Raw genomic sequence first — 112,310 nt, forward strand, 5'->3', positions numbered from 1 at the left:
AACTACCTGGGAGCGAACCCGAAGGTGCACTGCCGGATGCCGCAGCCATCGAAGTAGCGACCGCATCGCACACCGAAAACCCGGTGTGCAACCGGATTCGGTCCGCCTACCTTCTCCCGCGGCGTACAGCGTCGTACGCCGGAACGAGAAGGTGAAAGGACCATGGAGAAGATCAACGCGAAGCTGCTGAACTGGGCTTCGCTCCTCGAGGACAACACGCGGGAGCAGGCGGTGCGGACGGCGACGATGCCGTTCGTCGAGCCGCACCTCGCGCTGATGCCCGACGCCCACCTGGGCCTCGGCGCCACGGTCGGGTCCGTCATCCCGACGGTCGGCGCGATCATGCCGGCTGCGGTCGGTGTCGACATCGGCTGCGGCATGATCGCGGTGCGGACCCAGTACGCCGTCGGCGACCTGCCGACCGACCGTCGGCCCCTGCGGGAGGCGATCGAGCGCGCGGTGCCGCTCAGCGCGGGCGCGGCCAACCGGAAGGTGAGCCGTGAGCACACCGGTCAGCGGCTGCAGGAGCTGACCGTGCTGGCCGAGCAGGCCGGCTTCGACCCGGCGACCTACGCGGCCCGGTGGGAGCTGCAGCTCGGCACGCTCGGGTCGGGCAACCACTTCATCGAGGTGACGGCCGACGAGCTGAGCCGGGTGTGGCTTTTCCTGCACTCCGGCTCGCGGGGCGTCGGCAACCGGATCGCGCAGCGCCACATCAAGGTCGCGCAGGAGTACTGCCGCCGGCACTTCGTCGAGCTGCCCGACCGCGACCTGGCCTACCTGGTCGAGGGCACGGCGGAGTTCGACGCCTACATCGGCCAGATGCAGTGGGCGCAGCACTACGCGCTGCTCAACCGCGAGGAGATGATGGACCGGGTGGTCCGGCAGCTCTCCGAGTGGGTCGACGGTGACGTGGAGAGGCTCGAGGAGATCAACTGCCACCACAACTACACCGAGCGGGAGCACCACCTCGGCCGGGACGTGTGGCTGACGCGGAAGGGTGCGATCAACGCAGCAGCAGGGCGTGACGGCCTGATCCCCGGCTCGATGGGCACGGCGTCGTACGTCGTGCGGGGGCTGGGCAACCCGGCGTCGTTCCACTCGGCGCCGCACGGGGCAGGCCGGACGTACTCCCGCTCGGCCGCGCGGCGCACGTTCACCCACGACGAGCTGCGTGCGGCGATGGTGGGCATCGAGTACCGCGACACCGACGCATTCATCGACGAGATCCCGGCGGCGTACAAGGACATCGACCAGGTGATGGCGGACGCCGCCGACCTGGTCGAGATCCGGCACACGCTGCGGCAGCTGGTGAACGTGAAGGGCGACTGAGCCCGAAACGACGAAGGGGTGGGCTCCCCGTCAGCCACGTGACGAGGAGCCCACCCCTTGCGTGTGCCGGGGGTCAGACCTTCTGCTCGAGCAGGCCGCTGTCGACGTCGTAGACGAAGCCGCCGACCTTGACGGTGTCCGGGATCAGCGGGTGGGCCTGGACGCGGCGCACGTCGGCGACGAGCGACTCGGCCTGGCCGTTGGTGACCGGCAGGGTGAGCCACGAGGTGTCCTGGCCGGCCGAGGCGTCGAGGCGCTCGCGCAGGACCTCCTCGCTGTTGCTGGCCACGGCGCAGCGCGTGTGGGGGACGACGAGGATGCGGTCGACCTTGAGCATGTGCACCGCGACGACGAGCGCGTCGAGGGTGAGGTCGTCGACGCGGCCGCCGGGGTTGCGGAGGATCTTCGCGTCGCCCGGCTTGAGGCCGAGCAGCCCGAGCGGGTCGATGCGGGAGTCCATGCAGGTCACGATCGCGACACCCGCGTGCGCGATGCCGTCGAAGCCCGAGAACTGGAAGTCCGCGGCGTACGCCTTGTTGGCGGCCAGGAGGTCATCGAAGTCGTTCATGGTCAGGAAACTAACGGACCGCACATGTCGGGCACATTGCCTGGTTCGCACGGTGGTACGTCGACCTCAGCACTTGAAAACCAGTTCAACTGCCCGGCGCGGCCACTAGCGTGCGCCCGTGGGCCTGACACGACGCGGACTGCTGACCCTGGGGGTGACCGGCACGGCGGTGGTCGCCGGTGCGGGGGCGCTCGTCGAGGCCGATCGTGTCCCCGGCGTCCGCCACCACCGGCTCGAGCACGGCACGCTGCGAGGCTCGGGCTGGTGGATCAGCCGGCCCGCCGGCGGTGGCGATCAGGTCCCGGTGGTGATCGCCCTGCACGGCGCCTACAACGACGCCGACCAGTGGCGTCGGAAGGTCGCCGTCGACGAGGTCCACGCCGCCTCCGGCGCCCGCTTCGCGATCGCGGGCATCGACGGCGGCGAGCACGACTACTGGCACCCGCGCGCCGCCGGTCGGGACCCGCGTGCCCTGGTCCTCGACCACTTCCTGCCCCTGCTCGAGCAGAAGGGCCTGGACGTGTCACGACCCGCCTGGCTGGGCTGGTCCATGGGCGGCTACGGCGCGCTCGTGCTCGCCACGGAGGTACGCCGTTCGGGTCCGGTCGTCGCGACGAGCCCCGCGCTGTGGTCGCGCTACGCCGACACCGCCCCCGGCGCCTACGACGGCGCGAGCGACTTCGCGCGGTGGTCCGTCCTCGGCAACCGGCGGCGGCTCACCGACCTGTCGCACCTGGCCGTGCGGGTCGACTGCGGCGAGCGCGACCCGTTCGTGCCCGGCGTGCAGGAGCTGCACCGCGAGCTGCCCTCGGCAGGCGTCCACTGGCGGCCCGGGGCACACGACGCGGCCTACTGGAGGAAGGTGCTGCCCGCTCAGCTGAGGTGGCTGGACGCACGCGTCTGATCCGCGCCGCCCCGCAGCACCAGGAGGGCGACCACGGCCGCGGCGGCACAGCACACGGCCGCGCCGGCGAAGACGGTCTGCTCCTGGACGAGCGCCGCGGCGGCAGGGGAGCGCCCGGCCTCGACCGCGATGTGGAAGCGGTGCAGCCCGACCGCGGTCAGGGCGGAGAGGCCCACCAGCATGCCGATCATCCGCGCGACGACGGCCAGTGCCGCGCTCACGCCGTGGGCGTCCGCCGGCGTGTGGGCCAGCAGCGAGGTCGTCACCGGAGCGAGTGCGAGACCGAACCCGACGCCGGCCAGCACCAGCGCAGCCGTCGGCGTGACCACGCTGTCGAGGGAGGAGTCGTCCCAGCGGGTCATCAGCGCGAAGCCGCAGGCGGCCGCGACGAGCCCGGTCGCCGCCACCCAGGCCGCCCCGAAGCGGCGCGTCGCGAGCCCGCCGGCCCAGGCCCCGACGGGCAGGGCCGCCAGGAAGCGCACGAGCACGAGCGCCGCCATCAGCTGCGACTCCGGATAGCGCGTCGTGCGCGCGAAGATCGGGATGTCGACCAGGGCTGCGATCAGCGCGGCGCCGACGAGGAAGCTGACCACCAGCGCGCCCCAGGCGGGGCGCTCGCGCAGGCTGCGCGGGTCGACCAGCGGCCGTGGCGACCGGCCCAGGTGCACCGCGAGCGCGACCAGCGCGACCGCGGCGCCGAGGAGGTACCAGTGGCCCTCCGGGGCGAAGAGCTGCACGGCAGGGTCGGCGGTCGCGAAGGCGAGCACGATCCCGCCGAGCACGGTCGCGATCAGCAGGGCGCCGAGGACGTCCGCCTGGCGCAGCGCCCCCACCCATGCCCGTACGTCGACCAGGGGACGCCGCGCGAAGGTGCAGCGCAGCAGCAGCGCGACGAGGGCGCCGACCACCGCGAGGCCCAGGGGAGTGGTCCAGTCGGAGTCGCCGGCGTACGGGATGAAGAGCCGGCCCCAGAACAGGTCGCGCTGCAGCGACGACGGGCGGAGGACGAGCACGATGTAGCTGGCTCCGGCGAGGCCGAGCGCCGCGAGGCCGAGCCAGTCGAGGGAACCCAGGCCGGCGCGAGCGCGTGCACCGTCCGCGGGCACCTCGGAGCCGGCGAGCACGCGCAGTGCGACCAGCAGGGCCACCGCGACGACCACGTTGAGCAGGAAGATCGCCTGCCAGAACCACACGGCCAGCACGACCGCGCCCAGCAGCGGGCCCAGCACGCTGCCGATCTCCTGCACCGCCGAGACGACGCCGAGCGGCACGGCGCGGCGCGACGGGGGATAGAGGTCGGCGACGAGAGCCAGCGTCGCAGGGACGAGGCCGCCGCCCCCGACACCCTGGATGAACCGCCCGGCCACCATCGAGCCGAAGTCGGCCGAGAAGGCGGTCACGAACGAGCCGACCGCGAAGATGCCCAGGCACAGCACCAGCACCGGCAGCCGACCACGGAGGTCGGCGAGCCGGCCGATCAGCGGCAGCATCGCGACGTAGCCGAGCAGGAAGCCGGAGACGATCGGTGCCGCACGCTGCAGCTCGGTGACGGGGATCTGCTGCGTCGCCATCATGTCGGGCAGCGCGAGCACCACGACATAGGTGTCGGCGGCCGCGAAGGCGACCGCGACGGCCGCCATCGCCAGCAGCGCCGACGGACGACGCGAGCCGGTCACGGGGCGGTGATCTCCTTGGAGACGTCGTACTTCTTCAGCGAGACGGTGTAGGTCGCGTCCGGCTCGCCCGCGTAGAAGGCGCCGGTGAGCTCGACGGTGCGCAGGTAGCCCTCGGAGTCGACCTCGTAGCGCGCCTTGAAGTCACCTGCACCCATGCCGAGGACCTTCTGGATCTGGCTTCCGGTGAGGACGCCGGTGTACTCGGTGAGCACGTCCTTGTTGTCCTCGCCGCCACGCACGGTGTCGCCCTCGTCGAGCTGGGTCGTCTCGGCGATCAGGTCGCTCACGCCGCCGTCGGCCGCGAGCAGCGCACCCGGGTCGGGCACGCCGTACTGCGCGGGTTCGATCTTCTTGAAGCCGGGGCCGAGCAGGTCGTTCTTGATCCAGACCTTGCCGCCGGTGGCGACCACCTGCGCGGACGTGCTCAGTCCGAGCGCCTTGATCTGCAGTGTCCCCTCGAAGGCGTCGGGCTTCACCGCGGTGCCCTCGCCGCCGACCAGCACGAAGCCGTTGCCCTGGTCCGGGAGCCCGGCCGAGGTCAGCAGCAGCTCGACGCCGGAGGTGGCGTCCAGCTTGTCCGCGGCGGTCTCCATGACCTTCTGCGGCGTCGCTCCGGCGGGCTTGGCCGTGTCGGACGAGCAGGCGGGCAGCAGGAGCAGGGACGCGGCGATCGCCGCGGTCAGGACGCGCATGCGGTCAGCCTGCCACAGCGGTGCCGAGCTGCACGGTGACCGTGGCGGAGCACGCCACGATCGGCTGCGCCAGCGGTACGCCGGACCCGTCGCGCCGCAGGTCGACCTCGGGGAGGTCGACGGGGGCGCCGCTGGCTGCCGCGGCGCGTGCGGGCGGCTCGCCGGCCCACGCGAAGACCAGCGTGTCCTCGCCCTTGAGGAAGCGGTGGCAGCGGACGCCGCCCGTGCCGCGACCCTTCGGCGGGTACTCCGTGAACGGGGTGACCTTGACCGAGCCGGCCTCGGTCCCCGGGAGGGCGGTCGAGGAGCCCGAGGCGGTCACCACGACGGCGTCGTCGGAGACCGCGCCGAACCAGGCCACCGTGGCCTTGTCGGCGAGGCGGATGCCGGCGATGCCGCCACCGGCACGACCCTGGGGGCGCACGCCCTCGGCAGCGAAGTGCAGCAGCTGCGCGTCGGAGGTGATGAAGCAGAGCGTCTCGGTGCGGTCGGTCAGCTCCAGCGCGCCGACGACCTCGTCGCCGTCCTTGAGGCTGATGAACTCCCAGTCGTCCTTGTTGGAGAGGTACTCCGGGTTGACCCGCTTGACGATGCCCTGGCGGGTGCCGACCGCGAGCCCGAGCGAGCCCTCGGCGAACGAGGTCAGCGCGAGCACGCGCTCGCCCGCCGCCAGCTCGACGAACTCCGAGACGGGCGCCCCGCCGGTCAGGTGCGGGTCGTTGGCCGTCGACGGCAGCGTCGGGAGGTCGAGGACGCCCAGCTTGATGACGCGGCCCTGGGTGGTCAGCAGGCCGATCTCACCACGCGCGGTCGCCCGGACGGCGGAGACCACCACGTCGTGCTTGCCGCGAGGTCCGCCCTGGCCCGGCGCGTCGGCCGACGTCGTACGGGCGAGGAGGCCGGAGGAGGAGAGGTAGACGAAGCACGGGTCGTCGGCCACCTCCAGCGGCACGGCGCTGGTGACGGCGACCCCCGCCGACTCCAGGAGCACGGTGCGGCGCGGGGTGCCGTAGGTCTTGGCGACCTCCGCGAGCTCGTCGGAGACGACCTTCCGGAGCAGCTTCTCGTCGGCCAGGATCGCGTCGAGCTCCTCGATCGTGCGCCGCAGGTCCTCCTGCTCCTTCTCCAGCTCGAGGCGGCTGAACTTGGTCAGGCGGCGCAGCGGCATGTCGAGGATGTAGTCGGCCTGCACCTCCGACAGCTCGAAGATGTCGATGAGGCGCTCCTTGGCGGCCGCCGCGTTGTCCGAGGACCGGATCACCTGGATGACCTCGTCGATGTCGAGGATCGCGATCAGGAGGCCCTCGACCAGGTGCAGCCGGTCGGCTGCCTTGCCGCGGCGGAACGCCGAGCGACGGCGTACGACGTCGAAGCGGTGCCCGAGGAAGACCTCGAGCAGCTCCTTGAGCCCGAGCGTGCGCGGCTGGCCCTCGACGAGGCAGACCGCGTTGATCGAGAAGGACTCCTCGAGCGGAGTCTGCTTGTAGAGCTGCTCGAGGATCGCCTCGGGGTGGAAGCCGTTCTTGACCTCGATGACCAGCCGCGTCGGGTTGGCCATGTCGGAGAGGTCCTTGACGTCGGAGATGCCCTGCAGCTTCTTCGCCTGGACGAGGGACTTCATCCGCTCGACGACCTTCTCGATGCCGACGTTGTAGGGCATCTCGGTGACGACGATCGCCTTCTTGCGCCCCATCGTCTCGACCCGCGCCGTGGCCCGCATCTTGAAGGAGCCGCGGCCGGTCTCGTAGGCGTCGCGGATGCCGTCGAGGCCGATGATCTTGCCGCCGGTCGGCAGGTCCGGCCCGGGGATGAAGCGCATCAGGTCGTCGACCGACGCCTTCGGGTGGGTGATCAGGTGGCGCAGTGCCTGGACCGTCTCGACCAGGTTGTGGGGTGCCATGTTCGTCGCCATGCCGACCGCGATGCCGGTCGTGCCGTTGACGACGAGGTTCGGAAGAGCGGACGGGAGCACGGTGGGCTCCAGCTCGCGGCTGTCGTAGTTGGGCTTGAAGTCGACGGTGTCCTCGTCGATGGAGGCGGTCATCGCCAGCGCCGCCGGCGACATCCGCGCCTCGGTGTAACGCATCGCGGCCGGGCCGTTGTCGGGCGAGCCGAAGTTGCCGTGGCCGTCGATGAACGGCACGCGCATCGACCAGGGCTGCGCCATGCGGACCATCGCGTCGTAGATCGCGGAGTCGCCGTGCGGGTGCAGGCGACCCATGACCTCGCCGACCACGCGGGCGCTCTTGACGTGGCCGCGGTCGGGCCGCAGGCCCATGTCGTTCATCGTGTAGAGGATGCGTCGCTGCACCGGCTTGAGGCCGTCGCGCGCGTCGGGGAGGGCGCGCGAGTAGATGACGGAGTAGGCGTACTCGAGGAACGACGAGCGCATCTCGTCGCGGACGTCGATGTCGAGGATGTGCTCCTCGAAGTCCTCAGGGGGCGGTGCGGGGGTGCTGCGGCGTGCCATGGGGGCAGTCTCCCGTAGATTTCTCCCCGTGAGCGAAGCCGCGCCGGAGACTCCTCTGCCCCCGCACCACTGGGAGGCCGATGTGCTGCTGCTCGACGGCGGCACGGCGCACATTCGTCCGATCCGTCCCGATGACGCCGCCGGGCTCGAGCAGTTCTACGCGCGCGTCTCGGACCGCTCGAAGTACTACCGCTTCTTCGCGCCGCGCCCGAAGCTCTCCACCCGCGAGATCGCGATCTTCACCCGGGTCGACCACACGAACCGGATCGCCTTCGTGATGGAGCTCGCCGGGCGGATCATCGCCGTGGGCCGCTTCGACGTCGTCGCCCCGGGGGAGGCCGAGGTGGCGTTCCTGGTCGAGGACCGCCACCAGGGCCGCGGCATCGCCCAGATCCTGCTGGAGCACCTCGCCCAGGCAGGCCGGGAGCGCGGCGTACGCCGGTTCACCGCCGACGTCCTGCCCGACAACAAGCGGATGATCGCGACCTTCGAGGCGGCGGGCTACCAGGTCATGGGCGGCGTCGAGGACGGCGTGATGACGCTCGGCTTCGACATCGACCCGACCACCACGGCCATCGGCGTCATGCAGGACCGCGAGCACCGCTCGGAGTCGGCGGCGATCGCGCAGTTCCTCGCTGCCCGCTCCGTCGCGGTGATCGGCGCGTCGCGGCGCCAGGGCTCCATCGGCCAGGCGCTGGTGCGCAACCTGGTCACCGGCGACTTCACCGGGCGGGTCTACGCGGTCAACCCGGCGGGGGAGTCGGTGAGCGGCCTCGCGGCGTACGCGACCGTGGGGGAGATCCCCGACGAGGTCGACCTCGCGATCGTCGCCGTCCCGGCCGACGCGGTGCAGGACGTCGTGCTCGACTGCGCGGCCAAGGGCGTCAAGGGCCTGGTCGTCATCTCGTCGGGCTTCGCCGAGACCGGCGACGAGGGCCGGCAGCGGCAGCGCAAGCTCGTCGGGCTCGCGCGCTCCTACGGCCTGCGCCTGATCGGCCCCAACTGCCTCGGCGTCATCAACACCGACCCCGATGTCTCGATCAACGCCTCGCTCTCGCCGCACATGCCGGCGCGAGGCCGCGCGGGCTTCTTCTGCCAGTCCGGTGCCCTCGGCTCCGCGATCCTCGACAAGGTCAACGCCCGAGGCCTCGGCCTGTCGACGTTCGTCTCCGCGGGCAACCGTGCCGACGTCTCCGGCAACGACCTCCTGCAGTACTGGGAGGAGGACGACTCCACCGAGGTCGTCCTGCTCTACATGGAGTCGATGGGCAACCCGCGCAAGTTCTCGCGCATCGCGCGCCGCGTCTCGCGCAAGAAGCCGATCGTCGCGGTCCGGTCGGGCCGCACCACGCAGGGTGTGCCGATGGGCCACCAGGTCCGCACGGCGATGACCCCGCCGGGAGCAGTCGACGCGATGTTCCGCCAGGCCGGCGTGATCCAGGTCGACACCCTGGAGGAGATGTTCGACGTGGCCCAGGTGCTCGCGCACCAGCCGCTGCCGGGTGGCCGCCGGGTCGCGATCGTCGGCAACTCCGACGCCATCGGCCTGCTCGCGCGCGATGCCTCGGCGTCGTCGGGCCTGGTCGTGGCGAAGCAGTTCGACCTCGGTGCGCGCGCGACGGCTGCGGACTTCGAGGCGGCGCTGCGGGAGGCGATCGCCTCCGACGACATCGACGCCGTCGTCGCCGTCTGGCTGCCGCCGCTCAACACCTCGGCCGCGGAGCCGGCGACGGCCCTCGCCGCCGCGGCCGCCACGTCGACCAAGCCGATCGTCTCGACCTTCCTCGGCGAGAAGGGTGTCCCGCCGCAGCTCCGCGTCCGCGACGCGTCCGGTGGGGCCGCGGGCCGCGGCTCCGTGCCCTCCTATCCTGCGGTCGAGTCGGCTGTCCGGGCCCTCGCGAAGGTCGTCGAGTACGCCGTGTGGCTCCGGCTCCCGCAGCACGAGGCCGCCGAGGTCCTCGTCGACCCGGTCGGCGGCCGCGAGGTCGTCGAGCAGGTGCTCACCCTCGCCCCGCGGGGCAGGGTCCTCGAGTACGCCGAGGCGCGCGACCTGCTCGCGGCGTACGGCATGGAGCTGTGGCCCTCGCTGCCCGCCGACACCGTCGAGGACGCGATCGCCGCTGCCTCCGATCTCGGCTGGGACGTCGTCCTCAAGGCGACCGCCGACCGGTTCCGGCAGCGTCCGGACCTGGTGCACTCGTGGCGCCACATCCGCGACGCGGGGGAGATGCGCCAGGCGTGGGCGCTGCTGCGGGGCCGGGTGGAGCACCCCGACGAGGCGGCGTTCGTCGTGCAGCCGACGGCTCCGCAGGGCGTGCCGGTCTCGATCACCGCCGAGGAGGACCCGCTCTTCGGACCGGTGATCTCCTTCGGCATCGCCGGCCCGGTCTCCGAGCTCCTCGGCGACCGCTCCTGGCGCATCCCGCCGCTGTCGATCCACGACGCCCGCGCGATGACCCGCGAGATCAAGGGCTCGCCCATGCTCTTCGGCTACCGCGGCTCCGACATCGTCGACGTCGACGCCGTGGAGGACCTGCTGCTCCGCGTCGCGCGCCTGAAGAACGACCTGCCGCAGGTGCACAACATCTCGCTGCCACTCGTCCTGGCGTCGCCGACGGGCGCGTCCGTCCTCTCGGCCTCGATCCGCGTGCAGCCGGTCACCGACGCCCGGGCCGACTGGTTCGCGCGGCGTCTCAACCCGCTGCCGGGCGACACGCTGCACTGAGCAGGGCTGCACTGCCTGGTTGGGTCCGGAGCGGCGACGTTCCAGGGCAGGCTGCGACCCGTACGCTGACCGCGACTAGGTGAGACCCCTGACGGCGTCGGCGACCGCTTCGGGTGCTTCGATGAGTGGCCAGTGACCGACGTGGCCGAGCTCGTTGACCACCGCGGTCGGGATGTTGGTGTGGACGCGCTCGATCATGTGCGCGCCTGAGATCGGGTCGAGCAGGCCCCACACGAAGCTGAGCGGGATGCCGGTGCCCTCGAGCGCGCTGACCCACCGGTCGGCATGGGTCCTGCGGTCGGTGATGTAGCTGATCGTGTCGTGGATGTTGACGTGACCGCGTGTGTTGGCGGCCCAGATGTCGTCGGCGGCGTCCTGGAAGTCGAAGTCTGCCGCGAAGGTCGGGCGGAGTGCCTGGGTCATCGCTTCCCGGGTCATCGCGGCGCTCACGAGCGGCCCCTGGACGGGATCGAGCAGGGCGGTCTGCACGGGTTCGGGGCGGTGGAGGTCGGGGTAGATGCCGCCGTTGAGCAGCAGCACCGCGGTCAGTCGGACACTCAGGCGCTCTTCGGCGTGACGCGCAAGGAGCTCCTGGGCCACGGTCGCGGAGTAGTCGTGAGCGACGAGCACCGTCGAGGTCGTCGCATGGTGCGCCCACAGGGCCTCGACCAGGTCGGCCTGCTCGTGGATCGAGTAGGCGTGCGGGGAGGGCTTGTCCGAGGCTCCGAAGCCCAGGAGGTCGGGCATCAGCAGCGTGTGGTCGCCGGCCAGCTGGTCTGCGACTGCGGACCAGTCGTGGGAGCAGCTCGGGTATCCGTGCAGCAGGGTCACCGTGGGGCCGGATCCCGTCGAGCGCACGAAGATGCTGCGTTCGGTGTCGCTGAGGCGTAGCGGGACCATCGTGCCCGCCGCCCACCAGTCATGGATGCTCATGTCACTCGTCTCACTCGAACACGTCCGGCTGGGTGGCAACGATCTGCTCCCACAGCGGACGGAACTGGAACCAGCCGACCAGGTCGCTGCCGATCTGGCTGTGGGTCAGGGTCGCGGTGTCGTGATCGATCAGGGTGGGGGTGCCGGCCGCCATGGCGATCATCTGTGCCTGGCAGGAGCGCTCCATGGTCACAAACCACCACGCGGCGGCGGACACGGTCGTCCCTACTGTGATCAGGCCGTGGTTGCGCAGGATCGCCGCCTTGTGGCCACCGATCGCTGCCGCGATGTTCTTGCCTTCCTCCTCAGCGAGGACGGTTCCGCGGTAGTCGTCGTAGCGCCCGTGATCGTTGTAGAACGCGCATGCGTCCTGGGTGATCGGGTCGAGGGGGATGCCGAGCGAGGACAGCGCCTTGCCGTACAGCGAATGCGTGTGCGCGGCCGCGACGGCGTCCGGGCGCGCTTCGTGGACCTGGGCGTGGATCACGAAGGCGGCCGCGTTGACCGGGCGGCGACCATGCACGACGTGGCCCTTGTGGTCTACACAGATCAGGTCGCTCACCCGGATCTGGTTGAAGCTCATCCCGAAGGGGTTCACCCAGAAGAGGTCGGGGTCCTCCGGGTCGCGCGCCGTCATGTGGCCGGCGACGCCTTCGGAGAAGCCGAGCTTGCCGAAGACCCGGAACGCCACGGCGAGGTCGCGCAGTCGCTGCTGGCGTTCCTCCTCGACCGACAGCCCCATCGGGGGCAGGGGGAGGTCGCAGTCGTCCGGGAACGGGCCGAGAGCCCGCTCCAGCAGTGCCTTCATGTCCTCGTCCATGGCGGACCCTCTCGATAGTGATCGCAATCGGATTGTGATCACTATCGGATTTGATTCGCTATCATGTCAAGGGTCGAGTTCGAGTCGTCCAGATGCGGGGGAGTCCGGTGCCGAAGGGGCCAACGAAGCGACGTCCGGAGACGCGCGCGAAGCTGCTGGCGGCAGCCGGTGAGCTGTTCGCCCGGCAGGGGGTCGGGGCGACCTCGATCGGCGAGATCTGTCGTCAGGCGGGCTACACCACCGGTGCCTTCTACTCGAACTTCGAGTCGAAGGACGAGCTGTTCTTCACGCTCTTCGACGCACATGCCGCGGAGGCCATCGAGACGATCCGGCAGCGCCTCGAAGCACTGGACGTCGAGAGCTTGACCGTCGAGGAGCTGATCGCCCCCTTCGCGCACATCCGGCCCGAGGAGCGCGACTGGTTCCTGATCAGCTCGGAGTTCACGCTGTTCGCGATCCGCAACAGCGACGCAGCGCGGAAGGTCGCGGAGCACGATGCCCGCGCCCGCGCGATGCTCACCCCGGTGGTCACCCGGCTGCTGGCTGCGGCTGGCGTGACGTCGCCGGCGGGGGTCGACCACTTCTGCCGCTACCTGATCGCCCTGCGCGAGGGGGGTCTCGCCCAGAGCCTGGTCGAACCGGAGAACCTCGACCATGGCGAGCTCGAGCGCACGTATCTTCCTCGGCTCCTACGGGGCTTCGAGAAGTAGCTCGGTCACCGCGTGGACGTGCATACGCTGGGCACGTGACCACCGTGCGCATGGACAACGTCGCGATCGTCGTGGAGGACCTCGACGCGGCGATCGGCTTCTTCGACGAGCTCGGCCTCGACCTCGAGGGACGCCAGTTCGTCGAGGGAGCGGTCGCCGACGAGTGCACCGGCCTGGTCGGCGTACGCACCGAGATCGCGATGATGCGGACGCCCGACGGCAGTGGCCGCCTCGAGCTCACTGCCTACGACCGCCCGCCGGCGAGCACGACCGAGCCGCCGCACCTGCCGCCGAACACGATCGGACTGCACCGCGTGATGTTCGAGGTCGACGACATCGAGGAGAGGGTCGAGCGGCTCGCCCGGCACGGCGCGACCCTGCTCGGGCAGGTCGCCAGCTACGAAGACGTCTACCTGCTCTGCTACCTCCGCGGGCCGAGCGGCATCGTCGTGGCGCTCGCCGAGAGCATCGGCTGAAGGGTTCGGCGGAACCGGTACACGGCCGGTCGCGTCCGAGGAGGATGACGCCCATGTGTTCCGCCCTCGTCCGCGTGGTCGCCGGTGCGGCCCTCACTGCCAGCCTCGCCGGTCTCGCCGCCTGCACGGCGGACCGTGCCGCGGCGCCTGAACGGCCTGCTGTCGCGACGTCACGCGGGCCACAGCTTCCGCCGCCGCGCACGACCCACGACAACGAGGCCGCCACCGCCGCGTACGCCGACTGGCTGCTGCACGCGGTGCCGATGCCGGCAGGTGCGCGCGAGTGGAGCAGGTCGCCCCTCGACCAGTTCCGGCGGGCGACGCTCGGCGTGAGCCCGTCCGACCCGCGGTTCCAGCGCACGACGTGGTGGACCGTCCCGCTCGGGCTGGGTGACCTCGGGAGCTGGGTCGCCTCCCACGTGCCGAAGGGGCTGCGGCTCGAGGACGGCACGCCGTCGCAGAGCATGTCGATGGGCAGGACGGAGTACGACGTCGACCTGCTCGGGGCGAGCACGGCCACCCACACCGGCAGCGTGCTCAACCTCGCGATCGTGGAGCGTGCCGGCGGCATCGTCGTCCGGGTCGACACCTTCGTCGCGGCGCGCTTCGTGCGGACGGCGCTGGTGCCGGACGACGCCGCGTCCGTGACGCTCCGCCGGGTCAGGGCCGCGACCACAGGGCACCGGCCCGCGTCCCGCACAGCCGTGCGGCGCCTCACCGACCCCGCCGTCGTACGCCGCGTGGTGGACCTGGTCAACCGGCAGCCGGCGGCGATGACGGTGGAGAACATCCATGGCTGCCCCGCGATGCTCGGGGGCACCGTCTGGACGCTGACCTTCGCCACGGGCCAGGGGGAGTGGACGGCAGTCGGCAGCGGCGACGACTGCTATCCCGCGCTCGTCCTGCGGCACGACGGGGTGCGGGTCGGCCCTACGCTCGAGCCGGGCCGGGCTTTCGACGACGCCCTCGACCGGTTCCTCAGGAGCGCATCCGGTCCTGCAGGTCCGGGTAGCTGATCGCGCCGTCGAGGAAGCCCAGCGTGCCGGTGGCCAGCAGCTCGTGCCCGGCCCGCTCGAGCAGGGCGAAGGCGGCACGCGCGATGCTGCCGCCGAGGCTGACCCGCTTCACACCGAGGGCGAAGAGCTCGGGTGCCGGGATGGTGTTCGCCAGGCCGGCCACGATGTTGAGCGGCGCGGGGATCTCGCGCGCGAGCCGTTCGATCGTCGCGGCATCACGCACGGCCGGGACGAAGATGCAGTCGGCTCCCGCCTCGAGGTAGGCGTGGGCGCGCCGGATCGTCTCCGCGAACGGGTCCTCGAAGGACCCCGCGAAGTAGGTGTCCGTGCGGGCGTTGATGACGAAGGCCCCGGCGGGGGCAGCCGACCGCGCGGCAGCGATGCGCTCCGCGCCCTCGGCGACGGAGAAGAGGGCGCCGTCCGCGATGTCCTCGAGGTTGGCGCCCACGGCTCCGGCGTCGACGGCCAGCGACACCGTCGCCGCGACGCCCGAGGGCGAGGTCGCGTAGCCGTCTTCCAGGTCGGCGGTCACCGGCACGGGCACGGCGTCGACGATCGAGGCCACGTGGTCGAGCATCACCTCGCGCGGGACCAGTCCGCCGTCGGGGACGCCCAGCGACCAGGCGACGCCGGCGCTCGTCGTGGCGATGGCCGGGAAGCCGCACCCGGCGAGGATGCGGGCGGACCCGGCGTCCCAGGCGTTGGGGAGGACGAAGCCCGGCCCCTGGTGCAGGGCGAGCAGGGCGGCGGCAGATGAGGTCACGACGCCATCATCGACCCGGCGTCACTCGTTGCGGGAGGCCCTGAGCGCACGCTTCGCGTCGGCGCAGTAGGTGTCGGCGACGTACTCCTGGCCGGACAGCGCTGCGATTCGCTCCATCACGACGTCGGTCAGCTCGCGCTGTGCCTCGCGGGTCTCCTCGCGTCCCTCCCACGGCGAGAGGTCGATCGGCTCACCGAAGATGATGGTCGGGCGGGTCCAGCGACCCGCGATCCTGCCCGGAGGAGCCAGCGTGTCGGTGCCGATGACGGCGACGGGGACGAGGGGGACCTTGGTGTCGAAGGCGATCCGGGCGACCCCGGTCTTGCCCTTGTAGAGGCGGCCGTCGTGCGAGCGCGTGCCCTCGGGGTAGATGCCGAAGATGTGGCCCTCGTTGAGGATCCGCTTGGCGGTGATCATCGCTCCCTCGGCGGCGGTGGCGCCGGAGCGGTCGATCGGGACGTTGCCGGTGTTGGTGAAGAAGAACCGGTGCCACGCCCCCTGCAGCCCCGTGCCCTCGAAGTACTCCGCCTTCGCGACGTAGCGCACCATCCGCGGCAGCGACATCGGCACGACGAGCCAGTCGAGGTAGGACAGGTGGTTGCCCGCGAGCAGGACGCCGCCGGAGGCCGGCACGTTCTCGCGGCCGATCACCTTCGGCTGCAGCGCGAGCTTGAGCCACGGCGCGAGGAGGGCGTACTTGAGGGCCGAGTAGAAGAGCGGCTGGTCGGGCAGCACGTCAGGCTCCGTTCGTGAGGGTGGTCTGGTCGTCGAGCAGGCCGGCGCCGCGGAGGAGCTCGAAGGCCCGACGGTACGCGGCGTCGTGGGTGATCCGGATGCGGGCGGCGTCGCGCTCGGTCCGGCTCGGGATGGGGTCGTGAGGACCGGGGGCCAGCACCGCCGTCCGGACGCCGGCCAGCTCTCCGGAGGTCATGGCAGCGCGGTCGGCGGCGTACCGCTCGGGGCGGGCACGGTACGCGGCGGCGATCTCGTCACCGTGGCGGCCGAGGTACCGCTCGATCAGCCGGTCCATCGGGCCGCGGCCCGGAGCTGCGCCGTCCGGGCGGGTGGCGAGGACGATCGCGTGCGTCGCGCCCAGGGAGGCGGCTGCGCGGACCGGGATCGCCTCGGAGACGCCCCCGTCCAGCCAGCGCTCGCCCGCGTGGACGACGGGCGGGCCGCCGACCAGGGGGAGGGCACAGCTGGCGAGGAGGGCGCCGGCGAGCTCGCCGGCCTCACGGAGCTGGGTCAGGGGGACTGCGACCCCGTCGCTCAGGCGCGTCGCCACGAGGGCGACCGGCGCGGTGACGTCGCGGATCCGCGTGTCCAGCCCGAGGGACTCCATGGTCACGTCGATGACCCGCTGGCCGTGGACCACCGGCCGCCCGCGCAGCAGGTTGCGCGGGTCGATCAGATCACGGGAGACGTACGCCGAGGGGTACAGGTCGCTCAGGGCGCGCGACCGCCCGCACGCGGCAGCGAGCGTGTTGGTGGCGCCTGCGGAGGTGCCGACGAAGAGGTCGAAGTGCCGTGTCGCGCCGATCTCCTCCAGGGCCGCCGCCATGGCGGCGGAGATGACGCCCCGCATGCCGCCGCCCTCGACGACGAGGGCCAGGCGTGCGCCGTCGGAGGTCTCGCCGGACATGCGGCGCGCGAGGAGGTCGAGGGCCGTGGTCATCAGACGGCCTCGTCCGCGCGGCTGAAGCGGGTGACCGGCGCGCTCTCGCCGCGCAGCACCTCGAGCTCGGCGACGATCGCCTGCATGATCCGGCCCGTCGCCTCGGCGACGGCAACCGGGTCGGCCTGGCGGCCGACGAGGTCGGAGAGGTCGACGGGGGAGCCGATGCGGAAGGCGACCTCCGGCTGGTTCCACAGGCGCACGCGGAGGCGTCCGGAGTAGGCGGGCATCAGCTCCTGGGCGCCCCACTGGGCAACCGGGATGACGGGAGCGCCGGTCTCGAGCGCGATGCGGGCCGTGCCGGTCTTCGCCGTCACCGGCCACCCGTCCGGGTCGCGGGTGATGGTGCCCTCGACGTACGCGAGGATCACGGCGCCCTTCCGCACGGCCTCGACGGCCGGACCGATCGACAGTCCGCCGGCGGACCGGTCCACCGGGACGTGGTCGGTCGCGCGGAACCACCAGCCGACCCACCGGTTGCGGAAGAGGCTCTCCTTGGCGAGGAACGACGGCACCCGGCCCTCGTGCTCGATCATGAAGTGCGTCGTCAGGATCGGGTCGACCTGGGAGATGTGGTTGAGGGCGATGATCGCGCCGCCCTCGGCAGGTGTCTGGGGCGTGCCGCTCCACGTGGTCCGGGTGAGCGCGACGAGCAGCGGGCGGAGAGCGCGGGCGGAGGCCCACCAGACCCGGTTCCAGCCCGGGACCGTGGGGAAGTCGAAGATCGTCGGCTCGGTCATGCCCGTCCTTCCTGCGTTACAAAACGGCGGAAGTGTAACCATGAAATCGTGAAAACGTTGCGTCTGCGCGTAGCCTGAGCGTCCGCGATAATGAGGACACAGCGAAGGACGGAGTCGGAGTGGCTGGTCGGAACGACCTGCGGGAGCGCATCCTCGATGCGGCCGCGCAGGTGCTGCGCGAGCATGGTCCGCGACCGCGGCTGATCACGACGATCGCCGAGCGGGCGCAGGTCTCGCGCCCCACGCTCTACCGGCACTTCCGTGACCGGACCGAGCTCTACGACTCGCTGATGCGGGCCGAGCTGCAGCGCGTCGTCGAGGAGGTCGTGCAGCGCGCGGAGACCTCGGCCGACCCGTTCCAGGACTACGTCAACCTGGTCGTCGACATGGTGACCGAGGCGCGCGAGCACCCCGCGCTCCGCGCGATCCTGGCGCGCCACCCGGAGATCCTCAACGCCCAGCTGCCGCGCCTGCTGCCCATCGTGCTCGAGATCGCGGAGCCGCGCCTGACGCCGATCATCCGGGCGCGGGTCGCGTCGGGTGCCTGGCCCGACGTCGACCCGCGCACCGCGATCACCTGGACGACGCGGCTGATCACCTCCTTCATCACCATGCCGCTGCCCGAGGACGCCACGCGTGCGAGCCTCCACGCGACCGTCGAGTCGGTGCTCGACATCGCGAGCACCATCGCCCGCTCGCAGGTCCGCGAGCGCAAGGCGTGACAGACTCGGGCCCATGGCAACGAGCAGCTTGAAGCGCGCGATCGAGCGCACGGGGTACTACCCCGAGGTGGTCTTCGACGGCGTGGCGACCGCGCTGGCCGGCGAGGAGATCGTGGACTTCCACGTCCACCACGAGCCGACGATCGAGCACGACGAGGTACGCCGCCACATCACCGTGGTCGTCCTGACCCCGAGCCGGCTGATCCTGGCCCACACCGACGAGCACGGGGGTGACGACCTGCTGCCGCAGCCGTACACCTCCACCAGTACCGAGGCCATCGCCCTGTCGAGCGTGAAGTCCGTCGTCGTCACCCGCATGGTCACCAACCCGGACCGTGGCGCACAGCCGGCTGCCGAGGCCGTGCTCACCATCGGCTGGGGCGGCGTCGGACGCATCGACCTCGAGCCCGCGGGCTGCAGCGACCCCAACTGCGACGCCGACCACGGCTACACCGGCGTGCTCGCCTCCGACGACTTCTCCCTCCGCGTCAGTGCAGCAGCGGAGGGGCAGGACGAGGTCGACCGGCTGCTGGCCTTCGCGGCCTCTCTGAGCGCGCACACCCAGGGATGAGCCGCACGGAGGCCGGCCTGCGCCTGCCGGCGTACGGCGAGCGGTCGATCGCCGACGTCGTGCCTGCCGTGGCGGCCGCGCTCGGCAAGCCCCTCGGCACGACGCCGTCGGGCCTCGTGCTCCCATCCGCACCGGCGTACGTCGTCCTGCTGGTCGACGGCCTCGGTCAGCAGCTGCTGGAGCGCTACGCGCACGCCGCGCCGTACCTCACCTCGCTGCGCGGCTCGGCCGGCACGGCGGGTGTCCCGTCGACGACGGCGACCAGCCTGACCAGCCTCGGAACCGGCCTGGTGCCCGGGCAGCACGGCCTGGTCGGCTACACCGCGCGTGTGCCGGAGACCGGTGAGCTCCTCAACCACCTGCAGTGGGACCGCGACGTCGACCCGCTGGCGTACCAGCCGCACGAGACGGCGTTCGCCCAGCTGGCCGCACGCGGCATCTACACCGCGGCGGTCAACAAGAAGCAGTTCGCCACCTCCGGGCTGACCCGGGCTGCGCACCGTGGCGCGACGTACCGCGGGGCGGACACCCCGGGCGACCGGCTGGCCGAGACGCTCGAGTCGGCCGACGGGCCGTCGTTCACCTACGTCTACGACGCCGACCTCGACAAGGCCGGCCACCAGTACGGCGTCGCCTCGTCGGAGTGGCTGGTCGAGCTCCAGGCGATCGACGAGTTCGCCGAGGACCTGCGCGACGCCCTCCCGACGTCGGTGCGCCTCCTGGTCGTCGCCGACCACGGGATGGTCGACTCCCCGGCCGCCTCGCGCTTCGAGCTGGACCGGCTCCCCGAGCTGCGACGCGGGGTCACGCTGGTCGGGGGAGAGGCGCGCTTCCGGCACCTCTACGTGCGCGAGGGTGCCCTCGACGACGTGCTCGCCGCCTGGCGCGGCCACCTCGGCGACCGGGCCACGGTGCTCAGCCGTGACGAGGCGGTGGCCCGCGGCTGGTTCGGTCCCGTCGAGGACCGCGTGGCGGCACGGCTGGGCGACGTGATGGTCGCCTGCCACGACGACGTGGCGGTCTTCTCGACGGCCGACTTCCCGCGCGAGCAGACGATGGTCGGGCTGCACGGGTCGCTGACCCGTGACGAGATGGAGATCCCGATCCTGATCGCCTGAGGCGGTCAGCCGAAGGGGAGCGGCTCCGGGGCCAGCGAGACGGCCTTGGCCCGTGCGGCCGTCAGTGCGCGGCGGTGGTGCTGGCGGCAGAGCACCTCGTAGGCGACGCGGACCTCGTCGTCCTCGACGACGTCGCCGACGACGACCTGGTCGCCCTCGGTGACCATGGCGCCGTTCTCGGTGCGGGCGTTGTGGGTGGCCCGCTTGCCGCACCAGCACAGCGCCTCGACCTGCAGGACCTCGGTGCGGTCGGCGAGCTCGACGAGCCGCGCCGAGCCGGGGAAGAGGCGGGTGCGGAAGTCGGTGAGGATGCCGAAGCAGAAGACGTCGATCTGCAGCTCGTCGACGATCTTGGCGAGGTCCTCGATCTGCGCCGGCGTGTAGAACTGGGCCTCGTCGCAGATGAGGTAGTCGATCCGGGCGCCGGCGGTCAGCGAGTGGACGACGTACTTCCAGAAGTCGAAGTCGGGGTTGACCTCGACGGCCTGGTGGGTGAGCCCGAGCCGGCTCGAGAGGACCGCCTCGCCGGCACGGTCGTTGGTGGTGAAGATGAGGCCGACGCGGCCGCGCGCCGCGTGGTTGTGGTTGGTCTGGAGCGCCAGCGTGCTCTTGCCGGCGTCCATCGTGCCGGTACGGAAGATCAGTTCAGCCACAGCGGAGAATCATGCCAGCCGGTGCCGCCGCCTTGGTCCGCGGTGCAGACTCGCCTCATGGACTTCAGGTACCTCGGGAACAGCGGGCTCAAGATCTCGGAGATCACGTACGGCAACTGGATCACCCACGGGTCCCAGGTCGGGAACGACGTCGCCACGCAGTGCGTGCGGGCCGCCCTCGACGCCGGCATCACGTCCTACGACACCGCGGACGTCTACGCGAACACGGCGGCCGAAGCGGTCCTCGGCGAGGCCCTCAAGGGCGAGCGGCGCGAGTCGCTGGAGATCTTCACCAAGGTGTACTGGCCGACCGGCCCGCGCGGGCACAACGACTCCGGCCTGTCGCGCAAGCACATCCTGGAGTCGATCAACGGGTCGCTGCGTCGCCTGCAGACCGACTACGTCGACCTCTACCAGGCCCACCGCTACGACACCGAGACGCCGCTCGAGGAGACGATGCAGGCGTTCGCCGACGTCGTGCGCCAGGGGAAGGCCTTCTACATCGGCGTCAGCGAGTGGACCGCCGACCAGCTGCGGGCCGGCCACGCCCTGGCCACGGAGCTCGGCATCCAGCTGATCTCGAGCCAGCCGCAGTACTCGATGCTCTGGCGGGTCATCGAGGACGAGGTCGTACCCGCCTCGCGCGAGCTGGGGATCTCCCAGATCGTCTGGTCGCCGGTCGCGCAGGGGGTGCTCTCGGGCAAGTACCTGCCCGGTTCCCCGCCCCCGGCAGGCTCGCGCGCCACCGACGAGAAGGGCGGGGCGGACATGATCGGCCGCTGGCTCCGCGACGACGTGCTGACGGCCGTCCAGGGGCTCGTGCCGATCGCTGCCGAGGTCGACCTGACCCCGGCCCAGCTCGCGATCGCATGGGTCCTCCAGAACGACAACGTCGCGTCCGCGATCGTCGGTGCCTCGCAGCCCGAGCAGGTCCACGAGAACGTCAAGGCGGCCGGTGTGCGGCTGGAGCCCGACCTGCTCGCCCGGATCGACGCCGCGCTGGGCGACGTCGTCACGCGCGATGCGGCGTTGACCGCCAAGAACGCCCCGCAGCGGCGGCCCTCATGACGACGTCGCCCCTGATCGGTGTCGAGGAGCTCCGCTCGCTGCTCGGCACCCCGGCCGCCCCCGTGGTCCTCGACGTCCGCTACCGGATGGGTGGACCGGGTGGCCCGGAGGAGCACGAGGCCGGCCACGTCCCCGGCGCGGCGTACGTCGACATGAACGCCGACCTGGCGGCACCACCCGGCGAGGGTGGTCGGCACCCGCTGCCGGACCCGGCGGTCTTCGTCGCCGCCATGCAGCGCGCCGGCGTCGGCATCGAGACCCCCGTCGTCGTCTACGACGACTGGGCCGGCCACGCTGCTGCCCGCGCCTGGTGGCTCCTGCGCCACTACGGGCACCGCGACGTGCGGCTCCTCGACGGTGGGTGGTCGGCGTGGCAGGCAGCCGGGGGAGACGTCGAGACGGGGCCTGTGCCGACCGCGACAGGCGACTTCCACGGCGTGCCGGGCACGATGCCGGTGGTGGACGCCGACGGCGCCGCCCGCATCGCGGCCGCCGGCACGCTGATCGACGCGCGTGCACCGGAACGCTTCCGGGGTGAGATCGAGCCGGTCGACCCGGTGGCAGGCCACATCCCCGGCGCGGTCAACCACCCCACGTCGTGGAACCTGGACAACCACGGCCACTTCCAGGACGTACGCGCGCTGCGCGAGTCCTACCGCCACGTCGGCACGGGGGTCGGCAAGGACGTGGCGGTCTACTGCGGCAGCGGCGTGACCGCCTGCCACGACATCGTCGCGCTCGAGCTCCTCGGCATCCCGGCCGCGCTCTACCCGGGCAGCTGGTCGGGCTGGATCGCCGCCGGTCGCGCCCGATGACCTGACATGCTGCGGCCATGGATCTGAAGCCGCACAAGCGCGACTGGAACCTCCGGTCGTGCGGTGCCCGTGGCCACGTCACCTTCCGCCCGGACGAGGAGGCGCTCGCCGATCGCCTGCACGTCGCGACGCCGGCGGGCGAGGCGTGGCGCTGCCTGCGCTGCGACCTCTACGTCCCGGGGCCGCCGCGGCTCTCCGGGCCGTCGGACTCCGCGCCGATCGTGCTGCGCGGCAAGGCCCTCAAGGACGCCTTCATTCTGCGCCTGCTCGCCGTCGAGCGCCTGCTCCGCGGTGTGGTCCTGGCCGGCATCGCCTACGGCATCTACCGCTTCGACGGCGCCCGCACCAGCCTCCAGCGCTGGTTCGACACCTACGTGCCGCTGCTCAAGCCGGTCGCCGACCGGATGCACCTCGACGTCGAGCAGACCAGCCCGATCCACCTCATCCAGAAGGCCATGCACTTCGGCCACGACACCCTGATCTGGGCAGCGGTCGGCGTCGCGGCGTACGCCGGCCTGCAGTTCCTCGAGGGCATCGGGCTGTGGCTGCTCAAGCGCTGGGGCGAGTACGTCGCGGTGGTGGGCACCTCGGCGTTCATCCCCTGGGAGGTCTACGAGGTTGCGCACCACGTCAGCCCGATCAAGGTGGCCGCGCTGCTGGTCAACCTCGCGGCAGTCGCCTACCTCGTGTGGTCCAAGCGCCTCTTCGGCGTCCGCGGCGGCCATGCCGCCTTCGAGGCGGAGCGGCACTCCGTGGCCGTGCTCGAGGTCGAGAAGGCCGCGCTCGGCGCCGCTGCACGCACCTGAGCGGCGCGCGGCCGGAGCCGGCCTGCGCGCCGTCAGCGCTCGGACGGACCGCCGAACATGATCTCGTCCCAGCTCGGCACCGACGCGCGACCGCGCTTGTTCTTCGGAGCGGGCTTGCGCACCGGCTCCTCGGCGCGTGCTGCGGCGTCGGGAGCCTCGCCGAGCGGGATCTCGTCGCCTGCGGCAGCCGCTGCAGCGGTGGGACGCGGCGCCGGGGCCGGTGCCGCGGCAGGGGACGTCGGAGCTGTCGGGGCCGCAGGGGTGTGGGCGGTGTGGACGTCGGGGGCGTCGGGAGCTGACGCCTGCACCTCCTGGTGCAGCGTCGTCATGACCGGGACCGTGGGCTCGGTGTCCTCGACCGGCGCGAGGCGGCGTTCGCGCGCCTGCTGCAGGTCGTCGCGGGCCGGGGCCGCGGGAGAGGTCTCCAGCGCGTCGCCGATCAGCCAGCGGGCGTCGTCGTTCTCGGTGAGGACGTAGTTGCCCGGGATGTCGAAGGCGAACCGGGCCTGGCCGGCGCGGGCGTCGCAGACGTACTCGGCGGTGAGCACCCAGCGCCCGTCCTCGCGACGCCACGCATCCCACTCGACGTCCTCGGCGTGCGCTCCGTGGGGACGCAGCTGCAGCGCGACGGCGTCGCCCAGCGTGCGGGCACCGGCCTCGGCCGTGCCCCGGCGGCGGACCGCACCCTTCTGCGCGCGCTCGGCCATGTGCTCGCGCTCGGCGATCACAGGGCCCGCGAACACCATGATCCGGTCGACCGTGGTGCCGGCTGCGGCGGCCACGGACTCGGCCGACTCGCCGGCCCGGATCCGGGTCTGGATGTCGCGCGGACGAAGGGTGGACTCCATCTTCTTCTCCCTCGGAGCGGGGCCGGTCGTTCGTGGATCGCGGAGTGCAGCACGGAGGCGATGGTCGACATCGAGGAAGAACCCGTTGCCCGAGCCGTCGGTCATCAGCAGGCGGCGCCCGTCATCGCTCAGCCCCGTGAGCGAGAGGTGCTGCATGTGACGTCCCTTACAAGCATGGCCCGGCTGGTCGCTGGTCGACTCCGTTTCCCGAACCCTACGCCACGTCTCTCTACGATGGGGGCATGCAGCACGACCCCTCGCCGTACGACGCCCTGCTCCTGGTCTCCTTCGGCGGCCCGGAGGCTCCCGAGGAGGTCGTCCCCTTCCTCGAGAACGTCACCCGTGGCCGCGGGATCCCGCGCGAGCGGCTGGTGGAGGTGGGGGAGCACTACTTCCACTTCGGCGGGAAGTCGCCGATCAACGACCGCAACCGCGAGTTCCTCGCCGCCATCCGCGAGGACCTCGCGGGCAACGGCCTGGACCTCCCGGTCTACTGGGGCAACCGCAACTGGGGCCCGTACATCGGCGAGGCGCTCGAGCAGATGGTGGCCGACGGCGTGAAGCGCGCCGCCGTCTTCTTCACCTCGGTCTACTCCTCCTACTCCAGCTGCCGTCAGTACCGGGAGAACCTCGCCGACGCGCTCGCCGGCCTGCCCGAGGGGACGACCCTCGAGCTCGACGTGCTGCGGCGCTCCTTCAACCACCCCGGCTTCATCGACGCGATGGTCGACGCGACCCTCGCCGCCGTCGCCGACCTGCCCGACGCACAGCGGGAGTCGGCCCACCTCTCGTTCGTCACCCACTCCATCCCGACCGCCATGAACGACGCGAGCGGCCCCGAGGGCGGCGCCTACGACCTGCAGCACCGCAGCGTCATGGAGGAGATCGTCGAGCGCGTGCGCCTCGAGACCGGCCACCGCTTCCGGCACCAGCTCGTCTACTGCTCCCGCTCCGGCGCCCCGCACGTGCCGTGGCTCGAGCCCGACGTCAACGACCACCTGGCGCAGCTCGCCGAACACGGCACCCCCGCGGTGGTGGCGATCCCGATCGGCTTCGTCTCCGACCACATGGAGGTGGTCTGGGACCTCGACACCGAGGCCGCTGCCACGGCCGAGAAGCTCGGCCTCACCTACGTGCGTGCCGCCACGGCGGGCATCGACCCGCGCTTCGTGGCGATGGTCCGCGAGCTGCTCCTGGAGCGGGCCGCCGTCGAGCGCGGCATCCCGACGGCGCGCCCCGCCGAGGGCGGGCTCCCGGCCTGCTGGGACCGCTGCGCCCCGGACTGCTGCCGCAACCTGCAGCAGGGGGACCGGCCCACGGTCGGCGGGCTGCGATGACCAGCGCCTCGGTGACCTCGCGACCGGCGGACCTGCTCGCCCTCGCGCTCGACGTCGCCCGCGAGGCTGCCGCGCTCGTGCGGGAGGCGCGCGCCGGCACGGTCGAGGTCACCGCCACCAAGTCGAGTGCCGTCGACGTGGTCACCGACACCGACCGGGCCAGTGAGGCACTGATCCGGGAGCGGATCCTCGCTGCCCGGCCCGACGACAGCTTCCTGGGCGAGGAGGGCGGCCGCTCGACCGACGGCTCGAGCGGGATCCGCTGGGTCGTCGACCCGATCGACGGCACGGTCAACTTCCTCTACGGGATCCCGCACTACGCGGTCTCGATCGCTGCCGAGCGCCTCGACTCCGACGGGTCGGGCCGGGCGGAGGTGATCGTGGGCGTCGTCCTCGACGTCGCCTCCGGCACGGAGTACGCCGCCCGCGCCGGCGGGGGAGCGACCCGCGACGGGCGCCCCATCGGCGTACGCCCGGAGGTGCCGCTCGCCGAGCGCCTCGTGCTGACCGGCTTCAGCTACTCGGCGGAGGTCCGCGCGGTGCAGGCCGCCGCGGTCGCCCGCATGCTGCCCCGGGTGCGCGACATCCGGCGGCTCGGCTCGTGTGCGCTCGACCTCTGCCGGGTTGCCGAGGGCGGCGCCGACGCCTACGTCGAGGAGGGCGTGCAGGTCTGGGACCACGCGGCGGCCGGCCTCGTCGCACGCGAGGCCGGAGCGCGGGTGGAGCTCTCCCGGGGAGCGACGGGCCGTGACGTCGTCATCGCGGCGCCGGAGGCGGGTTTTGCCGCGTTCCGGACCCTCGCGGTGGCCAGCGGCTTCCTCGCCTGAGGCACCGCTCGAGCCGGGCGGACCGGCTCTCGGATCCGCCGGCGAGAGCGGGAATACTCCGCACGCGCTCACAGTTCCGTGCACGCAACGCCGGGATGCGCGTGCATCACAGCGAGTGATGGTGCACAATCTGGCCCGCCGCTGTCGGGAGTTGCACGGAGTAGACGCGGCAGACGAAGACCTGGGAGAGACGCATGGCGACTGATTACGACGCACCTCGCAAGACCGAGGAAGAGCAGAACGAGGAGTCGATCGAGGAGCTGAAGGCTCGTCGGCACGACAAGAACTCGGGCAAGGTCGACGAGGACGAGACCGAGGCCGCTGAGTCCTTCGAGCTGCCCGGCGCCGACCTCTCGCACGAGGAGCTGGCCGTCGAGGTCAAGCCGAAGCAGGAGGACGAGTTCACCTGCATGAGCTGCTTCCTCGTGCACCACCGCAGCCAGCTCGCCGACGAGAAGTCGATGACCTGCCGCGACTGCGCCTGAGCAGCAACGCGAAAAGGCCGCTTCCCCGACTCGGGGCAGCGGCCTTTCGGCGTCTTCGGGTCAGTTGACGCCGGCGGAGACGATGTCGGCGACGTCGTCGGACGACGACTTCTTCTTCGCCTTCTTGCCCGCGGATGCCTTGTTGCCGTCGGCCTGCAGCTCCGGCGGCAGGTGGCCGGTGGACTTGAGGTAGTAGTTCGCCGCGCGGCGGGTGGCCAGCATCTTCATGATGTTGACGAACGTGCCGCTCGCGGCGGCCCAGGCGACGGCCTCCCAGACGTTGACGTCGGGATCGGCCGGGTTGGCCGGCGGGGTCTTGCCGGTCGCCTTGGTCCAGCCGGTGTTGAGCGTCTTCTTCGCGACGGCGGCGCTGCCGACAGCCGCACCCAGCGACATGATCGACCAGGCCTTGGAACCCTTTGCCACGGTGGTGCCTTCCTCAGGGGGACGTTGACACCCACCCTAGTAGGCACCGTGGGTCAGCGAGCGAGCCGTTCGGTCAGCGCCGCGGCGAGCTGCTTCGGGCGGCGCGTCGACACCAGCCAGTACGGCGTGGGGTCCTGCGGGTCGTCGACGTCGATGCGCACCGACCGCTTCACGTACGGGCGCATCGCGAGGTAGGCGCGGGCGTTGGCGTCGCGGCCGGCCAGGAGGCGGGTCTGCTCCTTGTCCAGCGGCGTCACGGCTCCGACGTGCTGCAGGGGGAGGTGGGCGCGACCGGCACGCAGCTCGCCGTCAGCGACCCTGACGGCGAGGGCGCCGTACTTCAGGAAGCCGGCCGTGACCAGGGCGGCGATCACCGCGATGATGCCGAACGCCGCGACCGGGGGCACGGCGACGGCGAGGGCGAGCCAGAAGGAGGCGACGAGCATGGTCGCCTGCACCCACCAGCGCAGGGGGACGAACAGTCGCTCGGCGTACTCCACGGGGGAGATCCTGACATCCCGGGTGTGGGCGCGCGCAGGTAGGGTCGGCAATCATGTGTGAGATCGCCATCGTCCGGCTCGACCCGGACGTGCCGCTGCCGGCCTACGCCCACCCCGGTGACGCCGGCGCCGACCTGGTCACGACCGCCGACGTGACGCTCGCGCCCGGGGAGCGCCGGCTCGTCCCCACGGGCATCGCGATCGCCCTGCCCGACGGCTACGTCGGCCTCGTGCACCCGCGGTCCGGGCTGGCCTGGAAGGCCGGCCTCTCGATCGTCAACGCACCGGGCACCGTCGATGCGGGCTACCGCGGCGAGATCAAGGTCTGCCTGGTCAACCTCGACCCGGCCACCCCGATCGAGCTGCGCCGCGGCGACCGGATCGCCCAGCTCGTCGTGCAGCGCGTCGAGCACGCACGCTTCATCGAGGTCGAGTCGCTCGACGAGACCTCCCGCGGCGCCGGCGGCCACGGCTCCACCGGCGGGTTCACCGCCTCCGACCCCCTCACTGCCGGGAGCACCCTCTGATGTTCAACAAGCGCAAGAAGTCCGTCGCCGGTGGCGAGAGCGCCGCCCCGGGCGCCGTGGAGGCCACGCCCGCCGCGCAGCCTGCGCCGCTGCGTCCGCTCGACATCTCCGAGGTCGACCTCGAGGACGGTGCCCCGCGCGTCGACCTCGGCGGCATCCTGCTGACCCACGTCGAGGGCTTCGAGATCCGGATGCAGGTCGACGAGGCGAGTGGCCAGGTCCAGTCGGTGATCTTCGCGGCAGAGGAGGGCGCCCTCGAGGTGCGTGCCTTCGCCGCGAGCCGCGGCGGCGACATGTGGGACGAGATCCGCCCGCAGATCGCCGCCGACGCCGCCCAGCGCGGCGGCACCGCGACCGAGGCCGCCGGACGTTTCGGGGCCGAGCTCGTCTGCCGGGTGCCCGGTCAGCTGCCCGACGGGTCGGAGGTGCTCCAGGAGACCCGCATCGTCGGTGTCGACGGGCCGCGGTGGTTCGTGCGGGGCACGCTCATCGGCGCCCCCGTGCGCGACGACTCGCTCCGTCCGGCGTACGACGAGGCGCTGCTGTCCATGGTCGTGCGACGGGGTGCCGGCGCGATGGCCCCCGGTGACCCGCTGCCGCTCTCGGTCCCCAACGACGCCCGCCGCATCTGAGACCCCTCTAGGCTGGAGCCATGGGAGACGGACGCTCGCGCCTGCGGCGCACGATCAGCCGGTGGGCGGACAGCTCTGACCAGCACGCCCGCGAGTTGCAGAAGTCCGTGGAGGGATCCGGCTGCTGCTCGATCGCCGACGCCCCGGACCGGCAGCACGTCCGGCTCCAGGGTGCGCTGCGCACGGTGACCCTGCGCCCGCGTGGAGGCGTGCCCGCGCTCGAGGCCGAGCTCTTCGACGGCAGCGACGTGCTCACGGTCGTCTGGCTCGGTCGGCGCCGGATCACGGGCATCAGCCCGGGCCGGTCGGTCCGGGTCGAGGGGCGCATCGGCGTCCAGGACGGGCACCGCGTCATGTTCAACCCGCGCTACGAGCTCACGTCGTGAACGACATCGCCGACCTCCGCGGCGCCGGTGACCACCACGCGACCACGGAGACGGTGGAGGCCGTCGTACGCCGGCAGCTGGGCACCGCGCTCGGTGGGCGCCGCGGCATGGTCGAGGCGGCCGTGCCGACGATCCTCTTCACGGTGGTCTTCCTGACCACCCGCGAGCTGAAGGTCGCACTGGCGGTGAGCCTGGGTGCCGCGGTGGTGGCCCTGCTCGCGCGAGTGGTGCAGCGCCAGACGGTGCAGTTCGCCGTCAACGCCCTGTTCGGCATCGGCATCGGCGCGGCCTTCGCGTGGCGCGCCGCCCGGGGCGGTGGCAGCGCCGATGAGCAGGCCCTGGCGTACTTCGTGCCCGGCCTGATCTACAACGCCGGCTACGCCGCGGCCCTGATCCTGTCGATCATCACCCGCTGGCCGCTGGTCGGCTTCATGGTCGGCAGCGTCACCGGTGACCCGACCGGCTGGCGTGACGACGTCAGCGTGCGCCGGCTGTGCAGCCGGCTCACCTGGGTGCTGGTCGCACCCTGCGTGCTCCGTGTCGTGGTCCAGGCGCCCGTGTACCTGCTGGCCAGCCACGGCCCCCTCGACTCCGGGGTCGCCGTGGGCGTCCTCGGAGCCTGCAAGCTCGTGATGGGCTGGCCGTTGCAGCTCGCCTCGCTCGCGGCGATGGTGTGGCTGCTCGGCCGCAACCGGACGCCGGTCGCGGCCTGACCGGCCCTCAGCCGTGCGTGCGCGGCGAGAGGAGCTTCTCCAGCTCCTCCTCGACCTCCGCGGGCACCACGAAGAGCAGCTCGTCGCCGGACTCGAGCGGCTGCTCGGCGTCGGGGGCGTAGACCTGGCCGTCGCGCAGGATCGTGACCAGGGCGCAGTTGGCCGGCCACGGCACCTGGCCGCTCGGGACGCCGACGTGTGGCGAGTCGCCGGGCAGCACCATCTCGACGAGGTTGGCGTTGCCCTTGCGGAAGGTGAAGAGCCGGACCAGGTCGCCGACGGAGACAGCCTCCTCGACCAGCGCCGACATGATGCGCGGGGTGGAGACACTGACGTCGACGCCCCAGGCCTCGGTGAAGAGCCACTCGTTGTTGGGGTGGTTGATCCGGGCGACCGTGCGCGGCACACCGAACTCGGTCTTCGCCAGCAGGGAGGTCACCAGGTTGACCTTGTCGTCGCCGGTCGCCGCGATCACCACGTCGCAGTGCTCGAAGCGTGCCTCCTCCAGCGAGCTCAGCTCACAGGAGTCGGCGAGCAGCCACTCGGCGTTCGGGACGCGCTCGGGACGGATGGAGTCCGGGTCCTTGTCGACCAGGAGGACGTCGTGACCGTTGCCGATCAGCTCACGGGCGATGGAGCGGCCGACAGCGCCGGCTCCGGCGATAGCTACGCGCATCGGTCAGTGCTCCTCGGGGCCGTTGCGGAGGACGTCGTAGGCGGCGGACGCGGTCTCCTCGCGCATGACGAGGTGGAGCCGGTCGCCTTCCTGGAGGTAGGTGTCGCGGGTGGGCAGGATGCCCTCGCCCAGGCGGTCGATCCACGCGACGCGCGCTCCGGACTGGATCTGGAAGTCGATCATCTTGTGGCCGATCCAGGCCTCGGGGGCGCCGATGTGGTCGACGCGGATGGTGCCCGACGGGTCGCGGAAGTCCGGCTCGGCCCCGGCCGGCAGCAGGCGGCGCAGCACCTGGTCGGCGGTCCACTTCACGGTGGCGACGGTGGTGATGCCGAGGCGCTGGTAGACCTCGGCACGGCCCGGGTCGTAGATGCGGGCGACGACCTGCTGGATGCCGAAGGACTCACGTGCAACCCGCGCGGCGATGATGTTGGAGTTGTCACCGCTGGAGACGGCGGCGAACGCGTCGGCGCGACGGATGCCCGCCTTCTCCAGGACTTCCTGGTCGAAGCCGTAGCCCACGACCTTCTCCCCGTTGAACGACGGACCCAGCCGCCGGAAGGCGTCTGCGTTGTTGTCGATCACCGAGACGGTGTGGTTACGGTCCTCGAGGTCGCGCGCGAGCGTCGAACCGACGCGGCCGCAGCCCATGATCACGACGTGCACAGGCTGACGCTAACGCAGTCGCGACGGCAGCGGTGCACTAGCCTCGTCGTTCGTGAGTGTCGGCGACGTATCCAAGCGCATCCTCCTGGGCCGCAAGCTCAGCTCCTCGCAGCTGGGGGAGACGCTCCTCCCGAAGCGCATCGCCCTGCCGGTCTTCGCCAGCGACGCGCTCTCCTCCGTGGCCTACGCCCCGGACGAGGTCTTCATCATGCTGTCGGTCGCGGGCGCCTCGGCGTACGTCTGGTCGTGGAAGATCGGCATCGCGGTCGCGCTCGTCATGCTGACGGTCGTCGCGTCGTACCGGCAGACCGTGCACGCCTATCCGTCGGGAGGTGGCGACTACGAGGTCGCCACGGTCAACCTCGGACGCACCGCCGGCGTCACGGTAGCTAGCGCCCTGCTCGTCGACTACGTGCTCACGGTGGCGGTGTCGATCTCCTCCGCCGCGCAGTACGCCGCAGGAGCGCTGCCCTGGCTGATCGGCCACGAGGCGGAGGCTGCCACGGTCGCGGTCGTCCTCCTCGCGGCGATGAACCTGCGTGGCGTCCGTGAGTCGGGTGCCTTCTTCGCCGTTCCGACCTATCTCTTCATGGTCGCGATCCTCGGCATGTGCGGCTACGGCCTGCTCCAGCTCGCCATGGGCGACCTCCCGCACGCTGCCAGCGCCGGCCTCGAGATCGAGCCCCGCGAGGGGTGGGAGGGCCCGCTCGGCCAGGTCGCCCTGATGATGCTCCTCGCGCGCGCCTTCTCGTCGGGCTGTGCTGCCCTGACGGGTGTGGAGGCGATCTCCAACGGCGTGCCGGCCTTCAAGAAGCCGAAGTCGAGGAACGCCGCCACCACCCTGCTGCTGCTCGGCCTCATCGCCATCTCCATGATGATGAGCGTCATCGTCCTCGCCAAGGAGATGATGATCCGCTACGTCGACCCGCACGAGCTCGAGCGGCTGCGCTCGGCCGGCGGCGGGGCGCTGCCGAAGGACTACGAGCAGCACCCCGTCATCACCCAGATCGCGCAGGGTGTGTTCGCGGACTTCTCGCCGGGCTTCTACTTCGTCATCACGGTGACCGGCGTGATCCTCGTGCTCGCGGCCAACACGGCGTTCAACGGCTTCCCGGTGCTCGGGTCGATCCTCGCCCAGGACGGCTTCGCGCCCCGGGCGCTCGCCTCGCGCGGTGACCGCCTGGCGTACAGCAACGGCATCATCTTCCTGGCCGTCATGGCGATCGTGCTGATCCTCGCGTTCGACGCGGAGACGACGAAGCTGATCCAGCTCTACATCGTCGGCGTCTTCGTGTCCTTCAACCTCAGCCAGCTCGGCATGATCCGGCACTGGACCCGTCACCTGAAGTCGGAGCGCGACCCGGCGGAGCGGCGTCGCATGATGCGCTCGCGCGTCATCAACACCTTCGGCCTGGCGATGACCGCGGTCGTCCTCGTGATCGTGCTGATCACCAAGTTCCTCGCCGGCGCCTGGATCACGATCATCGCGATGATCGTCTTCTTCATGCTGATGAAGGGCATCCACAAGCACTACGAGCGGGTCGCCGACGAGCTCAAGGCCGACGAGCAGGACAAGGTCATGCCGACGCGGGTCCACGCGATCGTGCTCGTCTCCAAGCTCCACAAGCCGACGCTGCGGGCACTGGCCTTCGCCAAGGCGACCCGGCCCAACACCCTGGAGGCGGTCTTCGTGGACATCGACGAGGAGTCCACCCACCGGCTCCTGGAGCAGTGGGACGAGCGCGGCATCGACGTGCCCCTGAAGGTGCTCCACTCGCCGTACCGCGAGATCACCCGGCCGATCGTCGACTACGCGGTCGAGGTCCGGAAGCAGTACCCCCGCGGCGTCGTCGCGGTGTACATCCCCGAGTACGTCGTGGGCCGGTGGTGGGAGCAGCTGCTCCACAACCAGACCGCCCTGCGTCTGAAGGGCCGCCTGCTCTTCACACCCGGGATCATGGTGACGTCCGTGCCGTTCCAGCTGCGGTCGTCGGCCGTGGCGATCGAGCGCGAACGCCGCGAGCAGGGCCGTGTGCACGCCGGAGACCTCCGTCGTGGCCGTGCCCGTGAAGAGGGCGATGCCGCCCGTGGAGAGGGAGACGCATGACCGGCCAGCAGCGCCGTCCGGGCGGGAAGCGCCCGCAGCAGCGCCACACGCGCCAGCGCCAGTCGCGGGGCGCCTCGGTGGTGGGGCAGGAGCACACCGTCGAGGTCGGGCAGGTCGCCCACGGCGGTTTCTGCATCGCCCGGGTCGACGGCCGCGCGCTGTTCGTGCGCCACGCCCTGCCGGGCGAGACCGTCGTCGCACGGATCACCGAGGGCACCGAGGGGGACCGTTTCTGGCGTGCTGACGCCGTCGAGGTCCTGACGCCGTCGCCGGACCGGGTCGAGGCGCCCTGTGCCGTCGCCGGGCCCGGCAGGTGCGGAGGCTGCGACTTCCAGCACGTGCGGCCGGTGGCCCAGCGCGCGCTCAAGGCGACGGTCGTGCGGGAGCAGCTGGTCCGCGTCGGCAAGCTCGACCCCGAGCACCCCCTCGTGGCGGGCCTGCAGGTCGAGGACTGCTCCGGCGGTGACAAGCAGCTCAAGGCCGGCTTGCGCTGGCGCACGCGGACGACGTTCGTCGGACTGCCCGGTGGCGCGAAGGGCATGCGCAAGCACCGCTCCAACGACACGGTGGTCGTCGACGACTGCCTGATCGCCCGCCCCGACGCCGACGTCGTCGGCGACCTGGTCACGCACGAGGTCACCGCGGGTGCGGGCTCGCACCGCTACCAGGTGGCCGCCGACGGCTTCTGGCAGGTGCACCCGAACGCGCCACGGGTCCTCGTCGACGCCGTGCTCGAGCAGCTGCAGCCCCAGCCGGGGGAGAAGGCCCTCGACCTGTACGCCGGCGTGGGGCTGTTCGCGGCGTACCTCGCCGAGGCGGTGGGCGAGTCGGGCAAGGTCGTCGCCATCGAGGGTGACGCCGCCGCCGTGCAGAACGCCAAGCGCAACCTCGGCCCGTGGCGCCACGCGTCGGCGGTCGCCGGCGGTGTGGCCGAGGTCCTCAGGGAGGAGTACGACGAGCCGTTCGACCTGGTCGTGCTCGACCCGCCGCGTGAGGGCGCCAAGCAGGCGGTCGTCGCCCAGGTCGTCGACCGGGCACCGCGCACCGTCTCCTACGTCGCCTGCGACCCTTCCGCGCTGGCCCGCGACGTGGCCCTCTTCGAGGAGAACGGCTACCGCCTGACCGCCCTGCGGGCGTTCGACCTCTTCCCCATGACCCATCACGTCGAGTGCGTCGCGCAGTTCACGCGGCTCGACTCCGGTCGGCGCTGACTGTCCTGGTCCGCTCAGGCGCCCTGACCGAGGACGGTCCCTCGGTCGGGCGCCCGGTCGGGTCCGGTCCTCACCGGACCTGCGGCCCGGGGGCGGGGTGCAGCGCCTCGGCCTCGGCGACAGCGGTGGAGAGCGCGGCGGTCCCTCGCGACAGGTGGAGGTCCACCGCGCGTCGGCGGATGCCGAGCGTGTCGGCGACCTCCGCATCGGACAGGTGAAGGTAGTAGCGCAAGGCGACGACCTCTCGCTGGGTCTCCGGGAGTGCCTGCAGCGCCCTGAGCACGAGATCCCGGCGAGACCCCGGAGCGTCAGCGGGGACGGCGCGGTCGGTGAGCTTCCGCTCGCCGCCGTTCTCGTCGACCCGCCGGATGCCCGCCCGGCCAGGACCGTGTCCGCTGCGGCGGCAGCGGCGCACCACGGTGGTCCGGAGGTAGGCCTGGGCCCGCTCGGTGTCGCGCAGCCGGTGCCAGTGCCGGTGCATCGCGACGAAGGAGTCCTCGACCAGCCGCTCGGCGGAGCCGAGGTCGCCCACCAGGAGTACGGAGAGCCGCACCAGAGGGCGCCAGTGGGTGCGGTACAGGGCGTCGACGGCTGCGTCGGCGTCCTGGGGCCGCGGGGGAGGGGTCCGCAGCTCGATGACTGCCATCAGGCACTCCTTTCACGCCGTTGCACGGTGGGAGCTCGTACGTCGCCCAGGTCCAGCGTCGTCCTCGCCCGAGGGGCCCGCCACGGTCGTGGGTCCCGCGTCGCGGAGCCCTTGGACCCAGCGCGGGTGGCTGCCGGACCGGGCAGGCGGACTCGCCATGCGAGCGCGTCGGCGGAGCTCACTCGACGTGATGTATCTTGACGTCAAGAGACCTTGGTTTCTGAGACTTCCGCCGGACGTCTACCCGCCACAGCGGGACTTCGGCAGGATGGGTCCGAGTTGCGCAGCACCACCAACACGAGGAGTAAGTGACTGATGGCCAGTCAGGACAGCTTCGGCGCCAAGGGCGCCCTCGACGTCAACGGGACGTCGTACGAGATCTTCCGGCTCAACGCCGTGCAGGGCGAGGGCCTGGACGTCGATTCCCTGCCCTTCTCCCTGAAGGTGCTGCTGGAGAACCTCCTCCGCACGGAGGACGGCGCGGACATCACCGCGGACGACATCAGGGCGCTGGCCGGCTGGGACGAGACCGCCGAGCCCGACAAGGAGATCCAGTTCACGCCGGCGCGCGTGATCATGCAGGACTTCACCGGCGTCCCCTGCATCGTCGACCTCGCCACGCTGCGCGAGGCTGCTGCCGACCTGGGCGGTGACCCGTCGAAGATCAACCCGCTGTCGCCGGCCGAGATGGTCATCGACCACTCCGTCATCGCCGAGGTCTTCGGCACCCCCGAGGCGTTCGAGAAGAACACCGAGATCGAGTACGAGCGCAACCGCGAGCGCTACCAGTTCCTCCGTTGGGGCCAGACCGCGTTCGACGACTTCAAGGTCGTCCCGCCGGGCACCGGCATCGTGCACCAGGTCAACATCGAGCACCTGGCCCGCACGATCTTCACGCGTGAGGTCGACGGCGTCCTCCAGGCCTACCCCGACACCTGCGTCGGCACCGACTCGCACACCACCATGGTCAACGGCCTCGGCGTCGTCGGCTTCGGTGTCGGTGGCATCGAGGCCGAGGCCGCGCTGCTCGGCCAGCCCGTCTCCATGCTGATCCCGCGCGTTGTCGGCTTCAAGCTCACCGGCGACCTGCCCGAGGGCACCACCGCGACCGACCTGGTCCTCACGATCACCGAGCAGCTCCGCAAGCACGGCGTGGTCGGCAAGTTCGTCGAGTTCTACGGCGCTGGCGTCGCCGCGCTGCCGCTCGCGAACCGCGCCACCATCGGCAACATGTCGCCGGAGTTCGGCTCGACGATCGGCATCTTCCCGATCGACGACGAGACCATCAACTACCTGCGCCTGACCGGCCGCTCCGAGGAGCAGCTCGCCCTCGTCGAGGCCTACGCCAAGGAGCAGGGCCTCTGGCTCGACCCCGACGCCGAGCCGCGCTTCTCCGAGAAGCTCGAGCTGGACCTCTCGACGGTCGTCCCGTCGATCGCCGGCCCGAAGCGCCCGCAGGACCGCGTGCAGCTGACCGACGCCGCGACGTCGTTCGCCGGCTACCTGCCGACGTACACCACGCAGCCCGACGCGAAGGTCCCGGTCACCCTGGCCGACGGCACGTCGTTCGAGCTGGAGAACGGCGCGGTCACGATCGCCTCGATCACGTCCTGCACCAACACCTCGAACCCGTCCGTCATGCTCGGCGCCGCGCTCCTGGCGAAGAAGGCCGTCGAGAAGGGCCTGACCCGCAAGCCGTGGGTCAAGACCACCCTGGCCCCGGGCTCGAAGGTCGTCACCGACTACTACGACAAGTCCGGCCTCACGCCGTACCTCGAGAAGCTCGGCTTCGACCTCGTCGGCTACGGCTGCGTCACCTGCATCGGCAACTCGGGCCCGATCATCCCCGAGGTCTCCGCCGCGGTGAACGAGCACGACCTCGCCGTCGTCTCGGTCCTCTCCGGCAACCGCAACTTCGAGGGTCGCATCAACCCCGACGTGAAGATGAACTACCTCGCGTCGCCGCCGCTCGTCATCGCCTACGCGATCGCCGGCAACATGAACATCGACCTGTTCAACGACCCGATCGGCCAGGACACCGAGGGCAACGACGTCTTCCTGAAGGACATCTGGCCGTCCCCGGCCGAGGTCGAGGCGGTCATCGCCGAGTCCATCACGCAGGAGATGTTCACCAAGGACTACGCCGACGTCTTCGCGGGCGACGAGCGCTGGCAGTCGCTGCCGACGCCGACCGGCAACACGTTCACGTGGGACGAGGCCTCGACGTACGTCCGCAAGGCGCCGTACTTCGACGGCATGTCGCTGGAGACCTCCCCGGTCACCGACGTCACCGGCGCCCGCGTCCTGCTCAAGCTCGGCGACTCGGTCACCACCGACCACATCTCGCCGGCCGGCAACATCAAGGGCGACACCCCGGCGGGTCAGTACCTCACCGCCAACGGCGTCGCTCCGCGTGACTTCAACTCCTACGGCTCGCGCCGTGGCAACCACGAGGTCATGATCCGCGGCACCTTCGCCAACATCCGCCTGCGCAACCAGGTCGCTCCGGGCACCGAGGGCGGCTACACCCGCGACTTCACCCAGGACGGCGGCCCGGTGTCGTTCGTCTACGACGCCTCGCAGAACTACCAGGCCGCGGGCATCCCGCTCGTCGTCCTGGCGGGCAAGGAGTACGGCTCGGGCTCGTCGCGCGACTGGGCCGCCAAGGGCACCTCGCTCCTGGGCGTCAAGGTCGTCATCGCCGAGTCGTACGAGCGCATCCACCGCTCGAACCTCATCGGCATGGGCGTCCTCCCGCTCCAGTTCCCGGCCGGCCAGAACGCCGACTCGCTGGGCCTGACCGGCGAGGAGACCTTCTCGGTCACCGGCATCACCGAGCTCAACGAGGGCCGTACGCCGAAGACGGTCAAGGTCACCACCGACACGGGCGTCGAGTTCGACGCGGTCGTCCGTATCGACACCCCCGGTGAGGCGAACTACTACCGCAACGGCGGCATCCTGCAGTTCGTCCTGCGCAACCTGGTCAAGGGCGCCTGACGCCCTGACACCGATGCGGCCCGTCTCCCTCCCGGGAGGCGGGCCGTTCGGCATCTCCGCGCGCTAGCGTGGAGGCATGCTCGTCGCCTTCTCCGTCGCGCCCACGACGTCCGCCGCCGAGGACGGCTCGCTCTCCGAGGCGGTCGCCGCTGCGCTCCGCGTCGTCCGCGAATCGGGGCTTCCCCACCGGCTCGGCTCGATGTTCACCGAGGTCGAGGGGGAGTGGGACGAGGTGATGGACGTCGTGCGGCGTGCCACCGAGGCCGTGCTGCCATTCGCGCCCCGCGTCGCCCTCGTGCTGAAGGCCGACATCCGCCCCGGTCACACGGGCATGCTCGAGGGCAAGGTCGAGCGGGTCGAGGAGTGGCTCCGCGGCGACTCCCGTTGAGGCGCACCCCACCTTTCGCGCACCTCGCGACGTGTACCTGGATGAGGATGTCTCCACCCACCCTGCGAGGACCCGATGACGAGCGACCTTCACGCGCAGCTGCACGATCTCGCTGCTGACGCACCCGTGCCTGTCCCGCCGGACGCCGGCGCCCTGTGGCGCGCGGGCAGGCGTCGCCAGAGTCGGCGTGCCGCTGCCGGGGCGCTCGCTGCCACAGCCGTCGTCCTCGCCGGGATCGGCGGCGCAGGCACGGTGCTCCCGCACGACGGGGGTCGCGACGTGCCTCCTGCGACCACGAGCGGCGTGGGGGCGCTGCCAGACCGGCTCTACGTCCCGGGTCGATGGACGGAGTCGAACGACGACGATCCCGTGGGTCCGATGGCGGCACTGCTCTCGACGAACCTGGGCTGGCACGACGCCACGGGCTACGTCGGCGTGTCGGCGGCAACGGGTGAGTACCGGGCCATCAGGCTCCCGGGCAGTGCCCTGGCCCCCGGCTCCGGCACCCGGCCAGGAGTCGCGGAAGCGCTCTCCCCTTCCGGGCGCTACGTCGCGTACTGGCTCACCGGTGTGCCCGCGGGCCGGGCCGTCGACAACCAGCTGGGAAAGCCGGTCGTCGGCGTGGCGGTCTACGACACCGTGACGACGAGGGTCGGCCGCTCCGTCCTCCAGACCGAGCACGGCGTCGTCCCGGAGAGCTTGCTGTGGTCGGACGACGACACCCTGTACTTCCAGGTGTCACAGATCGACAAGGGACATCCGGGCGGCTACGCCGCCCACCTTGACGGTCAGGGGCGCACGGTGACGATCGGGGAGGACCAGCGGCTGGTGCCGGGACGCGTGCGCATCCCCGGGCTCGAGCGCTACGCGACCGCCATCGCGTCCGACCACCGGGGACGACTCCTGTTCGATCCCGCTGGCGTCGGCAGGAGCACCACGATGGCCATCGCGCGACCCGTCGGAGCTCCGCACCTCGTCGAGCGCCGCCGGCCGTCCTCCCTGCTCCTGGACGTCGGAGGGGCGCTCGCAGCGGACGGATCGATCGCCGCGCTCACCCGCACGCCCGACGAGCGGCAGCCGAGCACCGTCAGCATCGCCGCACCGGGACGTGCTGCACGGGAGGTACCGGGGGCTGAGGCGCTCCGCTTCTGGGCGCTGACCGACCGAGGCGCGGTGGTCGACCTGACCCGGTCGGACAGGACGGGCGACTATCTGCCGACGGAGCTCGCCAGGGTCGCGCCATCGGGGGCCGTGACGACGCTGACCGACTACCCACGGTGGGACGGACGCATCCAGGTCGAGGGGTTCGCGGCTGACCTGATGGACCTGCCCTCCGTGCATCGCGACGCACCCGCGACGCCCCGCGATCCGCGCGTGCTCCCTGCCGTCGCAGGCGCTGCTCTCGCGCTCCTCGGCGTCGCCCTGCTGCTCCGGAGGCGACGTGTCCGCGACTGAGCGCGCCTTCGAGGAGTACGTCGGCGCCCGTCGCGCGGCGCTGGTGCGGACGGCGTACCTCCTGACGGGCAACGCCGAGGACGCCGAGGACCTCGTGCAGACAGCGCTGATCAAGGCGGTGCCGAAGTGGGGCCGGATCGCGGACGACCCCGAGCCCTACGTGCGACGGATCCTGGCCCGTGAGTCGATCAGCCGGTGGCGCCGTCGGCGCTGGCGGGAGGTGCACACCGACGTGCTCCCGGAGACCGTGCACCTCGATGCGGACGTGGTCGGCCGCGCCGCCCTCCGTGAGGCCCTGCGCGCCCTCGCGCCGCGCCAGCGTGCGGTGGTCGTCCTGCGCTACTACGAGGACATGACGGAGCAGCAGACCGCCGAGGCGCTGGGCATCTCGGTCGGGACGGTGAAGTCCCAGTGCCGGGACGCCCTGGCCCGGCTCCGGACGGGCACGCTCGCCGAGGTGGGTGGTCCCCACTAGCGTGGGCGCATGCACTCCGAGGTGATCCAGGTCCACACCGGACGCCGGGAGGTCGTGCTCGACCTGACCGCGCGGTGCGCGGAGTTCGCCGCCGACAAGGGCGACGGGCTCCTCCACGTCTTCGTGCCGCACGCGACGGCGGGCGTGGCGATCATCGAGACCGGTGCGGGGTCGGACGACGACCTGCTCGCGGCGCTGCGTGACCTGCTGCCGGCCGACTCCCGGTGGCGGCACCGCCACGGCACGCCCGGCCACGGCCGCGACCACGTCATGCCGGCCCTCGTGCCGCCGTACGCGACCGTGCCGGTGCTCGCAGGACGGCTGGCGCTCGGCACGTGGCAGAGCGTGTGCCTGGTCGACCTCAACGTCGACAACCCCGACCGCGAGGTCCGCCTGAGCTTCCTGGCCGGCTGACGTGGCCGAGCGACCCGACCCGCCTGCCGCCTGGGTCGACCGCATCGACGCGGTGCTGGACGCGCTCCCGGAGTGCACCCGCGTGCCTGCCTGGACCGGCACCAGCTGGAAGGTCGGGGCGGCCACCGTCGCCCACGTGTTCGGTGGCGAGGACCAGCTGATCCGGCTGGTCGTGAGGGCCGAGCCCGACGAGGTGATGGCCCTGCAGCACCTCGGCCCGCCGTACTTCAAGGCGTCGTGGGGCACCAACGTCGTCGGCATCGTGCTCGACGAGGCGACCGACTGGGACGAGGTGGCCGAGCTGCTCACCGACTCCTACTGCGTGCAGGCACCCACCCACCTCGCGGACGCGGTCGAGCGGCCGGCTGCAAGACTTCACCCATGACCGTCGCTTCCCGCCTGATGAAGCGCGGCCCGTGGCTCGCGGTCGGCCTCGCCGTCGTGCTGGCGGCCTCCGGGGTCGCCGCCACGCTCGCCGTTCCCGGGCACGACACGACGGTCGCCGATGTGCGCAGCTTCCGGATCGAGACCCGTAACCACGTGCTGGAGCCGCGCTACGCGTCCGTGCCGCCCGTGGGCGGCGACCACGCCCCGCGGTGGCTCGCGTGCGGTGTCTACGACCGCCCCGTCGACGATGCCTACGCGGTCCACGCGCTCGAGCACGGCGCGGTCTGGATCACCCGCGACCCGGCGATGGCCGCCGACGACGTCGCCGAGCTGGCGCGGCAGCTGCCGGCGGAGGGGATCCTCTCGCCCTACGCCGGGCTGCCCGGCCCTGCCGTCGTCACCGTCTGGGGGCGCCAGCTGGTGCTGAGCGGCCCCGACGACCCCGGCCTGCGCGCCTTCCTCCGGAGGTACGCCGACGGCCACACCGCTCCGGAGGCGATGGCGAGCTGCGCCGGCGGCGTCGTCGCCTACGCGACGGTCTCGGGGGAGGCGGCATGAGAGTGGTGCGGACCGTCAACGTGCTGCTCGTCAACGCCGCGGGCGCCCTGCTGCTGCAGGAGCGCGACGAGCACGCGCCGCGCTGCCCGGAGCAGTGGGGCGCCCCGGGAGGCCACGTCGAGGACGGCGAGAGCCACGAGGAGGCGGCCTACCGCGAGCTGGCAGAGGAGACGGGCGTCGTCCTGCCCGCCGGCGCGCTGGCGCTCTGGCGCGAGGAGGTCTTCACCTACACCGAGGAGGACCGGGTCGCGCACTACGAGCTCTGGGCGGGACGCGCCGACCTCACCGACGCCGACGTGTCCTGCCACGAGGGCCGGCAGATGACCTTCGTGGCGCCGGCCCGCATCGGCACGCTCGACCTGTGGGAGTCCGCGCGGCACTTCCTGCCGGCGTTCCTCGCCTCCGACGCGTACGCCTCGCTCGCGGGGCGGGCATGAGCGGGGGCTGCGCGGCCAACCGGGCCGTGGACCGGGTCTTCGCCAGCATCGCGCTGGTCGACCGGCGGGGCTGGATCCTCCTGCAGGAGCGCGACGAGTTCCCGGAGATCGATCCCGAGAAGTGGGGCCTGCCCGGCGGACACGTCGAGCCGGGGGAGGAGCCCCTCGCTGCGGCGTACCGGGAGCTGCTGGAGGAGACCGGGCTCGTGCCGGACGGCCCGCTGGTGGAGGTCACCGTGGCGCTCGTCCAGCATCGTCCGGGCCGCCTCGACGCCATCCACCTGTACGCCGGGGCCACCGCGGCGACCGACGCCGACGTGGTCTGCGGTGAGGGACGCCAGATCGTCTTCGTCGACCCCGCTGACGTACCCGCGCTCGACCTCACGGTGGGTGCCGCGGCGCTGCTCCCCGGGTTCATCGGATCGGCGAGCCACACGGCACTGGCGACCGGCCTGCACGGCTAGACTTCCCACTCATTCACCGAAGGCCGGAGGAACGCAATGGGCTACCTGGAGTCGATCTCGACCCCTCGTGACCTCGACGGCCTGACCGCGGCTCAGCTCGAGGAGCTGGCCGCCGAGATCCGCGAGACGCTGGTGCAGACCTGCGCCCGCACGGGTGGTCACCTCGGCCCCAACCTGGGTGTCGTCGAGCTGACCATGGCCATCCACCGCGTCTTCGACTCGCCCCACGACCGGGTGGTCTTCGACACCGGCCACCAGGCCTACGTCCACAAGCTGCTCACCGGCCGCGCCGGCCGGTTCGACACGCTGCGCCAGGAGGGTGGCCTGTCCGGCTACCCGAGCCGTGCCGAGTCCGAGCACGACATCGTGGAGAACTCCCACGCCTCGACCAGCCTGAGCTACGCCGACGGCCTGGCGAAGGCCTACGCCCTGCGCGGCGAGGACCGTCACGTCGTGGCCGTCATCGGCGACGGCGCGCTGACCGGAGGCATGGCCTGGGAGGCGCTCAACAACATCGCGATCTCCCACGACAGCCGCCTCGTCATCGTGGTCAACGACAACGAGCGCTCCTACACCCCGACCATCGGCGGCCTCGCGACCGCCCTGACCAGCCTGCGCACGAACCCGCGGTACGAGCAGGTGCTCGGCACGGTCAAGAAGCGCCTCAACGCCGTCCCCGGTGTCGGCCCGGTCGCCTACGACGCGCTCCACGCGATGAAGAAGGGCGTCAAGGACGCCCTCGCACCGCAGGGCCTCTTCGAGGACCTCGGCCTCAAGTACGTCGGCCCGATCGACGGCCACGACCGTGCGGCGCTCGAGCAGGCGCTCACCCAGGCCAAGCGCTTCAACGGACCGGTGATCGTCCACGCGCTGACCCGCAAGGGCAACGGCTACGAGGCGGCCGAACAGCACGAGGCCGACCAGTTCCACGCGCCGGGGCCGTTCGACGTCGCGACCGGCGAGGAGCAGCCGAAGGCTGCCATCTGGACCGACGTCTTCGCCGACGAGATGGTCAGGCTGGGGGAGGAGCGCCCCGACATCGCCGCGATCACCGCAGCGATGATGCACCCGGTCGGCCTGGACCGGTTCGCCGCCCGCTTCCCCGAGCGCACCTACGACGTGGGCATCGCCGAGCAGCACGCGGCGACGGCTGCGGCGGGCCTCGCCATGGGTGGTGTCCACCCGGTCGTCGCCGTCTACGCGACGTTCCTCAACCGTGCCTTCGACCAGGTGCTCATGGACGTCGCCCTGCACCGGTGCGGTGTCACCTTCGTGCTCGACCGCTCGGGCGTGACCGGCGACGACGGTGCCAGCCACAACGGCATGTGGGACATGTCGATCCTCCAGGTCGTGCCCGGTCTCTCCATCGCCGCACCTCGCGACGGTGCGCAGCTGCGGGAGCTGCTGCGCGAGGCGGTCGCGGTCGAGGACGCTCCGACGGTGGTCCGCTTCCCGAAGGGTCCGCCACCGGCCGACATGCCGGCGCTGGAGCGCATCGGCGGTGTCGACGTGCTCGCCCGGGGAGCCACGCAGGACGTGCTGCTCGTCGGTGTCGGCGCGATGGCGGCCACGGCCCTCGAGACGGCTGCGCTGCTCACCGCTCGCGGCATCGGCGTCACGGTCGTCGACCCGCGCTGGGTCAAGCCGGTCGCCCCGGAGCTCGTCGAGCTCGCGCGGGGCCACCGCCTGGTCGTCAGCGTCGAGGACAACGGCGTCGTCGGCGGCGTCGGCACAGCCCTCCTCCAGACCCTCAACGCCGCCGGCGTCACCACGCCGGTCCAGCTGCACGGCATCCCGCAGGAGTTCCTCGGCCACGCCAAGCGCGGGGTCATCCTGGAGCGTGTGGGCCTCACGCCGTCCCGTCTGGCCGAGGCCGCCGCCGCGGCCGTCGGGGTGCCGACCGGCGACGCTCGCGTCGGCTGACCCGTGCGGCGAGGCATCCAGCGGCTCGCGCCGCTCCTGCTGGGCGCGCTCCTCGCTGCCGGGTGCTCCGCACCGCCTCCGGCGACCTCGCCGGCGCCGACCCCTGCCGGTCCACCGCTCGAGGAGGCGGTGAGCACGGTGCTCGCCGCGCGCTCGAAGGCGGTGCTGATGCACGACCAGCCCGCGTTCATGGAGGGCGTGGATCCCGAGAAGCCGGGCTTCCGCCGCAACCAGCTCCGGCTCTTCGCCAACCTGCAGGAGCTGCCGCTGGCCGCGTACGACGTGCAGCTGCGTGGGGTCACGGAGCTCCCCGGCGGTGCCGTCCAGGCCGAGGTCACGGTGATCACGCAGCTAGACGGCTACGACGTCGTGCCGGTGCGCACGCCGGGGCTCTTCACGTTCCGGCGCACTGACGAGGGGACGCTCGAGCTCGATGCCGACCACGACGCCGGCTACGACGCGGACCACGACGTCGACCTGCAGCCCTGGGAGCGGACCCGCATCGAGGCGGAGGACCGCGACGGTGTGCTCGGCATCTTCGACCGCGCGAGCATCGACGACGCCTACCAGGTGATGCGTGCGGTGCGCCGCGGGATCGACGACATCGCGCCGCTCATCCCGCTGCCGTGGTCGCACCACGTCGTCGTCTACGCGCTGAGTGACGTGGCCCAGATGGCCTCGCTCGACGACCTGCCCGGCGGTGACCCGGAGCGGCTCGAGGGGGTCGCCTTCAGCGTTCCGGCCGGCGACGGAAACCAGGACGTCGCCTCCGTGCGGTTCATGCTCCACCCCCGGGTGCTCGGGCGCGACGACGCCCGACGCGACCGGCTGATCCGGCACGAGCTCACGCACGTCGCGGTCGCGGACCGCGATGACCGGGTGCCGACCTGGCTCGCGGAGGGCATCGCCGAGTGGGTCTCGGTGCAGGCGGTCCCGCGCCACGAGCGGGTCATCTCGCGGGAGGCGCTGGAGATGGCCCAGGCCGGTCTCACCGCCCTGCCGCGCGACGCCGACTTCAACGACGAGCACACCGCGGCCAACTACGGCATCGCGTGGTGGGCCTGCCAGGTGGTCGCCGACCGCTTCGGCCCGGACACCGTCTGGCAACTCCTCGCCGAGATGGGCAAGGGCGGCGGCACCTCGGAGGCAGACCAGGACGGCGTCCTGCGCCGGGTGCTGGGAATGAGCGGCGCGGAGCTCGCCGCCGCGGCAGGACGCCGGATCGTGCGCACCTTCGGCTGACCGCTAACGTCGCCTGCATGAACGTCCTGCGTACCAAGTCCGTCGAGGCGTCGATCGCCGAGACCGTCGAGCCCGAGCACCAGCTGAAACGGACCCTCACCGCCCTGGACCTCACGGTCTTCGGGGTGGGTGTCGTCATCGGCGCCGGCATCTTCACCCTGACCGGTCGCGTGGCGGCCGACTACGCAGGTCCGGCCGTCGTGTTCTCGTTCCTGATCGCCGCGTTCTGCTGCGCGCTCGCCGCGCTCTGCTACGCCGAGTTCGCCTCGACCGTGCCGGTCGCCGGATCGGCGTACACCTTCTCCTACGCGACGCTCGGCGAACTCGTCGCCTGGATCATCGGCTGGGACCTGCTCCTGGAGTGCCTGCTCGGCGCGAGCGTCGTCGCGCAGGGCTGGAGCACCTACTTCGTCACGTTCCTCGGCCAGGTCGGCGTCACCTGGCCCGCCGGGCTCGGGCCCGAGGGGAGCTTCAACCTGGCGGCGTTCCTGATGGTCGCCGCGCTCGGTGCGCTCGTCTGCTACGGCATCAAGGAGAGCATGCGGGTCAACCTCGTGCTCGTCGCCGTGAAGCTCTTCATCGTCCTCTTCATCATCGTCACGGGCATCTCGCTCATCGACCCGGGCAACTACGCGCCGTTCGTCCCGGACGCCGCCGGCACCGCGGGGGCATCGGGCGGCTGGCTGCACACGCCGCTGGTCCAGTCACTGTTCGGCATCCAGCCGCAGGTGTACGGCGTCCTCGGCATCGTCTCGGCCGCGTCCGTCGTCTTCTTCGCCTACATCGGCTTCGACGTGGTCGCGACGACGGCCGAGGAGGCCCGCCGGCCGCAGCGCGACCTGCCGATCGGCATCCTCGGCTCGCTGGCCATCTGCACGGTCCTCTACATCGCCGTGGCGCTGGTCATCACCGGCATGGTCCGGTACGACCAGATCGACCGCGAGGCGGCGCTGGCGCGGGCCTTCATCGCCCATGGCAAGGACGGCTACGCGACCCTGATCTCGGCCGGCGCCGTAGCGGGCCTCACCACGGTCGTCATGACCCTGATGATCGGTGCCGTGCGCGTGGTCTTCGCGATGAGCCGCGACGGCCTCATGCCGGAGGGGCTGGCCAGGGTCAGCGGACGCACGGGCACTCCGCTGCGGATCAGCGTGGGGATCGCGGTCATCGTGGCCCTCGTCGCCTCGCTCACGCCGATCGGGAAGCTCGAGGAGATGGTCAACATCGGCACCCTCGCGGCGTTCTCGCTCGTGTCACTGGCCGTGCCGGTCCTCCGCCGCACGCGTCCCGACCTCGAGCGCGGCTTCCGCGTGCCGCTGTCGCCGGTGCTCCCGGTGGTGGCGGCACTGGTCTGCCTCTACCTCATGCTCAACCTCAGCGGCGAGACGTGGCTGCGCTTCGGCATCTGGATGGTGCTCGGCTCCGCGATCTACGCGGCCTACGGCTACCGGCACAGCCGCGTCGGGCTCCACGACGAGCCGGCGGTGGTGGACGTGGCGCGCTGAGCGTCTGACCGCTCAGGAAATCGCCGACGCCCGCCGACCCGTGAGGGTCGGCGGGCGTCGGCGTCTTGCTGGATCAGGCGTGGAACTTCGCGCCCGTGACCTTCTCCGAAACGCCCTCGCGGTCGAGGAGCTTCGTGATGCCGCCGTTCCAGAACTGGAAGCCGGCACCCATGATCATCGCCAGGTCGATGTCCTCCGGAGCCGATGCGACGCCCTCGTCGAGCATGCGGCGGATCTCGTCGGCGAGCGCCTCGAGGACCTGGGTGCGGACCTCGTCGGTGCTCTTCACGACCGGGTTCTCCGGCGTCGTGACGAGCGCGGCGACCTCGGGGGCCACCTCACCGTCGGCGCCGTACCAGGAGCCGATCTTGGCCTCGACGACCTTCTTGAGGTTCTCCGACACGTACATGCGGTCGGGGAAGGCCCGGTGGAGGGTCTCGTTGTTGTGCAGCGCGATCGCCGGGCCGACCAGGCCGAGCAGGACGAACGGCGGCATCGGCGCGAGGCCGGCGAACGCCGCGTCGGCGTCCTTGACCGGGGTGCCCTCGTCGACGACCTTGGCGACCTCGCCCATGAAGCGGCCGAGGAGACGGTTCACGATGAAGGAGGGGGAGTCCTTCACGAGGATGGAGGTCTTGCCGAGGCCCTTGGACGTCGCGAACGCCGTGGCGAGCGCCTCGTCGGAGGTGGTCTCGCCCTTGATGATCTCGACGAGCGGCATGACCGCGACCGGGTTGAAGAAGTGGAAGCCCACCACCCGCTCCGGGTGCTTCAGGTCGGCGGCCATCTCGGTGATGGACAGCGACGAGGTGTTGGTCGCGAAGACCGCGTTGGCCGGGGCCACCTTCTCCGCGTTCGCGAAGACCGTCTTCTTGACGCCGATCTCCTCGAAGACGGCCTCGATGATGAAGTCGGCGTCCGAGAAGGCCTTCTCGTAGTCGACCTCGGCGGTGACGAGCGCCTTGAGGCGGTTCGCCATGTCCGCGTTGATGCGGCCCTTCGCGGCCAGCTTGTCGATCTCGCCGTGGACGTAGGCGACACCCTTGTCCGCGCGCTCCTGGTCGAGGTCGGTGAGGACCACCGGCACCTTCAGGCGGCGGGCGAAGAGCAGCGCGAACTGCGAGGCCATGAGGCCGGCGCCGATGATGCCGACCTTGGTGACCTTCTGGGCCAGCGCCTTGTCCGGAGCACCGGCGGGACGCTTGGCGCGCTTCTGGACCAGGTCGAAGGAGTAGAGCGACGCGTCGAGCTCGGGGGTCTGCGCCATGTCGACCAGCGCCTGGTCCTCGAGCGCGAAGCCCTCGGCCTTCGTGTTGGTCTTCGCCGCCTCGATCAGGTCGAGCAGGCGGGTCGCCGCGACGGACTTGCCGCCGGTCTTGCCCGCAGCGACCATGCGGCCCCAGGCGACGGCGTCGTCCCAGGCCTTGCCACGGTCGACCTCGGGGCGGACGACGGCGGTCTCGCCGGTCAGCACCGAGGCGGCCCAGATGAGCGACTGCTCGAGGAAGTCGGCGCCCTGGAAGATGGCGTCGGCGAGGCCGAGGTCCTTGACCTCCTGGCCCTTGAGGACCTTGCCCTGGTTGAGCGGGTTCTCCAGCGCCACCTTCACGGCACCGGCGGCGCCGATCAGGTTCGGGACCAGCCACGCGCCACCCCAGCCGGGGACCAGGCCGAGCATGACCTCGGGAAGGCCGGCAGCGGGGATGGAGTCGAGCACGGTGCGGTAGGTGCAGTTGAGCGCGACCTCGAAGCCACCGCCGAGGGCGAGGCCGTTGATGAAGCCGAAGGAGGGCTTGCCGCCGTCACCGAGCTTGCCGAACACGAAGTGGCCGAGCTCGGCGATCGTGCGGATCGCGTCGGCGGAGCCAGCCGCGCGGAGCGAGGTCAGGTCGGCGCCGGCGGCGAGGATGAACGGCTTGCCGGTGACACCGATCGAGGCGATCTCGTCGTCCGCGAGGGCGGCGTCGATGGCGGCGTTCAGCTCGAGCAGGGAGCCCGGGCCGAAGGTGTTGGGCTTGGTGTGGTCGAAGCCGTTGTCGAGGGTGATCAGGCCCATGACGCCGGCGGTGCCCGGCAGGGTCACCTTCCGGAGCTTGGCCTTGGTGACGACCTCGGACTCCGAGCGGAGCGCCTCGGCGCGCGTGATGACGTCGTTCACTTCGCGTCTCCGTTCCAGTTGACGTTCTCCCAGATGACCGTGGCGCCCTGGCCGAGGCCGACGCACATGGTGGTGATGCCGTAGCGCTTGCTCGGGTCCTGCTTGAACTGCGCGGCGAGCTGGTTCATCAGGCGGACGCCGGAGGAGGCGAGCGGGTGGCCGAACGCGATGGCGCCACCGAACGGGTTGACGCGCGGGTCGTCGTCGGCGATGCCGTAGTGGTCGAGGAGCGAGAGCACCTGGACGGCGAACGCCTCGTTGATCTCGAAGGCGTCGATGTCGTCGATGGTCAGGCCGGCCTGGGCCAGCGCCTTCTCCGTCGACGGGATCGGGCCGGCACCCATGAACTCGGCCTCGATGCCCGCGAAGGCGAAGGAGACCAGGCGCATCTTCGGCTCCAGGCCGAGCTCCTTCGCAACCGGCTCGGCCGCGAGGAGGGCGGCGGTGGCGCCGTCGTTGATGCCCGCCGCGTTGCCGGCGGTGACGCGACCGTGCGAGCGGAAGGGGGTCTTCAGCTTGCCGAGCGACTCCATGGTCGTCTCGGGACGCATCGGCTCGTCGGTGGTCGCCAGGCCCCAGCCCTCCTCGGCGGAGCGGGTGGCGACGGGGACGAGGTCGGGCTGGATGATGCCGGCCTCGTACGCCGCGGCCGCCTTCTGCTGGGAGCGGACGGCGTAGGCGTCGCAGCGCTCCTTGGTGATGGCGGGGTAGCGGTCGTGCAGGTTCTCGGCCGTGTTGCCCATGGCCAGCGCCTCGGGGTCGACGAGCTTCTCCGAGATGATGCGCGGGTTCGGGTCGACGCCCTCACCCATGGGGTGGCGGCCCATGTGCTCGACGCCGCCGGCGATGACGACGTCGTACGAGCCGAAGGCGATGCCGCCCGCGGTGGTCGTGACGGCGGTCAGCGCACCGGCGCACATGCGGTCGATGGCGAAGCCGGGGACGGTCTTCGGCAGGCCCGCGAGGATGCCGGCGGTGCGGCCGAGGGTCAGGCCCTGGTCGCCGATCTGCGTCGTGGCCGCGATGGCGACCTCGTCGATGCGCTCGGGCGGCAGGTTCGGGTTGCGGCGAAGGAGCTCGCGCATGCACTTGATGACCAGGTCATCGGCACGGGTCTCGGCGTACTGGCCCTTGGACCGGCCGAACGGAGTACGAACGCCGTCAACGAAGACGACGTCGCGGAGCTGTCGGGACAACAGGATCTCCTCGAATTGTTCGTGGGTGTCGGAACGATGCTACCCGCCAGTAACCGAACGGGGCAGGCGCAGTGCCCGAGACGTGAGCCACTAGGCTCGACGCGCAACTGAACGTACTGCGAGGAGGCGCGGAATGGCAGGGTCCAACCGCTTCGTGCACATCGTCGACGACGTCACCGATCTCGGTGACGACCCGGTGCTCGTCGTCGCCCTCCACGGGTTCCTCGATGCCGGCAACGGCTCGGTTCTCGCGGTCGACCACCTCGAGGCCGGCGGCGCCGGCCCGGTCGTGGCGACCTTCGACGTCGACGCCTTCCACGACTACCGCGCGCGCCGTCCGGCGATCTCCTTCGTCGAGGACCACTACGAGTCCTACGACGCCCCGCGCCTCGTCGTCCGCGTCCAGCGCGACGTGACCGGCCGCGCCTTCCTGCTGCTGTCGGGGCCCGAGCCGGACAACCGGTGGGAGGCGTTCGTCGGTGCGGTCCGCGAGGTGGTCGAGGCGCTCGACGTCGCCCTCGTGGTCTCCCTCGGCTCCGTGCCGATGGCGGTGCCGCACACCCGGCCCCTCGCGGTCACCCAGCACGCCAACCGCCGCGAGCTCCTGCTGCGTGCCAACCAGTGGCGTGGCGAGCTGCGCATCCCGTCGTCCGCGCAGGCGCTGCTCGAGGTGCGGCTGGGGGAGAGCGGCCACCCGATGACCGGCTGGGTGGCGCACGTCCCGCACTACGTCCAGGGTGGCGAGTACCCCGAGGCCGCACGGGCGCTGCTCGCCGGGGTCGAGGACTCCACGGGCCTCACCTTCGACCTGGACGCGCTGAAGGTCGCTGCCGAGCGGCGCAGCGTGGAGATCGCCGAGCACCTCGCGGAGAACCCCGACGTCGCCGAGCTCGTCGCCGGCATGGAGCAGCAGTACGACGCGTTCCAGCGCGGCGTGGACGAGAGCCTGCTCGCGACGGACCAGCCGATCCCGACCGGCGAGGAGCTGGGGGCGGAGTTCGAGAAGTTCCTGGCGGGGCTGGACGGGCCCGACACCACCACCGACGTTCCCGATTCCCCGGAAGGCGACGACTGATGCCCACCTCCGCCGCCGAGCTGGTCGACCTGCTCGACCTCGAGACGATCGACGTCAACCTCTTCCGTGGACGCCAGCCGATCACGTTCTTCCAGCGGGTCTTCGGCGGGCAGGTCGCGGGCCAGGCGATGATCGCCGCCGAGCGGACGGCGCCCGCGGGCATGACCATGCACTCGCTGCACAGCTACTTCCTGCGGCCCGGCGACCCCAACGTCCCGATCATCTACGACGTCGAGCGGATCCGGGACGGCTCCTCGTTCGCCACCCGCCGGGTGGAGGCGCGCCAGCACGGTCGGCCCATCTACTACCTGACCGCGAGCTTCCAGGTGCAGGAGGAGGGGCTGGACCACCAGGACGTCATGCCCCCGGTGCCCGCGCCGGAGGACTGCCCCGCCTCGCTCGACCTCCTGCGCAAGCGCGCACCCGAGTCGTACGTCGAGGTGCTGGCGCAGGAGTGGTCCGTGCTGGACATGCGGGCGGCCGGTGACTCGCGCGCCGGCGGAGCACTCGAGGGCGATCCCGACCACCCGGCGCGCCAGCGCTTCTGGGTGCGGGTGCAGGGCGAGCTCCCGGACGACCCGATGATCCACAAGGCGGCACTCACCTACCTCAGCGACGTCACCCTGCTGGGCACGGCGCTCGTCGTGCACGGCACGTCGTTCGCGGAGCCCGACATGCAGGCCGCCTCGCTCGACCACACGGTGTGGTTCCACCGCCCGTTCCGTGCCGACGAGTGGCTGCTCTACGACCAGGTGTCGCCGAGTGCCTCCCAGGGGCGCGGCCTGGCGATCGGGCGGCTCTTCACCGCAGACGGCCGCCTCGTGGCGAGCACCGCGCAGGAGGGCCTGATCCGGCTGCGCCGCTGACACCAGCTGACATGAAGACGGCCGCGACTCCCGAGGGAGTCGCGGCCGTCTCGTCGTCCAGCGGTCAGAGCGCCCGGGTACGTCCGAGCACGTGGGGCGCGCCGTTCCTCGGGTTGGTCACCGCGAAGTCCACGCCGCCCTCGACCGGCACCGCGCCGAAGCGCACCTTGCCCGGCAGGAAGATCGGCGTCTTGAACGCCACGTCCACCCGGACGGCATCCGGAAGTCGGGCCTCCAGCGTGGCCACTGCCTTGGACAGGGTCCACATGCCATGAGCGATGTGCCCCTTGAAGCCCAGCGCCTTGGCGGTCAGCGGGTACAGGTGGATCGGGTTGCGGTCGCCCGACACGGCTGCATAACGGCGTCCGAGGTCCGTGGGGAGTGACCAGACGGCCCCCGTCGACTCGACATCGGCAAACGACATGCCGGGGTCGCCGTTCTCCTTGTCACCACCGCCGACGCGGAGGTACGTGGAGGTCTCCTCCCACACGGTCTCGCCACCGACGCTGACCGTGGTCAGCATGTCGAACGCCTTGCCCTTGGTGGACTTCCGCAGGTTGGCCGCCTTCACCTCGACGTCGACCTTCTCGCCGAACGCGATCGGACGCAGCTGCGAGATGGAGTTCTCCAGGTGGACCAGGCCCATCGCGGGATAAGGGAAGGACTGGTCGGTCAGGAGCGCCATGTGCAGCGGGAACGCCAGGTTGTGCACGTACGGCAGCGGCGCGACGTCCTTCGTCGGGAAGCCGGCGATGGCGGCGTACGGCGCGACGGCCTCGCGGGTGATCTCCAGGCCCTCGCGACGGAGCACGAGGTCGGGGAGGTCCTTCGAGGTCTTCTTCACGCCCGGGAGCTGGTTGACGCCGGGGACCGTCGGGAGGACGGCCTTCAGCATCGCACCGGCACCCGCGGTGCCCTGGATGACGCGGGTCTCGGTCATCAGGCGCCCAGCATCATCAGGCCGCACACGCGCACGACGTTGCCGGTGACGGCGGTCGAGGCGGGGGAGGCGTACCAGGCGATCGTCTCGGCGACGTCGACCGGAAGGCCACCCTGCTGCATGGCGTTGAGGCGCGCACCGACCTCGCGGGTGGCGAACGGGATCGCGGCCGTCATCGCGGTGATGATGAAGCCGGGGGCCACGGCGTTGATCGTGATGCCGTCCTTGAGCTCGTCGGCCAGCGAGTCGACGAAGCCGATGACGCCGGCCTTGGAGGCGGCGTACTGCGTCTGGCCGACGTTGCCCGCGATGCCCGCGATCGAGGAGACGCCGATGATGCGACCGTTCTTGTTGATCGCGCCCTGGGAGAGGAGCTCGCGGGTGATCCGCTCCGGAGCCGTGAGGTTCACGGAGATGACCGACTGCCAGCGGTCCTCGGCCATGTTGGCGAGCTTCTTGTCGCGGGTGATGCCGGCGTTGTGCACGACGATGTCGACGCCGCCGAACTGCTCCTTCACGAAGTGCGCGATGCGCTGCGGCGCGTCGGCGTGCGTGATGTCGAGGGTCAGCGAGGTGCCGCCGATCTCGCCCATGACGTTCTGCAGGTCCGAGGCGGCCTGCGGCACGTCGATGCCGAGGACCGTCGCGCCGTCACGGTGCAGGACCCGGGCGATCTGCTCGCCGATGCCGCGCGAGGCGCCGGTCACGATGGCGACCTTGCCGGCGAGGGGCTTCTCGATGTCGACCTTGGCCAGCGCCTTCTTGGCGTTGGTGCCGATGCGGACGACCTGGCCCGAGACGTAGGCGGACTTGGGGGAGAGGAAGAAGGCGAGCGTGGAGTCGATCGCCCCCTCGGCGCCCGGGGTCACGTAGACGAGCTGGACGGTGCCGCCCTTGCCGATCTCCTTGCCGAGGGAGCGGGTGAAGCCCTCGAGGGCGCGCTGGGCGATGCGGGCGCCGCCCTTGACCTCGCGGGGGTTGATGCCGATGACGACGACACGGGCGCAGTTCTCGAGCTTGCGCATCACGGGGGTGAAGAACTGCTGCAGCTGGACCAGGTCGGCCTCGGAGTCGAAGCCGGTCGCGTCGAAGACGAGACCCTTGAACCTCGCACCGTCCTCGACCGAGGTGGCGGACTCGATCCCGAGACCCTCGAGGGTCGCGGGCAGGGAGCCGGCGAGCTTGCCGGCGCCGCCGACGAGGACGGTGCCCTTCACCAGCGGAGCGCCCTCGGTGTAGCGGTCGAGCTCGACCGGGTTCGGGAGGCCGAGCTGCTTGACCAGCAGCTTGCCGATCGACGACTTCGTGAAGCTCTGGTAGCGGTCAGTCATGGGTGTGGCTTCCTCATCTCGGATGAAAGGCGGCATGCGGGGCGGCCCTGCGGGCCGACGCGCGGACAGGATCATGTAACTTGAAGTGTAACTGGGTGTCCACATTTCGTGATCTGGCACTCACACGGTTCCATCACCGGTCCCGACCGGCAAGGATAGGGACATCTGAAGACCCTCTAGAGGAGTGACCATGCAGGCCAAGACCCGCCGCGTCGCCATCATCGGCGGCAACCGCATCCCGTTCGCCCGGTCGAACACCGTCTACGCCGAGGCGTCGAACCAGGAGATGCTGACCGCCGCGCTCGAGGGTCTGGTGACCCGCTTCGGCCTCGAGGGCGAGAAGCTCGGCCTCGTCGCCGGCGGTGCCGTCATCAAGCACTCGCGCGACTTCAACCTGGTCCGCGAGTCGGTCCTCGGGACGAAGCTCGACCCGGCCACCCCGGCCGTCGACGTGCAGCAGGCCTGCGGCACCGGTCTCTTCGCCGCCAACATCGTCGCCCTCCAGATCGCCACCGGCCAGATCGAGGCCGGCGTGGCGTGTGGCTCGGACACCACCTCCGACGCCCCCATCGCGATCTCCGAGAAGCTCCGCAAGAAGCTCATCAAGATCAACCAGCTCAAGACCAACGGCGACCGCGTCAAGGCCCTCCTCGGCATCCGCCCGGGCGACCTCGGCATCGTCGCCCCGGAGAACCGCGAGCCGCGCACCGGCCTCGCCATGGGCGACCACCAGGCCATCACGGCCCTCGAGTGGGGCATCACCCGCGAGGAGCAGGACGAGCTCGCCGCGAAGTCCCACCAGAACCTCGCCCGCTCGTGGGACGAGGGCTGGCAGGCCGACCTCGTCACCCCGTTCCGCGGTGTCGAGCGCGACAACCACCTGCGTCCCGACTCGACGGTCGAGAAGCTCGCCAAGCTGAAGCCGGTCTTCGGCAAGGGCGAGGCCGCCACGATGACCGCCGGCAACTCGACGCCGCTCTCCGACGGTGCCTCCGCCGTCCTCCTCGCCTCCGAGGACTGGGCCAAGGCCCACGGCTTCGAGCCGCTCGCGTACCTCACCGACTTCGAGGTCGCTGCGGTCGACTACGTCGGCGGCCACGAGGGCCTGCTGATGGCCCCGGCGTACGCCGTTGCGAAGATGCTCGAGCGCAACAACCTGACGCTGCAGGACTTCGACTACTACGAGATCCACGAGGCGTTCGCCGCGCAGGTCCTCTCGACGCTCAAGGCCTGGGCTGACCCGGTCTTCTGCAAGGAGCGCCTCGGCCTCGACAAGCCGCTCGGCGAGATCGACCGCTCCAAGCTCAACGTCAACGGCTCCTCGCTCGCCGCTGCGCACCCGTTCGCCGCCACGGGCGGCCGGATCCTCCCGGTGGCGGCCAAGCTCCTCAAGGAGAAGGGCAAGGGCCGCGTGCTCGTCTCGCTCTGCGAGGCCGGCGGCCAGGGCATCGTCGCGATCGTCGAGCGCTGATCCCACCTGCACGAGAGAAGCCCCCGTCCGGTCAGCCGGGCGGGGGCTTCCTGCGTGTCGTGACGTTCCTCCGGGCGCGTCAGGCCTTCGCGAGCGCGAGCGCGGCGTCGACCATGTACGTCTTCACCTGCTCCGGCGCGAGCGGTACGACGGTCGGGATGCCGCGGGAGGAGGGGCGGACGGTGATCCCGAGGCGCGCCAGCTGGAGCGAGCCGAGCCCGGCTGCGTAGAGCGTGTTCGCCAGCTGGTAGGGGTCCTCGACCCGCATCTCGCCGCTCTCGTTGCCCGCCCGGACCACCTCGGCGAGCTGCTCCATGCAGCTGGTGATGCCGCGACCGAGCTTGAACATCGCGCTCTCGCTCACTTCCTCGAGCAGCTCGGGCCCGGGGCGGCGCATGAGGGTCAGCGCGCAGTCGACGAACGCCGGGAACTCGATGCCGAAGTCGGCGAACGCCTCGACGGCGGCCGCGAGCTGGGTCTGCGGCTTGCGACGGCTGCGGACGGCCTCACGGAGGCGCTCCTCGAGCTCGTCGAGGTAGCCGGACATGGTGAGCGCGAAGAGCTCCTCCTTGCCGGAGAAGTGCCGGTAGATGATCGCGCGGTTGATGCCGACCGACCGGGCGACGTCCTCGATCTGCACGTCGCGCACGCCCCGCTCGTCGAAGAGCTCGCGGGTCGCGCGGATGATCTCGCGACGACGCTCCCGGCGCCGTGCTGCGGCAGCCGTGCGCCGGCCGTCGGTCTGGCGGCCGTCAACGCGCTCCGAGGTGCTCATGCCAGCAGCATAGGCCGAAGTTGTCACAGTCAGTTACATACGTGTTCGGTAAGTTCGCCCCATGACGGCGACCGAGCGCACCTGGCGCCCGGCCTGGCCCTGCCCGGCGGGGCAGATCCTCGTGGTGGCCCGCCGCGGCGCCGGGGACCCGACGTACCGGGTCGAGGGCGGGAGCCACTGGCGCGCCCTCCGTACGCCGGAGGGGCCGGTGCGTCTGGAGGTCCGGCCGCGGCCGGGGCTGGGCGAGGTCGAGGCGCGGGCGTGGGGACCGGGAGCGACGTGGGTGCTCGACGCCCTCCCGGCGATGCTCGGTGCGTTGGACGACCCGACGGGGTTCGTGCCGCGCCACCCCGTCCTGGTCGAGGCGCACCGGCGCCACCAGCACCTGCGCATCGGGCGTACCGGCCTCGTGTTCGAGGCTCTCCTTCCTGCCGTGCTCGAGCAGAAGGTGACGGGGCAGGAGGCGTTCGCGGGCTTCAGGCGCCTGGTGCGTCGCCACGGAGAGGTCGCGCCGGCAGGGGAGGGGCCCGACCTCCTGCTCCAGCCGGAGCCGGCCGTCGTCGCGGCGGTGCCGAGCTGGGAGTGGCTGGAGCTCCACGTCGATCCGGCGCGGTCGCGGCCGGTCGTCGTGGCGGCCGGACGGGCTGCCGCGCTCGAGCGGATCGCCGACGACGACCCGGAGGCTGCCGACCGCAAGCTGAGGTCGCTGCCGGGTGTCGGGGTGTGGACGAGCGCGGAGGTCCGGGCGCGTGCGCTCGGCGACGCCGACGCGGTCAGCTTCGGCGACTACCACGTCGCGAAGGACATCGGGTGGGCCCTGACCGGCGCCCCGGTCGACGACGCGGGCCTGGCCGTCCTGCTCGAGGAGTGGCGTCCGCACCGGGGCCGCGTGCAGGCGCTGGTGGCCCTGGCGGGCTTGGGGAAGCCGCGCCGCGGGCCGCGAATGGCACCGAGACGACATTTGCCCGGACGAGATGTGGACAGGCCGTGACCCCTGCCACATTCGGGCGTTAGGCAGTCCAGCAGGTACCGGTAAACACCATCTTTGGTCACTCCTGTGACCACTGGTGTGATTGCCGTTACGCTGCGCTGACGTCGGATCGTGTGAGTCGAGGAGTGCGCAAGTGACAGGGATCAGGGCATGTGTCCCCGTTGATGGGGGGCAGCTCTCATGAGCGCGGTGACCGCACTCGTCAATGACCTGACGGGCCGCGCCAAGAAGGGCGTCACGACGGCGGGCGGCATGTCGCTGCTCACGATCGAGTCGCTCATGGCGATCGGCTCCGACGTCGTGAAGCGCAACTTCTCCTGGAGTGAGTTCTTCTTCCAGTGCTGGTTCATGATCCGCGTCGGCCTCGCGCCCGCGATCATGGTCGCCATCCCGTTCGGCATCATCGTCTCCGTCCAGGTCGGCGCGGTCGCCAACCAGATCGGTGCCGGCTCGTTCGCCGGTGCGGTCAACGGCATCGGCGTCCTCCGCCAGGGCGCACCGCTCGTGACCTCGCTGATCATCGCGGGCGCCGTCGGTTCCGCCATCTGTGCCGACGTCGGCGCCCGGACCATCCGCGAGGAGGTCGACGCGCTCAAGGTCATGGGCATCAACCCGGTCAACCGCATCATCGCGCCGCGTCTCGCGGCCGCGATCTTCGTCGCCCTGCTGCTCAACATCGTCGTCGCCGTGGCCGCCATCGCGACCGGCTTCCTGCTCAACGTCCAGAGCGGCAACGTCAGCTCCGGCACCTACCTGAGCGGCTTCGTCGCCTTCGCCCAGCCGACCGACCTCGTGCTCGCCGAGTTCAAGGCGCTGCTGTTCGGCATCATCGCCGTCATCGTGTCCTGCTACAAGGGACTCGCTGCCTCGGGTGGTGCCAAGGGCGTGGCCGACGCGGTCAACCAGTCGGTCGTCATCAGCGTCGTCGCGCTCGCCATCGTCAACGTGGCGATCACGCAGGCCTACGTCATGCTCGTCCCCCAGTCGGTGGCCTAGGAGATGGCTGTGCTCACGAACCAAGTCTCCGCTCTCAAGGGCGGTCTCGTCCGTGCCGGCGACCTCGCCTCCTTCATGGTCAGCGTCGTCGTCTCCGTGCCGGTCGTTCTGAAGAACTACCGCAAGGAAGTCCTCCGCCAGATCATGGACATCGCCTGGGGCTCCGGCGCGATCCTCGTCGGCGGCGGCACGATCGGCATCATGATCCTGCTGGGTCTCTCCTCGGGCACCTCGCTCGGCATCGAGGGCTTCAACGGCCTCGAGCTGATCGGTCTCGCCCCCATCACGGGCTTCGTCTCCGCCTCGGTCAACACTCGTGAGCTCGCTCCGCTCGTCGCGGCGCTGGCGCTCGGTGGCCAGGTCGGCTGTCGCTTCACGGCGCAGATCGGCTCGATGAAGCTGCACGAGGAGATCGACGCCCTCGAGGTCATGGCGGTCAACCCGATCCACTACCTGATCACCACCCGTGTGATCGGTGCGATGGTCGCGATCATCCCGCTGTACTTCGTCGGCCTCCTCGGCTCGTGGCTCGCCTCGAAGTTCGCGGTCGTCTACCTGTTCGGCCAGTCCGGCGGTCAGTACGACCACTACTTCTACTCGTTCCTGCAGCCCACCGACGTCATCAAGTCGGTGATCAAGATGCTGGTCTTCGCGCTCCTGGTGGCTCTGATCCACGCCTGGTTCGGCTTCAACGCCTCCGGCGGCCCCGCCGGCGTCGGTGAGGCCACCGGTCGCGCGATCCGTGCCTCGATCGTCACCATCGTCATCGCCGACATGCTCCTGACCCTGGCGTTCTGGGGCGGCGACCCCGGATTCCGGATCCAGGGCTGAGGAAGGCAGAACATGAACATCCGTGATGTCCTGGCGGGCAACGGTCGCCCGCCTACGTCCAAGGTCCTGATGGTCCGCGGCATCATCTTCACCGCAGTCGTCGCGCTGATCCTGGCCGGCCTGATCGCGATCTCGAAGGGCGCGCTCGCCGACCGGATCTCCACCACTGCCGTCTTCCGCAACGCCGGCGGTTCGCTGATCAACGGTGCCGACGTCAAGTACCAGGGCGTCAACGTGGGCAAGCTCTACAGCCTCAAGGAGGGCGCCGGCGGCGCCGCCGAGGGCGGCATCGAGCTGGGCCTCTACATCGACGACAAGTACGCCTCCGACATCCCGTCGAACGTCACCGCGCGCGTCATGCCGCAGTCGATCTTCGGTACGTCGTTCGTCGACCTGGTGCGCCCGGCGGCCCCCACCGGTGGGCTGAAGGACGGCGCCCGGATCATGCAGGACACCTCGAAGCAGACGCTCGAGCTCCAGACGATCCTCGACGGCCTCGACCGCGTCGTCCGCGCCCTCGGCCCGGCCGAGCTGTCCGAGATGCTCGGCAGCCTCGCCGGTGCGCTGGACGGCAAGGGCAACGCCCTCGGTCAGACGCTGACCAGCCTCGACGACTACCTGGGCAAGCTCAACCCGAAGCTGCCGCTCGTCACGCAGAACCTCGACCTGCTCGCGGGCAACCTCGAGGCGCTGCAGAAGGCGGCCCCCGACCTCTTCGAGGCCACGGACAACCTGCTCGTGACGGCGCGCACCCTCGCCCAGAACCAGGACAACTTCCACAAGCTGGTCTCCACGGCCACGCCGGTGATGGCCAAGACGGACGCGCTGCTGTCCGCCAACGAGAAGGCCCTCACCAACACGCTCGCCCACACGGCGATCGTGGTGGACGCCCTCTACGACGAGCGCTCGGACCTGGTCCGCGGCGTCGTCGCCATCGGCTCTCTCGCAAGGAAGCTCGCTTCATTGGTCAAGGACAACGCCATGATCCGCGTGGACGCGACGGTCGTCTCGCCGACGCCGGCCGACTACGGACGCGCCCAGTGCCCGACCTACAACGGCGTTCGCGGACGGGGGTGCTGACATGACCGGATTCCGCTCCACGATGACGAAGGTCCTCGTCTTCGCCCTGATCTGCATCGTGTTCTTCGTGATGCTCTACAACACGATGAGCAACGTCGTCGAGGGCAAGGCCAACGTCTGGAAGGCCAACTTCACCTCCGCCTCGGGCCTGCGCCCGGGCGACGACGTCCGCATCGCGGGTGTCAAGGTGGGCCGTGTCGAGAGTGTCGAGGTGACCCCGGACAACCAGGCCCAGGTGACCTTCCAGCTCGTCGACGACCAGAAGATCTACTCCTCGACGCTGCTGAAGCTGCGCTACCAGAACCTCCTCGGCCAGCGGTACCTCTCGCTGACCGCGGGAGCGGACCGGGGCCAGGAGCTCTCGCCGGACAAGACGATCGGTGCCGGCATGACCGACCCGGGCTTCGACCTCACCGCGCTGCTCAACGGCTTCAAGCCGCTCTTCGACACGCTGCAGCCGGCCGATGTCAACAAGTTCGCGCAGAACATCATCGACGTCCTGCAGGGCCAGGGCCCGGCCGTCGACTCGCTGCTCAAGTCCACGGCCTCGACGGCCAAGTTCCTCTCCCAGCGTGACCAGGCCTTCACCCAGGTCCTGGACAACCTGACGCCGGTGCTGAAGAACCTCGCGGCCCACTCGGACGACCTCGACGCGACGGTCAAGCAGCTGAACCTGCTGATGGGCGGCCTGGCGAAGGAGCGCGGCACGTTCGCCACCTCCATCGACACCCTCGCACCGCTGGTCGCCTCGACCTCGCAGCTGGTGAGCACGATCCGTCCGGACGTGCGCACCGACGTGAAGGCCCTCAAGACGACCTCGGGGATCCTCGCGAAGAACCGTGACAACGTCGTCAAGGGCGTCAGCGCGCTCGGCAGCATCACGGGCAACCTCGCCCAGATCGGGTCGTACTACTCGGCGCTGAACATCTACTTCTGCAACTTCGGCCTCAACGTGATCAGCCCGGACGGCAGCCAGCTCCTGCCGACTGTCTGGATCGGTGGCCCGAGCGGTCCGTACTCGGAGGTGTGCAAGTGAAGCCGATCTACCAGTACGACAAGTACCGGACCGGCCTCGTCGCCGTAGGCGCGCTGGCCATGCTGGTCGCGCTCGTCATCGGCGCGAGCCGCCTGAACATCGGTGCCCGCGGCTACGCGGCATCGCTGGCCAACACGGGTGGTCTCCGGGCCGGGGAGCCGGTGCAGGTCGCCGGTGTCGACGTCGGCAAGGTCACGAGCATCGCGCTCGCCGGCGACAAGGTGGACATCAAGTTCACGGTCGACAAGGACATCAAGCTGGGTGACCAGACCCGCCTCGAGGTCAAGGTCGCGACCCTGCTCGGCACGCACTTCCTGGCTGTCGTCCCCGGCGGTGCCGGCGACATCGGCGACAAGCCGATCCCGGTCTCGCAGACGCGCGTCCCGTTCAACCTGCAGGACGTCATCGAGCAGGGCACGCCCGAGGTCAACGCCTTCGACGTGGACAAGATCGAGAAGTCGCTCAACTCCATGGCGCAGCTGCTCAACGTCGCAGGTGCCGACGTCAAGCCCGCCCTCCAGCAGGTCGGTGCCCTGTCGGCGCTCGTCGCGAAGCGCAGCGACGACCTCGGCGACCTGCTCAAGGCGACCTCCGAGGTCTCCCGGCAGCTCACCGACAGCAGCGACGACATCATCGCGCTGATGAAGGCGTCGGACCTGATCCTCGACACGCTGAACTCCCGCCGGGCGGCCATCCACCGCCTGCTCGCCGACGTGAGCACGCTGTTCACCCAGCTGAACGGCATCGTCCAGGACAACCGGGCCGACCTCGGACCGATCCTGCACAACCTCAACCTGGTGATCGGCACGCTCAAGGCGAGCGACAAGACGATCGGTCGCGCGGTGGACAACCTCGCCATCGCCGGTCGCTACGTCTCCAACGCCACCGGTGGCGGCCCCTGGGTCAACCTCTCCAACCCGGGTGGCCTGCTGCCCGACGCAGCCTCGTGCGGAAGGGGCATCCTGTGCTGACGAAGAGCTCCCGCATCGTCGGGGCCATTGCGGCCCTGGCCCTCACCGGTGCCACGTCGACCGCCTGCTTCCCCTTCGGGGACGGCTCGCGCACCATCACGGCGTACTTCGATGACACCGCCGGCCTCTTCGTGGGCAACCAGGTGGGTGTCCTCGGCGTCCCCGTCGGCCAGGTGACCGACATCCAGGCCGACGGCGACAAGGTCAAGGTCAAGCTCAGCATCACCGACAAGGACCTGAAGGTCCCGGCCGACGCCGGTGCCCTGATCGTCGCCCGCTCGGTCGCGACGGACCGGTACGTCGAGCTGACCCCGGTGTTCCACTCGGGGGATGCGGAGATGGCCGACAACGCCACGATCCCGCTGGCCCAGACGCGGACCCCTGTCGAGTGGGACGAGATCATCGCCGCCCTCGACCGCTTCACGAAGGGCCTCGGTGGCAAGGACGGCAAGGCGGGCGCACTCAGCAACCTGATCGCCGTCGGTGCCAAGTCGCTGTCGGGCACGGGTGAGATCGCCAACCAGACGCTGACCGACGTCGCGAAGGCCGCCACGGCCCTCGCCGACCACCGCGGTGACATCTCCTCGTCGATCGACAACCTGGCGTCCCTCACGCAGGTGCTGGCCGCCAACGGCCGCACGATCGACGAGTTCGCTGCGAGCGTCACCGCTGCGGCGGCGCTCTTCAACGACGAGAAGGAGGAGTTCGGCACCGCGCTGAAGTCGATCGCCGCCTCCCTCAACGGTCTGGCCGCGTTCATCAAGGAGAACCGCAAGGCGCTCAAGACCTCGCTGACCGGGCTCACGACGGTCACGGGCAACCTGCTCCGGCACAGCTCGCAGCTGGCCGAGGGCGTGGAGACGCTGCCGCTGGCCTTCGACAACCTCGGTCGTGCCGTGACCCACAAGGGCTACGTCGACGTCCGGCTCCCGCTGCAGGACCTCTCGCCGGCACCCGCGCTGACGAACGCGATCTGCGCAGCGCTGCCGCCGTCGCTCTGCAACGCGCTCAGCCTCGATGCGACCACGTCGCTCAACGACCTGCTCAACATCCTGGGAGGTGGGCTGTGAACGGCCGACTCGCAACTGCCGCGCTCGCCGGCGTCGGCCTCCTCGTCTCGGGCTGTGGCTTCACGGCCGGCGACCTGGCCCGCGCCAACAACAGCCGTGGTGACGGCTACCTGGTCTCGCTCGCCGTCCCGGACGCGCTCAACCTCCCGGACGGTTCGCCCGTCCGCATCGGTGGCGTCTCGGTCGGCAAGGTCGACACCGTCAAGGCCAAGGACTACGAGGCCATCGTCACGCTGAAGATCCACAACGACACCCACCTCACCGACCAGGCGAAGGTGCGTCTGCGCTACACCACCGCCCTCGGCGAGATGTACGTGCAGATCGAGCCGTCGGCCACGGGCACGCCGCTCAAGGGCGGCGAGATGCTCGCGCGCACGCAGTCCGAGACCGCTCCGTCGGTCGAGGACGCGCTGGCCTCGGCATCGCTCCTCATCAACGGTGGTGGCCTCGGGTCGATCGAGACGATCGTGACCGAGCTCAACAAGGCCGTCGACGGTCGGGTGCCGACCACGCATGCGCTGATCTCCAAGCTCGACACGTTCATGCGGACGGTCACGGGCAGCCAGCGCCAGATCGACCGCATCCTCACGGCGCTCGCGGCGACGTCCAAGACGCTCAACGCCCGGCAGGACACGATCAACAAGGCGCTGGTGGAGATCCGTCCGGCGGCCAAGACGCTCACGGACAACACGCCGCAGCTCGTCGCCCTCCTGAAGGAGGCCAACAAGCTCGGTGCGACGGCCAAGCGGATCGTCGACGCCAACCGCGGAAACGTGGAGCAGGTCGTGAGGGAGCTCGGCCCCGTCCTGCAGACGATCAACGCGAACAGCGACGCGATCCTGTCCGCCCTGGCGAACCTGCGCTCGGCGGCGCCGCTCGTGCGCAACGTCGCACGGCCCAGCTACGCCAACCTCTACGCGGTGGCCCACTTCGGCGCCGACGCGCTGCTCGGCGGCCTCACCAGCGGCAACCTGGGCGGCACCTCCGGCGGTACGACGGGTGGCACCGGCGGCCTCCTCGGCGGCACGGGCGGCCTCCTCGGTGGTGGCACAACTAGTGGTGGTTCAAGCGGCGGTGGCCTGCTCGGCCTGGGTATTGGAGGCCTCTGATGCTGAAGAAGTTCGACAAGCTCACGCTCAGCTTCGTCGCCCTCGTGACGGTCTTCCTGCTGCTGATGGCGTACATGGTCACCGCGGTGCTGAAGCTTCCCCTCACGGGCGCGCCGGACCGGATCACGGTCCACATGTCGCAGACCGGCGGCCTGTTCAAGGGCTCGGCCGTCAACTACCGCGGCGTGAGCGTCGGCACGGTGACCGACATCAGGGTCGGCAAGAACGGCCCGGATGCGACGGTGACGTTCCGCAACGGCGCCAAGGTGCCGAAGGACGTCGCCGCGAAGGTGGTCAGCCTGTCGCCGATCGGTGAGCAGTTCCTGGACCTCTCGCCCCAGTCGGCCTCGGGCCCGTACCTGAAGGGCGGCGACGAGATCAACGCCGAGGCGGTCTCCCTGCCGATCACCGTCGCGTCGGCTGCCGACAACCTGGACAACCTCCTCGACGAGATCAACGACAAGGACGTCAAGGTCCTGATGACCGAGCTCAACGCGGCGGTCAAGGACAGTGGTGACGACCTGGACCGGCTGCTCACCTCGAGCAACCAGCTGGTCTCCACGCTGGACGACTCGTGGGGCAAGACCAACGAGCTCCTCAACAACGGCGTGACCGTCAACCAGATCCTCGCCCGTCACCAGGCGGACCTCGAGAACTTCTCGAAGTCGGCGAAGTCGCTGACCGCCTGGCTGGTGAAGTTCGACCCGACCTTCCAGCGGATCCTCAAGTCCACGCCGGCGGACCTGAAGGTCCTCGGCAGCCTCGTGGACGAGCTCGGCCCGATCCTGCCGGCGCTCCTGAAGAACCTGAACGCCACCACGGACATCCTGGCCGACCGCGACGCCAGCCTCCGGGCCCTGGCCCAGGTGACGCCTGGTTCGCTCGGGAAGGTGATGACCAGCATCCGTGGCGGCAACTGGTACCTGCGTGCGTACCTCGACGGCGAGTCGCTCTGTGACTACGGCGGCCCGAAGACCGCTCCGACGAAGATCGACCCGAACCCGCTCTACCGCAACGGCCACTGTGGCTCGAACCCCGCCCGGTGGCGTGGTGCGAACCACGCGCTTCCGCCGATCAACCGCTGACACGGAGCGCAGGCGACAGCTGCACCACCCGAGGCCCGGCCCCCGCGAGGGGACCGGGCCTCGGCCGTCTTCGCCTCCGGGCACGTCCCGTGCCCGCGCGGCCGCGAGGCCGTTCACGGCGTGAGCGTGTGGGCATCGCTCACGCCTGCGCGGTGTCCGCTGACCTCGGTCCGCTGCCCTCGCCCGGGGCCGACGGCCGAGCGGGCGGGCTCGCGAGGGGCGCAGTGCCCCGCGCAGGACGCCGGGGTGGCCGCAGGTCAGAGCAGGGGGCGCAGCGGGCCGAGGATCGCCTCGGTGAACCGACGGTAGATGTCGCGGGACTCCCACTCGTTCATGGTGAGCTCGGCGCAGTTGGAGAGGTCGGTCTCGAAGATCGTCTCCATCACGCGGGCCTGGTCGCGGTCGATGATCTCGACGTTGATCTCGTAGTTGCCCTGCATGCTGAGGCGGTCGACGTTCGCCGTGCCGATGGTGGACCAGCTGCCGTCGATGGTGGCGGTCTTGGCGTGCACCATCGCGTCGCGGAAGCGGAAGATCCGGATGCCGGCCTCCAGCATCTGCGCGAAGTAGCCCCGTGAGATCCAGTCGGCGACGATGTGGTTCGACTTGCGGGGCAGCAGGATGCGGACGTCGACGCCGCGCCGCGCGGCCTCGCGCAGCGTGTCGACGAAGTTGGCGTCCGGGATGAAGTAGGCGTGCGTCATCCAGACCCGGCTCGTGGCGCGGTTGATCGCCTCGAGGTACATCGAGCGGATGGGGAAGCTCCACAGCGTCGGGATGTTGCGGTGGAAGCGCATCCGGGGCTCCCACTCGGACGCGGTCTCCAGGAGCAGGGGGCGCTCGTTGGCGCGGAAGCGGCGCTTGCGGTGCAGGTTCCAGAAGTCGGCGAACGTGCGCTGTAGGTCCCACACGCCGGGGCCGGTGATCCTGCAGTGGGTGTCGCGCCACTCGGTGGCGTACGCAGAGCCGATGTTGTAGCCGCCGACGAAGCCGACGGCGTCGTCGACCACGAGGATCTTGCGGTGGTCGCGGCCGTAGTGCCGCAGGTCGAAGAAGCGGAGGCCGGCGTTGTAGACGGGGTAGCGCAGCACCTTGATCGAGGTCGGGAAGCGCTTGAACGACGGCGGCACGACGAGGTTGGCGAAGCCGTCGTAGATGACGTGGACGGCGACGCCGCGGCGGGCGGCTCGCACGAGCGCCTGCTTGAAGCGCTGGCCGATCTCGTCGTCCTTCCAGATGTAGGTCTCGAAGAGGATCTGCCGCTCGGCGGAGTCGATGGCCGCGAGCATGTCCTCGTAGAGGTCCTGCCCGTAGGTGTACGTCGTGACCGTGCCGCCGCCGACCTCGACCTCCATCGGCGCAGTGACGGGGAACGGCTTCGGCTTCTTGTTGCGACGCCGGTAGGAGTCGACCAGCGTCAGTGAGATCGCGAGGATGACCTGGATCCCGACGATGGTGAGCAGGGCGCGGCGCGCATGGCGTGCGGCGCGTTCGAGGGCGGTGGCTCGGCTCACGGGCCTCAATCTAGCCATGCCTGCGTGACCGCGCGGGCGCAGGGCTGTCAGTGGTGACAACTACGCTGGCGGCATGCGACCTGTGACCGATCTGGAGCGGCGTGTCGCGCCGTTCCGCGTGATCTCCGAGTTCGAGCCGTCGGGCGACCAGCCTGCCGCGATCGCCGAGATCAGCAAGCGCCTCGACGACGGTGTCCAGGACGTCGTGCTGCTCGGCGCGACCGGCACCGGCAAGACCGCGACGGTCGCCTGGGTGGCCGAGCAGGTGCAGCGACCGATGCTCGTGCTTCAGCCCAACAAGACGCTGGCAGCGCAGTTCGCCAACGAGCTGCGCCACCTCTTCCCGGACAACGCGGTGGAGTACTTCGTCAGCTACTACGACTACTACCAGCCCGAGGCGTACGTGCCTCAGACGGACACCTACATCGAGAAGGACTCCTCGATCAACGAGGAGGTCGAGCGGCTGCGCCACTCGGCGACCAACTCGCTGCTGACCCGGCGCGACGTCATCGTGGTGTCGACGGTCTCCTGCATCTACGGTCTCGGCACCCCGCAGGAGTACGTCGACCGCATGCTGCGGCTCAAGGTCGGCCAGGAGCACGACCGCGACGCGATCCTGCGTCGCCTCGTCGACATCCAGTACACGCGCAACGACATGGCCTTCACCCGCGGCACGTTCCGCGTCCGCGGTGACACGCTCGAGGTCTTCCCGGTCTACGAGGAGCTGGCGATCCGCATCGAGTTCTTCGGTGACGAGATCGAGCGCCTGATGACGCTGCACCCGGTGACCGGCGAGGTGGTCACCGAGGACGACGAGCTGCACGTCTTCCCGGCCACGCACTACGTCGCGGGCCCCGAGCGGATGGAGCGGGCGATCCGCGGCATCGAGGCGGAGCTCGACGACCAGCTCGAGACCTTCAAGCGCCAGGGCAAGCTGCTCGAGGCCCAGCGCCTGCAGATGCGCACGTCCTACGACATCGAGATGATGCGGCAGGTCGGCTCCTGCTCGGGCATCGAGAACTACTCGATGCACATCGACGGCCGCGAGCGGGGGAGCGCGCCCAACTGCCTGCTCGACTACTTCCCCGAGGACTTCGTGCTCGTCATCGACGAGTCCCACGTCGCGGTGCCGCAGATCGGCGGCATGTACGAGGGCGACATGTCCCGCAAGCGCAACCTCGTCGACCACGGCTTCCGGCTGCCGAGTGCGATGGACAACCGGCCGTTGCGCTGGGAGGAGTTCCTCGAGCGGATCGGGCAGACCGTCTACCTCTCCGCGACGCCGGGCAACTACGAGCTGGACAAGGTCCAGGGCGACGTCGTCCAGCAGATCATCCGTCCGACGGGCCTGGTCGACCCCGAGGTCATCGTGAAGCCGACGAAGGGACAGATCGACGACCTGATCCACGAGATCCGGCTGCGCACCGAGAAGAACGAGCGGGTCCTGGTCACGACGCTGACCAAGAAGATGTCGGAGGACCTCACCGACTACCTCCTCGACGCCGGCATCCGCACGCGGTACCTGCACTCCGAGGTCGACACGCTCAAGCGCATCGAGCTGCTGCGTGACCTGCGGCTGGGGGAGTACGACGTCCTCGTCGGCATCAACCTGCTCCGCGAGGGTCTCGACCTGCCGGAGGTCTCGCTGGTCGCGATCCTCGACGCCGACAAGGAGGGCTTCCTCCGCTCCGACAAGTCGCTGATCCAGACGATCGGTCGCGCGGCGCGCAACGTCTCCGGCCAGGTCCACATGTACGCCGACAAGATCACGCCGTCGATGGAGTCGGCGATCGAGGAGACCAACCGCCGCCGCGCGATCCAGGTCGCGTACAACGAGGAGCACGGCATCGACCCGCAGCCGCTGCGGAAGAAGATCGCCGACATCACCGAGATGCTGGCCCGGGAGGCCGAGTCCACCGACGAGCTGCTCGCCGACTGGCAGAAGTCGGACGCGCAGAAGAAGTCGCCGACGCCCAACCTGTCGAAGCTCCACAAGGACGTCCCCGACACCGCCGGACTGCCGACGAGCGACCTGGCCCAGCTGGTGCAGGAGCTGACCGACCAGATGAGGGCGGCGGCGGCGGAGCTGCAGTTCGAGGTCGCCGCGCGGCTGCGCGACGAGATCTCCGAGCTGAAGAAGGAGCTCCGCCAGATGCTCGAGGCGACCAGGTGAGCGGGCGCCATGAGGCGGGAAGCGCCGACAGTCGACGACGTAGTGCGACCATCGTGATGTGAGCACCGGACCGCTCCACCACGACGTCGACCTCCTCGTGATCGGGGCGGGGCCGGCCGGTCTGTTCGCGACCTACTACGCGGGCTTCCGTGGGCTGAGGGTGGCGCTCGCGGACGCGCTGCCCGAGCTCGGTGGCCAGATCACCGCGATGTACCCGCACAAGCCGATCCGTGACGTCGCGGGCTTCCCTGACATCAGCGGCACCGACCTGGTCGACGGGCTGGTCCGTCAGGCGGCGACCGCCGACCCGGTCTACCTGCTGGGGAGGGTGGCGACCACGCTCGACGCCCGTGAGGACGGGGTCGACGTCGCGTTCGAGGACGGCACGTCGGTCTCGGCGGGCGCCGTGCTCCTGACCACCGGCATCGGCAGGTTCCGGCCGCGGCTGCTCCCGGTCGCGGGCGAGGCGTGGAGCGGACGCGGGGTCGAGCACTTCGTCACGGACCTCGGCAGGTACGCCGATGCCGACGTGCTCGTCGTGGGCGGCGGGGACAGCGCCCTCGACTGGGCGCTGCACCTGGCACCTGTCGCGCGCTCGGTGACGCTGGTGCATCGCCGCGACACGTTCCGGGCTCATGCCGCGCTGCTGGCCCAGGCTCGCGCGGCCGGGGTTGACGTCGTGACGCCGGCTGAGGTCGCGGCGGTCCGCGGCAGCCGTCACGTCGAGGAGGTCGACCTGGAGGTCGGGGGAGCGATGCGCACGCTGCGCGTGCAGCACATCGTGGCCGCTCTCGGCTTCGTCGCGGACCCCGGGCCGCTGGAGCGCTGGGGTCTCGCGCTCGACCACCACCACGTGGTGGTCGACACGGCGATGCGGACCAGCCTGCCGCGGGTCTTCGCGGCCGGTGACATCACGTCGTACGCGGGGAAGGTGCGGCTGATCGCGGTCGGCTTCGGCGAGGCGGCGACGGCGGTCAACAACGCGGCCGTGGCGATCGACCCGGCGGCGCACCTCTTTCCCGGCCACTCGACGGACGGCGGCTGAGACCCGTGTGCCGGATCACGTCGGGCCGTGGGACGGTACATGGTGTACCCGTCGTTTCCTGTGACGACTAGGCTGGTCCCTCGCGTCTCCACACGGCGCGAGTGTCGGAGAGGAAGGTGCGGCATGCGCATCGCACTGCTGTCGTATCGCAGCAAGCCCCACTGCGGTGGGCAGGGCATCTACGTCCGCCACCTCAGCCGGGAGCTCGTCGCCCTGGGCCATGAGGTCGAGGTCTTCTCCGGCCAGCCCTACCCGGAGCTCGACGAGGGCGTGAAGCTCACCAAGGTCCCCAGCCTCGACCTCTACCGCGAGCCCGACCCGTTCCGGATCCCGAAGCTGCGCGAGTTCCGCGACCTGGTCGACGTGCAGGAGTTCGCGATCATGTGCACGGCCGGCTTCCCCGAGCCGCGCACGTTCGCCAAGCGCGTCATCAAGCTGCTCCGTGAGCGCAGGGACGAGTTCGACGTGGTGCTCGACAACCAGGTCCTGGGCGACGGGCTCCTCAAGGTCGAGGAGCTCGGCCTGCCGATGGTCACCGCGATCCACCACCCGATCACGTTCGACCGTCGGATCGACCTGGCTGCCGCGACGGGCATCCGGCGCAAGCTGAGCCTGCGCCGCTGGTACGGCTTCCTCGGCATGCAGGGCAAGGTCGCCCGCGCCGCTCGCAAGGTGATCACGGTGAGCGAGTCGTCGTACGCCGACATCGTGAAGGACTTCGGGGTGGACCCGGACCGCATCGAGGTGATCCACCTCGGGGCCGACGCCGAGTTCCAGCCGCCGACGGCTCCTCGTGTGCCGGGCCGGCTGCTGGCCATGGCCAGCGCCGACTCCCCGCTCAAGGGCATCGACGTGCTGCTCGAGGCGTTCGCCAAGCTGCGCACCGAGCGCGACGTCCACCTGGTCCTGGTCTCCAAGCCCCAGGAGGACGGTCCGACGATCAAGCTGATCGAGGAGCTCGGCATCGGCGACGCGGTGGAGTTCCGCAACGGCCTCAGCCAGACCGACCTCGTCGCCCTGATGGGCTCGGCCGAGCTGGCGGTGGTGCCGTCGCGCTACGAGGGGTTCTCGCTCCCGACCGTCGAGCTGATGGCGTGCGAGACGCCTCTCGTGGTCAGCCGTGCCGGCTCGATCCCCGAGGTCGTCGGCCCCGACGGGCTCTGCGCCGACCTGGTGCCGCCGGGAGACGTCGAGGCACTGCGCGACGCGATCGCGGCGCTCCTCGACGACCCCGAGCGTCGCGCCCGCTACGGTGCCGCGGGGCGCAAGCGTGTCGACGAGACGTTCAGCTGGCGCGCTGCCGCCACGCACACCGCCGAGGCCCTCGCCGAGGTCATCGAGCAGAAGAAGCAGGAGAACCACTGATGCTGACCGTCGACTTCGACCGCCTGGGCCTCGAGCCGGGCGACCGCGTCCTCGACATGGGAGCCGGCGCGGGCCGCCACTCGTTCGAGATCTACCGCCGCGGCGGCAACGTCATCGCCTTCGACCAGAACGCCGACGAGCTGGCCCAGGTGCGCGACCTGTTCGCTGCGATGAAGGAGGTCGGCGAGGCGCCGGCCGGGGCCGAGGCGGACGTCAAGGAGGGCGACGCGCTCTCGCTCCCGTTCGCCGACGGCGAGTTCGACCGTGTGGTCTGTGCCGAGGTGCTCGAGCACATCCACCGCGACGTCGACGCCATCAAGGAGCTGATCCGGGTGCTGCGTCCGGGCGGCACGATGGCGATCACGGTGCCCCGCTGGCTGCCCGAGGTCATCAACTGGAAGCTCTCCGCGGACTACCACAACGCCGAGGGTGGTCACATCCGGATCTACACGGACCACGAGCTGGTCGACAAGGTCACCAAGGGCGGCCGGATGAACGACGGCACCGAGGGCGATGCGATGGTCTTCGAGGGCAAGTCCTACGCCCACGGCCTGCACACGCCGTACTGGTGGCTCAAGTGCGCGGTGGGCGTCAACAACGACAAGCACCCGCTGGTGAAGGCCTACCACCAGGTCCTCGTCTGGGACATCATGAAGACGAAGGGCTGGTCGACGCTGACCCGCGGTGCCGAGAGGGCGCTCAACCCCGTCATCGGCAAGTCGATGGTGCTCTACTTCCGCAAGCCGGACGCGGCCTGATGCAGCCGCAGATCCCGTACGTCGAGGGCGTGCTGACCGCCGACGACGTGGCCGCGACGGCTGCGTCGATCGCGCGCATGCAGGAGGCCGACGGTGGCATCCCCTGGACCACGGGGGAGCACACCGACATCTGGAACCACGTCGAGGCGGCCATGGCGCTGCTCGTCGGGGGCGAGGTGGAGGCCGCGGAGAAGGCGCTGCGCTGGGTCCCGACCCTGCAGTGCGCCGACGGCTCCTGGCCGATGAAGATCGTCGCCGGCGAGGTCGAGGACGACCGCGGCGAGGTCAACATGTCGGCGTACCTCGCGGTGGGGCTGTGGCACCACTGGCTGGTCCGCCGTGACCGCGCCTTCGTCGAGGAGCTGTGGCCGAGCGTGCGTGCGGGCCTGGACTTCGTGGTCTCGCTCCAGCAGGACTGGGGCGGCATCCAGTGGACGCCGCAGGACGACTTCTGCCTCCTGACCGGGTGCTCCTCGATCTACCAGTCGCTGCGCGCGGGCGTCGCCCTCGCCGACCTGCTCGACGAGCCGCAGCCCGAGTGGGAGCTGGCCGGCGGTCGCCTGGGCCACGCGATCCGGCAGCACCCGGAGCGCTTCGCCGACAAGTCGAAGTACTCCATGGACTGGTACTACCCGGTCCTCGGCGGTGCCGTGCGGGGCGAGGCCGCGCACGCGCTGCTGGACACCCGCTGGAGCGACTTCGTGGTGCCGGACCTGGGCTGCCGCTGCGTGGACACCAACCCGTGGGTGACGGGGGCGGAGACCTGCGAGCTGGTGATGGCGCTCGACGCCATCGGCGACCACGAGCGTGCGCTGACGCTGCTCAGGGACATGCAGCACCTGCGGGCCGAGGACGGTTCCTACTGGACCGGCTGGGTCTACGAGCTCGAGGGCTACGAGAACGAGAACCCCAACGTGTACTGGCCGGTCGAGCACACCACCTACACCGCCGCGGCCGTCCTGCTGGCCGTGGACGCACTGGGGGAGCGCTTCGGCGGGAGCACGCCCGGGTCCGGCATCATGCGCGGCGAGACGCTCGCAGCGGACTTCCCGGAGATCGCCCTCGAGTGCGGCTGCACCGAGGTCAGCACATCCCGCTGACCGCCGTCGTCGTCGCGGTCAGCGACGGCGTCGTCGTCGGGATCGTGGCGCCGGCCCTGGCCAGCGTGAAGTAGCGGTCCCAGTCGGTGGTGGCGCGGGTGTGCGTCATCGCGGTGCCGGCTGGGCCGTCGAGCACCAGCCGCGGGACCAGCGCGGTGGTGGAGAAGGCGCCGGGCGCCTGGGTCGAGGTCAGCCGGCCGACGGCCTTCGCGTCGACGAACCAGGTGATCGCGGTGTCCTTGATCTCCACCGCGTAGGTGTGGAAGACGTTGGCCTGGTTGAGGGTGAACGGTGCCAGGGTCCACCGGGAGGTTCCGTTGCGGACGCCGAGCCGGGTCGGGGTGCTGCTGGTGTAGCCGTTCCAGCTGGCCAGTGTCACGGCGGTCGTGCCGCAGCTGGAAGCAGGCGTCCCGGCGGGCACCAGCTCGAGCCGGACCTGGTAGGGGGTGGCAGTGGCCCACTGCTTCGACTTCATCCGGAACTCCCAGCGGCCGCGGCTGTGGGCGTTGCCGTCGAGCCAGGCGAGCACGTCGCCGCTCGCCGTGGAGCTGTACGACGCCGGCCCGCTGTCGAGCCCGAGCTGCCCGTAGTAGATCCCGACCCGTCCGGTGCCGTCGGCGACGTCACGCCAGCCGGTGGTCGACTCGCCGCGCTCCCAGTCCCAGACCTCGCTGGCCCCGCCCCACCCGAACGCCGCGCCCGCCGAGGTGGCTGCGCTCGCTCCGCCGAGCGGGCTGAGGAGTGGCGCCAGGGCGGTGGCCGCGAGGGTGGCGACGGCGGTGGCCACGGCGGCCCGCACGCGGCGGCTCACGAGACCACCACCGTGGCCGGGAACGACGGGAACCAGCCGACGAACGTGTTGGTGCCGGCAGGGGCCCAGTCACGGGCGACCGCCCGGTAGGTCTGCCGGCCGGCCGCATCGAGGGTGAGTGAGGCCGTGACCGTGCCCGTGCTGTCGAGGACGAACGGGCCGGCGACCCAGCTCCACGTGCCGTCGGGGTTGCGACGCTGGAGGGACATCTCGCGACCGGGGCGGACCGGACCGCTCCCGGATCCGAGGGTGACGGACACCGTCGAGCCGACCGTGGTCGCCTTGGGCAACGCGATGCTGGCGTCCTGCTGGAGCCCGTCGACCTGCAGGCTCGAGGTCATCCGCGCGCCGTCGGTCGAGGTCGCGGCGGCGTAGACGCGGTAGCGGTTGTGCTCCATCGCGTGCACCCGCGTGGAGAAGGCGTAGGCGTGGTTGCTGGTCGTCCCGTTCATGGCGGTGACCCAGTAGCTGCAGGTCGAGCCGCTGTAGCCCACGCAGCGGTCGAGGCGCACCGGACGCGCGGCGGGTCCGGGGAGCGAGGTCACCTGCACGACGAGGGCCTCACCGGGGATGCCGGACGTGCGGCTGACGGCCAGTGTGCCTCCAGCGGTCGTGGACCCGACGGCGCTTCCCGAGAGCACCACGGGGGCGGCGAGCAGCGCCGTCGCCACGACGGCAGCCCGCGACGCACGGCCGCCCCATACACGCTTTCCCTCAGGAATCACGGAAGACACGCTAGGTGACTTCCGCCATTTTGGCGACATCAGTCACACAGATGGTCCGCGCAGCGCCCAGTGCGCCGGCCGGTCAGTGCGTGCGGCGCAGCACCCGCATCGACCCGAGCGCGTCGACCTCCTCGAAGTCGCCGCGGGCCAGCGTGGGCAGGTAGATCTCCTCGTACGGCGGCCGGCCACCGTCCGCCGGGTCGGGGAAGACGTCGTGGATGACCAGCACGCCGCCGACCGCGACCTGCGGCACCCAGGTCTCGAAGTCGGTGCGCGCCGGCTCCACGCCGTGGCCACCATCGATGAAGAGCAGCGCGAGCGGCGTACGCCAGACCCGGCCGACGGGGCCGGACTCGCCGACCAGGGCGACCACGTGCTCCTCGAGGCCCGCGCGCTCGATGGTGCGCCGGAAGAAGGGGAGGGTGTCCATCCGGCCGGTCTCGGGGTCGACGACGTCACGGTCGTGGTGCTCCCAGCCGGCCTGGTTCTCCTCCGACCCGTGGTGGTGGTCGAGCGCGAACACGATGCCGTCGCCGACCGCCTTCGCGGCCGCACCGAGGTAGACCGCCGACTTGCCGCAGTAGCTGCCCACCTCGAGAGCGGGGCCGCTGGACAGCTGCTCGAGGGCCCAACGGTGGAGCAGCAGGCCCTCGTCCTCCGGCATGAAGCCCTTGGTGGCGCGGATCAGGTCGAGCAGCTCGCCGGACAGGCTGGGGGGCAGGGTCGACGGCGCGGCGGAGGGGGTCTCGGTCACCGGGTCACCGTAGCGGTCTGGGAGACTGCTGCCATGCCCGGCACCTCCGACTTCGAGCTCCGCCCGGGCGAACCCGTCGACATCGACGACTCCGCAGCTGCGCGGGTCCGGGCCCGGTACTTCCGGGAGGTCGTCGGCGAGTTCGCGACCGGTGTCGTGGTGGTGACCGCCCTCCTGGACGGCCGGCCGGTCGGGATGACCTGCCAGACCTTCTCCAGCGTCTCGCTCGAGCCTCCGCTGGTCAGCTTCATCCCCGCGCTCACGTCCCGCTCGTGGCCGCTGATGCGCGAGGCGGGCCACTTCTGCGTCAACGTGCTCGCGGCCGAGCAGGCCGAGCTGGCCGCCGTCTTCGCCTCGAAGGGGGCCGACAAGTTCGCCGGGGTGACCTGGCGGGCGGCCGGCAGCGGTGCCCCGATCCTCGAGGGGGCGCTCGCTTACGTCGACTGCACGATCGAGGCCGTGCACCCGGCCGGCGACCACGACGTCGTCATCGGCCGCGTCCGGTCGCTCTCCAAGCTCTCCGATGCGGAGCCGCTGCTCTACCACCGCGGAGCGTTCCTGTGACGATGGACGACTTCGCCGAGAGGGTGACCCGCCGCTTCCTCGGCTTCTGCGAGAACCAGCGCACCCAGGCCGCGGTGATCGCCACCATCCGCTCGGCGATGGAGGGTGAAGGACGCAGCCAGAAGGTCTTCCGCCGGCTCAACCGGCTCGTCTTCGTGCCGCTCGCCGGCCCGGCCGGGCTGCACGTCTCGACCACCCGCATCCAGCTCGCCCTCGGCACGCTGTCAGCCGCCGCGATGATGCGCTACCAGATGCGGCTCGAGCCGCTCGCCTCGATGGAGTTCGAGGACCTGGTGCAGACGCTGACGCCGGCCGTCCGTGGCGCGCTGCAGGCCGAGCCGGTCGGTGAGATCGAGGCCTGGGACGACGAGGCCGCGCCGTACCCCCGGGCGGAGCCGCACCGGCTCGACGCCCGCCGGCAGTGGAAGCTCACCGGGCGCCTGTCCTGAGACGGCGACAGCCCCCGTCCCGGAGGACGAGGGCTGTCGTGCCGTGCGGCGGTCAGGCCTGCAGTGCCTCGATCGCGGCAGCGATGGAGAGCGTGCGCTTCGCGGACTCGACGTGGAGGTTCTCCACCATCTTGCCGTTGTAGGTCACGACACCGCCGTCGGAGGACTCGAACGCCTCGATCAGGCCCTTGGCGTTGTCGATCGCCTCGGCCGACGGCGCGAAGCCCTCGTTGGCCGGCTCGATCTGGCCCGGGTGGATGATCGTCTTGCCGTCGAAGCCGAACTGGCGGCCCTGCTCGACCTCGGCGAGGAAGCCCTCGGCGTTCTTCACGTCGTTGTAGACGCCGTCGAGGATGACCTTGCCCGTGGCGCGCGCGGCGAGGACCGCGAGCTGGAGCGAGGTGACCAGGTTGGTGCGGCCGACGACGTGGTCGACGAAGAGCTCCTTGACCAGGTCGTTGGTGCCGAGCACCGCGACCGTGAGGCGGTCGGAGGCACCGAGGATCTCGCGGGCGTCGAGGATCGCCTGCGGCGACTCGATCATGGCCCAGAGCTTGGTGTGCTCCGGGACGCCGGCAGCCTCGAACGACGCGATCAGCTCGCGCACCTGCTCGGCCGAGTTGACCTTGGGAACGACGATCGCGTCGGGTCCGGCCTCGGCGGCGGCCTTGAGGTCCTCGGCGTGCCACTCGGTGTCCGCACCGTTGATGCGGATGGTGAGCTCCTTGGCGCCGTACTCGCCCGACTTCACCGCGGCGGCGGCGTTGAGGCGCGCCTGCGGCTTGGCGTCGGGGGCGACGGCGTCCTCGAGGTCGAGGATCAGCGCGTCGACGGCCAGCGTCTTGGCCTTCTCCAGGGCCCGCTCGTTGGAGCTGGGCATGTAGAGGACGGTGCGGCGGGGGCGGAAGCCTTCAGTCGTCATGGTCAGTCAACCTCGATCGCGTCGTACATGGCCTTCAGGTCGGGGTCGGTCGCGGCGAGGCGCTCGGCGAGCTCGACCATGACCTTGCACTGCTTCACGGAGGCGTCGTCCTCCATCTTGCCGTCGAGCATGACCGCGCCGGTGCCGTCGCCCATGGCGGCGATCACGCGGCGGGCGTGCTTGATGTCCTCGACGGACGGCGAGAAGACCTTGTTGGCGATCTTGATCTGCACCGGGTGCAGCGACCAGGCGCCGACACAGCCGAGCAGGAACGCGTTGCGGAACTGGTCCTCGCACGCGACGGTGTCCTTGATGTCGCCGAACGGGCCGTAGTACGGGAAGAGGCCGTGCATGGCACACGCGTCGACCATGCGGGCGATCGTGTAGTGCCACAGGTCCTGCTGGTACGTCGTGCGGTCGGCGTCGTACTGCAGGTCGCCGGCGTCGTTGCGCGGGGCGTCGGCCCGGACCAGGTAGCCCGGGTGGCCACCACCGACGCGGGTGGTCTTCATGCGGCGGTCCGCGGCGAGGTCAGCCGGGCCGAGGGAGAGGCCCTGCATGCGCGGGGAGGCGGCGCAGATCTCCTCGATGTTGGCGACGCCACGGGCGGTCTCGAGGATCGCGTGGATCAGGATCGGCTTGGTGATGCCGGCCTTGGCCTCGAGCTGGGCGAGGATCCGGTCCATGTAGTGGATGTCCTCGGCGCCCTGCACCTTGGGAACCATGATCACGTCGAGCTTCTCGCCGATGGCGGGCACGAGCGTGGTGAGGTCGTCGAGCACCCACGGCGAGTCGAGCGAGTTGATGCGGGTCCAGAACTGGGTCGGACCGAAGTCGACCTCCTGGCCGATCTTCACGAGGCCCTCGCGGGCGATCTCCTTGTTCTCGGCCTTGACGGCGTCCTCGAGGTTGCCGAGGAGGACGTCGACGGTGCCGACCATGTCCGGGACCTTGGCGGCCATCTTGGGGTTGCCGGGGTCGAAGAAGTGGATCGCGCGGCTCGGCTTGGCCGGGATCTCGCGGACGGGGGCCGGAGCGCCCACGGCGAGCGGGGAGAAGAAGTCCTTGGCTGAACGCATGGACGCGATGCTACTTGTGCGTGGACCGGCATGATGGGGCCGTGCACGCTGCGGACAACCACGACTTCATCACAGTGCAGGGCGCCCGGGAGAACAACCTCAAGGACGTCAGCGTGGCGATCCCGAAGCGGCGGCTGACCGTCTTCACGGGCGTCTCCGGCTCCGGCAAGAGCTCCCTGGTCTTCGGCACCATCGCCGCGGAGAGCCGCCGCCTGATCGACGAGACCTACTCGACGTTCGTGCAGGGGTTCATGCCGACGCTGCCGCGGCCCGACGTGGACGCCCTCTCCGGCCTGACGACCGCGATCCTGGTCGACCAGGAGCGGATCGGTGCCAACCCGCGCTCGACGCTCGGCACGGTGACCGACGCCAACGCGATGCTGCGCTCGCTCTTCAGTCGCCTGGGGCAGCCCTACATCGGCGGGCCGACGGCGTTCTCGTTCAACATCCCGACGACGAAGGTCGGGGGAGTGTCGGTCACCGAGAGCGGGAAGAAGAACGTCGTCCGCCAGCAGGTCTACCTCGGCGGCATGTGCCCGGCCTGCGAGGGCCGGGGCACGGTCTCCGACCTCGACCTCACGGCGATCATCGACGAGTCGAGGTCGCTGGAGGAGGGCGCGATCCTCGTGCCCGGCTACACCGCGGACGGCTGGATGGTGAGCGCCTTCAAGGCCGTCGTGCCCGCGGACGTCCCGGTCGGGCAGCTGAGCGAGGAGCAGAAGGCGGACCTGCTGTACGCCGAGCCGCGCAAGGTCAGGGTCGACAAGATCAACATCACCTACGAGGGCCTGATCCCGAAGATCCGGAAGTCCATGTTCAGCAAGGACCCCGAGAGCCTGCAGCCGCACATCAGGGCGTTCGTCGAGCGCGCGGCCGTCTTCGGTGAGTGCCCGCGGTGCGAGGGGACGCGGCTCAACGAGTCCGCGCGCACCTCGAAGATCAAGGGCCTCGACATCGGCGACGTCTGCCGGATGCAGGTCACCGACCTCGCTGACTGGGTCCGGACCATCGGCGAACCGGTGGTCGCCCCGCTGGTCGACGGGCTGCTGCACCTGCTCGACGCCCTCACCGAGATCGGCCTCGGCTACCTCTCGCTCGACCGGCCCTCCGGCACGCTGTCGGGCGGCGAGGCGCAGCGCACCAAGATGGTCCGCCACCTCGGCTCGGCCCTGACGGACGTCACCTACGTCTTCGACGAGCCCACGATCGGCCTCCACCCGCACGACATCGAGCGCATGAACAAGGTCCTCACCGAGCTCCGCGACAAGGGCAACACCGTGCTCGTCGTGGAGCACAAGCCGGAGACGATCGCGATCGCCGACCACGTCGTCGACATGGGACCGGAGGCCGGCACCGGCGGAGGCGAGGTCGTCTTCGAGGGCACGTACGACGAGCTGCGGGCCGCCGACACCCACACCGGCCGGGCACTGGCCTACCGGGCCAGGCTCAAGGACCGGGTCCGCGAGCGCACCGGCGTGATCGAGGTCCGCGACGCGACGTCCCACAACCTCGACCACGTCGACGTCGACATCCCGACCGGTGTGCTCACGGTCGTGACCGGCGTCGCCGGCTCGGGCAAGAGCTCCCTGGTGCACGGCTCGGTGGCGGGTCGCGCGGGCGTCGTGGTCGTCGACCAGGCGCCGATCAAGGGGTCACGCCGCAGCAACCCGGCGACGTACACCGGACTGCTGGAGCCGATCCGGAAGGCGTTCGCGAAGGCGTGCGGGGTGAAGCCGGCCCTGTTCAGCGCCAACTCGGAGGGTGCCTGCCCGACCTGCAACGGCGCCGGCGTGATCGTCACCGAGCTCGGGTTCATGGACACCGTCTCGACGCCGTGCGAGGACTGCGGCGGCAAGCGCTTCCAGGCCTCGGTCCTGGAGCTGCGCTGGGGCGGGCTCAACATCGCCGAGGTGCTCGACCTGCCGGTGTCGGAGGCGCTGGCGTTCTTCAGCGCGGGCGAGACGAAGACGCCCGCGGCGGCATCGATCCTGGCCCGGCTCGAGGACGTCGGCCTCGGCTACCTGCGCCTGGGTCAGCCGCTCAACACCCTGTCCGGGGGTGAGCGGCAGCGGGTCAAGCTGGCGATGAACATGAAGGACAGCGGGGGAGTGTTCGTGCTCGACGAGCCGACCACCGGCCTGCACCTGAAGGACGTCGACAACCTGCTGCGGCTGCTCGACCGGATCGTCGACGCGGGCAAGACGGTGATCGTGATCGAGCACCACCAGGCCGTCATGGCACACGCGGACTGGGTCATCGACCTCGGCCCGGGCGCCGGTCACGACGGTGGCCGGGTGGTCTTCGAGGGAACGCCGGCCGCGCTGGTCGCGGACCGCTCGACGCTCACCGGCCAGCACCTCGCGGCGTACGTCGGGGAGTGAGGCGGCGGGCGGCGGCGTGACCGTCGTCACCTGCGTTCGTTGAGGTGTGCATGGATCACCGCAACGCCGTCCATCGCCTCATCGCCGCCCTCGTCGTCGCGCTGGGCCTCGGCACGCTGGCGATCGCCGGCGTCTCGCAGGGAGCCGCTGACACCTGGCCGGCTGCCACGCCCCGGGCGGTGTGCGGTCCCGGATCGCTGCCGGAGACCTCGTGGCAGGGCAGGGTCCCGAAGGCCGACTACGACAGCGGGCGCGCCGCGAAGGGGTACTTCTGCAACACCAGGCAGGTGGCCCACCAGGGTGCCTCCGGAGGTTTCAAGGTCGAGCGCTACACCGATCCGGCCGGACACACGTGTGCGTTCTACGACTCCACGCTCATCGCCGGGCGTGACGTCCTGAGCAACACCCTCAACGGCACGGGCCTCGGCGTGCAGGTGCTCGACATGGCCGACCCTGCCGCGCCAGTGAAGACGGCGAGCCTGGTCACGCCGGCCATGCTCAGCCCGCACGAGACGCTGCTGGTCAACCGGGCGCGTGGCCTGCTCGTGGCCGTGATGGGCACCGCTGCGACGCTGCCGGGCGTCATGGACGTCTACGACGTCAGGACCGACTGCCGGCACCCGAGGCTGCTCTCCACCTCGCCGATGGGCATCCTCGGCCACGAGTCCGGCTTCGCGCCCGATGGCAGGACGTTCTGGAGCGCCGGGATCGCCGGCACCCTGGCTGCGATCGACCTGACCGACCCGCGCACGCCGAAGCTGCTCAAGCTGCAGACCGGCGTGGTCTACCACGGGGTGCGTCTCTCGCCCGACGGTCGCACCATGTACGTCGCCAACATCGGCTCCCCGTCCGCGACCGGCATCTCCGGTGGTGGCCTGCGGATCCTCGACGTCAGCCAGGTCCAGGACCGCGTGGCGAACCCGCAGATCACGACGCTCTCGAGCCTGACCTGGCGCGAGCTGTCGATCCCGCAGGTGGCCGAGCCGTTCACGAAGGACGGCCGCACCTATGTGATGGAGGTCGACGAGTTCATCGACCTCTTCTCCCTCCAGGGGCTGACGAGCATGAAGACCGCGCCGGTCGGCGCCGCGCGGATCATCGACGTCACCGACCCGGTGCACCCGCGGATCATCTCCAACCTCCGCCTCGAGGCGCAGCAGCCCGACCGCCGCGACGCGGAGTGGGGCGACCCGGGTGCGTCGTTCCCGGCACAGGGCTATGCGGCGCACTACTGCTCGATCCCGCGGACCGACGCACCGAAGCTGGTCGGCTGCTCGATGATCCTGTCCGGGCTGCGGCTCTTCGACATCAGCGACCTCGCGCACCCGAAGGAGGCGGCGTACTTCAACCGGCCGCTCACCTCCGCGAAGGGCCTGGTGCTCCTGCCGCCGGCGATCGGGTCGTGGGCGATGAGCGCTCCGGCGTACGACGCGGCGCGCGGCCAGGTCTGGTACACCGACGCGAACTCGGGCTTCTACGTCGTGCAGCTGACCAACGGCACGGCCCGGCTTCTCACGTGACGGTGGTCACGGCGACGCGGTGTCCCGGCAACCCGTAGGCTGCTTTACATGTCAGGCCAGATTGTCGAAATCGACTCCTACCTCCTGCCCGTCGTCGAGGTGGTGGAGGAGACCCACGACGCGCTGACGGTCGCCCTCGAGGTGCCGGCGGAGCTGGCGTCGGAGTTCGTCTACAAGCCGGGCCAGTTCCTGACCATCGCCGTGCCGAGCGACACCCACGAGCTGGCGGCGCGCTGCTACTCGCTGTCGTCGTCGCCGCACGACGGCGGCCCGCTGCGCGTGACCATCAAGCGCACGGCCGAGGGCTATGCGTCGAACTGGATCGCCGACAACCTGCGCCCCGGCCACAGCCTCCGCGTGCTGCCGCCGGCAGGCATCTTCACGCCGAAGGACCTCGACGAGGACCTGCTGCTCTTCGCGGGCGGCTCGGGGGTCACCCCGATCATGTCGATCACCCGCACCGCTCTCGCGCACGGCACGGGACGGGTCGTCGTCTTCTACGCGAACCGCGACGAGAAGTCGGTGATCTTCGCGCGGGAGCTCGCCGAGCTCGCGGCCGCGCACCCCGACCGCCTGCTCGTCGTCCACTGGCTGGAGAGCGTCCAGGGTCTCCCCACCCAGGACCAGCTCAAGGCGTTCGCCGCGCAGTACTCCTCCTATGACGCGTTCTGCTGTGGCCCCGCGCCGTTCATGAGGGCGGTCTCGATGGCGCTGCGTGAGCTGGATTTCCCGCGCGAGCGGCGCCATCAGGAGAAGTTCGTCTCGCTCGCGGGCAACCCGTTCGGCGACGGGTTCTCCGTCGACACCGCCGAGTACGAGATCGGCGAGTTCGACACCGACGGCGCCTGAGCCCTGTCACGGCTCCGCCCGCGGTCGGAGCGGCAAGTTCCGACCAGGGGAGGACGCCCGGATCCTTCACCGGTGGATAGATTGCGGCCGTGATCGAGACCTCCCTGACCCTGCCCTGCGGCGTGACGCTGCCCAACCGCCTCGCCAAGAGCGCCCTGTCGGAGCAGCTCGGCACGATCGCGACGCACGCGCCCGACGGTCGCCTGGTGAAGCTCTACGACCGGTGGGCGACGGGCGGCTCGGGACTCCTCGTCACCGGCAACGTCATGGTCGACCGGCGTGCGCTGGGCGAGCCGGCGAACGTCGTCGTCGAGGACGGCCGCGACCTCGAGGCGCTCTCCGCCTGGGCCGCGGCCGCGAAGTCGGCAGGTGCCGTGGCGCTCGTCCAGGTCAACCACCCGGGTCGCCAGTCGCCGCGTTCGCTGTCGCCCCGACCGGTCGCCCCGTCGGCCATCGGGCTCAAGGGCATGGGCGGGGCCTTCGCCGTGCCGCGCGAGCTCACCGCGGAGGAGATCGCCGACATCGTGGCCCGGTACGCCGAGACCGCGCGCGTGTGCGTCGCCGCCGGCTTCGACGGCGTGCAGCTGCACGGTGCGCACGGCTACCTGATCAGCCAGTTCCTCTCGCCGCTCGCCAACCAGCGCACCGACCAGTACGGCGGCTCCACGGAGAACCGCGCGCGCTTCCTCCTCGAGATCGTCGCCGCCACGCGTGCGGTGATCGGGGCCGACAAGGTGCTGTCGGTGAAGCTCAACAGCGCCGACTTCCAGCGGGGCGGGTTCAGCGAGGACGAGTCGATCGTCGTCGCGAAGGCGCTCGAGGCGGCCGGCATCGACCTGCTCGAGATCTCCGGCGGCACCTATGAGGTCGGCGCGATGATGGGCGTCACGAAGCGCGAGTCGACCCGCCAGCGGGAGGCCTACTTCCTCGACTTCGCCGAGCGCCTCCGTGGCGAGGTGTCGCTTCCGCTCATGGTCACCGGCGGCTTCCGCACCAAGGAGGGCATGGACGAGGCGATCGCGACCGGCGCCGTCGACGTGATCGGCCTGGGTCGTCCCCTCGCGGTCGACCCCGACTTCCCGCGCCTGCTCCTGTCCGGCCAGCGCTCCGAGGTCGCCGGCATGGAGCCGCGCTCCATCGGCATCCGCAAGCTCGACGCGATGGCCGAGGTGGTCTGGTACACGACGCAGCTGTGGCGCATGGGCCGTGGCAAGGAGCCCGCGGTCACCAAGCCGTCGGCGGTCGGCGTGGGGGAGTACGTCGTGAAGTCGCAGCTGCCCGCCGTCGTACGCGGCGTGGCGGGGCAGGTCCCCGTCGTCGGTGGCCTCTTCCGCTGAGCGCGGAGGCCCCGCCTAGACGAAAGTAGGGGCCAAACAGTGACTTCTGGCCCTGTCGCGACGCGGTGGGCGCCGCCTAGCCTGAAGTCACGAAAGCCCCTCCCGGCCTTCACCTCCTGATGGAAGCGGTGACTTCCCCTCTCTGTCATCGCCCGTCGACTACGGCCCCGCCACGACAGGTTCGTCGCGGGGCCCTGTCGCGCTTTCCGGGGGTGTGACGCGCCACACATGCACGGTGAGTGTCTGTGACAGGCTGTCGCAGGTAATGTCGCCGCATGGTCCAGGAAGCATTCGACGCCGTCGCCTACGAGGCCCACCTGCGAAGCCTCTCCGAGGCATCCGTGCGACTCTCCTTCAACGCCTTCACGGACGTGCCGTGGGACGACCCGGCGTACGCGTGGCGGGAGGACGACCCGCAGTTCGTGCTGTCGGAGGCGGACGTCATCGGTGCCCATCCCTGGTACCAGGCGCTTCCCCTCGAGCGGCAGATCGCGATCGGGATGTTCCGCTTCGCCCAGATCGCGAAGGTGGGCCGCCAGTTCGAGCAGGTGCTGATCGGCGGGATGATGCACCACCTGATCGGCATGCGCACCGGCAACCCGGAGTTCCGCTACGCCATGCACGAGGTCACGGAGGAGACCCACCACATCCAGATGTTCCAGGAGGCGGTCAACCGGGCCCACGAGCGCTTCGGCATCGACCCCCAGGGCGCGCCGACGTACTTCCAGCGGCTTGCGCCGTTCATCACGCAGGCCGGGCTCTACCTGCCGACCGTCTTCTTCATCGGGATCCTCGCGGGTGAGGAGCCGATCGACCACCTGCAGAAGTCCATGATCCGCGACGGAGGACGGCAGCCGCTGATCTCGCGGATCATGCAGATCCACATCGCCGAGGAGGCGCGGCACATCAGCTTCGCGCACGAGTGGCTGGCGAAGAACGTCGCCGCCGCCGGGCCGGTCAAGCGCTTCTTCCTGTCGCTCGCCTACCCGGCCGCGATGTGGTGGCTCTGCAGCATGATCATGAAGCCGACCCGGCGCGACCTGCGGGCGATGGGCATCCCGCGACGGGTCGCCCGCGAGATGTGGTGGCGCTCGCCGGCCTCGGACGCACACCGCCGCGAGATGTTCGGTGACGTGCGCCTGCTCGCCGACAGGCTCGGCATCCGGCGTGGTCCGGCGCGCCTGCTGTGGACGCTCCTCCGGATCGACGGCCGGCCCTCCCGCTACCGGGGCGAGACCCACGAGCGGGACCTCGCGGCCTGAGCCGGTACCATCATCGGCGAAAGGGAGTAGTCCCCAACAGCCGCGTCGACACACTGACCTCCGGGTCCGGTGCGGCAGGCCACCTCGGTGGCGGACGAGACTTTCGACCAGATTGACGACCCACTACGGACGTCGCCTGGTCGGAGGCGACGTCCCTGGTGTCCTTCGGCCTCGCGGCGCAAGGAGACACCCGTGTACGCCTTCCTTCTCAGCACCGCCGTCATCTTCGTCGCCGAGCTGGGCGACAAGAGCCAGCTGATGGCGATGACCTTCGCGACCCGGTACCGGGCCCGTGATGTCATCCTCGGCATCACCGCGGCGACCGCGATCGTGCACCTCGCCTCCGTCGGCATCGGCGCCCTCCTCGGGGACGCCTTCGCGGCCCACCAGGGCACGATCAACATCGCGGCCGGTGTCGCGTTCCTCGCCTTCGCACTGTGGACGCTGCGCGGCGACGAGCTCACCGACGAGGAGTCGCAGAAGGCCGCCCGCGCGCGCGGACTGGCCGTCGTCGCCGTCGGCACGGCCTTCTTCCTCGCGGAGCTCGGCGACAAGACGATGCTGGCCACGATCACGCTCGCCACGAACGAGGGCTGGTTCGGCACCTGGCTCGGGTCGACGCTGGGCATGGTCGCCGCCGACGCCCTCGCGATCGCTGCGGGTGTGCTGATCGGCCGCAACCTGCCCGAGCGCCCGATCAGGTACGGCGCCGCCGCGCTGTTCGCGATCTTCGGTGCGTTGCTGCTGCTCGAGGGGCTCCGCTGAGGTCGCGGCCCCGGCGGGTCACCAGCCCCGGGCCCGCCAGTCCGGGAGGCTCGGACGCTCGGTGCCCAGCGTCGAGTCGCCGCCGTGGCCCGGGTAGAACCAGGTCTCGTCGGGCAGACGGTCGAAGATCTTCGTCTCGACCTGGTCGATGAGGGTCGCGAACGCATCGGCATCGCCGAAGGTCGCACCGACGCCACCGGGGAAGAGCGCGTCGCCCGTCCACAGGTGCGGGTGGCCCGCGGGGTCGCGGTAGAGCAGGCAGATCGAGCCGGGCGTGTGACCGGCGATGGCGATGACCTCGAGCTCCACGTCCCCGACCCTGACCACGTCGCCGTCGCCGACGCGTCGCGAGACAGGTACGCCGGTCGCCGACTCGATCGCGTCGGCATCCGGCGCGCCGGCGACGGTCATCGGCCGGGTGACGGCGGCGAGGTCGGCCAGGGCGCGGTGGTGGTCCCAGTGCTGGTGGGTGGTCACGATGGTGTCGACGATGCCGCCGGTGAGCTCCAGGAGAGCAGGGGCGTCGTCGGCGGCGTCGACGAGCAGCTGGGCTCCCGTCGCCGTGCAGCGCAGGAGGTAGCAGTTGTTCGCCATCCGGGGATCGACGGCGTACTTGGTGATGGTGAGGCCGGGAAGCTCGCGGATCGCGGGCGGGCCGGCGGGAGTCACGTCTCCGGTGTACGTCATGGTCCCCAGCGTAGGCAGGCGTCGGTGGGTGGACGTCGGGCGCAGCGGTCAGCGGAGGTGCCGCAGCGCCGCCCCTGCGGCGAGGTAGCCGCCCATGCCGTGCACGCCCGCACCGGGCGGTGTCGCCGACGAGCACAGGTAGGTGCCCGGTACGCCGGTCGCGTACGGGTCCACGGCGAGGCGGGGCCGCGCGAGCAGCTGTCGGGCCGTGTTCGCGCCGGCGCTGATGTCGCCGCCGACGTAGTTCGGGTTGTGGGCCGCGAGCTCCATCGGGCCGCGGGAGGTGACCTGCAGGACCTGCTCGCGGAACCCCGGGGCGAACCGCTCGACCTGGTCCAGGATCGCTTCCGTGGCGTCGCCCGTGTAGGCGTGCGGGACGTGCGCGTAGGCGTAGACCGGGTTGGCTTCCGGGGTCGAGCGTGACGGGTCGACGAGGTACTGCTGGCCGAGCAGGACGAACGGCCGCTGCGGCATCCGGCCCGCCGTCGTCTCCGCCTCGGTCTGCACGATCTCCGCTGCGGAGCCGCCGAGGTGGACGGTGCCGGCACGGCGTACGTCGGGGTTGGTCCAGGGGATGTCCCCCTCCAGGGCGATGTCGACCTTGAACGCCGCCGGCCCGTAGCGGAAGCGCTGGTATGCGCGCCGGATGCGCGTGGGGAGGGCGGGGCCGAGGATCCGTGCGGCATCACGCGGGTTGGTGTCGAGCATGGTGATGGCGGGCGCGCCTCCGAGGAGGTCGGCGACGTGGTCGGTCGAGGTCACGTGCTGCCCGGTGACCACACGTCCGCCGTGTGCGGCGAGCTCGGCCAGCAGCGCGCGGGTGATCGCCTCCGTGCCGCCCTCGGCGACCGGCCACCCGACCGCGTGCGCCGAGGCGGCGAGCATCAGGCCGACGGATCCGCTGAACGGTGTGTCGAGCCGGCCGAACGAGTGCGCGGCGACGCCGGTGAAGAGCCCCTTCGCGGGCTCGTCGCGGAAGAGTCGTGCGAGCACGGTCGCCGGCAGCACCGCCCTCGTGCCGAACCGGCCCAGGGTGACCGGATGCCGGGGGAGGTGCGCGACCGGCTGGAGCACCTCGTCGATCAGGGGCTCGAAGTGCCGCAGCGAGGGGGCGAACAGGCGACGCCACCGCTCGGCGTCCACGCCGAGCGACCGGGCCGTCTCTGCCAGGTCGCGCGCCGCGAGCCCCGCGCGGCCGTCGTCGAGCGGGTGGGCGAGGTCGACCTCGGGCCAGAGCCAGCGCAGGCCGTGGCGCTCCAGGTCGAGTGACCGGAAGAAGGGGGACGCGACGCCCGTGGGGTGGAACGCGGCGCAGTCGTCGTGCAGCAGGCCCGGCAGCGTGCGCTCGCTGGTGAGCGTGCCACCGCCCGGGCGGTCGGCGGCCTCGACGACGGTGACCTCCAGGCCGGCGGTGGCGAGGCGGATCGCCGCAGCGAGGCCGTTGGGTCCGCTGCCGACGACGGCGGCGGTGGTCATCGCTGTTCACCTGCGGTCACGACGTCACGGTACGTCGTGCCGGGTGAGGCTCAGGCCTCGCGCGGACGGCGCTTCCAGGGGCCGAGCTCCGGCAGGCCACGGATCGCGACGAGGTCCTCGCCGGCGCCCCGGCCGACGAGCCACCACGCGAGCGCGCCTGCGGTGCCGGCGATGCCGTGGCCACCGGCCCCCACGCGGAACGTCTTGCCGATGTCCTGCGCGTGCAGCGTGGCGGCGAACTCCTCGCCGCGGTCCCAGGCCGCCTCCTCCACGAGGTACGCCGCGAAGGTCGCCGGCCAGTCGGCGGGGGAGTAGCCCGGTGCGAGGTCGGCCGCCAGGTCAGCGTGGTGGATCTCCACCTCGCGCCAGCGCAGCTCGACGACGTCGACGACGGAGAGCACGGGGCCGCCGGGCGTCCGCTCGACCGAGCCGACGGCCTTGAGCATGTTCAGCTCGCCGGCCATGCGCAGGCACTGCATCTGCGTGAAGGCCTGGAGCTGCTCGAGCGACGCAGCGGCGTACGCCTCGATGTCGGCGTCGCGTTGCTCGTCGCTGGCGTAGACCGGGGTGGGGGTGCCGGTGCGGAGGCCGCGCAGGGCGCCGGCGAAGCCGTGGGCGTTGAGGGCCACGTGGGCCACCACGTGCGCGCGGGTCCAGCCGGGCAGCACGGAGGGCTCGCGGAGCTGCTCCTCGGTGAGCCGGGCGACCGTCGACAGGTACCGCTGCGTGGCCTCGAGGACCGCGGTGATGGGGTTCTCGGCCGACGCCTGCTCGCTCATGGGGGCCAGTGTAGGATGGCGAACACTTGTTCGAACCGGCCCCCGAAGGGACCAGCGTTGGCCGACCAGCTCGTCATCCGTGGCGCACGCGAGCACAACCTCAAGGACGTGTCTCTCGACCTCCCGCGGGATGCGCTCATCGTCTTCACCGGCCTGTCCGGCTCCGGCAAGTCGAGCCTCGCGTTCGACACGATCTTCGCCGAGGGCCAGCGCCGCTACGTCGAGTCGCTCTCGGCGTACGCGCGCCAGTTCCTGGGGCAGATGGACAAGCCCGACGTCGACTTCATCGAGGGCCTCTCGCCCGCGGTCTCGATCGACCAGAAGTCCACCTCCAAGAACCCGCGCTCGACCGTCGGCACCATCACCGAGGTCTACGACTACCTGCGTCTGCTCTACGCGCGCGCCGGCCGCGCGCACTGCCCGACGTGTGGCGAGCCGATCGAGCGGCAGACGCCGCAGCAGATCGTCGACCGGATGATGCAGCTCGAGGAGGGCACACGCTTCCAGGTCCTCGCCCCGGTCGTCCGCGGCCGCAAGGGCGAGTACGCCGAGCTCTTCCGCTCGCTGCAGTCGCAGGGCTACTCCCGTGTCCGGGTCGACAGCGAGACCCACACGCTGGACAACCCTCCGACCCTCGACAAGAAGCTGAAGCACACGATCGAGGTCGTCGTCGACCGGCTCGCGGTCAAGGAGTCGGCCAAGCGCCGGCTGACCGACTCGGTCGAGACCGCGCTCAACCTGGCCGGCGGCCTGATCGTCTTCGACATGGTCGACACGGGCGAGGAGCTGAAGTTCTCGGAGCGGATGGCGTGCCCCAACGAGCACCCCATCGAGACCGACGACCTGGAGCCGCGGTCGTTCTCGTTCAACTCGCCCTTCGGTGCCTGTCCGGAGTGCCATGGCCTCGGCACCCGCATGGAGGTCGACCCCGAGCTGGTGATCGCCGACCCTGCCGCGACGCTGGCCGAGGGCGCGATCCAGGTGTGGACCGGCGCCCACGTGTCGGAGTACTTCCAGCGCCTGCTCGGTGCGCTCGGTGCGGAGATCGGCTTCGACCTCGACACCCCGTGGGAGAAGCTCTCCGCGAAGCACCAGCGCGTGATCATGGACGGCCACCCGTCGAAGGTCCACGTCCGCACCACCAACCGCTACGGCCGCGAGCGCAGCTACTTCGCGGCGTACGAAGGCGTCCGCCCGTACGTCGAGCGCAGGCACCGCGAGTCGGAGTCCGACACCGCCCGCGAGCGCTTCGAGGGCTTCATGCGCGAGGTCCCGTGCCTCGCCTGCCACGGCTCGCGCCTCAAGCCGGTCTCGATGGGTGTGACGCTGGGTGCGAAGGAGGCCGGTGGCAAGAACATCGCCGAGGTCTGCGCGCTCCCGATCAGCGACGCCGCGGAGTACCTGAACAACCTCGAGCTGAGCCAGCGCGAGCTGCAGATCGCGGAGCGCGTGCTCAAGGAGATCCAGGAGCGGCTGAGGTTCCTGCTCGACGTGGGCCTGGACTACCTGTCGCTCGACCGCCCCTCCGGCTCGCTCTCGGGCGGCGAGGCCCAGCGGATCCGGCTGGCCACGCAGATCGGCGCCGGGCTGGTCGGCGTCCTCTACGTGCTCGACGAGCCGTCGATCGGCCTGCACCAGCGCGACAACGAGCGGCTCATCGAGACGCTCCTGCGCCTGAAGAACCTCGGCAACACGCTCATCGTCGTCGAGCACGACGAGGACACGATCAAGACCGCCGACTGGGTGGTCGACATCGGCCCGGGCGCGGGTGAGCACGGCGGCCACGTCGTCCACTCGGGCACGGTCAAGGAGCTGCTGAAGAACAAGGAGTCGATGACCGGCGCCTACCTCGCAGGCCGCAAGGCGATCGAGGTGCCGCTCACGCGCCGTCCGCCGACCAAGGGCCGGTCGCTCGTCGTCCACGGGGCGAAGGAGCACAACCTCCAGGACGTGACGGTCGAGTTCCCGCTGGGCTGCTTCGTCTCCGTCACCGGTGTGTCCGGCTCGGGCAAGTCGACCCTGGTCAACGACATCCTCTACACCTCGCTGGCCAAGACCCTCTACAACGCGCGCACCGTCCCCGGCCGGCACCGGAAGATCACCGGCCTCGAGCACGTCGACAAGGTGATCCACGTCGACCAGTCGCCGATCGGCCGGACGCCACGCTCCAACCCCGCGACGTACACCGGTGTCTTCGACCACGTCCGCAAGCTCTTCGCGCAGACCCCCGAGGCGAAGATGCGCGGCTACCAGCAGGGCCGCTTCTCCTTCAACGTGAAGGGTGGCCGCTGCGAGGCGTGCTCCGGTGACGGCACGATCAAGATCGAGATGAACTTCCTGCCGGACGTCTACGTCCCGTGCGAGGTGTGCCACGGCGCCCGCTACAACCGCGAGACGCTCGAGGTGCACTACAAGGGCAAGACCATCGCCGACGTTCTCGACATGCCGATCGAGGAGGCTGCGGAGTTCTTCGCGGCCGTCCCGGCGATCGCGCGCCACATGAAGACGCTCTGCGAGGTCGGCCTCGGCTACGTGCGCCTGGGTCAGCCGGCGACGACGCTCTCCGGTGGCGAGGCGCAGCGCGTGAAGCTCGCCTCCGAGCTGCAGAAGCGCTCGACCGGCCGCACCGTCTACGTGCTCGACGAGCCGACGACGGGTCTGCACTTCGAGGACATCCGCAAGCTCCTCGGCGTGCTGCAGAGCCTGGTCGACAAGGGCAACACGGTGCTGACGATCGAGCACAACCTCGACGTCATCAAGACCGCGGACTGGCTGATCGACATGGGTCCCGAGGGCGGCTCGCGCGGCGGCACGGTGGTCGCCACGGGCACGCCCGAGGAGATCGCGGCCAACGGCGACAGCCACACGGGCCGGTTCCTCAAGCCGCTCCTCGGGTGACCGGGGATTCACGGCCTGCTTTCAGGTTGCGCGTCTAGGGTCGAGTGCATGAGCCAGGACGTGTACCCCCGACGGATCGTGTTCCAGGGCCTCGGCGCGCTCGGCGTCGCGGCCGCGCTCGCGGGCTGCGGCGGCGGCTCGTCCGACGCCGGCGGGGCCCCGTCCGCGGGGGCGGCCGGCCAGAAGCTCGCTGTCGCGGCCGACATCCCCGTCGGCGGCGGGATCGTCCTCCAGGACCGCCACATCGTGATCACCCAGCCCGCGAAGGGCGAGTTCAAGGCGTTCAGCTCGAAGTGCCTGCACCAGGGCTTCGACGTGAGCAAGGTGGAGGGCAACACCATCACCTGCACCATCCACGGGTCCACATACGACGCGACGACGGGCAAGGTGACCGGCCCGCCGGCGCCGGCCGGTGGGCAGCTCGCTTCCGTCGCGATCAAGGTCTCCGGCCCCGACATCGTCACGGCCTGACCGCACGGACCACGGGTCGACCGAAGCGGCGTGCCACGGGGTGGGAGTGGTCCGGCCCGAGTCTGTGCGCACTGGGGTCGTAGGGCTCCGGGTGCGGTTCTACGGTCGAGTCATGACCACCCTCACCCACTCGATCGACGCGCCCGACGAGACGCGTCCCTTCCAGGCGCACGGCCACCTCGACGTGGTCACGATCGACGACTTCACCCTGGGTCGCGCGGTTTTCGAGCCGGGCTGGAAGTGGTCGGAGGACGTCCGCCCCATCGCCGGCACCGACTCCTGCCAGACCGCCCACAAGGGGTTCTGCCTCTCCGGGCACATGACGGTCCGGATGGATGACGGCACCGAGCTGCACATGGGCCCCGGCGACGTCGTGACGATCGATCCCGGCCACGACGCGTGGGTCGAGGGCGACGAGGACTGCGTCTTCCTCGACACCGGGGTCGCGGCGTACGCGAAGCCGGCGTGAGGGATGCCTGCGTCCCTGGGCCTGCCAGAAGCTCCCTTGCGCCACCTCACCATCTGTTGAGCGATCTCGACGAATGGTGAGGTCGCGGGCGGGAGGGTGCGCCAGACTGCGGCCATGGCGAACCCGGCATTCTCGAAGACCCTGCCCCGTTGGTGGGCATGGATCGTCGCGCTCGCGGCCCTGTCAGCGGGTGGGGCCCTGATGACGCATTCCGACGAGTCGTCGACCTGGTTCGGTCTCGGCTTCCTCGTGGCAGCCGTCGGAGGAGTCGCATGGCAGATCCTGAACCGGAACGACCTGGCCGAGCGCCTTCTCCTGCTGGCCTGGCTGGCCGTGATCGGCGCGCTCGTGGCTGTGGTGCCCGGCGCGATCGGTGCCGACCAGCCGGTGCGCTTCGCGGCCTTCGGCGGTCTCGTCGCCGGGCTGGTCCTCGGTGAGCACTGGCTGCGCTACCGCGACGCCCGTCGTCGTACCACGGTTGGCGAGCCTGTCGGTGCAGCCGACTAGGGTTTCCATGTGCCCGACTCGCTGACGTATCGCCCCAAGCCGGGGGAGATCCCGACCCAGCCGGGGGTGTACCGCTTCCGCGACACCAACCGCCGCGTGATCTACGTCGGCAAGGCGAAGAACCTGCGCGCCAGGCTCTCCAACTACTTCCAGCCGATCCACAGCCTGCACCCGCGGACGGCGACGATGGTCACCACCGCGGCGAGCGTGGAGTGGACCGTCGTCGGCACCGAGGTCGAGGCGCTGCAGCTGGAGTACTCCTGGATCAAGGAGTTCGACCCGCGGTTCAACGTGAAGTACCGCGACGACAAGTCGTACCCCTGGCTCGCGGTGACGCTCGACGAGGAGTTCCCGCGGGTGCAGGTGATGCGGGGAGCGAAGAAGAAGGGCACGCGCTACTTCGGCCCCTACAGCCACGCGTGGGCGATCCGCGAGACCGTCGACCTGCTGCTCCGCGTCTTCCCGATGCGCAGCTGCAGCCAGGGTGTCTTCAAGCGGGCCGAGCAGACCGGCCGTCCCTGCCTCCTCGGCTACATCGACAAGTGCTCGGCGCCCTGCGTCGGCCGCGTGAGCGCCGAGGAGCACCGCGGGATCGCCCGCGACTTCTGTGACTTCATGGCGGGCAACACCGCGACCTTCGTGCGCAAGCTCGAGCGCGAGATGTACGCCGCCAGCGAGGAGATGGAGTTCGAGAGGGCCGCCCGCCTCCGTGACGACGTGGGTGCCCTGCGCACCGCGCTGGAGAAGCAGGCGGTCGTACTCGGCGACGGCACCGACGCCGACGTGATCGCGCTGGCCGAGGACCCCCTCGAGGTCGCCGTGCAGGTCTTCCACGTCCGCGGCGGCCGGATCCGGGGTCAGCGCGGGTGGGTCGCCGACCGGGTCGAGGAGGGCGAGACCCCCGAGCTCGTCGAGCACTTCCTGGTCCAGCTGTACGGCGGCGAGGAGGGCGACGGCGTACCCCGGGAGATCCTGGTGCCCGCACTGCCGCCGGAGGCCGGCGTCCTCGAGGACCTTCTCTCCGAACGCCGCGGCAGCCGCGTGCAGATCCGTGTGCCGCAGCGGGGCGACAAGAAGACGCTCCAGGAGACCGTCGCCCGCAATGCCGCGCAGTCCCTCGCGCTGCACAAGACCAAGCGTGCGAGCGACCTCACCACGCGCAACCGGGCGCTGGCGGAGATCCAGGAGGCCCTCGGACTGGCCGAGGTGCCGCTGCGCATCGAGTGCTTCGACATCTCCAACCTCCAGGGCACCGAGGTTGTCGCCAGCATGGTGGTCTTCGAGGACGGCCTCGCGCGCAAGTCCGACTACCGCCGGTTCGTGATCAGGTCCGTCGAGGGCCAGAACGACGTCGCCTCGATGCACGAGGTGATCACACGGCGGTTCCGGCGCCTGCTCGATGAGCGGGGCGACGCGGTGGAGGACGGTCCGCTGCTGGTCGACCCCGAGACCGGCCGCCCGCGCCGCTTCGCCTACACACCCGGCCTCGTCGTCGTCGACGGTGGACCACCGCAGGTCGCTGCCGCGGTCGACGCGCTGACCGGCCTCGGCCTCGCCGACGAGATCCCGGTCGTGGGCCTGGCCAAGCGCCTGGAGGAGGTGTGGCTGCCGGACGACGAGGACCCGGTCATCTTCGCGCGCAGCTCCGAGGGGCTCTACCTGCTGCAGCGGATCCGCGACGAGGCCCACCGTTTCGCGATCACGCACCACCGCAACCGGCGCAGCAAGTCGATGGTCGAGAGCGTGCTCGACGACGTTCCCGGGCTCGGAGAGGTCCGCCGCAAGGTGCTGATGAAGCACTTCGGGTCCCTGAAGAAGCTGCGGGCCGCGACGGTCGAGGAGATCGCCGTCGTCCCGGGCATCGGCCCCCGCACGGCCGAGGCGATCGCCACCGCCGTCGCGGCGTCCAGGCCTGCGGCGCCCGCCGTCAACATGACCACCGGCGAGATCACCGAGTCCTGACCAGGAGAGACATGACGTTCGACCCGCTCGCACCCGAGCTCCCGCCCCAGAACGACGTCGAGCAGCTGCTGGACGACGACGCACCCCTCGAGCAGGTCGCTGCCGCCCTGCTCGAGGCGCACCTCGGCATGCCCGGCCAGGAGGACGCCTCCGGCGCCTTCTCGCCCGAGATGAGGGAGTTCGGCGACGGGCCGGCGGTGCTGGCGTTCACCCACCCCGGCCGGCTCGACCGCTGGCTCGCCGCTGCGACGGCGGCGGGGGAGCGGCCGGAGGGCAAGCTGGTGGCGCACGCGGCCTCGGGCCGGGACCTGCTCGGCCACCTCGTCGCCGAAGGGCTTCCCCTCGCGCTCAACGCCGCCAACGGCAACGCCCGCACCCTGACGGTGGCGGACATGCAGGCGGCGCTGGCGGCCGGCGAGTAACGTCCACGCCTGACTGAGGAGGAAGCACATGCACCCACCCGAGGACGGTGTCGCCTCGCACCGTGGCGAGCTGGTGGTCGTGACCGGCATGACCGGCGCGGGCCGCAGCACGGCGGCGAAGGAGCTCGAGGACCTCGGCTTCTACGTCGTCGACAACCTCCCCCCGACCCTGCTGCGCGACGTCGTGCGGCTGGTCGACGAGACGCGCGGCTACGAGCAGCCGATCGCGGTCGTCGTCGACGTCCGCTCGGGCTCCTTCTTCGAGACGCTGCAGGCCAACCTCGCGCAGGGCGCGACGGGCCGGCGTACCACCCTGCTCTTCCTCGAGGCCACCGACGACGTGCTGGTTCGCCGCCAGGAGGCTGCCCGGCGCCCCCACCCGCTGCAGGCCGGCGGACGTCTTCTCGACGGGCTGCACCGCGAGCGGCAGGCGCTTGCGGACCTGCGCAGCGACGCCGATGTGGTGATCGACACCAGCAATCTGAACGTGCACCAGCTGACCGCGCGCGTGGCGGAGGCCTTCGGTGCGCCCGACAACCTGCGGCTCAAGATCACCTGCACCAGCTTCGGCTTCAAGTACGGCATCCCGGTCGACGCCGACCTGGTCGCGGACATGCGCTTCCTGCCCAATCCGCACTGGATCCCCGAGCTCCGACCGATGACGGGTCGCGACGAGGCCGTCGCGACCTACGTCACGGAGCGCCCGGGTGCGCAGGACTTCCTCGCGCAGTACGTCCCCGTCATCCAGACCGTCGCGGAGGGCTACCTCCGCGAGGGCAAGCGGTTCGCGACGATCGCGATCGGCTGCACCGGCGGCAAGCACCGCAGCGTGGCGATGACCGAGGAGCTGGCGCGGCGCCTCCGTGAGCTCGGCTTCGACGCCACCGCCACGCACCGGGACCTGGGGCGCGAGTGACTCCTGAGCTCGCGGCCGGCCTGACCGGCCGGCCGATCCTTCCCGATGCCGTCGTCGCCCTGGGCGGCGGCCATGGGCTGTCCGCCTCGCTGGCTGCCCTGCGCCGCGTCGTCGACGACCTGACCGCGGTCGTGACCGTCGCCGACAACGGCGGCTCGTCCGGCCGCCTGCGTGAGGAGTTCGGGGTGCTGCCGCCGGGCGACCTGCGGATGGCGCTCGCGGCCCTGTGCGGCGACGACGAGTGGGGCCAGACCTGGGCCAAGGTGCTGCAGCACCGCTTCGCCGGTGACGGCCAGATGCAGGGGCACAGCCTCGGGAACCTGCTGATCGTGGCGCTGTGGGAGCAGCTCGGCGAGCACGTCGACGGGCTCGACTGGGTCGGCCGCCTGCTGGATGCCCGCGGGCGCGTCCTGCCGATGACCCTCGCCGGCGTCGACCTCTGCGCCGAGGTGGTCGGCCACGACCCCGCGCGGCCCGACGTGCGCTCCGTCGTACGCGGCCAGGTGCAGGTGGCGACCACGCCCGGCCGGATCGTCAGCGTCAGCCTCGATCCCGCCACCGCCCCCGCGTGTCCCGAGGCGGTGGGAGCCGTGACGACCGCCGACTGGGTGGTGCTCGGACCGGGCTCCTGGTACTCCTCGGTGATCCCGCACCTGCTGGTCCCGGAGCTGCGGGAGGCACTCGTCGAGACCGAGGCGAAGGTCGTCGTCGTGCTCAACCTGGGGGAGCAGAAGGGCGAGACCGACGGCTACGCCCCGGAGGACCACGTCGCGGCGCTGCTGGAGCATGCACCGGGACTCCGGATCCACACCGTGCTGGCCGACGTGGGCAGTGTGCCGGACCCGCTGGCCCTCGAGGGTGCCGTGCGCAGCCTCGGCGCGGAGCTGGTGCTCGCCGACGTGGCCGTGCCCGGCAGCACGACCCAGCACGACCCGGTCAGGCTCGCGGATGCCTATGCCCGGATCTTCGCCGGTGTGGAATCATTCGCGCCATGGCGATGACGGCACAGGTGAAGTCCGAACTGGCCAGCAGCGTGGTCACGAAGACGTGTTGCCGCAAGGCGGAGGTGTCGACGATGCTCCGGTTCGCCGGTGGCATCCACATCGTCTCCGGCCGCATCGTCGTCGAGGCCGAGCTCGACACGGGCGGTGCCGCACGCCGGCTGCGCAAGGACATCGCGGAGATGTTCGGCCACAACGCCGAGGTCGCGGTCGTCCAGGGCGCCGGCATCCGCCGGGGGAGCCGTTACGTCCTGCGCGTCGTGCGCGACGGCGAGCAGCTCGCCCGTCAGACCGGTCTCCTCGACCAGCGCGGCCGTCCTGTCCGAGGCCTGCCGCCACAGGTGGTCTCCGGCGGTGCGTGCGACGCCGTCGCGGCGTGGCGCGGTGCGTTCCTGGCCCACGGCTCGCTGACCGAGCCCGGTCGCTCCTCCTCGCTCGAGGTGACCTGCCCCGGTCCGGAGGCGGCGCTCGCCCTCGTGGGTGTCGCACGCCGGCTCGGCATCCAGGCGAAGGCCCGTGAGGTGCGCGGCGTCGACCGCGTCGTGATCCGTGACGGCGACGCCATCGGCGAGCTGCTCACCCGCCTCGGTGCCCACGAGACCCTGATGGCCTGGGAGGAGCGCCGCATGCGCCGGGAGGTGCGTGCGACTGCCAACCGCCTGGCCAACTTCGACGACGCGAACCTCCGGCGTTCGGCCCGCGCCGCCGTGGCCGCCGGTGCGCGCGTGGAGCGCGCCCTCGAGATCCTCGGCGCCGACGTCCCCGACCACCTCAAGCTCGCCGGCCACCTGCGCCTCGAGCACAAGCAGGCCTCGCTCGAGGAGCTGGGCCAGCTCCACGACCCGGTGCTCACCAAGGACGCGATCGCCGGCCGCATCCGCCGACTGCTGGCCATGGCCGACAAGCAGGCGAAGGACCTCGGCATCCCCGACACCGAGGCGTCGCTGACGCCGGAGATGCTCGCCGAGGGCGACTGAGCGTCACCGTGCGTCCGTGACCCCGGAGCGGGCTCCGGGGTGTCGCTACTGTGGACGTCAGGCGTGATCCACACCACATCACGCTGCTGACTCGGCAACTCCCCACAAGGAGCACACAGTGACGGTTCGCGTAGGCATCAACGGATTCGGCCGGATCGGCCGCAACTTCTTCCGTGCGGTCCATGCCCTGGATCCGGCCGGAGAGCAGATCCGCGTGGTCGCGGTCAACGACCTCAGTGACAAGGCCGTGCTCGCGCACCTGCTGCAGTACGACACGGTCCTCGGTCGCCTCGACGTCGACGTCAAGGCGACGGCTGACTCGATCGTGGTGGGCGACCAGGAGGTCCACGCCTTCGCGGAGCGGGATCCCGCAGCGCTGCGGTGGGCGGACTTCGACGTGGACGTCGTCATCGAGTCGACCGGCTTCTTCACGGACGCGGCGAGGGCACGAGCACACATCACCGGCGGCGGTGCGAGGAAGGTGGTCATCTCGGCCCCGGCGAGCAACGAGGACGTCACGGTCGTGATGGGGGTCAACCACACCGACTACGACCCGACTGCCCACGACGTGATCTCCAACGCCTCGTGCACCACGAACTGCCTGGCGCCGATGGCGAAGGTGCTGCACGCGGGCGTCGGCATCAAGCAGGGCCTGATGACGACCGTGCACTCCTACACGGCCGACCAGAACCTCCAGGACAACATCCACAGCGACCTGCGTCGGGCCCGGGCAGCCGCGCTCAACCTGGTGCCCACGAGCACCGGTGCTGCCAAGGCGATCGGGAAGGTTCTGCCCGAGCTCAACGGCCGCCTCGACGGCTTCGCGGTCCGCGTGCCCACGCCGACCGGCTCGCTCACCGACCTCACCTTCGAGGCGGAGCGCGACACCACGGTCGAGGAGGTCAACGCGCTGGTGCGCGAGGCGGCGCAGACACCGGAGCTGGCGCCGTACCTGACGTACTCGGAGGCGCCGATCGTGTCGAGCGACATCGTCACCGATCCGGCGTCCTGCATCTTCGATGCGCCGCTGACGAAGGTCATCGGACGCCAGGTGAAGGTGGTGGGCTGGTACGACAACGAGTGGGGCTACTCCAACCGCCTTGCCGACCTGGTGCGGTTCATCGGCGCTACTCTCTGATGCGTGACTGGCAACCAGACCCTCTCCGCCCTGGGCGACGTGCGTGGCAAGCGCGTCCTCGTCCGTTCCGACCTGAACGTCCCGCTGGACGGCTCGACCATCACCGATGACGGCCGGATCCGGGCCAGCGTGCCGACGATCCAGGCACTGGCCGAGGCCGGCGCGCGCGTGGTCGTGACCGCCCACCTGGGCCGTCCGAAGGGCGAGCCCGAGGCGCGCTACTCCCTGGCGCCGGTCGCCGCCCGCCTGGGTGAGCTGCTCGGTCAGGACGTGGCGTTCGCGACCGACACCGTGGGTGAGAGTGCGCAGGCGGTCGTCGCGAGCCTGGGCGACGGCCAGGTGGCGCTCCTGGAGAACGTCCGGTTCAACGCCGGCGAGACCTCGAAGGACGACGCCGAGCGCGGTGCGTTCGCCGACCAGCTCGCCTCGCTCGCCGACGCCTTCGTCTCCGACGGCTTCGGTGTCGTGCACCGCAAGCAGGCCTCGGTGTACGACGTGGCGCAGCGCCTCCCGCACGCGATGGGCAACCTGGTGGCTGCCGAGATCGACGTGCTCAAGCGGCTCACCGAGACCCCCGAGCGCCCCTACGCGGTCGTGCTGGGTGGCTCGAAGGTCTCCGACAAGCTCGGCGTCATCGACAACCTGCTCGGCAAGGCCGACAAGCTGCTGATCGGTGGCGGCATGGTCTTCACCTTCCTCAAGGCCCAGGGTCACGAGGTCGGCAAGTCGCTGCTGGAGGAGGACCAGATCCCGACCTGCCTGGACTACCTGGCCCGCGCCAAGGAGACCGGCGTCGAGATCATCCTGCCCACCGACATCGTCGTGGCCGACGCGTTCGGTGACGAGGCCTCGGCCCGCGTGGTCGCGGCCGACGCGATCCCGGCCGAGTCGCTGGGCCTCGACATCGGTCCGGAGTCGGGCAAGGCGTTCGGGGCTGCGCTGGCGGACGCGAAGACGGTGTTCTGGAACGGTCCGATGGGTGTCTTCGAGCAGGCTGCTTTCGCCGAGGGCACGCGTGCGGTCGCGCAGGCGCTCACGGAGACCGACGGCCTGTCGGTGGTCGGCGGCGGTGACTCCGCTGCTGCGGTGCGCACGCTGGGGTTCGACGAGGCGGCGTTCGGCCACATCTCGACCGGTGGCGGTGCGTCGCTGGAGTACCTCGAGGGCAAGACCCTCCCCGGCATCGACGTCCTCGGCGGCTGACATGGCACGTGCGCCCCGCGTCCCGCTGATGGCGGGCAACTGGAAGATGAACCTCAACCACCAGGAGGCCGTCGTCCTGGTGCAGAAGCTCGCCGTCACGCTGTCGGACAAGAAGCACGACTTCGCGAAGGTCGAGGTCGCGGTGATCCCGCCGTTCACCGACATCCGCTCGGTGCAGTCCGTCGTCACCGGTGACCGCCTGGGCATCAAGTACGGCGCGCAGGACGTCTCCGTCCACGAGTCCGGCGCCTACACCGGCGAGATCTCCGCGGGCATGCTGGCCAAGCTCGGCTGCACGTTCGTCGTCGTGGGCCACTCGGAGCGTCGCGACTACCACGCCGAGACCGACGAGGTCGTCAACGCCAAGGCGAAGGCGACGATCAAGGCCGGCATGACGCCGATCGTGTGCGTCGGCGAGGGCCTGGACGTACGCAAGGCGGGGGAGCAGGTGGGTCACTGCCTCGCTCAGGTCGACGGTTCGCTGGCCGGGCTCACCGCCGAGCAGGTCGGTGCCCTCGTCATCGCCTACGAGCCGGTCTGGGCGATCGGTACGGGTGAGGTCGCCACACCCGAGGACGCCCAGGAGGTCTGCCACGCGATCCGCGAGCGGGTGCGGGAGGTCCACGGGGACGCCGCGGCCGACGCCGTCCGGGTCCTCTACGGCGGCTCCGTGAAGGCAGCCAACATCGCCGGCATCATGGCCAAGGCCGACGTCGACGGTGCGCTCGTGGGCGGTGCCAGCCTGCAGGCGGACGAGTTCGGCGGAATCTGCCGTTTCTACGACATGCCGGTGCTCTGAGCCGGGGCGCGGTTCCCGACCAGACGTGAAGTAGAGTTCCGCATCGTGACCCTGCTCCTGACCATCCTGCTCGTCGCCACCAGCTTCCTGCTCGTCATCCTCGTGCTGCTGCACAAGGGGCGCGGTGGAGGCCTCTCCGACATGTTCGGTGGTGGTGTCTCGAGCACCCTCGGCGGCTCGTCCGTCGCGGAGCGCAACCTCGACCGTCTGACGGTCGGCCTGGGTCTCATCTGGGCCGCGTGCATCGTCGCGCTGGGCCTGCTCTACGCCTACGGCGCTTGATTCAGTAGCTCTTAGAAGGAGAACGACGAAGTTGGCTGGAGCTGGAAACGCCATCCGGGGTAGCCGGGTCGGCGCCGGTCCGATGGGCGAGGCGGAGCGCGGCGAAGCCGCCCCGCGGCAGAGTGTCACCTACTTCTGCTCGAAGGAGCACCGCTCTGTGGTGACCTTCGCGGCCGAGGCCGTGGCGCCCGAGTCGTGGGACTGCCCGCGCTGTGGTCTCCCTGCCGGTCTCGATGCGGAGAACGCGCCGCCGGCCGTGAAGATCGAGCCGTACAAGACGCACCTGGCCTACGTGAAGGAGCGACGCTCCGAGGACGAGGCGAAGGACATCCTCGAGGAGGCGCTGCAGCTCCTCCGTTCGCGCCGCAAGTCGGGCGACATCATCTTCTGACGGACACCTCCGTCGTACGCCGAAGGCCGTCCTGCTCCTGAGCAGGGCGGCCTTCGTGCGTATGTCATGGAGTGTCCAGGAGGACCGGTTCAGGTGTGGTGTCGCCGATCTGCACGGCGCGAGGCCACGTCCACGCGGCACGCAGGATGAACGCCAGGAGCATCAGCTCGAGTGCGATGGAGAGGCCGTAGAACCAGGTCCACGCCTCCCCGAGCCCGTTGAACGCTGTCACCGGCACGTAGAGCGACGCCACCACGAGGGTGACGATGCGCGTCGCACGCGCGGGCAGGGCCACCGAGAGCGCGATCATCACGGCCGGGATGGAGACGAGCACGAGGAAGGCCACCAGCAGCGGCTGGCTGACGTCGAAATGCCAGACGACGCCGGCACGGAGGTCGTCGACGAAGCCGGGCTTGTAGAGCGCGAAGTAGTCGACGTAGATGTAGAGGAACATGAAGCTCGTCCAGGCGGTCGCGAGCTTCGCCCGGATCGGAACCGGGGGATCCTGCAGGGTTGTCACGGTGTTCACGGCGTCTCCATGTGATCGTCGGGTTGGCTGTCCGGTCTCAGGCTCGCCCCGGTGGATCTCCCGCGTCCTCCGGGAGCTCCCGGACCAGTCCCCGGGATTCGTCCGGATCTGCCGATGTCCGGGCACAGTGCTGGGCCCCGGCTACCTGCTGCTCCGGGCTGGGAAGACACGACTGCGTCGCGGTGTGTGGGCCCTCGTTATGCATCAGATGGCCAAGAGCGGCTCTCGGACATTGGCGCGGTTCCTCTAAATGCAGAACCGCCCCTCAACCGGTCGGGTTCAGGGGCGGTTCCGTCACGTCTCAGGGGTTGAGGACGATGCTGGTGCCGGGGCCAGCGTTGTCGGTGACTCGCTGCTCGACGTTGCTGGAGTAGTACTCGGCCTTGACGTATGGCGTGTACCTGACGCCCTTCGGGAAGCAGGACCTGGCGAACTTCACGGTGGCGGTGTTTGCCGAGTAGTCACGGACCGTGGTGGCCTCACACTTGACGTATCCGTTGACGCTGACGCGGGTGTAGGTGTTGCCGGGAGTGTTATTGACCCACACGCGCGGAGTCTGGTTGGCATTCCAGGTGAACCCCGTCATGCGGTAGTCGGAGCGGAGGTCACGGACCTTGTAGCGGAACGCGACCTTGCCGTCGCTGGTGTGCCAGTAGTCGACACGAGTCAGGTCTGCGGCGGCCTTCTGGTTGGACGACGGACTGCCCTTGGCGGTCGTGGTGTCGTAGGTTCGGTCGGTCATGTACCCGCTGGCGGCCTCAGCGCCAGTCGCGGTCATCGTCACCAGCGCCATGGCCATCGCGATGGCTGCGAACGTCTTCGTCATCTGGGTTTCCTCCGATTGGGTAACGCGGGCTTCCGAGCTGCCGAGCGCAGTCGGGACGGTACCGAGCGGCGCGCCCGGCTGGCCCTCCGTCTCGTAGACGGCCTGCTAGTCGGTGGATGACGCGGGTTGGCTGAATGTGCTCATGAGAGTGGCGCTGCCTGCGGCGGACGGGATGGTCGTGTTCCACTCCGCGTTCAGCTCGGCACAGCATGCCTGCTCATGCCGCGTTGAGTTCGGCATAGCGCGCCCGCTCATGCCGCATTGACGCAGGTTAGGTGGCCGATGCCATGTAGGCCGCGAGCACGTAGTTCGCATGACGATCGAGGTTCTTGCGGGCCCGGTCGTACCGCATCGTGGTGCGTGGATCGGCGTGCCTTGCGGCAATCTGCACGTCCCGCAGGTCCACTCCGGCGTCCAGCATCGTCGTGACGAAGGTGTGGCGGAGCATGTGCGGATGCATCCGTGGCGTCGAGACACCTGCACCCCGTGCCAGGGCACGCAAGCGCCGGGTCGCGCAGGCGCGGTCCATGCGATTCCCGGTTCGGCTTCGCAGGATTGGACCTCCGGTTCTGTCACTCACAGCACGCTCAATCGCCCGACCAACCGCCGGCGGCAACGGGACTACGGCGACCCTGTCGCCCTTTCCCAGAACGCGCAGCACACGGTGTCCGTGGATCTCCTCGAGCGCCTCGATGTTGGCGTTCACCGCCTCCGAGATACGCAACCCGAGCAGTCCCAGCATCGCGACCAGGGCGAAGTCGTTCGGGTTCGCAGACTCCTTACCGGCGACGAGCATGCCTTCGAATTGAAGATGGTTCAGGCCGAGCGTCGGCGACTCGGTTGAGACCCTCGGGCGCCGCACATACTCGGCTGGTGAGCGCTCGAGAACGCCATCGATGACACAGGTTCGATAGAAGCCACTGAGGACGGAGAGGCGTCGTGAGACGGTAGACGGCTTGTAGCGGGCCACCTCCTGCATCCAGCGGAGGAAGAGCTCGACGTGCGGCCGACATGCGGCAAGGGGCTCAAGGCCCTGGCGACTGCACCACTCCAAGTAACAGCGGAGGTCCGACTCTGTGTGAGTCCGGGATTGGCCCTTGAACCGGGCGAGGTACGCCGCAATGGCGATGCGAAGCGTTGCGCTGGAGAAGTCGCCAGGCTCGACGAGTTGAGCGGAGTTCATCTCTCCACTGCGCACTCAAGGAAAATTGCGCGTCAACGCGGCAGATCCGGCCACAACCCGTCTGTCAATTGATGGGCGTGACCTCAAGCCGGGTGATCTTGAAACCACGCAGCTTGTCAGTGTCATCCGGTGCGACCTCGCAGGTGAAGTCGACCGCACGGGTGCCCTCTCCGACGGTGACCGACCTACCTGTAACGCGGTAGCGCCCGTCCTTCAGGGCCTCGACCTCGACGTTCTCGGTGCTGGGCAAGGAGTCTTGGGGGAATCCGGCCTTCTCGGCTACCGGCAAGGAGCACTTCGCCGCGGCCACCCGCGAACGATTCGGTTCGTCCGCTCCACAAGCGGCCGCACCGAGGGCAGCGAGCGTGATCGCACATGCTGTAGCGCGTCGAGCAATCCTGTTCATGTCTGCATCGTGCACCAAGCGATGTCCGCGCATGGGCAGGAGCGAGCTAGTTGCGGCATGAGCGGGCGCATCAACGAGCGCGAAGCGTGACCCGGTCGCCCGTTCGCTGGTGTCCCGATCGCCAGCCTTCGGAGTAGTTGAGATCGACGCTCCGAACCTCCACGCGCCCGGGCCGATGCGGTGTCACCTCTAGGAGAAGCTGGGTGAGGTGGTCTGCCTTGGCGTTCAACGTGGCGTCGTGAATCGGCTGGATGTCGCAGGTCTCGCTCGCGGTTGCTTCGCCGGCACTTCCGATGAGGCTGTTTGAGGTCGTCTTGATGCGGCAGGCAACAACCCGGACCTCCGCCGCTGCGGTGTTCACCGTGATCTCGGGCCTCGCGTCATGGAGCGTGACCGTCGGCCGGTCGTCCCAACCCTGTGTGAGGGAGAAGTAGAAGGGTTCGCCGACCTTGCCCAAACGCATGTCTTGCTGCAGGCCCATCGGATAGTCGTCGAACGTCTTCGGGTGCCTCCACGTCCATCCAACCGCGGTAGCAATCGCGATCAGGACGAGAACAATGGCGATCCGCGCGAGCCGTGCCCAGGACGTCATACCCAGACCGTCCCACGGGAAGGAGGAGCGTGTACGGCGAGCGGTCGAATTGCATCGCATCGCGGCATGTCCGACCGGTTTCGATCGGGCTTGTCACGTTCGGCCGGGTCACCGGACATCTCTGGGGTGTAGACCAACTCCGGAAGGAAGTCCCATGACCAACGAAGAGATCTCCGTCGTCGAGCAGAGCAGCCCTACGTTCGATCGAACGCGACTCGCAGCCGCCTCGCAGGAATTGGCTCGCCAGATCGCCGTGTCGACCCCCGTGCGACGTCCTCGGCGGCGTCTCGCCGTCGGCATCGCGGCAGCGGCCATCGTCGCGGTCCCCACCGCCGCTGCCGCCACTGGTTTGCTCGACGGCCTCCGCTCCGGCATCTTTGGCCAGCCGGACAAGAACTCCGAGGACGCGGGCACATCCGAATGGATCAACATCTGCGCGCCGGGCTACCCCGCCCTGATCCGCGAGCACAAGCCGGACGGACCTCTCCCGGCGGGGTTCACCTGGGCTCGCGCGACGCAGAAGCAGATCTCGCAGGCAGCGGCCAACCCCGAATGCCAGCCAGGCGGACACGGCGCCCAGCAGCAAGAGATCGGAATCGTCGGCTGGTTCGACATGTACGCCACCTGCGCTTGGTACTCCGAAGCGGCAACCGCGGCCGATGCAGGTGACGCCAAGCGAGTCACGCGCGCGGGCCACGAACTGAAGACACTCGCCAACTCCGAGGTGAACCGCATCACCGACGGCGGCGGTCTTGTCGAATTCAAGAACCGGATTGCAGACGATGTCCTCGCTGGGGACGTTGCCAAGGCCCGTGACTGGGCCCAGAACTGCGAGCTGATCAAGTGACCCCGCAGGAGCGATTCGAGCACCTGGCCGGAACGATCGGAGCTGATGTGCTCGCCTACCTCGCCCGGCGGGTCACCCCACGCGAGGACGCCGCCGATGTCTATCAGCAGGTCCTCACAATCACCTGGCGGAAACTGCGCGTCGTGCCGACCGATGACCGAGAGGCACTTGCGTGGATGCTCGGGGTCGCGCGGCGTTGCCTTGCAAACCACCGGAGGGCGGGAACTCGACGCATGGCGCTGGCAGAGCGCCTCCGTACTGAACTCGCCGTCTCCTACACCGAACCCGACGCCGCCACCGCCCAGCGGGCGGACGAGCTGCTGCGCAGCGTGAGCGACGAGGACCGCGAGCTGCTAACCCTGGTGCACTGGGAGGGGCTGACGATCGCAGAGGCTGGAGCCGTCCTCGGAGTCTCTCCATCCGCAGCACGGAAGCGGGTAGAGCGCGTCCGGAGAGCCCTGTTGACTCCAGCAGCTGTATGACCGGCTACCCGGCGGGCGCTGAGTCGTCGCACGCGGCCCCGCCGGGAGCCGGTGTCATTTCGCCTGAACCGCACTAGTCGCGGCATGTGCGTGCGGATTAGATCGGCGGCTGACAGTCTCGGCGCATGAGGTACTTCAAGCGTCGGTGGGAGGAGTCGCGGGGCGACGCCGACGACGCCTGGGGGCCAAGCTGGTGGTACTTCGAGGTTGACCACGACGGCTACCCGTTGCGGCAGGTCGAGGTCTACGACCGGGGACCGACCAAGCGGTACTCGCTCGACGAGCCTGAGGATGCCGACGGACGTCTCGGCACGGTCCGCCTAGACGATGGCGAGGACTGGACCGTGTGGCGCATTGGCGCCGATGACTTCGAGCGAGTTTGGGCCGACGACTGACGTATTCGCGGCAGATCAGCGCGCGTCCGTCTCACGGAGAACGGGCGGGACTCTGTCGTCGCGAAAGCCGTTGTGGGAATCTGCATTCATGGACGATTCAGCGCTGGGCCCGACAACCCCGACGTGCTGCCTCAGGAACGGGACGATGAGCGCGCGGACCGTGTCGGGGTCCTCGAGGGTCACCCAGTGGCCGGCATCCGGAAGCACCACCACCTGCGCGCTGGGGAACGACTCCCGTTGGAGTGGCGCCTGGCCCACCGGGATGTAGGCGTCGTCTTCGCCCCAGATGACCAATGCGGGGCGATCCAGTCCACGCAAGACAGCTTGCGGCTCGGCGAGTGTTGCTTCGGAGGTAGCGCGGTAGAACTGCAGGACGGCGTGATTCGTGCCGGGGTCGTCCGTCTGCTGCCAGAGCGCCTGCAGCGCCGCCGGACCCAGGCGCGGGTTCTGTGCCGAGACGACCTCATGGAAAAGCTCGCGGGTCATGCCCGCCTGGATTGCCTCGCCCACTCCTGGCTGCCGCCATAGCTTTGCTGCATCGTGCCACTCGTAGTCGAGCAGAACGCCGGTGTTGATCAAGATCGCGCTGGCGAATTGCTCGGGATGGTCAGCAGCCCACCGCATGGCCCACCCGCCGCCGAGGTCGTGAGCGACGATGTGCGCGTTGCTGATGCCCAGAGCCTTGAGCGTCGCGTCGATGAACTCCGCATAGCCGGCAACGGTGTAGTCGAATCCGCTCGGCTTGTCAGCTTCGCCGTAGCCGGGCAGGTCGAATGCCACAGCCCGCGTGAAGGTGCCGACTGGTTCCAGGAAGGGCAACCAGTCTGCGATGGCGCCCGAGTTGCCGTGGATGAAGACCACGGCCTCGGCGCCGTCGGCGAACCCCGCCTGAGCCACCGGGATGGAGACCCCGTTGATGCTCAGGCGCGATGCCGTGGTCAAGGCGTTCCGACTTCGTCGACGATCCTGAACCGTGTGTAGGAGTCGTAGTCACCCAACGGGTTCGCCCAGTGGTACTCCATGTGGGGCTTGTGGAGCCCGGGTTGATAGGCGAACGTCTGCATTGCCTTGACGTCCTCCCAGACCGACAGTGTCATGCCGGCGCTCGGCATCGGGAAGGTCAGGTTGCGCCAGTATTGGAGTCCGGGGACCGTGTCCAACTTGCTGACCACCTCGTCGATACGGCGCGTGAACTCGATAGCGCGCGACCAGTCGAAGTCGGCACCCATCTCCCAACCGGCGGTTGTCATGACGACGCATCGCCCCGCGGGACGATGGTGATCGGTGACGGCGAACACTGGCCCGGGCTCCTTCGGGTTGAGCCACTGGACCGTTCCTCGGTGACGGAATGGCTCTAGCACGGCAGCCCAGTGTGTCCCTGACTCCCAGGATGTCGGCCCCCACGAGTCATGCATGGCGGCGGTCGCGGATGCCAAGTCCGCGTGGAGCGATATCCGCGCGGCGTGGGTGAACTCTTTCGCTGCTCCGATGCTTGCCATGGGGTCATTCACCCCGACGGCGGCATACACGTGCGCGGTGACCGGGGGCGCGTCATCGACCTCGTCGATGCTGCGGGGCTGGCCAAAGTGGGCCAGTCGCACCGTCATGTGGGACGCCAGCTCAGCAGTCATTCAGCGAAGTTAACCGGTCCGCGCGTTTCATGCCATGGCTACCGAAATGTCGCCATGGCCCAAAGACTCGCCTCCCACATCTCGCCCGGGCCTCGGCGCCGACCGGCGCGTGCTCAAACAACCGGACAGCAGCAGGTCCGACCGGGCCACCTCTACGATGCAGACCGTGACGAGCGTCGTTCCGGCGTGGCGGAGGCTGCTTCCGCCCTACCCCTTCCGAGCGGAGCGGATGAGGGGCTGTGCGCCAGAGAGGGCAACAGCAGTGGCCTGCTTTGCCGCGGCGTGGCAACTCCTGCCGGTGTCACTGGCCGTCGTCCTTGTCGTTGACGCCTTCCCGGATCCAGCCGTCCACACCTGGCTCTTCTTCCTTCCCAGCATCTTCCTCAGTAGCGTCGCGTCCTACGCGATCTACGCGGACCACATCCGCGACAACCCGCTTCGGTTGGCAGGACCGTGGATAGTGCTCAAGCCCGCTGCCTTAGGCCTCCTGAGCGCGATCGGTGCACGCCGCTGAATGCACCCCTATCCCGGCGGAATCTCACGCACCCGACTAACGTGCGTCATGTGGCGCGCTTCTGCCGGACACCGACCTGGACAACCATCGCCGTGGAGGCGTCGGTCGGCGTCCTCTTCGTGGTGCTCGCAGCACGCAACGCGGTCGCCGAATCCACGAAGACGGAGAGCCTCTTGACCTTTGGCCTCGGGGTCACCGGCGGCCTCCTGATTGGCACGGCGCTCGGAATGACGAAGCATCTGCTCGCTGTGCGTCAGCGGACGCTCGTTTCGCGCGGCTGAGCGACAATCAGTGGACGCAGAAGCGCTCCGGCGCACCTGACGAGAAGCGGCAAGCAGCCGGCCTCATCTCGGCAGAACAGAACTAGTCGCGGCAGATGAGTGCGGTCCTACGCCACATCGAAGAGCACCTGCCAGCTAGGGGCGGCGCCGGACCTCGATGCCGTTCTGGGTCACGACGAGTTGGTACACGACGCCATCGTGGACGGCGAAGTGACTGTATTGGTTGGTCCAGTCCGCCGGGGCCCGAGCGACCTTCTCGGCGGAGACGGCCCCGGTGCGCAGGTCGACCTCCAGGAGGTACAGCGGAATGGTCAGCCGTGCGTCCGACGTGAAGGTGCCGGGCCGCAGGCCCAGGTAAGCAGTCGCGCCGTCGACCGTGACGTCGTTCCGTAGCTCCACACTGTCGA

117 protein-coding genes (2 of these 117 only partly in view) are annotated in these 112,310 nt (G+C 70.4%); 78 read left to right on the forward strand and 39 right to left on the reverse strand.

The annotated features are described in order from the left end of the window. Together Q5722_RS13815 and Q5722_RS13820 are read left to right on the forward strand one after the other, a co-directional pair. A protein-coding gene (locus Q5722_RS13815; protein ID WP_305028840.1) for a hypothetical protein crosses the window boundary here: on the forward strand, positions 1-57 show its 3' portion. It extends 147 nt beyond the left edge of the window; 57 of the gene's 204 nt are visible here — the last part of the coding sequence; its start codon lies beyond the left edge, outside the window; it ends in the stop codon at positions 55-57. A 105-nt stretch (positions 58-162) separates the two neighbouring features. Next, positions 163-1,332 carry an RtcB family protein gene (locus tag Q5722_RS13820; RefSeq protein WP_305028841.1) on the forward strand — a complete coding sequence of 390 codons (1,170 nt, stop codon included), beginning with the start codon at positions 163-165 and terminating at the stop codon, positions 1,330-1,332. A 73-nt stretch (positions 1,333-1,405) separates the two neighbouring features. Here Q5722_RS13820 and Q5722_RS13825 read toward each other — a convergent pair whose 3' ends face one another. Next, positions 1,406-1,900, reverse strand: coding sequence for a beta-class carbonic anhydrase (locus Q5722_RS13825; RefSeq protein ID WP_305028842.1), 495 nt, complete (start codon positions 1,898-1,900; stop codon positions 1,406-1,408). Positions 1,901-2,018: 118 nt separating this feature from the next. Between Q5722_RS13825 and Q5722_RS13830 the strand changes: the two genes are divergently transcribed. Next, complete coding sequence (locus Q5722_RS13830) at positions 2,019-2,804, forward strand: alpha/beta hydrolase-fold protein (RefSeq protein WP_305028843.1); 786 nt, start codon at positions 2,019-2,021, stop codon at positions 2,802-2,804. Here the strand turns inward: Q5722_RS13830 and Q5722_RS13835 are convergent. The 3 genes from Q5722_RS13835 to Q5722_RS13845 are packed head-to-tail and all read right to left on the reverse strand — an operon-like array spanning position 2,774 to position 7,642. Next, positions 2,774-4,480: an MFS transporter gene (locus Q5722_RS13835; protein ID WP_369415033.1), complete on the reverse strand. Its 1,707-nt coding sequence runs from the start codon at positions 4,478-4,480 to the stop codon at positions 2,774-2,776. The two genes, Q5722_RS13830 and Q5722_RS13835, sit on opposite strands and share 31 nt — an antisense overlap. Then, complete coding sequence (locus Q5722_RS13840; protein ID WP_305028844.1) at positions 4,477-5,172, reverse strand: LppX_LprAFG lipoprotein; 696 nt, start codon at positions 5,170-5,172, stop codon at positions 4,477-4,479. Before Q5722_RS13840 ends, Q5722_RS13835 begins: the two co-directional genes overlap by 4 nt. A 4-nt stretch (positions 5,173-5,176) precedes the next feature. After that, complete coding sequence (locus Q5722_RS13845) at positions 5,177-7,642, reverse strand: DNA gyrase/topoisomerase IV subunit A (RefSeq protein ID WP_305028845.1); 2,466 nt, start codon at positions 7,640-7,642, stop codon at positions 5,177-5,179. A 28-nt stretch (positions 7,643-7,670) separates the two neighbouring features. On the opposite strand from Q5722_RS13845, the gene Q5722_RS13850 reads away from it, so the two are divergent. Beyond that, positions 7,671-10,367, forward strand: coding sequence for a bifunctional acetate--CoA ligase family protein/GNAT family N-acetyltransferase (locus Q5722_RS13850; RefSeq protein WP_305028846.1), 2,697 nt, complete (start codon positions 7,671-7,673; stop codon positions 10,365-10,367). Positions 10,368-10,442: 75 nt separating this feature from the next. On the opposite strand, the gene Q5722_RS13855 is transcribed toward Q5722_RS13850, so the two are convergent. Together Q5722_RS13855 and Q5722_RS13860 are read right to left on the reverse strand one after the other, a co-directional pair. After that, the gene (locus Q5722_RS13855; protein ID WP_305028847.1) at positions 10,443-11,300 is read right to left on the reverse strand and encodes an alpha/beta fold hydrolase; all 858 of its coding nucleotides are present in this window, start codon (positions 11,298-11,300) and stop codon (positions 10,443-10,445) included. Positions 11,301-11,310: 10 nt separating this feature from the next. Continuing rightward, positions 11,311-12,120: a class II aldolase/adducin family protein gene (locus tag Q5722_RS13860; RefSeq protein ID WP_305028848.1), complete on the reverse strand. Its 810-nt coding sequence runs from the start codon at positions 12,118-12,120 to the stop codon at positions 11,311-11,313. Between the two features lie 107 nt (positions 12,121-12,227). Between Q5722_RS13860 and Q5722_RS13865 the strand changes: the two genes are divergently transcribed. Genes Q5722_RS13865 through Q5722_RS13875 form a run of 3 tightly spaced genes read left to right on the forward strand, consistent with a single transcriptional unit; the run spans position 12,228 to position 14,322 of the window. Beyond that, positions 12,228-12,830: a TetR/AcrR family transcriptional regulator gene (locus Q5722_RS13865; RefSeq protein ID WP_305028849.1), complete on the forward strand. Its 603-nt coding sequence runs from the start codon at positions 12,228-12,230 to the stop codon at positions 12,828-12,830. Between the two features lie 35 nt (positions 12,831-12,865). After that, positions 12,866-13,306 carry a VOC family protein gene (locus Q5722_RS13870; RefSeq protein ID WP_305028850.1) on the forward strand — a complete coding sequence of 147 codons (441 nt, stop codon included), beginning with the start codon at positions 12,866-12,868 and terminating at the stop codon, positions 13,304-13,306. Positions 13,307-13,359: 53 nt separating this feature from the next. Continuing rightward, the gene (locus Q5722_RS13875; RefSeq protein WP_305028851.1) at positions 13,360-14,322 is read left to right on the forward strand and encodes a hypothetical protein; all 963 of its coding nucleotides are present in this window, start codon (positions 13,360-13,362) and stop codon (positions 14,320-14,322) included. Here the strand turns inward: Q5722_RS13875 and Q5722_RS13880 are convergent. From Q5722_RS13880 to Q5722_RS13895, 4 genes are read right to left on the reverse strand one after another with little or no spacing between them, the layout of a single operon-like run. Continuing rightward, on the reverse strand, positions 14,285-15,085 hold the full coding sequence (locus Q5722_RS13880) for an isocitrate lyase/PEP mutase family protein (RefSeq protein ID WP_305028852.1): 801 nt from the start codon (positions 15,083-15,085) through the stop codon (positions 14,285-14,287). The two genes, Q5722_RS13875 and Q5722_RS13880, sit on opposite strands and share 38 nt — an antisense overlap. A gap of 21 nt (positions 15,086-15,106) precedes the next feature. Then, positions 15,107-15,820: a lysophospholipid acyltransferase family protein gene (locus Q5722_RS13885; protein WP_305028853.1), complete on the reverse strand. Its 714-nt coding sequence runs from the start codon at positions 15,818-15,820 to the stop codon at positions 15,107-15,109. Position 15,821: 1 nt separating this feature from the next. Continuing rightward, positions 15,822-16,760 (reverse strand): patatin-like phospholipase family protein, encoded by a 939-nt coding sequence (locus tag Q5722_RS13890; protein WP_305028854.1) that lies wholly within the window; start codon positions 16,758-16,760, stop codon positions 15,822-15,824. Next, a complete protein-coding gene (locus tag Q5722_RS13895) occupies positions 16,760-17,500 on the reverse strand; it encodes a lysophospholipid acyltransferase family protein (RefSeq protein WP_305028855.1) in 741 nt (246 codons plus the stop codon). The genes Q5722_RS13890 and Q5722_RS13895 overlap by 1 nt, the downstream gene beginning before the upstream one ends. A gap of 119 nt (positions 17,501-17,619) precedes the next feature. Between Q5722_RS13895 and Q5722_RS13900 the strand changes: the two genes are divergently transcribed. From Q5722_RS13900 to Q5722_RS13910, 3 genes are read left to right on the forward strand one after another with little or no spacing between them, the layout of a single operon-like run. Further along, complete coding sequence (locus tag Q5722_RS13900; RefSeq protein WP_305028856.1) at positions 17,620-18,222, forward strand: TetR/AcrR family transcriptional regulator; 603 nt, start codon at positions 17,620-17,622, stop codon at positions 18,220-18,222. A gap of 13 nt (positions 18,223-18,235) precedes the next feature. After that, positions 18,236-18,793: a DUF5998 family protein gene (locus Q5722_RS13905; protein WP_305028857.1), complete on the forward strand. Its 558-nt coding sequence runs from the start codon at positions 18,236-18,238 to the stop codon at positions 18,791-18,793. Beyond that, positions 18,790-19,911 (forward strand): alkaline phosphatase family protein, encoded by a 1,122-nt coding sequence (locus tag Q5722_RS13910; protein WP_305028858.1) that lies wholly within the window; start codon positions 18,790-18,792, stop codon positions 19,909-19,911. The genes Q5722_RS13905 and Q5722_RS13910 overlap by 4 nt, the downstream gene beginning before the upstream one ends. A 5-nt stretch (positions 19,912-19,916) precedes the next feature. Here the strand turns inward: Q5722_RS13910 and Q5722_RS13915 are convergent, their stop codons facing one another. Next, positions 19,917-20,564 carry a thymidine kinase gene (locus tag Q5722_RS13915; protein WP_305028859.1) on the reverse strand — a complete coding sequence of 216 codons (648 nt, stop codon included), beginning with the start codon at positions 20,562-20,564 and terminating at the stop codon, positions 19,917-19,919. Positions 20,565-20,621: 57 nt separating this feature from the next. Between Q5722_RS13915 and Q5722_RS13920 the strand changes: the two genes are divergently transcribed. The 3 genes from Q5722_RS13920 to Q5722_RS13930 are packed head-to-tail and all read left to right on the forward strand — an operon-like array spanning position 20,622 to position 23,253. Continuing rightward, complete coding sequence (locus Q5722_RS13920) at positions 20,622-21,632, forward strand: aldo/keto reductase family protein (RefSeq protein WP_305028860.1); 1,011 nt, start codon at positions 20,622-20,624, stop codon at positions 21,630-21,632. Continuing rightward, entirely contained in the window at positions 21,629-22,447 is an 819-nt protein-coding gene (locus Q5722_RS13925; RefSeq protein ID WP_305028861.1) for a sulfurtransferase, read from the forward strand. Before Q5722_RS13920 ends, Q5722_RS13925 begins: the two co-directional genes overlap by 4 nt. A gap of 17 nt (positions 22,448-22,464) precedes the next feature. Next, positions 22,465-23,253 carry a DUF2127 domain-containing protein gene (locus Q5722_RS13930; RefSeq protein WP_305028862.1) on the forward strand — a complete coding sequence of 263 codons (789 nt, stop codon included), beginning with the start codon at positions 22,465-22,467 and terminating at the stop codon, positions 23,251-23,253. A 32-nt stretch (positions 23,254-23,285) separates the two neighbouring features. Here the strand turns inward: Q5722_RS13930 and sepH are convergent, their stop codons facing one another. Beyond that, complete coding sequence (gene sepH, locus Q5722_RS13935) at positions 23,286-24,257, reverse strand: septation protein SepH (RefSeq protein ID WP_305028863.1); 972 nt, start codon at positions 24,255-24,257, stop codon at positions 23,286-23,288. An 86-nt stretch (positions 24,258-24,343) separates the two neighbouring features. Between sepH and Q5722_RS13940 the strand changes: the two genes are divergently transcribed. The 3 genes from Q5722_RS13940 (at position 24,344) to Q5722_RS13950 (ending at position 26,750) form a co-directional block, all read left to right on the forward strand. Then, positions 24,344-25,438, forward strand: coding sequence for a ferrochelatase (locus Q5722_RS13940; protein ID WP_305028864.1), 1,095 nt, complete (start codon positions 24,344-24,346; stop codon positions 25,436-25,438). Then, positions 25,435-26,265 (forward strand): inositol monophosphatase family protein, encoded by an 831-nt coding sequence (locus Q5722_RS13945; RefSeq protein WP_305028865.1) that lies wholly within the window; start codon positions 25,435-25,437, stop codon positions 26,263-26,265. Before Q5722_RS13940 ends, Q5722_RS13945 begins: the two co-directional genes overlap by 4 nt. 194 nt (positions 26,266-26,459) lie before the next feature. Continuing rightward, entirely contained in the window at positions 26,460-26,750 is a 291-nt protein-coding gene (locus Q5722_RS13950; protein ID WP_305028866.1) for a DUF4193 domain-containing protein, read from the forward strand. Positions 26,751-26,810: 60 nt separating this feature from the next. Here Q5722_RS13950 and Q5722_RS13955 read toward each other — a convergent pair whose 3' ends face one another. Together Q5722_RS13955 and Q5722_RS13960 are read right to left on the reverse strand one after the other, a co-directional pair. Further along, positions 26,811-27,176: a DUF4235 domain-containing protein gene (locus tag Q5722_RS13955; protein ID WP_305028867.1), complete on the reverse strand. Its 366-nt coding sequence runs from the start codon at positions 27,174-27,176 to the stop codon at positions 26,811-26,813. A gap of 53 nt (positions 27,177-27,229) precedes the next feature. Continuing rightward, positions 27,230-27,676, reverse strand: coding sequence for a DUF3093 domain-containing protein (locus Q5722_RS13960; protein ID WP_305028868.1), 447 nt, complete (start codon positions 27,674-27,676; stop codon positions 27,230-27,232). Between the two features lie 53 nt (positions 27,677-27,729). Here Q5722_RS13960 and dut point away from each other — a divergent pair, with 53 nt between their 5' ends. From dut to Q5722_RS13980, 4 genes are read left to right on the forward strand one after another with little or no spacing between them, the layout of a single operon-like run. Then, positions 27,730-28,203 (forward strand): dUTP diphosphatase, encoded by a 474-nt coding sequence (dut, locus tag Q5722_RS13965; RefSeq protein WP_305028869.1) that lies wholly within the window; start codon positions 27,730-27,732, stop codon positions 28,201-28,203. After that, entirely contained in the window at positions 28,203-28,835 is a 633-nt protein-coding gene (locus Q5722_RS13970) for a DUF3710 domain-containing protein (RefSeq protein ID WP_305028870.1), read from the forward strand. The genes dut and Q5722_RS13970 overlap by 1 nt, the downstream gene beginning before the upstream one ends. Before the next feature lie 20 nt (positions 28,836-28,855). Continuing rightward, entirely contained in the window at positions 28,856-29,221 is a 366-nt protein-coding gene (locus tag Q5722_RS13975) for an OB-fold nucleic acid binding domain-containing protein (RefSeq protein WP_305028871.1), read from the forward strand. Continuing rightward, positions 29,218-29,934, forward strand: a complete 717-nt coding sequence (locus tag Q5722_RS13980) for a DUF3159 domain-containing protein (protein ID WP_305028872.1) — start codon at positions 29,218-29,220, stop codon at positions 29,932-29,934. The genes Q5722_RS13975 and Q5722_RS13980 overlap by 4 nt, the downstream gene beginning before the upstream one ends. Positions 29,935-29,941: 7 nt before the next feature. Here the strand turns inward: Q5722_RS13980 and Q5722_RS13985 are convergent, their stop codons facing one another. Both Q5722_RS13985 and Q5722_RS13990 read right to left on the reverse strand, forming a co-directional pair. After that, the gene (locus Q5722_RS13985; protein WP_305028873.1) at positions 29,942-30,610 is read right to left on the reverse strand and encodes a potassium channel family protein; all 669 of its coding nucleotides are present in this window, start codon (positions 30,608-30,610) and stop codon (positions 29,942-29,944) included. A 3-nt stretch (positions 30,611-30,613) separates the two neighbouring features. After that, positions 30,614-31,276, reverse strand: coding sequence for a potassium channel family protein (locus tag Q5722_RS13990; protein ID WP_305028874.1), 663 nt, complete (start codon positions 31,274-31,276; stop codon positions 30,614-30,616). A 52-nt stretch (positions 31,277-31,328) separates the two neighbouring features. Between Q5722_RS13990 and Q5722_RS13995 the strand changes: the two genes are divergently transcribed. Continuing rightward, positions 31,329-33,383, forward strand: coding sequence for an APC family permease (locus Q5722_RS13995; protein WP_305028875.1), 2,055 nt, complete (start codon positions 31,329-31,331; stop codon positions 33,381-33,383). After that, the gene (locus Q5722_RS14000; RefSeq protein ID WP_305028876.1) at positions 33,380-34,594 is read left to right on the forward strand and encodes a class I SAM-dependent RNA methyltransferase; all 1,215 of its coding nucleotides are present in this window, start codon (positions 33,380-33,382) and stop codon (positions 34,592-34,594) included. Before Q5722_RS13995 ends, Q5722_RS14000 begins: the two co-directional genes overlap by 4 nt. 70 nt (positions 34,595-34,664) lie before the next feature. Here Q5722_RS14000 and Q5722_RS14005 read toward each other — a convergent pair whose 3' ends face one another. Beyond that, positions 34,665-35,240, reverse strand: coding sequence for a sigma factor-like helix-turn-helix DNA-binding protein (locus Q5722_RS14005; RefSeq protein ID WP_305028877.1), 576 nt, complete (start codon positions 35,238-35,240; stop codon positions 34,665-34,667). Positions 35,241-35,555: 315 nt separating this feature from the next. On the opposite strand from Q5722_RS14005, the gene acnA reads away from it, so the two are divergent. From acnA to Q5722_RS14065, 12 genes are all read left to right on the forward strand, one after another. Then, the gene (gene acnA, locus Q5722_RS14010) at positions 35,556-38,237 is read left to right on the forward strand and encodes an aconitate hydratase AcnA (RefSeq protein ID WP_305028878.1); all 2,682 of its coding nucleotides are present in this window, start codon (positions 35,556-35,558) and stop codon (positions 38,235-38,237) included. A gap of 76 nt (positions 38,238-38,313) precedes the next feature. Continuing rightward, on the forward strand, positions 38,314-38,625 hold the full coding sequence (locus Q5722_RS14015; protein ID WP_305028879.1) for a thiamine-binding protein: 312 nt from the start codon (positions 38,314-38,316) through the stop codon (positions 38,623-38,625). Between the two features lie 75 nt (positions 38,626-38,700). After that, complete coding sequence (locus Q5722_RS14020) at positions 38,701-40,080, forward strand: hypothetical protein (protein WP_305028880.1); 1,380 nt, start codon at positions 38,701-38,703, stop codon at positions 40,078-40,080. Then, positions 40,067-40,555: a SigE family RNA polymerase sigma factor gene (locus Q5722_RS14025; protein ID WP_305028881.1), complete on the forward strand. Its 489-nt coding sequence runs from the start codon at positions 40,067-40,069 to the stop codon at positions 40,553-40,555. Before Q5722_RS14020 ends, Q5722_RS14025 begins: the two co-directional genes overlap by 14 nt. 9 nt (positions 40,556-40,564) lie before the next feature. Then, positions 40,565-40,969: a YjbQ family protein gene (locus Q5722_RS14030; RefSeq protein ID WP_305028882.1), complete on the forward strand. Its 405-nt coding sequence runs from the start codon at positions 40,565-40,567 to the stop codon at positions 40,967-40,969. Position 40,970: 1 nt separating this feature from the next. Next, positions 40,971-41,354, forward strand: coding sequence for an MmcQ/YjbR family DNA-binding protein (locus Q5722_RS14035; protein WP_305028883.1), 384 nt, complete (start codon positions 40,971-40,973; stop codon positions 41,352-41,354). Next, positions 41,351-41,914 (forward strand): thioredoxin-like domain-containing protein, encoded by a 564-nt coding sequence (locus Q5722_RS14040; RefSeq protein WP_305028884.1) that lies wholly within the window; start codon positions 41,351-41,353, stop codon positions 41,912-41,914. Before Q5722_RS14035 ends, Q5722_RS14040 begins: the two co-directional genes overlap by 4 nt. After that, entirely contained in the window at positions 41,911-42,351 is a 441-nt protein-coding gene (locus tag Q5722_RS14045; RefSeq protein WP_305028885.1) for an NUDIX domain-containing protein, read from the forward strand. The genes Q5722_RS14040 and Q5722_RS14045 overlap by 4 nt, the downstream gene beginning before the upstream one ends. Next, positions 42,348-42,815: an NUDIX domain-containing protein gene (locus Q5722_RS14050; RefSeq protein ID WP_305028886.1), complete on the forward strand. Its 468-nt coding sequence runs from the start codon at positions 42,348-42,350 to the stop codon at positions 42,813-42,815. The genes Q5722_RS14045 and Q5722_RS14050 overlap by 4 nt, the downstream gene beginning before the upstream one ends. Before the next feature lie 36 nt (positions 42,816-42,851). Then, positions 42,852-44,738 carry a 1-deoxy-D-xylulose-5-phosphate synthase gene (dxs, locus tag Q5722_RS14055; RefSeq protein WP_305028887.1) on the forward strand — a complete coding sequence of 629 codons (1,887 nt, stop codon included), beginning with the start codon at positions 42,852-42,854 and terminating at the stop codon, positions 44,736-44,738. A gap of 3 nt (positions 44,739-44,741) precedes the next feature. Beyond that, positions 44,742-45,980 (forward strand): hypothetical protein, encoded by a 1,239-nt coding sequence (locus Q5722_RS14060; RefSeq protein ID WP_305028888.1) that lies wholly within the window; start codon positions 44,742-44,744, stop codon positions 45,978-45,980. A 17-nt stretch (positions 45,981-45,997) separates the two neighbouring features. Next, the gene (locus Q5722_RS14065; RefSeq protein WP_305028889.1) at positions 45,998-47,485 is read left to right on the forward strand and encodes an amino acid permease; all 1,488 of its coding nucleotides are present in this window, start codon (positions 45,998-46,000) and stop codon (positions 47,483-47,485) included. A gap of 73 nt (positions 47,486-47,558) precedes the next feature. On the opposite strand, the gene Q5722_RS14070 is transcribed toward Q5722_RS14065, so the two are convergent. Next, positions 47,559-49,643, reverse strand: a complete 2,085-nt coding sequence (locus Q5722_RS14070) for a 3-hydroxyacyl-CoA dehydrogenase NAD-binding domain-containing protein (protein WP_305028890.1) — start codon at positions 49,641-49,643, stop codon at positions 47,559-47,561. After that, the gene (locus Q5722_RS14075; RefSeq protein WP_305028891.1) at positions 49,640-50,839 is read right to left on the reverse strand and encodes a thiolase family protein; all 1,200 of its coding nucleotides are present in this window, start codon (positions 50,837-50,839) and stop codon (positions 49,640-49,642) included. The genes Q5722_RS14070 and Q5722_RS14075 overlap by 4 nt, the downstream gene beginning before the upstream one ends. Before the next feature lie 133 nt (positions 50,840-50,972). On the opposite strand from Q5722_RS14075, the gene Q5722_RS14080 reads away from it, so the two are divergent. Then, positions 50,973-51,914, forward strand: a complete 942-nt coding sequence (locus Q5722_RS14080; RefSeq protein WP_305028892.1) for a PAC2 family protein — start codon at positions 50,973-50,975, stop codon at positions 51,912-51,914. After that, positions 51,914-52,780: an acyl-CoA thioesterase II gene (tesB, locus tag Q5722_RS14085; RefSeq protein WP_305028893.1), complete on the forward strand. Its 867-nt coding sequence runs from the start codon at positions 51,914-51,916 to the stop codon at positions 52,778-52,780. The genes Q5722_RS14080 and tesB overlap by 1 nt, the downstream gene beginning before the upstream one ends. A 64-nt stretch (positions 52,781-52,844) precedes the next feature. Here tesB and Q5722_RS14090 read toward each other — a convergent pair whose 3' ends face one another. Both Q5722_RS14090 and Q5722_RS14095 read right to left on the reverse strand, forming a co-directional pair. Next, positions 52,845-53,720: a MaoC family dehydratase gene (locus Q5722_RS14090; protein ID WP_305028894.1), complete on the reverse strand. Its 876-nt coding sequence runs from the start codon at positions 53,718-53,720 to the stop codon at positions 52,845-52,847. Beyond that, positions 53,720-55,051 carry a 3-oxoacyl-ACP reductase gene (locus tag Q5722_RS14095; protein ID WP_305028895.1) on the reverse strand — a complete coding sequence of 444 codons (1,332 nt, stop codon included), beginning with the start codon at positions 55,049-55,051 and terminating at the stop codon, positions 53,720-53,722. The genes Q5722_RS14090 and Q5722_RS14095 overlap by 1 nt, the downstream gene beginning before the upstream one ends. 190 nt (positions 55,052-55,241) lie before the next feature. Here Q5722_RS14095 and Q5722_RS14100 point away from each other — a divergent pair, with 190 nt between their 5' ends. Beyond that, complete coding sequence (locus tag Q5722_RS14100; RefSeq protein WP_305028896.1) at positions 55,242-56,522, forward strand: acetyl-CoA C-acetyltransferase; 1,281 nt, start codon at positions 55,242-55,244, stop codon at positions 56,520-56,522. Positions 56,523-56,601: 79 nt separating this feature from the next. Here the strand turns inward: Q5722_RS14100 and Q5722_RS14105 are convergent, their stop codons facing one another. Next, a complete protein-coding gene (locus tag Q5722_RS14105; protein WP_305028897.1) occupies positions 56,602-57,297 on the reverse strand; it encodes a TetR/AcrR family transcriptional regulator in 696 nt (231 codons plus the stop codon). Between the two features lie 61 nt (positions 57,298-57,358). Between Q5722_RS14105 and Q5722_RS14110 the strand changes: the two genes are divergently transcribed. The 9 genes from Q5722_RS14110 (at position 57,359) to Q5722_RS14150 (ending at position 66,466) form a co-directional block, all read left to right on the forward strand. Beyond that, complete coding sequence (locus tag Q5722_RS14110; protein WP_305028898.1) at positions 57,359-58,288, forward strand: DNA-3-methyladenine glycosylase family protein; 930 nt, start codon at positions 57,359-57,361, stop codon at positions 58,286-58,288. Between the two features lie 180 nt (positions 58,289-58,468). Next, a complete protein-coding gene (locus tag Q5722_RS14115; protein ID WP_305028899.1) occupies positions 58,469-59,284 on the forward strand; it encodes an MlaE family ABC transporter permease in 816 nt (271 codons plus the stop codon). Between the two features lie 9 nt (positions 59,285-59,293). Continuing rightward, complete coding sequence (locus Q5722_RS14120; protein WP_305028900.1) at positions 59,294-60,115, forward strand: ABC transporter permease; 822 nt, start codon at positions 59,294-59,296, stop codon at positions 60,113-60,115. A 12-nt stretch (positions 60,116-60,127) separates the two neighbouring features. Then, on the forward strand, positions 60,128-61,195 hold the full coding sequence (locus tag Q5722_RS14125) for an MCE family protein (protein ID WP_305028901.1): 1,068 nt from the start codon (positions 60,128-60,130) through the stop codon (positions 61,193-61,195). Position 61,196: 1 nt separating this feature from the next. After that, the gene (locus Q5722_RS14130) at positions 61,197-62,231 is read left to right on the forward strand and encodes an MCE family protein (RefSeq protein WP_305028902.1); all 1,035 of its coding nucleotides are present in this window, start codon (positions 61,197-61,199) and stop codon (positions 62,229-62,231) included. After that, positions 62,228-63,202 (forward strand): MCE family protein, encoded by a 975-nt coding sequence (locus Q5722_RS14135; RefSeq protein WP_305028903.1) that lies wholly within the window; start codon positions 62,228-62,230, stop codon positions 63,200-63,202. Before Q5722_RS14130 ends, Q5722_RS14135 begins: the two co-directional genes overlap by 4 nt. After that, positions 63,196-64,272, forward strand: coding sequence for an MCE family protein (locus Q5722_RS14140; protein WP_305028904.1), 1,077 nt, complete (start codon positions 63,196-63,198; stop codon positions 64,270-64,272). The genes Q5722_RS14135 and Q5722_RS14140 overlap by 7 nt, the downstream gene beginning before the upstream one ends. Then, positions 64,269-65,381: an MCE family protein gene (locus Q5722_RS14145; RefSeq protein ID WP_305028905.1), complete on the forward strand. Its 1,113-nt coding sequence runs from the start codon at positions 64,269-64,271 to the stop codon at positions 65,379-65,381. Before Q5722_RS14140 ends, Q5722_RS14145 begins: the two co-directional genes overlap by 4 nt. Continuing rightward, complete coding sequence (locus tag Q5722_RS14150) at positions 65,381-66,466, forward strand: MlaD family protein (RefSeq protein WP_305028906.1); 1,086 nt, start codon at positions 65,381-65,383, stop codon at positions 66,464-66,466. Before Q5722_RS14145 ends, Q5722_RS14150 begins: the two co-directional genes overlap by 1 nt. 257 nt (positions 66,467-66,723) lie before the next feature. On the opposite strand, the gene Q5722_RS14155 is transcribed toward Q5722_RS14150, so the two are convergent. Continuing rightward, positions 66,724-67,980, reverse strand: coding sequence for a phospholipase D-like domain-containing protein (locus tag Q5722_RS14155; protein ID WP_305028907.1), 1,257 nt, complete (start codon positions 67,978-67,980; stop codon positions 66,724-66,726). Between the two features lie 73 nt (positions 67,981-68,053). Between Q5722_RS14155 and uvrB the strand changes: the two genes are divergently transcribed. The 5 genes from uvrB to Q5722_RS14180 all read left to right on the forward strand — a co-directional run bounded on the left by uvrB (position 68,054) and on the right by Q5722_RS14180 (position 74,421). Beyond that, positions 68,054-70,153, forward strand: a complete 2,100-nt coding sequence (gene uvrB, locus Q5722_RS14160) for an excinuclease ABC subunit UvrB (protein WP_305028908.1) — start codon at positions 68,054-68,056, stop codon at positions 70,151-70,153. Between the two features lie 58 nt (positions 70,154-70,211). Further along, complete coding sequence (locus Q5722_RS14165) at positions 70,212-71,198, forward strand: NAD(P)/FAD-dependent oxidoreductase (RefSeq protein WP_305028909.1); 987 nt, start codon at positions 70,212-70,214, stop codon at positions 71,196-71,198. A 123-nt stretch (positions 71,199-71,321) separates the two neighbouring features. Beyond that, complete coding sequence (locus Q5722_RS14170) at positions 71,322-72,563, forward strand: glycosyltransferase family 4 protein (protein ID WP_305028910.1); 1,242 nt, start codon at positions 71,322-71,324, stop codon at positions 72,561-72,563. Next, entirely contained in the window at positions 72,563-73,321 is a 759-nt protein-coding gene (locus Q5722_RS14175; protein WP_305028911.1) for a class I SAM-dependent methyltransferase, read from the forward strand. The genes Q5722_RS14170 and Q5722_RS14175 overlap by 1 nt, the downstream gene beginning before the upstream one ends. After that, positions 73,321-74,421 (forward strand): prenyltransferase/squalene oxidase repeat-containing protein, encoded by a 1,101-nt coding sequence (locus Q5722_RS14180; protein WP_305028912.1) that lies wholly within the window; start codon positions 73,321-73,323, stop codon positions 74,419-74,421. The genes Q5722_RS14175 and Q5722_RS14180 overlap by 1 nt, the downstream gene beginning before the upstream one ends. Here Q5722_RS14180 and Q5722_RS14185 read toward each other — a convergent pair. From Q5722_RS14185 to Q5722_RS14195, 3 genes are all read right to left on the reverse strand, one after another. Beyond that, positions 74,405-75,232, reverse strand: coding sequence for a family 16 glycosylhydrolase (locus tag Q5722_RS14185; protein WP_305028913.1), 828 nt, complete (start codon positions 75,230-75,232; stop codon positions 74,405-74,407). The genes Q5722_RS14180 and Q5722_RS14185 overlap by 17 nt on opposite strands. Beyond that, the gene (locus Q5722_RS14190; RefSeq protein ID WP_305028914.1) at positions 75,229-75,957 is read right to left on the reverse strand and encodes a hypothetical protein; all 729 of its coding nucleotides are present in this window, start codon (positions 75,955-75,957) and stop codon (positions 75,229-75,231) included. The genes Q5722_RS14185 and Q5722_RS14190 overlap by 4 nt, the downstream gene beginning before the upstream one ends. An 82-nt stretch (positions 75,958-76,039) precedes the next feature. Continuing rightward, on the reverse strand, positions 76,040-76,711 hold the full coding sequence (locus tag Q5722_RS14195) for a class I SAM-dependent methyltransferase (protein ID WP_305028915.1): 672 nt from the start codon (positions 76,709-76,711) through the stop codon (positions 76,040-76,042). A 33-nt stretch (positions 76,712-76,744) separates the two neighbouring features. On the opposite strand from Q5722_RS14195, the gene Q5722_RS14200 reads away from it, so the two are divergent. Further along, positions 76,745-77,275 (forward strand): flavin reductase family protein, encoded by a 531-nt coding sequence (locus tag Q5722_RS14200; RefSeq protein ID WP_305028916.1) that lies wholly within the window; start codon positions 76,745-76,747, stop codon positions 77,273-77,275. 2 nt (positions 77,276-77,277) lie between these two features. Beyond that, complete coding sequence (locus Q5722_RS14205; protein WP_305029081.1) at positions 77,278-77,724, forward strand: TetR/AcrR family transcriptional regulator; 447 nt, start codon at positions 77,278-77,280, stop codon at positions 77,722-77,724. 52 nt (positions 77,725-77,776) lie between these two features. On the opposite strand, the gene Q5722_RS14210 is transcribed toward Q5722_RS14205, so the two are convergent. After that, positions 77,777-78,646, reverse strand: coding sequence for an HpcH/HpaI aldolase/citrate lyase family protein (locus Q5722_RS14210; protein WP_305028917.1), 870 nt, complete (start codon positions 78,644-78,646; stop codon positions 77,777-77,779). A 2-nt stretch (positions 78,647-78,648) separates the two neighbouring features. Next, on the reverse strand, positions 78,649-79,725 hold the full coding sequence (locus tag Q5722_RS14215; protein ID WP_305028918.1) for an HpcH/HpaI aldolase/citrate lyase family protein: 1,077 nt from the start codon (positions 79,723-79,725) through the stop codon (positions 78,649-78,651). A gap of 41 nt (positions 79,726-79,766) precedes the next feature. Between Q5722_RS14215 and Q5722_RS14220 the strand changes: the two genes are divergently transcribed. The 6 genes from Q5722_RS14220 (at position 79,767) to Q5722_RS14245 (ending at position 87,839) form a co-directional block, all read left to right on the forward strand. Continuing rightward, positions 79,767-82,106 carry an ATP-binding cassette domain-containing protein gene (locus tag Q5722_RS14220; RefSeq protein WP_305028919.1) on the forward strand — a complete coding sequence of 780 codons (2,340 nt, stop codon included), beginning with the start codon at positions 79,767-79,769 and terminating at the stop codon, positions 82,104-82,106. 50 nt (positions 82,107-82,156) lie between these two features. Next, a complete protein-coding gene (locus tag Q5722_RS14225; RefSeq protein WP_305028920.1) occupies positions 82,157-83,626 on the forward strand; it encodes an LVIVD repeat-containing protein in 1,470 nt (489 codons plus the stop codon). Between the two features lie 48 nt (positions 83,627-83,674). After that, positions 83,675-84,475: an FAD-binding oxidoreductase gene (locus Q5722_RS14230; protein ID WP_305028921.1), complete on the forward strand. Its 801-nt coding sequence runs from the start codon at positions 83,675-83,677 to the stop codon at positions 84,473-84,475. A gap of 89 nt (positions 84,476-84,564) precedes the next feature. After that, positions 84,565-85,812 (forward strand): NADH:flavin oxidoreductase/NADH oxidase family protein, encoded by a 1,248-nt coding sequence (locus tag Q5722_RS14235; protein ID WP_305028922.1) that lies wholly within the window; start codon positions 84,565-84,567, stop codon positions 85,810-85,812. Positions 85,813-86,087: 275 nt separating this feature from the next. Next, entirely contained in the window at positions 86,088-87,074 is a 987-nt protein-coding gene (locus Q5722_RS14240) for an AurF N-oxygenase family protein (protein WP_305028923.1), read from the forward strand. Between the two features lie 192 nt (positions 87,075-87,266). Then, a complete protein-coding gene (locus Q5722_RS14245) occupies positions 87,267-87,839 on the forward strand; it encodes a TMEM165/GDT1 family protein (protein WP_305028924.1) in 573 nt (190 codons plus the stop codon). Between the two features lie 18 nt (positions 87,840-87,857). Here Q5722_RS14245 and Q5722_RS14250 read toward each other — a convergent pair whose 3' ends face one another. From Q5722_RS14250 to Q5722_RS14260, 3 genes are read right to left on the reverse strand one after another with little or no spacing between them, the layout of a single operon-like run. Beyond that, the gene (locus tag Q5722_RS14250; RefSeq protein WP_305028925.1) at positions 87,858-88,526 is read right to left on the reverse strand and encodes an MBL fold metallo-hydrolase; all 669 of its coding nucleotides are present in this window, start codon (positions 88,524-88,526) and stop codon (positions 87,858-87,860) included. A 48-nt stretch (positions 88,527-88,574) separates the two neighbouring features. After that, positions 88,575-90,002 carry a phytoene desaturase family protein gene (locus Q5722_RS14255; RefSeq protein ID WP_305028926.1) on the reverse strand — a complete coding sequence of 476 codons (1,428 nt, stop codon included), beginning with the start codon at positions 90,000-90,002 and terminating at the stop codon, positions 88,575-88,577. Positions 90,003-90,052: 50 nt separating this feature from the next. Continuing rightward, positions 90,053-90,781, reverse strand: a complete 729-nt coding sequence (locus Q5722_RS14260) for a DinB family protein (protein WP_305028927.1) — start codon at positions 90,779-90,781, stop codon at positions 90,053-90,055. Between the two features lie 57 nt (positions 90,782-90,838). Between Q5722_RS14260 and uvrA the strand changes: the two genes are divergently transcribed. The 14 genes from uvrA to Q5722_RS14330 all read left to right on the forward strand — a co-directional run bounded on the left by uvrA (position 90,839) and on the right by Q5722_RS14330 (position 104,217). Beyond that, on the forward strand, positions 90,839-93,679 hold the full coding sequence (gene uvrA / locus Q5722_RS14265) for an excinuclease ABC subunit UvrA (protein ID WP_305028928.1): 2,841 nt from the start codon (positions 90,839-90,841) through the stop codon (positions 93,677-93,679). A 48-nt stretch (positions 93,680-93,727) separates the two neighbouring features. Further along, a complete protein-coding gene (locus Q5722_RS14270; RefSeq protein ID WP_305028929.1) occupies positions 93,728-94,150 on the forward strand; it encodes a Rieske (2Fe-2S) protein in 423 nt (140 codons plus the stop codon). A 112-nt stretch (positions 94,151-94,262) separates the two neighbouring features. After that, on the forward strand, positions 94,263-94,619 hold the full coding sequence (locus Q5722_RS14275) for a cupin domain-containing protein (protein ID WP_305028930.1): 357 nt from the start codon (positions 94,263-94,265) through the stop codon (positions 94,617-94,619). Between the two features lie 114 nt (positions 94,620-94,733). Further along, positions 94,734-95,126, forward strand: coding sequence for a hypothetical protein (locus Q5722_RS14280; RefSeq protein WP_305028931.1), 393 nt, complete (start codon positions 94,734-94,736; stop codon positions 95,124-95,126). Between the two features lie 9 nt (positions 95,127-95,135). Beyond that, positions 95,136-97,088, forward strand: a complete 1,953-nt coding sequence (gene uvrC, locus Q5722_RS14285) for an excinuclease ABC subunit UvrC (RefSeq protein ID WP_305028932.1) — start codon at positions 95,136-95,138, stop codon at positions 97,086-97,088. An 11-nt stretch (positions 97,089-97,099) separates the two neighbouring features. Next, on the forward strand, positions 97,100-97,510 hold the full coding sequence (locus tag Q5722_RS14290) for a hypothetical protein (RefSeq protein WP_305028933.1): 411 nt from the start codon (positions 97,100-97,102) through the stop codon (positions 97,508-97,510). A 28-nt stretch (positions 97,511-97,538) separates the two neighbouring features. Beyond that, complete coding sequence (gene rapZ, locus Q5722_RS14295; protein WP_305028934.1) at positions 97,539-98,426, forward strand: RNase adapter RapZ; 888 nt, start codon at positions 97,539-97,541, stop codon at positions 98,424-98,426. Then, a complete protein-coding gene (locus tag Q5722_RS14300) occupies positions 98,423-99,427 on the forward strand; it encodes a gluconeogenesis factor YvcK family protein (RefSeq protein ID WP_305028935.1) in 1,005 nt (334 codons plus the stop codon). Before rapZ ends, Q5722_RS14300 begins: the two co-directional genes overlap by 4 nt. Next, entirely contained in the window at positions 99,418-100,404 is a 987-nt protein-coding gene (whiA, locus tag Q5722_RS14305) for a DNA-binding protein WhiA (RefSeq protein WP_305028936.1), read from the forward strand. Before Q5722_RS14300 ends, whiA begins: the two co-directional genes overlap by 10 nt. A 118-nt stretch (positions 100,405-100,522) precedes the next feature. Further along, positions 100,523-101,542, forward strand: coding sequence for a type I glyceraldehyde-3-phosphate dehydrogenase (gene gap, locus Q5722_RS14310; RefSeq protein WP_305028937.1), 1,020 nt, complete (start codon positions 100,523-100,525; stop codon positions 101,540-101,542). Positions 101,543-101,545: 3 nt separating this feature from the next. Next, positions 101,546-102,745: a phosphoglycerate kinase gene (locus tag Q5722_RS14315; protein WP_305028938.1), complete on the forward strand. Its 1,200-nt coding sequence runs from the start codon at positions 101,546-101,548 to the stop codon at positions 102,743-102,745. A 1-nt stretch (position 102,746) separates the two neighbouring features. Next, a complete protein-coding gene (gene tpiA / locus Q5722_RS14320) occupies positions 102,747-103,544 on the forward strand; it encodes a triose-phosphate isomerase (protein WP_305028939.1) in 798 nt (265 codons plus the stop codon). Between the two features lie 45 nt (positions 103,545-103,589). Continuing rightward, positions 103,590-103,826: a preprotein translocase subunit SecG gene (gene secG / locus Q5722_RS14325; RefSeq protein WP_305028940.1), complete on the forward strand. Its 237-nt coding sequence runs from the start codon at positions 103,590-103,592 to the stop codon at positions 103,824-103,826. 31 nt (positions 103,827-103,857) lie between these two features. Next, positions 103,858-104,217 (forward strand): RNA polymerase-binding protein RbpA, encoded by a 360-nt coding sequence (locus Q5722_RS14330; protein ID WP_305028941.1) that lies wholly within the window; start codon positions 103,858-103,860, stop codon positions 104,215-104,217. A gap of 64 nt (positions 104,218-104,281) precedes the next feature. On the opposite strand, the gene Q5722_RS14335 is transcribed toward Q5722_RS14330, so the two are convergent. The 5 genes from Q5722_RS14335 to Q5722_RS14355 all read right to left on the reverse strand — a co-directional run bounded on the left by Q5722_RS14335 (position 104,282) and on the right by Q5722_RS14355 (position 107,753). After that, complete coding sequence (locus tag Q5722_RS14335; protein WP_305028942.1) at positions 104,282-104,746, reverse strand: DUF6326 family protein; 465 nt, start codon at positions 104,744-104,746, stop codon at positions 104,282-104,284. A 301-nt stretch (positions 104,747-105,047) separates the two neighbouring features. Then, positions 105,048-105,572, reverse strand: coding sequence for a hypothetical protein (locus Q5722_RS14340; protein WP_305028943.1), 525 nt, complete (start codon positions 105,570-105,572; stop codon positions 105,048-105,050). 271 nt (positions 105,573-105,843) lie between these two features. Further along, positions 105,844-106,542, reverse strand: coding sequence for a tyrosine-type recombinase/integrase (locus Q5722_RS14345; protein WP_305028944.1), 699 nt, complete (start codon positions 106,540-106,542; stop codon positions 105,844-105,846). Between the two features lie 277 nt (positions 106,543-106,819). Then, positions 106,820-107,161 carry a hypothetical protein gene (locus Q5722_RS14350; RefSeq protein ID WP_305028945.1) on the reverse strand — a complete coding sequence of 114 codons (342 nt, stop codon included), beginning with the start codon at positions 107,159-107,161 and terminating at the stop codon, positions 106,820-106,822. 70 nt (positions 107,162-107,231) lie between these two features. Then, positions 107,232-107,753, reverse strand: coding sequence for a hypothetical protein (locus Q5722_RS14355; protein ID WP_305028946.1), 522 nt, complete (start codon positions 107,751-107,753; stop codon positions 107,232-107,234). Positions 107,754-107,907: 154 nt separating this feature from the next. Here Q5722_RS14355 and Q5722_RS14360 point away from each other — a divergent pair, with 154 nt between their 5' ends. The 3 genes from Q5722_RS14360 (at position 107,908) to Q5722_RS14370 (ending at position 109,477) form a co-directional block, all read left to right on the forward strand. Next, complete coding sequence (locus Q5722_RS14360; RefSeq protein ID WP_305028947.1) at positions 107,908-108,600, forward strand: hypothetical protein; 693 nt, start codon at positions 107,908-107,910, stop codon at positions 108,598-108,600. Then, on the forward strand, positions 108,597-109,082 hold the full coding sequence (locus Q5722_RS14365; RefSeq protein WP_305028948.1) for an RNA polymerase sigma factor: 486 nt from the start codon (positions 108,597-108,599) through the stop codon (positions 109,080-109,082). The genes Q5722_RS14360 and Q5722_RS14365 overlap by 4 nt, the downstream gene beginning before the upstream one ends. Positions 109,083-109,207: 125 nt before the next feature. Beyond that, positions 109,208-109,477, forward strand: coding sequence for a hypothetical protein (locus Q5722_RS14370; RefSeq protein ID WP_305028949.1), 270 nt, complete (start codon positions 109,208-109,210; stop codon positions 109,475-109,477). 15 nt (positions 109,478-109,492) lie between these two features. Here Q5722_RS14370 and Q5722_RS14375 read toward each other — a convergent pair whose 3' ends face one another. Together Q5722_RS14375 and Q5722_RS14380 are read right to left on the reverse strand one after the other, a co-directional pair. Next, complete coding sequence (locus tag Q5722_RS14375) at positions 109,493-110,419, reverse strand: alpha/beta fold hydrolase (protein WP_305028950.1); 927 nt, start codon at positions 110,417-110,419, stop codon at positions 109,493-109,495. Beyond that, a complete protein-coding gene (locus Q5722_RS14380; RefSeq protein ID WP_305028951.1) occupies positions 110,416-111,108 on the reverse strand; it encodes a hypothetical protein in 693 nt (230 codons plus the stop codon). Before Q5722_RS14380 ends, Q5722_RS14375 begins: the two co-directional genes overlap by 4 nt. 166 nt (positions 111,109-111,274) lie before the next feature. On the opposite strand from Q5722_RS14380, the gene Q5722_RS14385 reads away from it, so the two are divergent. Together Q5722_RS14385 and Q5722_RS14390 are read left to right on the forward strand one after the other, a co-directional pair. Further along, entirely contained in the window at positions 111,275-111,622 is a 348-nt protein-coding gene (locus Q5722_RS14385; RefSeq protein ID WP_305028952.1) for a hypothetical protein, read from the forward strand. Between the two features lie 50 nt (positions 111,623-111,672). Further along, positions 111,673-111,903, forward strand: coding sequence for a hypothetical protein (locus Q5722_RS14390; RefSeq protein ID WP_305028953.1), 231 nt, complete (start codon positions 111,673-111,675; stop codon positions 111,901-111,903). Between the two features lie 135 nt (positions 111,904-112,038). Here Q5722_RS14390 and Q5722_RS14395 read toward each other — a convergent pair whose 3' ends face one another. After that, positions 112,039-112,310: the final stretch of a hypothetical protein gene (locus Q5722_RS14395; RefSeq protein ID WP_305028954.1), read on the reverse strand. The gene runs 709 nt beyond the window's last position; the window shows 272 of its 981 coding nt (coding positions 710-981); its start codon lies beyond the right edge, outside the window; the stop codon is at positions 112,039-112,041.

Origin of the sequence: Nocardioides jiangxiensis (genome assembly GCF_030580915.1) — a bacterium.
GTDB lineage: Bacteria > Actinomycetota > Actinomycetes > Propionibacteriales > Nocardioidaceae > Nocardioides > Nocardioides jiangxiensis.

Coding starts and splice junctions, on each gene's coding strand:
- Q5722_RS13930 (WP_305028862.1), top strand. CDS start 22,465: ATGGATCTGAAGCCGCACAAGCGCGACTGGAACCTCCGGTCGTGCGGT.
- tesB (WP_305028893.1), top strand. CDS start 51,914: ATGCCCACCTCCGCCGCCGAGCTGGTCGACCTGCTCGACCTCGAGACG.
- Q5722_RS14045 (WP_305028885.1), top strand. CDS start 41,911: ATGAGAGTGGTGCGGACCGTCAACGTGCTGCTCGTCAACGCCGCGGGC.
- Q5722_RS13970 (WP_305028870.1), top strand. CDS start 28,203: ATGTTCAACAAGCGCAAGAAGTCCGTCGCCGGTGGCGAGAGCGCCGCC.
- Q5722_RS14105 (WP_305028897.1), bottom strand. CDS start 57,297: ATGAGCACCTCGGAGCGCGTTGACGGCCGCCAGACCGACGGCCGGCGC.
- dxs (WP_305028887.1), top strand. CDS start 42,852: ATGGGCTACCTGGAGTCGATCTCGACCCCTCGTGACCTCGACGGCCTG.
- Q5722_RS14180 (WP_305028912.1), top strand. CDS start 73,321: ATGCAGCCGCAGATCCCGTACGTCGAGGGCGTGCTGACCGCCGACGAC.
- Q5722_RS14100 (WP_305028896.1), top strand. CDS start 55,242: ATGCAGGCCAAGACCCGCCGCGTCGCCATCATCGGCGGCAACCGCATC.
- Q5722_RS14000 (WP_305028876.1), top strand. CDS start 33,380: ATGACCGGCCAGCAGCGCCGTCCGGGCGGGAAGCGCCCGCAGCAGCGC.
- Q5722_RS14065 (WP_305028889.1), top strand. CDS start 45,998: ATGAACGTCCTGCGTACCAAGTCCGTCGAGGCGTCGATCGCCGAGACC.
- Q5722_RS14030 (WP_305028882.1), top strand. CDS start 40,565: ATGCACTCCGAGGTGATCCAGGTCCACACCGGACGCCGGGAGGTCGTG.
- Q5722_RS13825 (WP_305028842.1), bottom strand. CDS start 1,900: ATGAACGACTTCGATGACCTCCTGGCCGCCAACAAGGCGTACGCCGCG.
- uvrB (WP_305028908.1), top strand. CDS start 68,054: ATGCGACCTGTGACCGATCTGGAGCGGCGTGTCGCGCCGTTCCGCGTG.
- Q5722_RS13925 (WP_305028861.1), top strand. CDS start 21,629: ATGACGACGTCGCCCCTGATCGGTGTCGAGGAGCTCCGCTCGCTGCTC.
- Q5722_RS14110 (WP_305028898.1), top strand. CDS start 57,359: ATGACGGCGACCGAGCGCACCTGGCGCCCGGCCTGGCCCTGCCCGGCG.
- Q5722_RS14250 (WP_305028925.1), bottom strand. CDS start 88,526: ATGACGTACACCGGAGACGTGACTCCCGCCGGCCCGCCCGCGATCCGC.
- Q5722_RS13945 (WP_305028865.1), top strand. CDS start 25,435: ATGACCAGCGCCTCGGTGACCTCGCGACCGGCGGACCTGCTCGCCCTC.
- Q5722_RS14270 (WP_305028929.1), top strand. CDS start 93,728: ATGAGCCAGGACGTGTACCCCCGACGGATCGTGTTCCAGGGCCTCGGC.
- Q5722_RS13895 (WP_305028855.1), bottom strand. CDS start 17,500: ATGACCGAGCCGACGATCTTCGACTTCCCCACGGTCCCGGGCTGGAAC.
- Q5722_RS14020 (WP_305028880.1), top strand. CDS start 38,701: ATGACGAGCGACCTTCACGCGCAGCTGCACGATCTCGCTGCTGACGCA.
- Q5722_RS13845 (WP_305028845.1), bottom strand. CDS start 7,642: ATGGCACGCCGCAGCACCCCCGCACCGCCCCCTGAGGACTTCGAGGAG.
- Q5722_RS14130 (WP_305028902.1), top strand. CDS start 61,197: ATGACCGGATTCCGCTCCACGATGACGAAGGTCCTCGTCTTCGCCCTG.
- Q5722_RS14280 (WP_305028931.1), top strand. CDS start 94,734: ATGGCGAACCCGGCATTCTCGAAGACCCTGCCCCGTTGGTGGGCATGG.
- Q5722_RS14260 (WP_305028927.1), bottom strand. CDS start 90,781: ATGAGCGAGCAGGCGTCGGCCGAGAACCCCATCACCGCGGTCCTCGAG.
- Q5722_RS14230 (WP_305028921.1), top strand. CDS start 83,675: ATGTCAGGCCAGATTGTCGAAATCGACTCCTACCTCCTGCCCGTCGTC.
- Q5722_RS13860 (WP_305028848.1), bottom strand. CDS start 12,120: ATGGACGAGGACATGAAGGCACTGCTGGAGCGGGCTCTCGGCCCGTTC.
- dut (WP_305028869.1), top strand. CDS start 27,730: ATGTGTGAGATCGCCATCGTCCGGCTCGACCCGGACGTGCCGCTGCCG.
- acnA (WP_305028878.1), top strand. CDS start 35,556: ATGGCCAGTCAGGACAGCTTCGGCGCCAAGGGCGCCCTCGACGTCAAC.
- Q5722_RS14275 (WP_305028930.1), top strand. CDS start 94,263: ATGACCACCCTCACCCACTCGATCGACGCGCCCGACGAGACGCGTCCC.
- Q5722_RS14090 (WP_305028894.1), bottom strand. CDS start 53,720: ATGACCGAGACCCGCGTCATCCAGGGCACCGCGGGTGCCGGTGCGATG.
- Q5722_RS13940 (WP_305028864.1), top strand. CDS start 24,344: ATGCAGCACGACCCCTCGCCGTACGACGCCCTGCTCCTGGTCTCCTTC.
- whiA (WP_305028936.1), top strand. CDS start 99,418: ATGGCGATGACGGCACAGGTGAAGTCCGAACTGGCCAGCAGCGTGGTC.
- Q5722_RS13820 (WP_305028841.1), top strand. CDS start 163: ATGGAGAAGATCAACGCGAAGCTGCTGAACTGGGCTTCGCTCCTCGAG.
- Q5722_RS14360 (WP_305028947.1), top strand. CDS start 107,908: ATGACCAACGAAGAGATCTCCGTCGTCGAGCAGAGCAGCCCTACGTTC.
- Q5722_RS14240 (WP_305028923.1), top strand. CDS start 86,088: ATGGTCCAGGAAGCATTCGACGCCGTCGCCTACGAGGCCCACCTGCGA.
- sepH (WP_305028863.1), bottom strand. CDS start 24,257: ATGCAGCACCTCTCGCTCACGGGGCTGAGCGATGACGGGCGCCGCCTG.
- Q5722_RS13875 (WP_305028851.1), top strand. CDS start 13,360: ATGTGTTCCGCCCTCGTCCGCGTGGTCGCCGGTGCGGCCCTCACTGCC.
- Q5722_RS14255 (WP_305028926.1), bottom strand. CDS start 90,002: ATGACCACCGCCGCCGTCGTCGGCAGCGGACCCAACGGCCTCGCTGCG.
- Q5722_RS14225 (WP_305028920.1), top strand. CDS start 82,157: ATGGATCACCGCAACGCCGTCCATCGCCTCATCGCCGCCCTCGTCGTC.
- Q5722_RS13910 (WP_305028858.1), top strand. CDS start 18,790: ATGAGCCGCACGGAGGCCGGCCTGCGCCTGCCGGCGTACGGCGAGCGG.
- Q5722_RS14050 (WP_305028886.1), top strand. CDS start 42,348: ATGAGCGGGGGCTGCGCGGCCAACCGGGCCGTGGACCGGGTCTTCGCC.
- Q5722_RS14095 (WP_305028895.1), bottom strand. CDS start 55,051: ATGACTGACCGCTACCAGAGCTTCACGAAGTCGTCGATCGGCAAGCTG.
- Q5722_RS14200 (WP_305028916.1), top strand. CDS start 76,745: ATGCCCGGCACCTCCGACTTCGAGCTCCGCCCGGGCGAACCCGTCGAC.
- Q5722_RS14125 (WP_305028901.1), top strand. CDS start 60,128: ATGAACATCCGTGATGTCCTGGCGGGCAACGGTCGCCCGCCTACGTCC.
- Q5722_RS13855 (WP_305028847.1), bottom strand. CDS start 11,300: ATGAGCATCCATGACTGGTGGGCGGCGGGCACGATGGTCCCGCTACGC.
- Q5722_RS14040 (WP_305028884.1), top strand. CDS start 41,351: ATGACCGTCGCTTCCCGCCTGATGAAGCGCGGCCCGTGGCTCGCGGTC.
- Q5722_RS13890 (WP_305028854.1), bottom strand. CDS start 16,760: ATGACCACGGCCCTCGACCTCCTCGCGCGCCGCATGTCCGGCGAGACC.
- Q5722_RS13975 (WP_305028871.1), top strand. CDS start 28,856: ATGGGAGACGGACGCTCGCGCCTGCGGCGCACGATCAGCCGGTGGGCG.
- Q5722_RS14290 (WP_305028933.1), top strand. CDS start 97,100: ATGACGTTCGACCCGCTCGCACCCGAGCTCCCGCCCCAGAACGACGTC.
- Q5722_RS14170 (WP_305028910.1), top strand. CDS start 71,322: ATGCGCATCGCACTGCTGTCGTATCGCAGCAAGCCCCACTGCGGTGGG.
- Q5722_RS14080 (WP_305028892.1), top strand. CDS start 50,973: ATGGCAGGGTCCAACCGCTTCGTGCACATCGTCGACGACGTCACCGAT.
- Q5722_RS14210 (WP_305028917.1), bottom strand. CDS start 78,646: ATGACGACTGAAGGCTTCCGCCCCCGCCGCACCGTCCTCTACATGCCC.
- Q5722_RS14340 (WP_305028943.1), bottom strand. CDS start 105,572: ATGACGAAGACGTTCGCAGCCATCGCGATGGCCATGGCGCTGGTGACG.
- Q5722_RS13950 (WP_305028866.1), top strand. CDS start 26,460: ATGGCGACTGATTACGACGCACCTCGCAAGACCGAGGAAGAGCAGAAC.
- Q5722_RS14350 (WP_305028945.1), bottom strand. CDS start 107,161: ATGAACAGGATTGCTCGACGCGCTACAGCATGTGCGATCACGCTCGCT.
- rapZ (WP_305028934.1), top strand. CDS start 97,539: ATGCACCCACCCGAGGACGGTGTCGCCTCGCACCGTGGCGAGCTGGTG.
- Q5722_RS14370 (WP_305028949.1), top strand. CDS start 109,208: ATGAGGTACTTCAAGCGTCGGTGGGAGGAGTCGCGGGGCGACGCCGAC.
- Q5722_RS14205 (WP_305029081.1), top strand. CDS start 77,278: ATGGACGACTTCGCCGAGAGGGTGACCCGCCGCTTCCTCGGCTTCTGC.
- Q5722_RS14215 (WP_305028918.1), bottom strand. CDS start 79,725: ATGCGTTCAGCCAAGGACTTCTTCTCCCCGCTCGCCGTGGGCGCTCCG.
- Q5722_RS14115 (WP_305028899.1), top strand. CDS start 58,469: ATGAGCGCGGTGACCGCACTCGTCAATGACCTGACGGGCCGCGCCAAG.
- Q5722_RS14150 (WP_305028906.1), top strand. CDS start 65,381: ATGCTGAAGAAGTTCGACAAGCTCACGCTCAGCTTCGTCGCCCTCGTG.
- Q5722_RS13985 (WP_305028873.1), bottom strand. CDS start 30,610: ATGCGCGTAGCTATCGCCGGAGCCGGCGCTGTCGGCCGCTCCATCGCC.
- Q5722_RS14175 (WP_305028911.1), top strand. CDS start 72,563: ATGCTGACCGTCGACTTCGACCGCCTGGGCCTCGAGCCGGGCGACCGC.
- Q5722_RS13920 (WP_305028860.1), top strand. CDS start 20,622: ATGGACTTCAGGTACCTCGGGAACAGCGGGCTCAAGATCTCGGAGATC.
- Q5722_RS14355 (WP_305028946.1), bottom strand. CDS start 107,753: ATGACGTCCTGGGCACGGCTCGCGCGGATCGCCATTGTTCTCGTCCTG.
- Q5722_RS13840 (WP_305028844.1), bottom strand. CDS start 5,172: ATGCGCGTCCTGACCGCGGCGATCGCCGCGTCCCTGCTCCTGCTGCCC.
- Q5722_RS14380 (WP_305028951.1), bottom strand. CDS start 111,108: ATGACTGCTGAGCTGGCGTCCCACATGACGGTGCGACTGGCCCACTTT.
- tpiA (WP_305028939.1), top strand. CDS start 102,747: ATGGCACGTGCGCCCCGCGTCCCGCTGATGGCGGGCAACTGGAAGATG.
- Q5722_RS14005 (WP_305028877.1), bottom strand. CDS start 35,240: ATGGCAGTCATCGAGCTGCGGACCCCTCCCCCGCGGCCCCAGGACGCC.
- Q5722_RS13905 (WP_305028857.1), top strand. CDS start 18,236: ATGGCAACGAGCAGCTTGAAGCGCGCGATCGAGCGCACGGGGTACTAC.
- Q5722_RS14015 (WP_305028879.1), top strand. CDS start 38,314: ATGCTCGTCGCCTTCTCCGTCGCGCCCACGACGTCCGCCGCCGAGGAC.